Source organism: Paracoccus everestensis (assembly GCF_021491915.1).
Lineage (GTDB): Bacteria > Pseudomonadota > Alphaproteobacteria > Rhodobacterales > Rhodobacteraceae > Paracoccus > Paracoccus everestensis.
On the sequence record NZ_CP090836.1, the window covers coordinates 167,434 to 278,574 of the forward strand.

113 protein-coding genes, 1 pseudogene and 1 riboswitch (2 of these 115 cut by a window edge) are annotated in these 111,141 nt (G+C 65.2%); of the genes and pseudogenes, 51 read left to right on the top strand and 63 right to left on the bottom strand.

The window, feature by feature from the left end:
* On the bottom strand, nt 1-713 hold the 5' portion of the coding sequence (locus tag LZ585_RS00805) for an ActS/PrrB/RegB family redox-sensitive histidine kinase (protein ID WP_256445635.1). It extends 598 nt beyond the left edge of the window; only the first 713 of its 1,311 coding nucleotides appear in the window; its start codon is at nt 711-713; its stop codon lies off the left edge, out of view.
* A 93-nt stretch (nt 714-806) separates the two neighbouring features.
* Between LZ585_RS00805 and LZ585_RS00810 the strand changes: the two genes are divergently transcribed.
* The 3 genes from LZ585_RS00810 (at nt 807) to LZ585_RS00820 (ending at nt 2,453) form a co-directional block, all read left to right on the top strand.
* Nucleotides 807-1,436, top strand: a complete 630-nt coding sequence (locus LZ585_RS00810; protein ID WP_234854528.1) for an SCO family protein — start codon at nt 807-809, stop codon at nt 1,434-1,436.
* 68 nt (nt 1,437-1,504) lie between these two features.
* A complete protein-coding gene (locus tag LZ585_RS00815; RefSeq protein WP_234854529.1) occupies nt 1,505-2,065 on the top strand; it encodes an ActR/PrrA/RegA family redox response regulator transcription factor in 561 nt (186 codons plus the stop codon).
* Nucleotides 2,066-2,141: 76 nt separating this feature from the next.
* Nucleotides 2,142-2,453, top strand: coding sequence for an H-NS histone family protein (locus tag LZ585_RS00820; protein WP_234855869.1), 312 nt, complete (start codon nt 2,142-2,144; stop codon nt 2,451-2,453).
* A 42-nt stretch (nt 2,454-2,495) separates the two neighbouring features.
* On the opposite strand, the gene LZ585_RS00825 is transcribed toward LZ585_RS00820, so the two are convergent.
* Genes LZ585_RS00825 through LZ585_RS00835 form a run of 3 tightly spaced genes read right to left on the bottom strand, consistent with a single transcriptional unit; the run spans nt 2,496 to nt 4,218 of the window.
* Nucleotides 2,496-3,104, bottom strand: a complete 609-nt coding sequence (locus tag LZ585_RS00825; protein ID WP_234854531.1) for an HD domain-containing protein — start codon at nt 3,102-3,104, stop codon at nt 2,496-2,498.
* A gap of 6 nt (nt 3,105-3,110) precedes the next feature.
* Complete coding sequence (secB, locus tag LZ585_RS00830; RefSeq protein ID WP_234854532.1) at nt 3,111-3,626, bottom strand: protein-export chaperone SecB; 516 nt, start codon at nt 3,624-3,626, stop codon at nt 3,111-3,113.
* A 58-nt stretch (nt 3,627-3,684) separates the two neighbouring features.
* Nucleotides 3,685-4,218, bottom strand: coding sequence for an FxsA family protein (locus tag LZ585_RS00835; RefSeq protein ID WP_234854534.1), 534 nt, complete (start codon nt 4,216-4,218; stop codon nt 3,685-3,687).
* Between the two features lie 108 nt (nt 4,219-4,326).
* Between LZ585_RS00835 and LZ585_RS00840 the strand changes: the two genes are divergently transcribed.
* Both LZ585_RS00840 and LZ585_RS00845 read left to right on the top strand, forming a co-directional pair.
* Complete coding sequence (locus tag LZ585_RS00840) at nt 4,327-4,983, top strand: Tim44/TimA family putative adaptor protein (protein WP_234855870.1); 657 nt, start codon at nt 4,327-4,329, stop codon at nt 4,981-4,983.
* On the top strand, nt 4,983-5,564 hold the full coding sequence (locus LZ585_RS00845; protein ID WP_234854536.1) for a Smr/MutS family protein: 582 nt from the start codon (nt 4,983-4,985) through the stop codon (nt 5,562-5,564). Before LZ585_RS00840 ends, LZ585_RS00845 begins: the two co-directional genes overlap by 1 nt.
* Before the next feature lie 32 nt (nt 5,565-5,596).
* Here the strand turns inward: LZ585_RS00845 and LZ585_RS00850 are convergent, their stop codons facing one another.
* From LZ585_RS00850 to hslU, 3 genes are all read right to left on the bottom strand, one after another.
* Complete coding sequence (locus tag LZ585_RS00850) at nt 5,597-6,664, bottom strand: alpha/beta hydrolase (RefSeq protein WP_234854538.1); 1,068 nt, start codon at nt 6,662-6,664, stop codon at nt 5,597-5,599.
* A 75-nt stretch (nt 6,665-6,739) separates the two neighbouring features.
* Nucleotides 6,740-6,916 (bottom strand): PLD nuclease N-terminal domain-containing protein, encoded by a 177-nt coding sequence (locus tag LZ585_RS00855; RefSeq protein WP_234854539.1) that lies wholly within the window; start codon nt 6,914-6,916, stop codon nt 6,740-6,742.
* A 54-nt stretch (nt 6,917-6,970) separates the two neighbouring features.
* Nucleotides 6,971-8,278, bottom strand: coding sequence for an ATP-dependent protease ATPase subunit HslU (hslU, locus tag LZ585_RS00860; RefSeq protein WP_234854541.1), 1,308 nt, complete (start codon nt 8,276-8,278; stop codon nt 6,971-6,973).
* A gap of 114 nt (nt 8,279-8,392) precedes the next feature.
* Between hslU and LZ585_RS00865 the strand changes: the two genes are divergently transcribed.
* The gene (locus LZ585_RS00865; protein WP_234854543.1) at nt 8,393-8,980 is read left to right on the top strand and encodes a GNAT family N-acetyltransferase; all 588 of its coding nucleotides are present in this window, start codon (nt 8,393-8,395) and stop codon (nt 8,978-8,980) included.
* A gap of 16 nt (nt 8,981-8,996) precedes the next feature.
* The gene (locus LZ585_RS00870; RefSeq protein ID WP_234854545.1) at nt 8,997-9,488 is read left to right on the top strand and encodes a pyridoxamine 5'-phosphate oxidase family protein; all 492 of its coding nucleotides are present in this window, start codon (nt 8,997-8,999) and stop codon (nt 9,486-9,488) included.
* 52 nt (nt 9,489-9,540) lie between these two features.
* On the opposite strand, the gene hslV is transcribed toward LZ585_RS00870, so the two are convergent.
* From hslV to tsaE, 6 genes are all read right to left on the bottom strand, one after another.
* The gene (gene hslV / locus LZ585_RS00875; RefSeq protein ID WP_234854546.1) at nt 9,541-10,098 is read right to left on the bottom strand and encodes an ATP-dependent protease subunit HslV; all 558 of its coding nucleotides are present in this window, start codon (nt 10,096-10,098) and stop codon (nt 9,541-9,543) included.
* Nucleotides 10,099-10,173: 75 nt separating this feature from the next.
* The gene (trxA, locus tag LZ585_RS00880) at nt 10,174-10,494 is read right to left on the bottom strand and encodes a thioredoxin (protein ID WP_234854548.1); all 321 of its coding nucleotides are present in this window, start codon (nt 10,492-10,494) and stop codon (nt 10,174-10,176) included.
* Nucleotides 10,495-10,548: 54 nt separating this feature from the next.
* Nucleotides 10,549-13,920: a double-strand break repair helicase AddA gene (gene addA / locus LZ585_RS00885; protein WP_234854550.1), complete on the bottom strand. Its 3,372-nt coding sequence runs from the start codon at nt 13,918-13,920 to the stop codon at nt 10,549-10,551.
* Nucleotides 13,913-16,888, bottom strand: a complete 2,976-nt coding sequence (gene addB / locus LZ585_RS00890) for a double-strand break repair protein AddB (protein ID WP_234854552.1) — start codon at nt 16,886-16,888, stop codon at nt 13,913-13,915. Before addB ends, addA begins: the two co-directional genes overlap by 8 nt.
* On the bottom strand, nt 16,881-17,549 hold the full coding sequence (locus tag LZ585_RS00895; protein WP_234854554.1) for a nucleotidyltransferase family protein: 669 nt from the start codon (nt 17,547-17,549) through the stop codon (nt 16,881-16,883). The genes addB and LZ585_RS00895 overlap by 8 nt, the downstream gene beginning before the upstream one ends.
* The gene (gene tsaE, locus LZ585_RS00900) at nt 17,537-18,937 is read right to left on the bottom strand and encodes a tRNA (adenosine(37)-N6)-threonylcarbamoyltransferase complex ATPase subunit type 1 TsaE (protein ID WP_234854555.1); all 1,401 of its coding nucleotides are present in this window, start codon (nt 18,935-18,937) and stop codon (nt 17,537-17,539) included. The genes LZ585_RS00895 and tsaE overlap by 13 nt, the downstream gene beginning before the upstream one ends.
* 103 nt (nt 18,938-19,040) lie before the next feature.
* Here tsaE and LZ585_RS00905 point away from each other — a divergent pair, with 103 nt between their 5' ends.
* Nucleotides 19,041-19,643 carry a COG3650 family protein gene (locus tag LZ585_RS00905; protein WP_234854557.1) on the top strand — a complete coding sequence of 201 codons (603 nt, stop codon included), beginning with the start codon at nt 19,041-19,043 and terminating at the stop codon, nt 19,641-19,643.
* 29 nt (nt 19,644-19,672) lie between these two features.
* Here the strand turns inward: LZ585_RS00905 and dapB are convergent, their stop codons facing one another.
* Nucleotides 19,673-20,509: a 4-hydroxy-tetrahydrodipicolinate reductase gene (dapB, locus tag LZ585_RS00910; RefSeq protein WP_234854559.1), complete on the bottom strand. Its 837-nt coding sequence runs from the start codon at nt 20,507-20,509 to the stop codon at nt 19,673-19,675.
* Nucleotides 20,510-20,581: 72 nt separating this feature from the next.
* On the opposite strand from dapB, the gene rbfA reads away from it, so the two are divergent.
* From rbfA to truB, 3 genes are read left to right on the top strand one after another with little or no spacing between them, the layout of a single operon-like run.
* The gene (rbfA, locus tag LZ585_RS00915) at nt 20,582-21,001 is read left to right on the top strand and encodes a 30S ribosome-binding factor RbfA (protein WP_234854560.1); all 420 of its coding nucleotides are present in this window, start codon (nt 20,582-20,584) and stop codon (nt 20,999-21,001) included.
* Nucleotides 20,991-21,746, top strand: a complete 756-nt coding sequence (locus LZ585_RS00920) for a phosphodiester glycosidase family protein (RefSeq protein ID WP_390625085.1) — start codon at nt 20,991-20,993, stop codon at nt 21,744-21,746. The genes rbfA and LZ585_RS00920 overlap by 11 nt, the downstream gene beginning before the upstream one ends.
* A 52-nt stretch (nt 21,747-21,798) precedes the next feature.
* The gene (gene truB, locus LZ585_RS00925) at nt 21,799-22,692 is read left to right on the top strand and encodes a tRNA pseudouridine(55) synthase TruB (RefSeq protein ID WP_234854562.1); all 894 of its coding nucleotides are present in this window, start codon (nt 21,799-21,801) and stop codon (nt 22,690-22,692) included.
* On the opposite strand, the gene LZ585_RS00930 is transcribed toward truB, so the two are convergent.
* Genes LZ585_RS00930 through LZ585_RS00940 form a run of 3 tightly spaced genes read right to left on the bottom strand, consistent with a single transcriptional unit; the run spans nt 22,689 to nt 25,877 of the window.
* Entirely contained in the window at nt 22,689-23,381 is a 693-nt protein-coding gene (locus tag LZ585_RS00930; RefSeq protein ID WP_234854563.1) for a thiamine ABC transporter ATP-binding protein, read from the bottom strand. The two genes, truB and LZ585_RS00930, sit on opposite strands and share 4 nt — an antisense overlap.
* On the bottom strand, nt 23,374-24,921 hold the full coding sequence (locus LZ585_RS00935) for a thiamine/thiamine pyrophosphate ABC transporter permease ThiP (protein WP_234854565.1): 1,548 nt from the start codon (nt 24,919-24,921) through the stop codon (nt 23,374-23,376). Before LZ585_RS00935 ends, LZ585_RS00930 begins: the two co-directional genes overlap by 8 nt.
* Nucleotides 24,897-25,877, bottom strand: a complete 981-nt coding sequence (locus tag LZ585_RS00940; RefSeq protein WP_234854566.1) for a thiamine ABC transporter substrate-binding protein — start codon at nt 25,875-25,877, stop codon at nt 24,897-24,899. Before LZ585_RS00940 ends, LZ585_RS00935 begins: the two co-directional genes overlap by 25 nt.
* A 31-nt stretch (nt 25,878-25,908) precedes the next feature.
* Nucleotides 25,909-26,005: riboswitch (TPP riboswitch) on the bottom strand.
* 59 nt (nt 26,006-26,064) lie between these two features.
* Between LZ585_RS00940 and mutS the strand changes: the two genes are divergently transcribed.
* The 8 genes from mutS to phoB all read left to right on the top strand — a co-directional run bounded on the left by mutS (nt 26,065) and on the right by phoB (nt 35,850).
* Nucleotides 26,065-28,701: a DNA mismatch repair protein MutS gene (gene mutS, locus LZ585_RS00945; RefSeq protein ID WP_234854568.1), complete on the top strand. Its 2,637-nt coding sequence runs from the start codon at nt 26,065-26,067 to the stop codon at nt 28,699-28,701.
* Complete coding sequence (gene aroC / locus LZ585_RS00950; protein ID WP_234854570.1) at nt 28,698-29,813, top strand: chorismate synthase; 1,116 nt, start codon at nt 28,698-28,700, stop codon at nt 29,811-29,813. Before mutS ends, aroC begins: the two co-directional genes overlap by 4 nt.
* A gap of 125 nt (nt 29,814-29,938) precedes the next feature.
* Complete coding sequence (locus LZ585_RS00955) at nt 29,939-30,967, top strand: substrate-binding domain-containing protein (RefSeq protein WP_234854572.1); 1,029 nt, start codon at nt 29,939-29,941, stop codon at nt 30,965-30,967.
* A gap of 63 nt (nt 30,968-31,030) precedes the next feature.
* A complete protein-coding gene (gene pstC / locus LZ585_RS00960; protein ID WP_234854574.1) occupies nt 31,031-32,236 on the top strand; it encodes a phosphate ABC transporter permease subunit PstC in 1,206 nt (401 codons plus the stop codon).
* On the top strand, nt 32,233-33,591 hold the full coding sequence (gene pstA, locus LZ585_RS00965; RefSeq protein WP_234854576.1) for a phosphate ABC transporter permease PstA: 1,359 nt from the start codon (nt 32,233-32,235) through the stop codon (nt 33,589-33,591). Before pstC ends, pstA begins: the two co-directional genes overlap by 4 nt.
* A 19-nt stretch (nt 33,592-33,610) precedes the next feature.
* Nucleotides 33,611-34,411: a phosphate ABC transporter ATP-binding protein PstB gene (pstB, locus tag LZ585_RS00970; RefSeq protein ID WP_234854577.1), complete on the top strand. Its 801-nt coding sequence runs from the start codon at nt 33,611-33,613 to the stop codon at nt 34,409-34,411.
* A 21-nt stretch (nt 34,412-34,432) separates the two neighbouring features.
* Nucleotides 34,433-35,158, top strand: a complete 726-nt coding sequence (gene phoU, locus LZ585_RS00975; protein WP_234854578.1) for a phosphate signaling complex protein PhoU — start codon at nt 34,433-34,435, stop codon at nt 35,156-35,158.
* A gap of 2 nt (nt 35,159-35,160) precedes the next feature.
* Complete coding sequence (gene phoB / locus LZ585_RS00980) at nt 35,161-35,850, top strand: phosphate regulon transcriptional regulator PhoB (RefSeq protein ID WP_234854580.1); 690 nt, start codon at nt 35,161-35,163, stop codon at nt 35,848-35,850.
* A gap of 11 nt (nt 35,851-35,861) precedes the next feature.
* On the opposite strand, the gene LZ585_RS00985 is transcribed toward phoB, so the two are convergent.
* From LZ585_RS00985 to LZ585_RS01020, 8 genes are all read right to left on the bottom strand, one after another.
* Nucleotides 35,862-36,737 (bottom strand): ribokinase, encoded by an 876-nt coding sequence (locus LZ585_RS00985; RefSeq protein ID WP_234854581.1) that lies wholly within the window; start codon nt 36,735-36,737, stop codon nt 35,862-35,864.
* 115 nt (nt 36,738-36,852) lie between these two features.
* A complete protein-coding gene (locus LZ585_RS00990; protein WP_390625107.1) occupies nt 36,853-37,665 on the bottom strand; it encodes a cytochrome c1 in 813 nt (270 codons plus the stop codon).
* A gap of 598 nt (nt 37,666-38,263) precedes the next feature.
* Nucleotides 38,264-39,586, bottom strand: coding sequence for a cytochrome b (gene petB / locus LZ585_RS00995; protein ID WP_234854583.1), 1,323 nt, complete (start codon nt 39,584-39,586; stop codon nt 38,264-38,266).
* An 11-nt stretch (nt 39,587-39,597) separates the two neighbouring features.
* Nucleotides 39,598-40,161, bottom strand: coding sequence for a ubiquinol-cytochrome c reductase iron-sulfur subunit (gene petA / locus LZ585_RS01000; RefSeq protein ID WP_234854585.1), 564 nt, complete (start codon nt 40,159-40,161; stop codon nt 39,598-39,600).
* Between the two features lie 307 nt (nt 40,162-40,468).
* On the bottom strand, nt 40,469-41,236 hold the full coding sequence (gene radC, locus LZ585_RS01005; protein WP_234854586.1) for a RadC family protein: 768 nt from the start codon (nt 41,234-41,236) through the stop codon (nt 40,469-40,471).
* Nucleotides 41,237-41,282: 46 nt separating this feature from the next.
* Nucleotides 41,283-42,443, bottom strand: a complete 1,161-nt coding sequence (dnaJ, locus tag LZ585_RS01010; RefSeq protein ID WP_234854588.1) for a molecular chaperone DnaJ — start codon at nt 42,441-42,443, stop codon at nt 41,283-41,285.
* Nucleotides 42,444-42,524: 81 nt separating this feature from the next.
* A complete protein-coding gene (gene dnaK, locus LZ585_RS01015) occupies nt 42,525-44,441 on the bottom strand; it encodes a molecular chaperone DnaK (protein WP_234854590.1) in 1,917 nt (638 codons plus the stop codon).
* Nucleotides 44,442-44,605: 164 nt separating this feature from the next.
* The gene (locus LZ585_RS01020; RefSeq protein ID WP_234854591.1) at nt 44,606-45,490 is read right to left on the bottom strand and encodes an ABC transporter permease; all 885 of its coding nucleotides are present in this window, start codon (nt 45,488-45,490) and stop codon (nt 44,606-44,608) included.
* 67 nt (nt 45,491-45,557) lie between these two features.
* Between LZ585_RS01020 and cysQ the strand changes: the two genes are divergently transcribed.
* The 8 genes from cysQ to LZ585_RS01060 all read left to right on the top strand — a co-directional run bounded on the left by cysQ (nt 45,558) and on the right by LZ585_RS01060 (nt 54,312).
* The gene (gene cysQ / locus LZ585_RS01025; protein WP_234854593.1) at nt 45,558-46,355 is read left to right on the top strand and encodes a 3'(2'),5'-bisphosphate nucleotidase CysQ; all 798 of its coding nucleotides are present in this window, start codon (nt 45,558-45,560) and stop codon (nt 46,353-46,355) included.
* Nucleotides 46,355-47,155 carry a 3-deoxy-manno-octulosonate cytidylyltransferase gene (locus LZ585_RS01030; protein ID WP_234854595.1) on the top strand — a complete coding sequence of 267 codons (801 nt, stop codon included), beginning with the start codon at nt 46,355-46,357 and terminating at the stop codon, nt 47,153-47,155. The genes cysQ and LZ585_RS01030 overlap by 1 nt, the downstream gene beginning before the upstream one ends.
* Nucleotides 47,156-47,347: 192 nt before the next feature.
* Nucleotides 47,348-48,244, top strand: a complete 897-nt coding sequence (locus tag LZ585_RS01035; protein ID WP_234854597.1) for a UTP--glucose-1-phosphate uridylyltransferase — start codon at nt 47,348-47,350, stop codon at nt 48,242-48,244.
* 3 nt (nt 48,245-48,247) lie between these two features.
* Nucleotides 48,248-49,234, top strand: coding sequence for a UDP-glucose 4-epimerase GalE (galE, locus tag LZ585_RS01040; RefSeq protein ID WP_234854599.1), 987 nt, complete (start codon nt 48,248-48,250; stop codon nt 49,232-49,234).
* Nucleotides 49,231-50,280, top strand: coding sequence for a glycosyltransferase family 2 protein (locus LZ585_RS01045; protein ID WP_234854600.1), 1,050 nt, complete (start codon nt 49,231-49,233; stop codon nt 50,278-50,280). Before galE ends, LZ585_RS01045 begins: the two co-directional genes overlap by 4 nt.
* Nucleotides 50,281-50,372: 92 nt before the next feature.
* On the top strand, nt 50,373-51,401 hold the full coding sequence (locus tag LZ585_RS01050) for a glycosyltransferase family 2 protein (RefSeq protein ID WP_234854602.1): 1,029 nt from the start codon (nt 50,373-50,375) through the stop codon (nt 51,399-51,401).
* A complete protein-coding gene (locus LZ585_RS01055; RefSeq protein WP_234854604.1) occupies nt 51,398-53,092 on the top strand; it encodes a beta-1,6-N-acetylglucosaminyltransferase in 1,695 nt (564 codons plus the stop codon). The genes LZ585_RS01050 and LZ585_RS01055 overlap by 4 nt, the downstream gene beginning before the upstream one ends.
* On the top strand, nt 53,089-54,312 hold the full coding sequence (locus LZ585_RS01060) for a hypothetical protein (RefSeq protein ID WP_234854605.1): 1,224 nt from the start codon (nt 53,089-53,091) through the stop codon (nt 54,310-54,312). Before LZ585_RS01055 ends, LZ585_RS01060 begins: the two co-directional genes overlap by 4 nt.
* Here the strand turns inward: LZ585_RS01060 and LZ585_RS01065 are convergent.
* Nucleotides 54,302-55,361, bottom strand: a protein-coding gene (locus tag LZ585_RS01065; protein WP_234853043.1) for an IS630 family transposase whose coding sequence is annotated in 2 segments (ribosomal slippage) — nt 54,302-54,890 and nt 54,889-55,361 — 1,062 coding nt in all. Because the reading frame shifts where the segments join, the coding sequence is not laid out codon by codon here. The genes LZ585_RS01060 and LZ585_RS01065 overlap by 11 nt on opposite strands.
* Before the next feature lie 93 nt (nt 55,362-55,454).
* On the opposite strand from LZ585_RS01065, the gene LZ585_RS01070 reads away from it, so the two are divergent.
* Nucleotides 55,455-55,649, top strand: a complete 195-nt coding sequence (locus tag LZ585_RS01070) for a hypothetical protein (RefSeq protein ID WP_234854607.1) — start codon at nt 55,455-55,457, stop codon at nt 55,647-55,649.
* On the opposite strand, the gene LZ585_RS01075 is transcribed toward LZ585_RS01070, so the two are convergent.
* Entirely contained in the window at nt 55,646-57,034 is a 1,389-nt protein-coding gene (locus LZ585_RS01075) for a phosphohexomutase domain-containing protein (RefSeq protein WP_234854608.1), read from the bottom strand. The genes LZ585_RS01070 and LZ585_RS01075 overlap by 4 nt on opposite strands.
* 137 nt (nt 57,035-57,171) lie before the next feature.
* Between LZ585_RS01075 and LZ585_RS01080 the strand changes: the two genes are divergently transcribed.
* From LZ585_RS01080 to LZ585_RS01105, 6 genes are all read left to right on the top strand, one after another.
* Nucleotides 57,172-57,573 (top strand): ketosteroid isomerase-related protein, encoded by a 402-nt coding sequence (locus tag LZ585_RS01080; RefSeq protein WP_234854610.1) that lies wholly within the window; start codon nt 57,172-57,174, stop codon nt 57,571-57,573.
* Entirely contained in the window at nt 57,570-58,154 is a 585-nt protein-coding gene (locus tag LZ585_RS01085; RefSeq protein WP_234854611.1) for a GNAT family N-acetyltransferase, read from the top strand. The genes LZ585_RS01080 and LZ585_RS01085 overlap by 4 nt, the downstream gene beginning before the upstream one ends.
* Nucleotides 58,151-59,023, top strand: coding sequence for a carbon-nitrogen hydrolase family protein (locus tag LZ585_RS01090; protein ID WP_234854612.1), 873 nt, complete (start codon nt 58,151-58,153; stop codon nt 59,021-59,023). Before LZ585_RS01085 ends, LZ585_RS01090 begins: the two co-directional genes overlap by 4 nt.
* 64 nt (nt 59,024-59,087) lie before the next feature.
* Nucleotides 59,088-59,510, top strand: coding sequence for an alternative ribosome rescue aminoacyl-tRNA hydrolase ArfB (gene arfB / locus LZ585_RS01095; RefSeq protein ID WP_234854614.1), 423 nt, complete (start codon nt 59,088-59,090; stop codon nt 59,508-59,510).
* Nucleotides 59,507-59,959: an NUDIX hydrolase gene (locus tag LZ585_RS01100; RefSeq protein WP_234854615.1), complete on the top strand. Its 453-nt coding sequence runs from the start codon at nt 59,507-59,509 to the stop codon at nt 59,957-59,959. Before arfB ends, LZ585_RS01100 begins: the two co-directional genes overlap by 4 nt.
* Before the next feature lie 9 nt (nt 59,960-59,968).
* Nucleotides 59,969-61,411, top strand: coding sequence for an inorganic phosphate transporter (locus tag LZ585_RS01105; protein WP_234854616.1), 1,443 nt, complete (start codon nt 59,969-59,971; stop codon nt 61,409-61,411).
* A 3-nt stretch (nt 61,412-61,414) separates the two neighbouring features.
* Here LZ585_RS01105 and pncB read toward each other — a convergent pair whose 3' ends face one another.
* Together pncB and pncA are read right to left on the bottom strand one after the other, a co-directional pair.
* The gene (pncB, locus tag LZ585_RS01110) at nt 61,415-62,707 is read right to left on the bottom strand and encodes a nicotinate phosphoribosyltransferase (protein ID WP_234854618.1); all 1,293 of its coding nucleotides are present in this window, start codon (nt 62,705-62,707) and stop codon (nt 61,415-61,417) included.
* A 4-nt stretch (nt 62,708-62,711) separates the two neighbouring features.
* Nucleotides 62,712-63,308, bottom strand: coding sequence for a bifunctional nicotinamidase/pyrazinamidase (gene pncA / locus LZ585_RS01115; RefSeq protein WP_234854620.1), 597 nt, complete (start codon nt 63,306-63,308; stop codon nt 62,712-62,714).
* A 95-nt stretch (nt 63,309-63,403) separates the two neighbouring features.
* Between pncA and trhO the strand changes: the two genes are divergently transcribed.
* Together trhO and LZ585_RS01125 are read left to right on the top strand one after the other, a co-directional pair.
* A complete protein-coding gene (trhO, locus tag LZ585_RS01120) occupies nt 63,404-64,303 on the top strand; it encodes an oxygen-dependent tRNA uridine(34) hydroxylase TrhO (protein WP_234854621.1) in 900 nt (299 codons plus the stop codon).
* Nucleotides 64,304-64,386: 83 nt separating this feature from the next.
* A protein-coding gene (locus LZ585_RS01125; protein WP_139086627.1) for an IS630 family transposase occupies nt 64,387-65,344 on the top strand; the annotation gives its coding sequence in 2 pieces (ribosomal slippage) (nt 64,387-64,728 and nt 64,730-65,344; 957 coding nt in all).
* Nucleotides 65,345-65,482: 138 nt separating this feature from the next.
* On the opposite strand, the gene LZ585_RS01130 is transcribed toward LZ585_RS01125, so the two are convergent.
* The 5 genes from LZ585_RS01130 to LZ585_RS01150 form a co-directional block, all read right to left on the bottom strand.
* A complete protein-coding gene (locus tag LZ585_RS01130) occupies nt 65,483-67,762 on the bottom strand; it encodes an NADP-dependent malic enzyme (RefSeq protein ID WP_234854622.1) in 2,280 nt (759 codons plus the stop codon).
* A 105-nt stretch (nt 67,763-67,867) separates the two neighbouring features.
* Nucleotides 67,868-68,593, bottom strand: a complete 726-nt coding sequence (locus LZ585_RS01135) for a peptidase (protein WP_234854624.1) — start codon at nt 68,591-68,593, stop codon at nt 67,868-67,870.
* 164 nt (nt 68,594-68,757) lie between these two features.
* Nucleotides 68,758-69,600 carry a transglutaminase family protein gene (locus tag LZ585_RS01140; protein WP_234854626.1) on the bottom strand — a complete coding sequence of 281 codons (843 nt, stop codon included), beginning with the start codon at nt 69,598-69,600 and terminating at the stop codon, nt 68,758-68,760.
* Complete coding sequence (locus LZ585_RS01145; protein WP_234854628.1) at nt 69,600-70,556, bottom strand: alpha-E domain-containing protein; 957 nt, start codon at nt 70,554-70,556, stop codon at nt 69,600-69,602. The genes LZ585_RS01140 and LZ585_RS01145 overlap by 1 nt, the downstream gene beginning before the upstream one ends.
* 10 nt (nt 70,557-70,566) lie before the next feature.
* Nucleotides 70,567-71,976, bottom strand: coding sequence for a circularly permuted type 2 ATP-grasp protein (locus LZ585_RS01150; RefSeq protein WP_234854629.1), 1,410 nt, complete (start codon nt 71,974-71,976; stop codon nt 70,567-70,569).
* A gap of 275 nt (nt 71,977-72,251) precedes the next feature.
* Between LZ585_RS01150 and LZ585_RS01155 the strand changes: the two genes are divergently transcribed.
* Together LZ585_RS01155 and LZ585_RS01160 are read left to right on the top strand one after the other, a co-directional pair.
* On the top strand, nt 72,252-72,575 hold the full coding sequence (locus LZ585_RS01155; RefSeq protein WP_234854630.1) for an STAS domain-containing protein: 324 nt from the start codon (nt 72,252-72,254) through the stop codon (nt 72,573-72,575).
* A 30-nt stretch (nt 72,576-72,605) separates the two neighbouring features.
* Nucleotides 72,606-73,112 (top strand): ATP-binding protein, encoded by a 507-nt coding sequence (locus LZ585_RS01160; RefSeq protein WP_234854632.1) that lies wholly within the window; start codon nt 72,606-72,608, stop codon nt 73,110-73,112.
* A 41-nt stretch (nt 73,113-73,153) separates the two neighbouring features.
* On the opposite strand, the gene tnpA is transcribed toward LZ585_RS01160, so the two are convergent.
* Nucleotides 73,154-73,567, bottom strand: a complete 414-nt coding sequence (gene tnpA, locus LZ585_RS01165) for an IS200/IS605 family transposase (RefSeq protein ID WP_234854634.1) — start codon at nt 73,565-73,567, stop codon at nt 73,154-73,156.
* A 73-nt stretch (nt 73,568-73,640) separates the two neighbouring features.
* Between tnpA and LZ585_RS01170 the strand changes: the two genes are divergently transcribed.
* Entirely contained in the window at nt 73,641-75,059 is a 1,419-nt protein-coding gene (locus LZ585_RS01170; protein ID WP_234854636.1) for an RNA-guided endonuclease InsQ/TnpB family protein, read from the top strand.
* On the opposite strand, the gene hspQ is transcribed toward LZ585_RS01170, so the two are convergent.
* The 5 genes from hspQ to LZ585_RS01195 all read right to left on the bottom strand — a co-directional run bounded on the left by hspQ (nt 75,032) and on the right by LZ585_RS01195 (nt 79,575).
* On the bottom strand, nt 75,032-75,364 hold the full coding sequence (gene hspQ / locus LZ585_RS01175) for a heat shock protein HspQ (RefSeq protein WP_234854638.1): 333 nt from the start codon (nt 75,362-75,364) through the stop codon (nt 75,032-75,034). The genes LZ585_RS01170 and hspQ overlap by 28 nt on opposite strands.
* A 121-nt stretch (nt 75,365-75,485) precedes the next feature.
* Nucleotides 75,486-75,950, bottom strand: coding sequence for a CreA family protein (locus LZ585_RS01180; RefSeq protein WP_234854639.1), 465 nt, complete (start codon nt 75,948-75,950; stop codon nt 75,486-75,488).
* Nucleotides 75,941-76,678, bottom strand: a complete 738-nt coding sequence (locus tag LZ585_RS01185; RefSeq protein WP_234854641.1) for a metallophosphoesterase — start codon at nt 76,676-76,678, stop codon at nt 75,941-75,943. The genes LZ585_RS01180 and LZ585_RS01185 overlap by 10 nt, the downstream gene beginning before the upstream one ends.
* A 55-nt stretch (nt 76,679-76,733) precedes the next feature.
* Nucleotides 76,734-78,323, bottom strand: a complete 1,590-nt coding sequence (serA, locus tag LZ585_RS01190) for a phosphoglycerate dehydrogenase (protein WP_234854643.1) — start codon at nt 78,321-78,323, stop codon at nt 76,734-76,736.
* 103 nt (nt 78,324-78,426) lie between these two features.
* Nucleotides 78,427-79,575, bottom strand: coding sequence for a phosphoserine transaminase (locus tag LZ585_RS01195; protein WP_234854645.1), 1,149 nt, complete (start codon nt 79,573-79,575; stop codon nt 78,427-78,429).
* A gap of 107 nt (nt 79,576-79,682) precedes the next feature.
* Between LZ585_RS01195 and LZ585_RS14915 the strand changes: the two are divergent.
* Nucleotides 79,683-79,928: pseudogene (locus LZ585_RS14915) on the top strand (transposase); the annotation flags it as partial.
* Nucleotides 79,929-81,090: 1,162 nt separating this feature from the next.
* Here LZ585_RS14915 and LZ585_RS01205 read toward each other — a convergent pair.
* The 4 genes from LZ585_RS01205 to istA all read right to left on the bottom strand — a co-directional run bounded on the left by LZ585_RS01205 (nt 81,091) and on the right by istA (nt 86,064).
* Nucleotides 81,091-82,413, bottom strand: a complete 1,323-nt coding sequence (locus LZ585_RS01205; protein ID WP_234854646.1) for a hypothetical protein — start codon at nt 82,411-82,413, stop codon at nt 81,091-81,093.
* 790 nt (nt 82,414-83,203) lie between these two features.
* Nucleotides 83,204-83,662, bottom strand: a complete 459-nt coding sequence (locus LZ585_RS01210; protein WP_234854648.1) for a metallophosphoesterase family protein — start codon at nt 83,660-83,662, stop codon at nt 83,204-83,206.
* Nucleotides 83,663-83,747: 85 nt separating this feature from the next.
* Entirely contained in the window at nt 83,748-84,542 is a 795-nt protein-coding gene (gene istB, locus LZ585_RS01215; RefSeq protein ID WP_234854650.1) for an IS21-like element helper ATPase IstB, read from the bottom strand.
* On the bottom strand, nt 84,532-86,064 hold the full coding sequence (istA, locus tag LZ585_RS01220; protein WP_234853234.1) for an IS21 family transposase: 1,533 nt from the start codon (nt 86,062-86,064) through the stop codon (nt 84,532-84,534). Before istA ends, istB begins: the two co-directional genes overlap by 11 nt.
* Nucleotides 86,065-86,115: 51 nt before the next feature.
* Between istA and LZ585_RS01225 the strand changes: the two genes are divergently transcribed.
* Entirely contained in the window at nt 86,116-86,355 is a 240-nt protein-coding gene (locus LZ585_RS01225) for a DUF6429 family protein (RefSeq protein WP_234854652.1), read from the top strand.
* On the opposite strand, the gene tnpC is transcribed toward LZ585_RS01225, so the two are convergent.
* The 9 genes from tnpC to LZ585_RS01270 all read right to left on the bottom strand — a co-directional run bounded on the left by tnpC (nt 86,336) and on the right by LZ585_RS01270 (nt 93,758).
* Entirely contained in the window at nt 86,336-87,964 is a 1,629-nt protein-coding gene (gene tnpC, locus LZ585_RS01230; protein WP_234854653.1) for an IS66 family transposase, read from the bottom strand. The two genes, LZ585_RS01225 and tnpC, sit on opposite strands and share 20 nt — an antisense overlap.
* A 62-nt stretch (nt 87,965-88,026) precedes the next feature.
* The gene (gene tnpB / locus LZ585_RS01235) at nt 88,027-88,374 is read right to left on the bottom strand and encodes an IS66 family insertion sequence element accessory protein TnpB (protein WP_234854655.1); all 348 of its coding nucleotides are present in this window, start codon (nt 88,372-88,374) and stop codon (nt 88,027-88,029) included.
* Nucleotides 88,371-88,538, bottom strand: a complete 168-nt coding sequence (locus LZ585_RS01240) for a hypothetical protein (RefSeq protein WP_234854657.1) — start codon at nt 88,536-88,538, stop codon at nt 88,371-88,373. Before LZ585_RS01240 ends, tnpB begins: the two co-directional genes overlap by 4 nt.
* The gene (locus tag LZ585_RS01245) at nt 88,535-88,747 is read right to left on the bottom strand and encodes a transposase (protein WP_234854658.1); all 213 of its coding nucleotides are present in this window, start codon (nt 88,745-88,747) and stop codon (nt 88,535-88,537) included. Before LZ585_RS01245 ends, LZ585_RS01240 begins: the two co-directional genes overlap by 4 nt.
* 27 nt (nt 88,748-88,774) lie before the next feature.
* Nucleotides 88,775-89,834 (bottom strand): IS630 family transposase gene (locus tag LZ585_RS01250; RefSeq protein WP_234853224.1). Its coding sequence is split into 2 segments (ribosomal slippage): nt 88,775-89,363 and nt 89,362-89,834, totalling 1,062 coding nucleotides; the frame shifts between segments, so codons are not numbered across the junction.
* A gap of 892 nt (nt 89,835-90,726) precedes the next feature.
* Entirely contained in the window at nt 90,727-91,371 is a 645-nt protein-coding gene (locus LZ585_RS01255) for an IS110 family RNA-guided transposase (protein ID WP_256445659.1), read from the bottom strand.
* A complete protein-coding gene (locus LZ585_RS01260) occupies nt 91,372-91,767 on the bottom strand; it encodes an IS110 family transposase (RefSeq protein ID WP_234854661.1) in 396 nt (131 codons plus the stop codon).
* A gap of 197 nt (nt 91,768-91,964) precedes the next feature.
* On the bottom strand, nt 91,965-92,618 hold the full coding sequence (locus LZ585_RS01265) for a YggS family pyridoxal phosphate-dependent enzyme (protein WP_234854663.1): 654 nt from the start codon (nt 92,616-92,618) through the stop codon (nt 91,965-91,967).
* Between the two features lie 69 nt (nt 92,619-92,687).
* Nucleotides 92,688-93,758 carry a porin gene (locus tag LZ585_RS01270; protein ID WP_234854665.1) on the bottom strand — a complete coding sequence of 357 codons (1,071 nt, stop codon included), beginning with the start codon at nt 93,756-93,758 and terminating at the stop codon, nt 92,688-92,690.
* A gap of 255 nt (nt 93,759-94,013) precedes the next feature.
* Between LZ585_RS01270 and LZ585_RS01275 the strand changes: the two genes are divergently transcribed.
* The 7 genes from LZ585_RS01275 to LZ585_RS01300 all read left to right on the top strand — a co-directional run bounded on the left by LZ585_RS01275 (nt 94,014) and on the right by LZ585_RS01300 (nt 100,122).
* On the top strand, nt 94,014-94,487 hold the full coding sequence (locus LZ585_RS01275) for a DUF3576 domain-containing protein (RefSeq protein ID WP_234854666.1): 474 nt from the start codon (nt 94,014-94,016) through the stop codon (nt 94,485-94,487).
* Between the two features lie 79 nt (nt 94,488-94,566).
* Nucleotides 94,567-97,104 (top strand): leucine--tRNA ligase, encoded by a 2,538-nt coding sequence (gene leuS, locus LZ585_RS01280; RefSeq protein WP_234854668.1) that lies wholly within the window; start codon nt 94,567-94,569, stop codon nt 97,102-97,104.
* Complete coding sequence (gene lptE, locus LZ585_RS01285) at nt 97,091-97,579, top strand: LPS assembly lipoprotein LptE (protein WP_234854670.1); 489 nt, start codon at nt 97,091-97,093, stop codon at nt 97,577-97,579. Before leuS ends, lptE begins: the two co-directional genes overlap by 14 nt.
* Nucleotides 97,580-97,586: 7 nt before the next feature.
* Entirely contained in the window at nt 97,587-98,615 is a 1,029-nt protein-coding gene (gene holA, locus LZ585_RS01290; RefSeq protein ID WP_234854671.1) for a DNA polymerase III subunit delta, read from the top strand.
* Entirely contained in the window at nt 98,612-99,835 is a 1,224-nt protein-coding gene (locus tag LZ585_RS01295) for a BaiN/RdsA family NAD(P)/FAD-dependent oxidoreductase (protein ID WP_256445636.1), read from the top strand. Before holA ends, LZ585_RS01295 begins: the two co-directional genes overlap by 4 nt.
* A gap of 20 nt (nt 99,836-99,855) precedes the next feature.
* Nucleotides 99,856-99,978, top strand: coding sequence for a hypothetical protein (locus tag LZ585_RS14840; protein ID WP_256445637.1), 123 nt, complete (start codon nt 99,856-99,858; stop codon nt 99,976-99,978).
* Between the two features lie 3 nt (nt 99,979-99,981).
* Nucleotides 99,982-100,122 (top strand): hypothetical protein, encoded by a 141-nt coding sequence (locus LZ585_RS01300; protein ID WP_234855873.1) that lies wholly within the window; start codon nt 99,982-99,984, stop codon nt 100,120-100,122.
* A 6-nt stretch (nt 100,123-100,128) separates the two neighbouring features.
* Here LZ585_RS01300 and LZ585_RS01305 read toward each other — a convergent pair whose 3' ends face one another.
* The 4 genes from LZ585_RS01305 to LZ585_RS01320 all read right to left on the bottom strand — a co-directional run bounded on the left by LZ585_RS01305 (nt 100,129) and on the right by LZ585_RS01320 (nt 103,089).
* On the bottom strand, nt 100,129-100,542 hold the full coding sequence (locus LZ585_RS01305) for a PaaI family thioesterase (RefSeq protein ID WP_234854673.1): 414 nt from the start codon (nt 100,540-100,542) through the stop codon (nt 100,129-100,131).
* Between the two features lie 60 nt (nt 100,543-100,602).
* On the bottom strand, nt 100,603-101,187 hold the full coding sequence (locus tag LZ585_RS01310) for a transglycosylase SLT domain-containing protein (RefSeq protein ID WP_234854675.1): 585 nt from the start codon (nt 101,185-101,187) through the stop codon (nt 100,603-100,605).
* A 70-nt stretch (nt 101,188-101,257) separates the two neighbouring features.
* Nucleotides 101,258-102,733, bottom strand: coding sequence for a glycerol kinase GlpK (glpK, locus tag LZ585_RS01315; RefSeq protein WP_234854676.1), 1,476 nt, complete (start codon nt 102,731-102,733; stop codon nt 101,258-101,260).
* Nucleotides 102,730-103,089 (bottom strand): winged helix-turn-helix domain-containing protein, encoded by a 360-nt coding sequence (locus LZ585_RS01320; protein WP_234854677.1) that lies wholly within the window; start codon nt 103,087-103,089, stop codon nt 102,730-102,732. Before LZ585_RS01320 ends, glpK begins: the two co-directional genes overlap by 4 nt.
* Nucleotides 103,090-103,210: 121 nt before the next feature.
* Here LZ585_RS01320 and LZ585_RS01325 point away from each other — a divergent pair, with 121 nt between their 5' ends.
* Nucleotides 103,211-104,389, top strand: coding sequence for an acetyl-CoA C-acyltransferase family protein (locus LZ585_RS01325; protein ID WP_234854679.1), 1,179 nt, complete (start codon nt 103,211-103,213; stop codon nt 104,387-104,389).
* 3 nt (nt 104,390-104,392) lie between these two features.
* On the opposite strand, the gene LZ585_RS01330 is transcribed toward LZ585_RS01325, so the two are convergent.
* The 6 genes from LZ585_RS01330 to LZ585_RS01355 form a co-directional block, all read right to left on the bottom strand.
* Nucleotides 104,393-105,295 carry a DMT family transporter gene (locus tag LZ585_RS01330; protein WP_234854681.1) on the bottom strand — a complete coding sequence of 301 codons (903 nt, stop codon included), beginning with the start codon at nt 105,293-105,295 and terminating at the stop codon, nt 104,393-104,395.
* 311 nt (nt 105,296-105,606) lie between these two features.
* Nucleotides 105,607-106,209: a queuosine precursor transporter gene (locus LZ585_RS01335; protein WP_234854682.1), complete on the bottom strand. Its 603-nt coding sequence runs from the start codon at nt 106,207-106,209 to the stop codon at nt 105,607-105,609.
* An 89-nt stretch (nt 106,210-106,298) separates the two neighbouring features.
* Nucleotides 106,299-107,192: an esterase-like activity of phytase family protein gene (locus LZ585_RS01340; protein WP_234854684.1), complete on the bottom strand. Its 894-nt coding sequence runs from the start codon at nt 107,190-107,192 to the stop codon at nt 106,299-106,301.
* Nucleotides 107,165-108,028, bottom strand: coding sequence for a penicillin-insensitive murein endopeptidase (gene mepA, locus LZ585_RS01345; RefSeq protein ID WP_234854686.1), 864 nt, complete (start codon nt 108,026-108,028; stop codon nt 107,165-107,167). The genes LZ585_RS01340 and mepA overlap by 28 nt, the downstream gene beginning before the upstream one ends.
* Entirely contained in the window at nt 108,025-109,425 is a 1,401-nt protein-coding gene (locus tag LZ585_RS01350; RefSeq protein WP_390625108.1) for an MFS transporter, read from the bottom strand. Before LZ585_RS01350 ends, mepA begins: the two co-directional genes overlap by 4 nt.
* Nucleotides 109,426-109,440: 15 nt before the next feature.
* Complete coding sequence (locus tag LZ585_RS01355) at nt 109,441-110,001, bottom strand: acyl-CoA thioesterase (protein WP_234854689.1); 561 nt, start codon at nt 109,999-110,001, stop codon at nt 109,441-109,443.
* Nucleotides 110,002-110,141: 140 nt separating this feature from the next.
* Here LZ585_RS01355 and LZ585_RS01360 point away from each other — a divergent pair, with 140 nt between their 5' ends.
* Both LZ585_RS01360 and recQ read left to right on the top strand, forming a co-directional pair.
* Nucleotides 110,142-110,435, top strand: a complete 294-nt coding sequence (locus tag LZ585_RS01360) for a YggT family protein (RefSeq protein WP_234855709.1) — start codon at nt 110,142-110,144, stop codon at nt 110,433-110,435.
* Nucleotides 110,435-111,141 carry the 5' portion of a DNA helicase RecQ gene (gene recQ / locus LZ585_RS01365; RefSeq protein WP_234854690.1) on the top strand. The gene runs 1,324 nt beyond the window's last position, so the window shows 707 of its 2,031 coding nt (coding positions 1-707); the start codon lies at nt 110,435-110,437; its stop codon lies off the right edge, out of view. Before LZ585_RS01360 ends, recQ begins: the two co-directional genes overlap by 1 nt.

Genomic DNA, 111,141 nt, shown 5'->3' on the forward strand with positions numbered 1-111,141 from the left:
AGCTCGTCCGCAAGCTCGGCCGCGATCAGCTTGATGGTGGCCAGCGGCGTGCCCATTTCATGCGCGGCCGCCGCGACGACGCCGCCCAGGTGTTGCAGGCGCTGTTCGCGCGCCAAGGCCATCTGCGTCGCGAACAGGGCGTTCGAGGTCGCCTGCAATTCCGCCGTGACCCGGTGGGCGTATCCCGCAAAGAACACCACCCCGATCACCAGTGCCGCCCAGTGCCCCAACGCCAGGATCGGCGCCAGCACCAGTTCGCGCCCCGTGCTGTCCAGCAAGGGCAGCCCGAACAGGGACGCTAGTGAAATCAGGATCACCGTTGCCGTGCCCAGCATGACCGTCTGGCGCGAGTCCAGCGATGTCGCGGCCACCGTCACCGGCGCCAGGACCAGCAGGGCAAAGGGATTGGCCAGACCCCCGGTCAGCGCCATCAGCGCGGAAATCTGGATCACGTCGAATGTCAGATGCACCACCGCCAACCGGGCCGAGGTGCGGCGCGGCGGCGACAGCCCCTGCCACAGGTTCATGGCGATGGCGGCGGCAATCAGCGCCAGGACCGGCAGGATCGCGAAACCGATGCCCATCAGATACGCGACCACCACCGCCGCCATCTGCCCGGCAATGGCGAACCACCGCAGCAGGACAAGGGTCCGCATCCGGATCGGCTCGGCCTGGGAAACGGGACCGGAGGGAGGAAAGATCGGGTCGGGCATGGGAAACCGGGGTGCGACGATGCGGACCTTGATACGCGGGGCCGGATGGGCGATCAATGCGCCGCATTTGCGCGCGATGAATGGAGTTTGATCATGGCCGACCGCAAGATCCTGCTGATCGGAACCGTGGCAGCCCTGGCCTTGCTGGGAACGGGGGGCGCCTGGCTGGCCACGCGCCAGGCGGGTGACCAGTTCGCCGGATGCGGAGGCGGCGCGGTGGCGGGCGGCATGGACGCATTCGGCACCGACTTTACCCTGACCCGACAGGACGGGCAGCGCGTCACGGCCCAGCAGGTCTTCGCCAAGCCGTCGCTTTTGTATTTCGGCTATACCTTTTGCCCCGATGTCTGCCCGATGGACAGCGCCCGCAACGCCGAGGCCGCGACCTTGCTGGCCGAACAAGGCAAGGACGTGCAGACGGTCTTCGTCACCGTCGATCCCAAGCGCGATACGCCCGAAGTGGTCGCCGATTTCACCAGCCTGTTTTCCGACGACATGATCGGCCTGACCGGATCCGAGGAGGAAATCGCCGCCGTCAACAAGGGCTGGCGGAATTACTACAAGGCCAATGACGAGGAAGACCAGGACTATTACCTGGTCGATCACATGACCAACACCTATCTGGTCCTGCCCGGAAACAAGACCGTCGATTTCTTCAACCGCGACACCCCGCCCGAGATCATGGCGGAACGCGTCGGCTGCTTCGTGGATGCGCTTGGCTGAGAAGTGATTGCCCCCGCCCCCGGCTTGCGGCACTGTTGCCGTTTACGCAAACTGGGACGAGCCGCGTCATGGAAGACGAAACCACTGCCCGGATCAATCCAGGCCCCGATCCGTCGCTGCTTCTGGTGGATGACGACGAAATCTTCGTGACCCGGCTGGCCCGCGCGATGGAAAAGCGCGGCTTTGCCACGCGGACCGCCGTCAGCGTGGCCGATGCCCTGTCGATGATCCGCAGCCAGCCGCCCGCTTATGCGGTGATCGACCTGCGGCTGGAAGACGGCAACGGCCTGGACGTGGTCGAGGCGCTGCGGGATTTGCGGGAAGACGCGCGCATTATCGTGCTGACGGGATATGGCGCCATTGCCACCGCGGTGGCTGCCGTGAAAATGGGCGCGACCGATTATCTGGCAAAGCCTGCCGACGCAAATGACGTAACGTCTGCGTTACTGTCCAGTGGGGAATCCCTGCCCCCGCCACCCGATAATCCGATGTCCGCGGACCGGGTAAGATGGGAACATATTCAACGCGTTTACGAACAATGCGACCGCAATGTCAGCGAAACGGCCCGCCGGTTGCATATGCATCGCCGCACCCTTCAGCGTATTCTCGCCAAAAGAGGGCCGCGTTAAGACATTTGGCTATCTTGTAATTGAAACTGAATTGCATCAAATTGCGATTTAGTAATTCAATGTGGATGCAAACAAAATGAACTTAGATCTCGACACGATGACGCTTAAGGATCTGCGTGATCTTCGGGGAAAACTGGACCGCGCGATTAATTCTTATGAAGATCGGAAACGCCGCGAGGCATTGGCCGCCATCGAAGGAGCCGCGCGCGAGCATGGTTTCAATCTGGCCGAACTGACTGGCGCAAAGCCCCGCCGTTCCGGCACGGTTGCCCCGAAATACGCAAATCCCAACGATCCCACGATGACCTGGACCGGGCGGGGACGCAAACCCCGTTGGGTTCAGGAGAACCTGGAAGGCGGCAAGCAGTTGGACGATCTGCTGATCTGACAGTTGTTTTGAAAAAGGCCGCCCAGAATCGGGCGGCCTTTGTCAGGCCGGGCTGCCGGCTGTCTTCATCAGCACGCTGAAGCGGTCCAGGAAAGCCGCCCTTGCCTGGGCAGGGGGCCTTAATCGAATGTGCAATACGGACATAATCGCGTCACTTTGCAGCGGAAATAAACGCCGCGCCTCGGATTCGGTGAAACCGGCGATTTGAACGGCCTCCAACCGGGCAGAAATCCGGTCGGCTGCCTTTATTTTCTTCTTTATTGGTCCTGGTAAGACCGCAGGCAGGCCGAAGCGGCGATGGATGGCGGCGGCCAGCCGTTCGTCCATCCGGCCATATTCCGCACCAAGCGCGGCCTTGACCGGGGAAATCATGTCTCCGATTACATATTCGGGCGCATCGTGCAAAAGCGCGGCCAGCCGCCAGCAGGTTTCGATGTCTGGATTAAGCCGGGCCAGAATGTCTTCCACCAGCAGCGAATGTTCGGCGACCGAATAAGGCCAGTCGCCGATGGTCTGGCCGTTCCAGCGGGCCACGAAGGCCAGGCCATGCGCGATGTCGGTGATCTCGATGTCCAGGGGCGTCGGATCCAGCAGATCCAGACGCCGGCCCGACAGCATCCGCTGCCAGGCCCGGCGCGGTCGGGCGGCCATGGCCCGTCAGGACAGCCGCTGATCCGCAGGCGCGCCCGTTTGCTGGCTTTGCGCCCGGCGCGCCAGTTCCTGGCGATACAGCGCCACGAAATCGACCGGATCCATGTTGAAGGGCGGAAAGCCGCCGTCGCGCGTCACGTCCGAAATGATGCGCCGCACAAAGGGGAACAGCATCCGCGGACATTCGATCATCAGAAAGGGGTGCATCTGATCCTCGGGCACGCCCTCGATCAGGAAAACCCCGCCATAATCCAGTTCGGCCAGGAACAAGGTGGAGTTATCGCCCTTGTTGGTCGAGGTGATGCGAAATTTTGAAATCACCTCGTACTGGTTGTCGCCCGCGCGCTTGCGGGCATCCAGGCTGACCTGAACGGTGATCTCGGGCTGAACCTCGCCCTGGGGGGCGCCCTTGGTCGCCACCGCGTTTTCGAAGGACAGGTCGCGGATATATTGCGCCAGGATCTGCATTTTCACCTGGGGCGCTGCGGGCGCCGCGCCGTTGGGGGTGGTTTCGTCGGCCATGGGTTTTCCTTGAAGGATGGGATCCTGATCCGCGTTCTATCAGGCGCGGGCCACGGCCTCAATGCCGCGTCCAGCCGGAATTACCGGGCCGCGACGGGCCATCGCCCGACAGATCCTCGGGCAAATCCAGGGGCGGGCGCGGGTTGCGGGCGGGGGGCGTGTCCTCGACCACGTAATCCGCGTCGATCACCCCGTCGGCATAAGGCGGGCGATGTGTTTCGCGCCGGGCCATGTGAACGGTCCCGGCACGCACCCGCCGGGTGGCGCGACGCATGATCAGATCACGCACCGGCGGGATCAAAAGCAGCAGCGCAACGAAATCGGTGAAGAAACCCGGAACGATCAACAGCGCGCCTGCCAGGATCTGCATCATGCCATGGGCCAGGGGACGGGACGGATCGCGCATTTCGGCCAAGCTGCGCTGCGCCCGGATCCAGGCCTGGGTACCCTGGCTGCGGATCACCGCCACGCCCGCGACCGCCGCCAGCACCACCAGACCCAGCGTTGCCCAGACCCCGATCCAACCGCCCACCTGGATGAACAGCGCGATCTCGACGATCGGCAGCAACGCGAACAGCCACAACATCCTCATGCGGATTCCCCCTTCCAGGTCCGGGGACAACTGGACTTGCCCCGGTCCGGTCCCTACATAATGACCCAGATCGCAGATACCAGCCAAGATGGATATGAGGCCAATCGTATGAACAACCCGCTGTTGCAGTTGCTTGTCCTGGCCGGGATCGCGATTTTTCTTATCCTGAGGCTGCGCAATGTCCTGGGCACGCGCGGCGGATACGAGCCGCCCCAGGTCGATGCGCCCGACGCGCCCCGCCCGCGCTTCGACGTGATCGAGGGCACGCCCGACGAAGCCGACCACGACATTCTGGACCATGCCGAGGCAGGCAGCCAGACGGCCCGTGCCCTGGCGGCGATGAAGACGGCCGAGCCGTCCTTTGGCGTGATGGATTTCCTCAACGGCGCAAAATCGGCCTATGAGATGATCCTGATGGCCTTTGAACGCGGCGATCTGTCCGATGTCAGGATGTTTCTGGCCGAACCCGTGGCGCAGGCCTTCCAGTCGGTCATCGACGCCCGCGCCGCCAATGGCCACACGGTGACGGCGCAATATATCGGCACCCGCGAAACCGCCCTGACGGGGGCGGAATACGATCCGGCCACCGGCATGGCCGAGGTTTCTGTGCGCTTCGTGGGCGAACTGATCGCCGCGACGCGCGATGCAGCGGGCAATGTCGTCGAGGGCGATCCCAAGGCCGCGCGCAAGCAGCGCGACACCTGGACCTTTGCCCGCCGCATGGGCCAGGACGACCCGAACTGGCAATTGGTCGCGACCGGCTGATGGCCAGGCGCCGGGGCCTGACCCCCGAGGACCGCGAACTGTGGTCGCGCGTCGCCCGCAGCGCCGCGCCGATGCATCCCGAGCGTCCCAAGCCCATCGACCCCGAACTGCGCCCGGTCCCCAAGCCCGTCATGCTGCGCGCGCCCTTGCCGGATTTCACCATCGGCCAGATGGCTGCGGCGCGGCCTGCGCCTTTGCCGCATTCCCCCAGTCCCGCGCAGCGCCTGACCCAGCAACCGCTGCGCATGGACCACAAAACCCACCGCCGCATGGCGCAGGGCAAGCTGGCGCCCGAGGCGCGGCTGGATCTGCACGGAATGACGCTGGCTGCTGCCCATCCCCAGTTGATCGGCTTTATCCTGTCCAGCCATGCCCAGGGGCGGCGGCTGGTCCTGGTAATCACCGGCAAGGGCCGGGGCGATCACGGCCCGCTGCCCGCCCGTCCCGGCGCCCTGCGCCACCAGGTTCCGCACTGGTTGCATATGCAGCCCCTGGCCCCCGTCGTCCAGCAAGTCACGGCAGCCCATTACCGCCATGGGGGCGAGGGCGCCTATTACGTCTATCTGCGCCGCAGCCCCTAGGACGGGATTGCACCCCGCCATGTCCCCGAAGCCTAGAACGCCGGGGACAGCACAACCTGCACCGCCTGTTCGACCCGACTGACCGCCCCGCCGATCAGGCCGGGCGCCGCACCCCCCTGGTCGGGCAGGATCCGGTCCAGATCACGCATTCGCGTCAGGATCTGCTGCAGGGCCGGGGAATCAGCGACATTGAAATGGCCGTATCCCGTGTCGAACGCCCCGGTATCCACCACGATCACATCCAGATCCGCCACCGGGCGGGCATCGGGGATATTGCCCAGCCGCAGCGGCTCGTCTGACAGCAGCGCCGACAATTGCAGCGCCCGGTCGCGGGGCGAGGTCATGATGACAAAGGGCCGGGGCAGCGGCCCGATGGCGCGGACCTGCGACCGGAACAGCCGCAGATCCAGGTCGGGCGACATCAGGACCACGCCGTCGATCCGGTCGATCAGGTCGCGCCGCCCGGACAGGGCCATCTGGCGCAAGCCTTCCATCAGCAACTGCCCGCCCATGGAATGAGCCATCAGCACGATCTTGCCCCGGCCCTGTGTCCGCGCCAGCAGGTCGATGGTCTGCACCAAGCCGTCGCGGGAATACAGCGCCGCGTCGCGGTCACCCGCATAGGCATAGGGCTTCATCCGCGAGGGCCAGGAAAAATGCGCATGGACCCCCGGCAGTTGCAGGTCATGGGCCAGTTGGGCGGTGCGATAGACCCCTTCGGCGAAGCTGTAGTTATAGCCGTGGACGAACAGGATGATGTCGCGGTCGTCCGGCGCACGGCGGGCCAGATCCTGTTCGATGGCGCGGCGAAAGGCATCGGCATTCGCAAGACGGCCACCGCCGCTGACCAGGAACTGCCGGTCAGGATTCCCGTCCGGACGGGAATAGGCCAGGTTTCCCGCCGCACGGTCCACGGGAACCGACACGTCGATGCGCGAATACCATGGCTGCGGCAGATGATCGCCCGACAGGCTGCGTTGCGAGGCGATCCAGACGGTTTCGACGATGCCCGGCTGGTATCCATCGGGCGCCAGCATCAACGCGCCGCGCGGGGCGCAGCCGGACAGGATCAGGACAAGACAAAGAAAGATATGCCGCAAGCGTCACCTTTACGGAAACGGTTGCGGCAACCTGCCCCAGAAATCCGGGCCGGACCAGATCCAATGGAGGATGGATCAGCCGTAATTGGCCTTGGGTCCGGCGAAATACCAGATGATCAGTCCGACCACCGGCAGGATCGCGATCAGGGCGATCCACAGGATCTTGGTGCCCATGCTGGTATTCGTGTTGATGACAGAGGCAATGGCCCAGACATCCAGCACGAAGATGATGATCCCGAAAACGTAACCCATGATCAGTCCCCTGTGTTCTGCATCGCCAACCCGCAGCCGCGCGGGTCGGTTCCGTTACAGCACATAGCGCGACAAATCCGTGGACCGCGCCAGATCGCCCAAGTGGCGCTCGACATAGGCGGCATCCACCTCGACCGTCTCGCCGCCCTTGTCGGGGGCGCTGAAGGACAGTTCCTCGAACACCCGTTCGATCACGGTGTAAAGCCTGCGGGCGCCGATGTTTTCCACCGCCGCGTTCACCTCGGCCGCGATGCGGGCAAGGGCCGCGATGCCGTCGTCGGCAAAGCCCACGGTCACGCCCTCGGTCGCCATCAGGGCGGTGTATTGGCGGGTCAGGGCGTTGTCGGTTTCGGTCAGGATGCGGATGAAGTCGTCTTCCGTCAAAGCCCGCAGCTCGACCCGAATCGGCAGGCGGCCCTGCAGTTCCGGCAACAGGTCGCTGGGCTTGGCCACGTGAAAGGCGCCCGAGGCGATGAACAGGATATGGTCGGTTTTCACTGGTCCGTATTTGGTGGAAACCGTCGTGCCCTCGATCAAGGGCAGCAGGTCGCGCTGCACGCCCTCGCGGCTGACATCGCCGCCGCGCGCGTCCGACCGGGTGCAGACCTTGTCGATCTCGTCGATGAAGACGATGCCGTTCTGCTGCACGGCGTCCAAGGCGGCGGCCTTGACGGCGTCGTCTTCCAACAGCTTGTCGGCTTCCTCGGCGATCAGCAGGTCATAGCTTTCGGATACGGTCATCTTGCGCCGCACCCGCCGCCCGCCAAAGGCCTTCATCAGCCCTGACAAATCCATCATGCCGCCTAGGGGCTGCCCCGGCTGGCCCGGAATTTCCATCGCACCCAGAGGATTCGAGGTATCCTGGACCTCAAGCTCGATCACGGTGTCGTCCAGTTCACCGCGTTTCAGCTTGTCGCGGAACATCTGGCGGGTGCCGTCGCGGGCGTCCTTGCCGGCAAGCGCCTCGATCACGCGATCCTCGGCCGACTTGTGGGCGCGGGCCTTGACCGCCTCGCGCATCCGCTCGCGCGTGTCGATCATTGCGGCGTCGGTCAGGTCGCGGATGATCTGTTCCACGTCGCGGCCGACATAGCCCACCTCGGTGAACTTGGTTGCCTCGACCTTGATGAAGGGGGCGTTGGCCAGTTTCGCCAAACGGCGGCTGATCTCGGTCTTGCCGACGCCGGTCGGGCCGATCATCAGGATGTTCTTGGGATATACCTCGTCGCGCAGGTCGTCGCCCAGTTGCTTGCGGCGCCAGCGGTTGCGCAGCGCCACCGCAACGGCGCGCTTGGCGTCCTTCTGTCCGATGATGAAGCGGTCCAGTTCGGAAACGATCTCGCGCGGGGTCAGGTCGGTCATGGGTCAGCCTTCTTGGTTTGATGGGCAGATATAGGCTTGGACCCGCAATTTGAAGGGATGTCGCCGACAGACTGTGCTTGATCGGCGGGTCCGCCCGTCGGCATGATGGCGGTCATGACCCCGACGACCCCGCCAGCCTTGTCCTTCAGCCCCATCACAGCCACGGATCTTCCCCTGATCGCGCGCTGGATGGACCAGCCGCATTGGCGGGAATGGTGGAGCGACGAGGTCGAAACCGAGCTTGGCTATATCCGCGACATGATCGAAGGGCGCGACAGCACGCGGGCCTTTCTGTTCTGCCTGGACGGCCAGCCCGCCGGTTACATCCAGGTCTGGCGGATCGCCGATGCGCGGGTCGAGCCCTGGTTGACCGAAGCTCCCTGGCTGATGGCCCTGCCCGACGATTCGGTGGGCGTCGACTTGTCCATCGGCCCGCCGGACCTGCTGTCGCAGGGGATCGGATCCCGAGCTTTGGCCGAATTCGTCGCCATGCTGCGGGCGGAAGGGCATGACAACATCGTCATCGACCCCGACATCTCGAACCAGCGGGCGATTCGAGCCTATCAGAAGGCCGGGTTTCGCAAGATTGCGGGCCTGGCAGGGCGGACAGGTGACGTTCTTCTGATGCGCCATGACGGACCCGGCGACGCAGCGCCCGGTGCGGAACAATCGGGCAGGCCCCACGTTGGCCCGGACATCTGATACCGGAGGATCCGAGATGCCCACGCCCGAAGACCTGAAAGCCCGCCTTTGGAAAGCCCTGCGCTCTGACATGACCGTGATGCTGGGCCTTGTGGGCGGCGAACACGGCCATGCCCGGCCCATGACCTCGCAGATCGAGGAAGGGGATCACGGGCCGCTGTGGTTCTTTACCTCCAAGGACAATGCCCTGGTGGAAAAGCTGGCGGGCGGGTCGCAGGACAGCGCGGCGCAGTTCGTGTCCAAGGGGCACGATCTGTGGGCCTCGATCGAAGGCACGCTGACCGAAAACACCGACCCGGCGGTCGTGGACCGGTTGTGGAACGCCCATGTCGCGGCCTGGTATGAACATGGCAAGGACGACCCCAAGCTGGCCTTGCTGCGATTCGATCCGCAAAAGGCCGAAATCTGGCTTGATGCATCCAGCATCGTGGCCGGCGCCATGGTGGCCCTTGGCATCAGCGATCCCAAGGAAAGCTATAAGGACAACGTGGCCACCGTCCGGCTGTAACCCTTTTCCGCTGTCGCAACACCGGACCGGGCCTTGGCCCGGTGTTGCGCGTTCAGGCGCCGATAACCTCGACCGTCAGGTTGCCGTTGGTGTAGACGCAGATATCCGCCGCGATGGCCATGGCCCTGCGGGCCACGGTCTCGGCGTCGCCTTCGCCTTCCAGCAGCCCCCGCGCAGCGGCCAGGGCGAAGTTGCCGCCCGATCCGATCGCCGCCACGTCATGTTCGGGTTCCAGAACGTCGCCCGCCCCGGTCACGACATACAGTTCCCGCCCGTCGGTGACGATCAGCATGGCTTCCAGGTTGCGCAGGTACTTGTCCATGCGCCAGTCCTTTGCCAGATCGACGCAGGCGCGCTGCAACTGTCCGGGGGCGGCTTCCAGTTTCTTTTCCAGCCGTTCCAGCAGGGTAAAGGCATCCGCAGTCGATCCGGCAAAGCCCACCACCACGTCGCGCCCGCCCGGCGTCAGGCGCCGCACCTTGCGGGCCGTGCCCTTCATCACCGTCTGGCCGACGCTGACCTGGCCGTCGCCCGCAACCACCACGCGGCCGCCGCGCCGGACCGCCAGGATCGTGGTGCCGTGCCAGCCGGGAAATCTGTCATCCGCCATAAGGGGTCTCCGTCGTTCTCAATGAAAAAGGGCGGCCGCCCGCTGGCCGCCGCCCCATGTGGCCCCGGGGGCCGGTCAGATGGATTCGTCGATCCAGGTCTTCAAGGCGGCCTTGGGCGCGGCGCCCATGCGGTTCGACACGACCTCGCCGCCCTTGAACAGGAACAAGGCCGGGATGCCGCGAACGCCAAGGGCCGCAGCCTGTTCGGGATTTTCGTCCACGTTGACCTTCACGATCTTCACGCGGCCCGCGTATTCGTTGGACAGTTCTTCCAGGGCCGGGCCGATCTGCTTGCAGGGGCCGCACCATTCCGCCCAGAAGTCCACCACGACCGGGGTGTCGGATTGGCGGACTTCGCTGTCGAACTGGGTGTCGTTGACGTGCACGGTGGCCATGCTTTCGCTCCTTGATGGGGATGCCGGCGGGATGCGGCAAAGCTGATCTTACAGCTATGAAGCCATGGCCCGCCGGTCAAGGGCAGCCATGGCGCGGTCCAGAACCGGATCGGGAATGGGCATCAGGCTGCGCGCGGCCGTCCACAGGATCGCGATCTGGACGGGCCGGGCGGGCCAGATCATCCGCAGCGCGGCGCGATAGGCGGCCATCTGGCGCAGGATCCCCTCGGGCGTATCCTCGGGGCGGCCCGGAACGACGATGTTGGACTTGTAGTCCACGGCCAGGATCCGGTCGTCCGTGACGATCAGCCGGTCGATGGCGCCATGGACCATGCCAAGCCCTGGCAAAGGAGCGGTCAGCGCCACCTCGGCCAGGACCTGGGCCTTGGGATCGGGCGTCATGACCTGGGCCAGGTCGGGCGCGGTGATGACCGCCGCCGCCTCGGCCAGAAGCTCGGCCAGTTCGGCAGCATCGGGCAGGCCCCCCTCGGCCCCCGCGAGCAGGGCGCGCGCGGCGCGCGGCCAGTCGAGGGGGGGCAGGTGAGGCAACCGTTCCAGCAGCAGGTGCAGCCTTGTGCCGCGCAGCATGGCGGCGGTGGGATCGCGGTCGTCGCCCTGGACGCCGATCACCTTGGCGCCCCCCAGGCCGGTCGCTGCAATGGCCTGGATGCGCGGCGGCGGCGGGGGGGCGGGCCGGTCCGACCAGGCAGGGCGCCGGACCATGGGCGCGGCCTTGCGTTCCAGGCTTACGGCCAAGTCGGGCCATTCGCCAAAGGACAGGCGCTGCGCGGTGCCGATGCCCTCGATCTCGATGCTGGTCTGGGGAAGGGCGCTGCGCGCGGCGCCCATGGCGATCATCGAATGCCATGAGTCCAGCAGCTCGCCCGTGGGACCGGCCGCCGCCACGATCAGCCAGCTTTCCGCCCGCGTCATCGCGACATACAAAAGCCGACGCCGTTCCTGTTCCTGGCGCAATTCGTGATCGGCCACTGCCTCGGCCACCGGGTCGGGGCGGTCGGCGGCAATGCCGCGCCAGGCGGGCAGGTCGTCCAGGCGGATCAGCGGCTGGCCGCGACCGGGCCTGCGCTTGCGGGTTTCGGGCAGGATCACCACCGGGCTTTCCAGCCCCTTGGATCCGTGGACCGTCATCACCCGGATCAGGCCGCCCCCGCCGCCCGGCAACTGGCGCTTCACCTGCACGTCGTCGCGGCCCAGCCAGACCAGAAAGCCCGTCAGCGACGGCGTCTCTACCGTGTCATAGGCCAAGGCCTGCGACAGAAGTTCGTCGATGCCGTCCTCGGCCTCTGGTCCCAGGCGGGCCAGCAGCGCCGCGCGGCCCCCGTGGCGCACCAGCAGGCGCGAGATCAGTTCATAGGGACGCAACTGGTCCGTCCGGCCCATCAGGTCGCTCAGGACCTCGTAGGCCCGGCGGTGGGGCGAGGCGCGCAGCCGTTCCCACAGGTAATGCCGTCCCCGGCCCGCAGCCAGGCGGTAAAGGTCGTCCTCGGTCAGGCCGAACAGCGGGGACCGCAGGATCGCGGCCAGGCACAGGTCGTCCTCGGGGGTGGACACCACCGACAGCGTCGCGGTGATGTCGCGCACGGCCAGTTCGGCCGCAAGTTTCAGCCGGTCGGCGCCCGCCACGGGCAGGCCTGCGGCCTTCAGTTCGCGGATCAGGTCGTCGAACAGCCCGGCCCGCCGCTGGACAAGGATCTGGATGTCGCCCGGCCCGATCGCGCGCACCTGGCCGGTCTTGGCGTCGGTGATGGGCGTGCCGATGATGGCCTTGACCTCTCGCGCCACGGCGCGGGCCAGTTGCGTGTCGGCGGCGTTTTCGGCCGGCGCATCGACCGGCGTGGTCCAGTCGCCGCGTTCGGGCTTTTCAGGTTCCGGCAGGGCCGGCCAGATGTCCACGCGGCCGGGCAGTCCGTCGCGAAAGGCGATGTGGCGGGGCGGGTCGCCCAGGCCTTCGGCCGCGTCGCCCTGAAAGACGGTATCGACCAGCGACAGGATCGCGGGCGAGGACCGGAACGAATGGGACAGGCCGCGCTGCTGCATGGGCTGGGCGACCGCCTCGAAATCCTGGCGGAAGCGGTCGCGGACCGATTCAAAGACCGCGATGTCGGCGCCCTGGAAGGAATAGATCGACTGTTTCGGATCGCCCACCACGAACAGCGTCCGGGGCCGGTCATGCGCGCCTTCCCCGCTCGTGAATTCATCCGTCAGCCGCCGGATCACCCGCCATTGCTCGGGGCTGGTGTCCTGGGCTTCATCGACCAGGATATGGTCGATGCCCCCGTCCAGGCGCCACAAGACCCATTGCGCCATGCTGGATTCCTCCAGCAACTCGGCGGTGCGGCGGATCAGGTCGTCGAAATCCAGCCAGCCCTGGGCGGATTTCTCGACCGCCACCTGTCGGGTGAAATGATGGGCAAAGCGGTGCAGGGCCAAGGTCTTTTGCGCCAGATGCAGGCCCAGGGCCAGGCACCGGGCATCGGCCACGCGCTGCATCAAGCCGTCCAGGGCGGCCATGTATTGCGCGCAGGCGCCCTGGCGCAGCGCCTTGGTGGGGATGTCGCCGATCTTGGGACCGAAGGGAACGCGCGCCGTGGCGCCAAACAGCAGGCATTTGCACAAAAGATGCAGTTCGGCGTGGCCGGGATTGCGCCAGTTGCCCTTGGACAGGTATTCGGCCAGCTTGCCGTCCTTGGCCCCGCTGCCGCTGAGGATCGGGATCAGGGCGTCGAACAGATCGCCTTCGTTGCCGTCAAAGACACGCGCCAGAAGCGCGGCTTCGTCCATGTCGGGGGGCAGCCCCATCGACCGCCAGATCGGCGCGGGATCGGGATCGCGGGTGAAATCCGATTCCGACAGCCCCCCCAGAAAGGCGTCCAGGTCGTCGCCCGACACAAGCGCCGCCAGGTCGCGGATCGCGGGATCGTTCCCGGCTGCCATCTGGTCGAGGATCTGGGCGCGCAGGACACGGGCCGACCGGTCGTCCAGTTCCCGGAACCCCATCGGGACGCCTGCCTCCAGCGGAAAGCGCCGCAGCAGGGCCGCGCAGAAGCTGTGGATGGTCTGGACCTTCAGCCCGCCCGGCGTCTCGATGGCGCGCGCAAACAGGCGCCGCGCCTCGGCCAAGTCGGGATCCCCGCCTTCGCCCAGTTCCGCCAGTTCGCGCCGCAGGTCGGCTTCGGGCAGCATCGCCCATTGGCCCAGGCGGCGCAAAAGGCGGTTCTGCATCTCGGTCGCGGCGGCCTTGGTATAGGTCAGGCACAGGATGCGTTCGGGCGCGGTCCCGGCCAGCAGCAGGCGGGCCACCCGGTCGGTCAGCACGCGGGTCTTGCCCGACCCGGCATTGGCCGTCAGCCAGGTGGAGCGCAGGGGATCGGCAGCGGCGATCTGGTTGAGGCTGGCTTCATCCATGCCCGTTTCCCTTTTCCAATCCGACCTTTTCCAATCCGACCTTCTCCACGTGCGGCGCGTCGGCCAGCGACCATTCGCCGAACCGCGCCAGGTGATCGTAGTCGCCCGCATAGCTGGTCTGTTCGGGCGCCCGCATGGAGGCAAATCCCGTGTCCCCCGCAAGATAGGAGGCGACGAGCCGCAGAAAGCCGTTCCAGTTCTCGTCCTCGAGTTCGGGGGAATAGTCGCGGACCTGCGTTTCCCCCTCTCCTCCCAGCTGGATATAGCGGATGCCCGCGACATCGACCGGGCCAAGCGCGTCGAAGCCGCCGCGTCGGGCCATCGCGGCTTCCAGGATCAACTGCTTGTCAAAGGCCGCGATCTGCTTGTCGGTGGGCGGCGTGCCGGACTTGTAGTCATAGATCATCACGCATCCGTCATGCAGAAGGTCGATCCGGTCAGGCTTGGCGGACAGGGTGAAATCCAGTCCCGGCAGGGTCACCTTGCCGCGCTTTTCGACGATCACCGGGCGACCCTCGGCCAGGCGGGCAAGTTCGTCTGCCACGATCCGGTCGGCGATCCGTTCCATTCGCGCGGCCCAGAAGGCGCGGGCGGCGGGCCAGGGCACGTCGCGGGCCAGGATTTCCGCCGTCAAGGCCAGGAACCGGGCCTTCAGCGCCGCATGGGGCATATCGGGTTCGGGCCGGGTGCCAAGCCACGCCTCGACAATGGAATGCAGCGTCTGGCCGCGCAGGGCGGCATCGGGTTCGGGCCGCAGCGCGGGCAGCGGGCGCAAGCCCAGCACGCGCTTGGCGTAAACCGCATAAGGATCGCGGATCAGCAGCGACACATCTGTGACCGGCAATTCGCGGAACGGGGGGCCGGGCGGGACCGGCGCGGGACGGGGGCTGGGTGGCACCGTTCTTGCCGGATGAGAGACCGCCATGGCAAGGGCCAGCCAGGCATGGCCCCGCGCCCGCATCGCCGCAAGCGCGGCGGGACCGCTGCGTTCGGGCAGGCCACCCATCAGGTTGGTCAGCCGGTTCAGCCAGCGGGATGGGATCGTTTCCGCCTCGGCATCGCGTCGCGCGCGGGTCAGGATCACCTGCTCCACGCCCATCACCTGCTGGAAATCATGCGCGGCCAGCCCGATCTGGCGTTCCGGCAACGGCAGCCCGGCCGCCAGGCGCATCTGCCGCGACAGCCAGGGATCGGGCTTCAACTGCTGGGGCCAGCCGCCTTCGTTCAGGCCCGACAGGATCACGATGCCCTGGCCCACGATCCGCGCCTCGCGCGGGCCGCGGATATGCAGGTAATGGGCATCGCCTTCCACCCGGACGGATTGCTGGCCCAGTTCGTCCAGAAGCAGGGCGCAGAAATCCTGCGGGCCCAGATCCGGCCCATGGCCCGCGTGTTCGGCCAGGTGATCCATCGTCGCGCGCAGAAGCGAGCCTACATGGTCCCCCCACAGCTTGGACGCCGCGGCATTGCCGCCCGGACCCGCGGCAATCCCCTCGGCCAGGGCGATCAGGTCGCGCAGACGGTCGGGCAGGGGGCGGGGCAGGCGGTCCCGGACCAGCGGCGTGATCAGGTCCAGCCCGTCGGCCAGCCATTCCGCCCAGGTCTTGCGCAGCGCGTCCCCCCTTGAACCCCAGGTCCGCAGGCATTCGCCGTCCGGAAAGGCCGGGCCGTTGCGGCGCAGTTCCAGTTCCAGGTCGCGCGCCAGAAGCCGCGCCTCGTTCGCGCCGACCAGGGGCGATCCGGTCAGGGCCAGGGGATGCTTCAGCAGCACCAACAGGCGGTCGATGCTCAGCGCCTCGCCGAACAGGGCGGCGATATGGCGCATGAACAACCCGTGTCCGGTCAGCGACAAGGGCTGGCCCGCGCTTTCGTCGGGGCACAGGCGCCAGCGGTCAAGCGCGGCGTTCACCCGCCGGATCAGGTTGCCGTCCGCCGCGATCAGCGTGGCGGGGGCGTGGCGTTCGGCGCAATCGCGCAGGATCAGGGCAATGACCTCGGCTTCCTGGCCGGGCTGCTCGGTCTCGATCAGGGTCAGGCCTTCGGTCGGCGCCATCAGGTCGGGCAGGCGCGGGCCTTCGGCGATCCACTGGTCGGTGACGGGCGCGGGCCGCAGCGCCAGCGACACCAGCCGGTTGCGCCCCGGCACCGGGGGGGGCGTGTGGGTCCAGCGGGCGGGGCGTCCCAGGGCGTGGATCAGGGGGGCGAAGCGGGCCTGGGGATGATCTTCGGCCTTGTGGTCCAGGCTGTCCCAGACCGATTGGGGCTGGTCGAAGTCAAAGCCCGGCAGCACAACCGCGCCTTCGGGCAGCCGTGCCACGGCCTCCATGAACAGCCGCGTCGCGCCATGCGATCCGGTCGATCCCACGACGATCACCGGGCCGTCGGGCAGGTTCCGGCCCTTTGACCAGTCGTCGCACAGGATTTCGGCCGCCAGCCGTTGCCGTGCGCCCCGGTCCATCGGCGGGCCGTCCAGGTGAAAGCGCGCCGCAATGCGCAGGAAGACCAGGGCGTTCTGCCAATGCCGGGCATGATCGCCGGTGTCGATGCCTTCAAGCGCGTCCGGCCCCAGCCCTTCGGTCTGCATTTCCTGCATCAGGTCCGACAGCGACCGGGCAAGCGCCGCGATGGAATGGCCCGATGCCAGGTCGGGCCGCGTCGCCAGCAGCCCCGCCACCAACCGGGCCAGTTGCAGCCGCCGTGCCAGAGGGGCGGATTCGACCTGGCCCAGCATCGCGGGGCTTTCCAGGTTCGTGACCGGCAAAAGCCGCGGCAGCAGCAGCGGCCCGCGCAGGTCGAAGCCGCATTTCAGTTCCGCCAGCGTGCGCGCGGCATTGGCATAGATGGTGACGCGGGCCATCGCCTCGGGCGGCTGGCCGGCCATGCGGTCCAGGAATCCGGCCACGAATTCATGGGCGAAGTCGATGCCCGGCGGCAGGGCGTAAAGGCCGCGAAAGCAGGGTTCAGCCATGCAGCACCTGTTCTGCCAGGGGGATCGCCTGGGGATAGCCCACGTCGCACCAGCCGCCCCGATGAACGATGCCATGGGCGCGCCCGTCCGCGATCAGCAGATCCCACAGGCGGTTCAGGGAAAACACCCGGTCCGGGATACCGGCCAGCCGGTCCGGGCGGATGATCTGCGCGCCTCCATAGACGAAATCGCCTTGCCGCGCGATGCGGCCTTGCGCATCCATTGCGAAATCCCCGGTCCCCTGCCGTGCGGCAGCCCGGTCCAGCGGGATCAGCATCAAAAGCGCGTCCATGTCGTCGCGCCAGGCGGCGTCCAACGCGGCCAGCGGGTTCGGCCCGGTCCAGACCACGTCGGGGTTCAGCGTCATCACCGGCCCCTGGCCCAGCAGGGGAAGGGCCTGGCGCAGGCCGCCGCCGGTGTCCAGGATCGCGCCTGCCTCATCGCTGATGGCCACGTCTTGGCCTGCCAGATGCGCGGCGATCTGGTCGCCCAGGTAATGGGTATTCACGACCACCGGCCCCACCCCGGCATCCCGGCCCAGATCAAGCGCGCGGTCCAGCAGCGTTCGGCCGCCCACGTGAATCAGGGGTTTCGGCAGTCTGTCGGTCAGCGGGCGCATCCGCGTGCCCAGCCCCGCGGCAAAGATCATCAGCGGGCGCATCGGGCACGGATCCTTTCGATGACGGCGGCGTCGGGGGCCGGCAGGGCAGCGACAGCATCGGCCAAGGGCGCAAGCGCCGGATGGGCCAGGTTGCGTTGCACATAGCCCCAGACGCGCGGCATGAAATCCAGGTATCGCGCCTTGCCGTCGCGAAGGCACAGCCGCGTGAAGATGCCCAGGATCCGCAGGTTCCGCTGTGCGCCCAGCAAGGCATAAGCCGCGCGGAAGCGGTCTGCGTCCAGCCCGGAGGCCGCCAGATAACGCGTGACGCAGGCGGTCTCGATGGCCGGGTCCACGTCGCGGCGCGCGTCCTGCAGGGCGGATACCAGGTCATAGGCCGGATGGCAGGCCACCGCGTCCTGATAATCGATCAGGCCCAAAGGTGCCTCGCCCCGCCAGATCAGGTTTTCGGCATGAAAGTCGCGCAAGGACAGCACGGGCGGCACGTCCGTGGCCAGATCGGCATGAAGCCGGGCGATCACGGGCGCGATCTCCTGCCCCCCCGCCGCGCCCGCCGCCTGCGGATACCAGTCGGCGAACAGTCCCACCTGATCGGCCAGGGTCGGACCGTCCAAGGGGGCCACGAAATCCGGGACCGGGCAGCGGTGCAGCTCGGCCAGGAAATCCGTGATCCGGTCATAGACCCCCGGCGCCATGCCCGGGTCGCGTTCCAGCACGCGGGCCACCAGATCGTCGCCCAGATCCTGCACCAGCAGAAGCCCCGCGTCTTGATCCTGCGCCAGGATTTCGGGCGCCCCGAAACCATGCCCGCGCAACCATTCCGTCATCCTTGCGAAAGGCGCGCAAGCCCCCGTAGGATCGTCCATCAGCACCGCGCTGCCCCCTGCGCCCGTCAGCCGGAAATACCGCCGGGCCGAGGCATCGCCCGCCAGCGGCAGCACCCGCGCACCCCCCCATCCCGCGCCTGCCGCAAAGGCGGCGCGTGCCGCGATCCGGGCGGCGTCAGGGGCGATCAAGGTGATTTCCCGCACGTCAGGATCGGCATGGGCAGCGATCGCCACCGTGATCGCACCGTCGGGCAGGCGGTCCAGCCGGTCGGGCCATTCGATCAGGCAGATGGCGTCCGCCAGCGCCTCGTCCAGGCCCAGTTCGGCCAGTTCCGACGGATCGGACAGGCGATACAGGTCGGCGTGCCAGATCTCGGTGCCCATGGGGTCGTCATAGGTCTGGACCAGGGTGAATGTCGGGCTGGGCACGTCCTCGGCCGCATCGCCCTGGCGGGCGCGGATGAAGGCCCGGGCGAAATGGGTCTTGCCTGCCCCCACCGGCCCGTCCAGCAGGATCGTCTGGCCGGGCCGCAGCGTGGCGGCCAGCATCCGCGCCAGGGCGGCGGTCAGGGTTTCATCTGCGGGCAGGCGCGTGGTCATGGGATGTTTCTAGCGGCTTCGTCCTGCGGGGGGAACCATCCGTGAACGGATCGCGTGCCTTGTGGCACCAAAGCCGCTAGACTGGCCGGCAAAGGAGGCCTCCATGTTCCGCACCGCTTTCATCCTGACCCTGGCCCTTGCCGGGCCTGCCGCCGCCACGCAGGAATATATCCTGCCCACGCTGTTCGACGTGGCGGGGGTGGCATCCGACGACGTCCTGAATATCCGGGCCGAGCCGACCGCCACGTCCGCGATCATCGGCACCCTGGCCCCCGACGCCCAGCGGATCGAGGTGGTCGAGGAACGCCGGGGCTGGGCGCGCATCAACACGGCCGACGGGACGGGCTGGGTTTCGGCGCGATACCTGTCCTATCGCGTCGATGTCTGGGAGCCGGGCGAACTGCCGCCCGCTTTCCGCTGCCTGGGAACCGAGCCGTTCTGGGACGCCAAGGTGGAAGGCGGCGATCTGGTCCTGCGCAGTCCTGATGATCAGGGGGGCGACCGCCGTCCCGTGCAGGGGGTGCTGGACACCGGCGTCTTCCGCGATCCGGCGCGGGTGGTCGTGGCGCAGGACATGACGCTGTTCTCGCATCCGCAGATCTGTTCGGACGGGATGTCCGACCGGCTGTTCGGGTTGGCGGCAACGCTGGTGCTGCATGGCGACCAGCCAAGGCTGCTGTCGGGGTGCTGCACGATCCAGCCCTAGTGCCGGGGTTCGCGCCGCCACCCTGCCGGTCAGTTCAACCCCAGCACGTCCTGCATGTCGTATTCGCCCGGCCCCTTGTCCTGGCCCCAGATCGCCGCGCGGATGGCGCCGCGCGCGAAGATCGCCCGGTCGGTCGCCAGGTGGCGCAGCACGATCCGTTCGCCCTCGCCTGCGAAGACCACGTCATGTTCGCCCACCACATCGCCGCCGCGAATGGCGGCAAAGCCGATGGAACCCGGCACCCGCGCCCCGGTGATCCCCTCGCGCGCCGGGGTGCGCAGTTCGGCAAGCGTCGCCCCGCGCCCCTCGGCGGCGGCCTCGCCCAGCATCAGGGCGGTGCCCGACGGCGCATCGACCTTCATGCGGTGATGGGCCTCGACCACCTCGATGTCCCAATCCTCGCCCAGGACGGCGGCGACCTTGCGGGTCAGGCCGGTCAGCAGGTTCACCCCCAGGCTCATGTTGCCCGCACGGATGATCGGCGCGTGGCGGGCGGCGGCCTTGAGGCAGTCCAGATGCGATTGTTCAAGGCCCGTGGTGCCGATGACATGGACCGCACGCGCCTGCGCGGTCAGTTCGGCGAATGCCACGGTCGCGGCGGGTGCGGTAAAGTCGATCACCGCTTGGGCCTGCGCGATCACCGCGACCGCATCGTCGCTGACCGTCACGCCGAGCGGTGCCGCTCCCATCGCCTCGCCCACGTCGCGCCCGATCCAGGGATGGCCGGGCCGTTCCAGGGCGCCGGCCAGCCGCACATGGGGGTTTTCCCCCAGCAGCCGGATCAGCATCTGCCCCATCCGACCCGATGCGCCGGTGACGATGATCCCCGGCAGGGCGGGCGCGTCCGTGTTCTGCAAGTCGCTCATGAGGGCCTCCGGCTGTCTTTCCCGCGTCATATCCCGTTGCGGCGCGGCCCGCGACCCCCTACATCGGGACGCATGGCACAGAACCGTTATTCCCATGGCTCCGGCCCCTCGCAGCGCCAGCTTCGCGTGGGCGAGCTGATCCGCCGCACCTTGTCCGACGTGCTGGCGCGCGCCGACGTGCATGACCCGGACCTCAACCGCCATTCGATCACCGTGGGCGAGGTTCGGATGTCCACCGACCTGAAGGTCGCGACCGCCTTTGTCCTGCCCTTGGGCGGGCAGGGGGCCGAGGACGCCCTGGCCGCACTGCGTCGCAATACGTCCGAATTGCGGCATCTGGTCGCCAAGGCGATGACGCTGAAATACGCGCCCCAACTGAAGTTCCACCTGGACGAGACCTTTGACCGGATGGACGACACCCGCCGCCTGTTCGCCGACGAACGCGTCCGCCGCGACGTGGAAGCCGTGGACAAGGATGACGATGAGGATTGACCTGCGCCCCCTGGGCGTGGCGTTCGGGATGCTGCTTGCCTGGGCGATCCCGGCGGCGGCGGATGGCTGCGGGCGCATGACCCATGACGGCCAGGGCTATGTCGTCTGCGAGGTGTCGGCCGACCGGGAACCTGCGCTGCGGCTGTGGCAGGACGATGCCAGCGGCCAGCCGCTGCGCAACTTCGCCAATGTCCGCGCGACCCTGGGCCAGGGCGAAAGCCTGGCCTTCGCGATGAACGCGGGAATGTATCACGCCGATTATCGCCCCGTGGGCCTGTTGGTCATCGACGGGGTGGAACTGCAACCCATCGTCACGGGCGCCAGCCGCGACAATTTCGGGATGCTGCCCAATGGCGTCTTCTGTACTGGCGGCGCGCGTCCCTTCCAGGTGATCGAAAGCCGCGCCTTTGCCGATGCGCGCCCCGACTGCCGCCTTGCCACGCAATCCGGGCCGATGCTGGTCATCGACGGCGACCTGCATCCGCGCTTTCTGGTCGATTCGGACAGCCGCCATGTCAGGAACGGCGTCGGCGTCTCGCCCGATGGCCAGACGGCATGGTTTGCGATTTCCAACCGGGCGGTGACCTTCCACGAATTCGGGCGGCTGTTCCGCGACGGGCTGGGCGTGCGCGACGCGCTGTATTTCGACGGATCCATCAGCCGGCTTTACGCACCGGGGGTCAGCCGGGCGGATTTCGGGCGTTCGCTGGGACCGATCATCGGGCTGGTGGACAGCGCCGGTTGACCTTGCGCCAGTGGCTGGCTATGCCGCCGCCTTCCGTTTGCAAGGGGATCCCATGGCACGCAAGAAGGGCCGCGACATCAATGGCTGGCTGATCGTGGACAAGCCCGCGGGCGTCGGCTCGACGGCGGTGGTGGCCAAGGTCCGCTGGGCGCTGGATGCGAAAAAGGCAGGCCATGCCGGCACGCTGGACCCTGACGCGACCGGCGTGCTGGCCGTGGCCCTTGGCGAGGCGACCAAGACCGTCGCGGCCGTGACGGACGCGCTGAAATGCTATGACTTCACGGTCAACTGGGGGGTCGAGACCGCGACCGACGATGCCTCGGGCGAGGTTGTCCGCAGGTCCGATTCCCGCCCCGACCGCGCCTCGATCGAGGCCGCGCTGCCCGCCTTTACCGGCAATATCATGCAGGTTCCCCCGGCCTTTTCCGCCGTCAAGGTCGATGGCGAGCGCGCCTATGACTTGGCGCGCGAGGGCGAGGATCTGGATCTGGCCGCGCGTCCCCTGTGGGTTCAAAGCCTGACCTTGCTGGATTGCGATACCGACACCGCGCGGCTGGAGATGATCTGCGGCAAGGGCGGTTATGTGCGATCCATCGCGCGCGACCTGGGCCGGGCGCTGGGCTGCCTGGGCCATGTGGCGCATCTGCGCCGCACCTGGTCGGGGCCGTTCGAGGCCAGCGAGGGCGTTGCCTTCGACAAGATCGACCGAAGCGCGCAGGACTGGCTGGACAGCCAGCTTCTGCCTCTGGAAATTGCGCTGGGCGACCTGCCCATGCTGCGCGCCACGCCCGAAGGGGCGGTCCGCATCCGCAACGGCAATCCGGGCCAGGTGACAGGATCGGCGGAATGGGGCGATCTGGTCTGGGTCGCGGATGCCAAGGGGCCGGTCTGCATTGGGCGATATCAAGGCGGGCTGGTGCAGCCCGAACGGGTCTTCAACCTTTAGCCCAGATAGGCGCGCAGCCCCGGCGGCGGGTTGTCCAGCAGCAGCCCGGTTGGCACCGGTGGATGAGCCATGCCGCCATCGACCAGGATCGTCTGCGGCGCGAAGCTGCGGGCATCGCCGGGATCATGCGTGACCATCAGGACCGTAGCCTCGGTTTCATCGGCGATCCGCGCCAGCAGGGCCAGCATTTCCCCCTTCAATGCCGGTCCAAGCGCCGCGAAGGGTTCGTCCAGCAGCAGCACGGGACGCGCGCGCAGCAGCACGCGGGCCAGGGCCACGCGCCCTTGCTGGCCGCCCGACAGGTTGGCGGGGCGGCGCGTCTCCATCCCCTCCAACCCGACCTCGGCCAGCACCTGCGCCACGCGGGCACGCTGCGGATCGGACAGGCGCAGATCCGGGCGCAGGCCAAGGCCCACGTTCTGCGCGACCGTGAGATGCGGGAACAGGTTCTGGTCCTGGAACAGCGTCGATACCGGGCGCCGACCGGGCGAAAGGGTGGTGATGTCCTGCCCCGCCACGCGGATCCTTCCCCGGTCCGGGGCCAGGAATCCCCCCACCAGCGACAGCAGCGTGGATTTGCCCGACCCGGACGGACCGATCACCGCGATCCGCGCGCCCTTGGGGATCGACAGATCGGCTGACAGGGTGAAGCTGCCGCGTGAAACATGGATGCCGTCGAATTCAAGCAAGGTGACCCCCACGGTCGAAGATCCAGAATAGGCCAAAACTGATCGCCATCAGCAGCACCGCGCAGGCCGAGGCGTCCGCCATGCGATAGGAGTTCATCAACTGATACATCTGCAAGGGCAGCGTCGGCCGGTCGCCCGCGAACAATGTGATCACACCCAGATCCCCCATGGCCAGTGCCGCCGCCAGACCCCCCGTAAAGCCCAGCGACCGGGCCAGGCGCGGCAGGGTCAGGTAACGCAGCCGCGCAAGCCCTCCCATCTCCAGCGAATCGGCCAGCCGCCCGTAATCCCTCTGCAAAGTCCGCGCGGCGGGGATCAGCGCCCGCAACCCGAAGGGCAGGGCCATGATCGCGTTGACCCCTACGGTCAGCGGCAAGGCCAGCGATTGGGGATCAACCCATGGGCGCAGCAGGATGAACAGCCCCGTTCCCAGCACCAGGGGCGAGGCGATCAGCGGCAGCATCCCCGCCGTTTCCACCCACTGCATCCGCCCGCGCGCCAGCGACAAGGCCAGCACCAGCGTCAGGATCAAGGCCAAGGTGGCCGAAATCAGCGCCATGACCATGGATCGCAGCGCAGCCTCCCAAACCTCGGGCGGCAGGGCGGGGATCTGCGGCAAACCGCGCGCCGTCACCGCGCCCATGGGCCAGATCAGGAATCCTGCTGCGACGGTGATCACAAGGGCGTCGCTGATCCGGCGCCAGCCGCCGGGCGCTGCGGGCATATGCGCGGCATCAAGCCCCGCCCCGAAGGCTGCGGGAATCGCAATCCACCATGCCAGCATCATCGCGCAGACGCAGATGCCGATCTGGACCAGCCCTAGGCTTGCCGCCCGGCCCAGGTCGAAGTCGAAGCGGAAGGCCTGATAGATCGCCAGCTCCACCGTGGTCGCGCGCGGCCCGCCGCCCAGGGCCAGCGCCACGGTGAAGCTGGTCAGGCAGACCAGGAACACCGCCAGCCAGACCCCCGGCAGCACCGCCCGCAGCATCGGCCGTTCCAGATGCCGCGCCACGTCGCGGGGGCCGAAGCCCAGGGATGCGGCCAGCCGGAAGCGTTCGGCGGGGATTGCCTGCCAGCCTTGCAGGATCAGCCGCACGGACAAGGGCAGGTTGAAGAACACGTGCGCCAGGATCACGCCCTGCCAGCCATAGATGCTGACCTCGGGCAATCCGGCAAGCCGCAAGGCATCGTTGATCGCGCCGTTACGGCCAAAGACCGCGATCAGCCCCATGATCGCCACGATCACCGGCAGGATGAAGGGCGCGCCCAACAGCGTGACCAGGGCCGACCGTCCGGGAAAGCGCCGCCGGGCCAGGGCGCGGGCCACGGGAATTGCCAGCGCAGACGACAGGGTGGCGGACAAGGCCGCCTGCCACAGCGTGAACCAGACCGCGCGCCAGTCCCAGGGGCCAAGCCCGGACAGCCCCTGCGCCTGCCACATGACTGCGGCAAGCGTTCCCCCGATCAGCAGGGCCAGTCCGGTTGCGGCGACCGCCCCCCCGGCCTCGGCCCGCGTCAGCCGGAAAATGCCCGCAGCCATTCGTCAAGCGCAGGCTGACGCAGTGCCTCGGCCTCGTCCTCGGAATAGAACAGGGTCTTTTCGGGGCGCGGCAGGTCGCGCATGACCTGCGGCCAGTCATCCTGGGGCAGCTTGGCGGGCAGCGACCAGTTGGCCAGCGGAATGATCGTCTGGAACTCGGGCGTCAGGATCCAGTCCATGAAGGCTTGCGCCAGTTCCGGCTGGTCGGTGGTGCGAAGCTGGGCCGCGACCTCGGTCATGAAGTAGTGGCCTTCGGGGAAGATGGCGGCCCTCTTGGTCGTGTCGTCCTCCTCGGCGATGTGATAGGCGGGCGAGGTGGTATAGGACAGGACCATGTCGGCCTCGCCCTCGGTGAACATCCCATAGGATTCCGACCAGCCCTTGGTCACGGTCAGCACCTTGGGCGCCAGCTTGGCCCAGGCGTCCGGCGCCTGGTCGCCATAAACCGATTTCACCCACAAAAGCAGCGCCAGCCCTGACACGGACGACCGCGGATCCTGGATCACAATCTTCATGTCGTCGGGCGCCTCCAGCAATTCGGCGAAACTGGCGGGCGGGTTCTGCAACCGGGTTTCGTCATAGACAAAGGCCGTCTCGCCCCAGTTGTAGGGCAGGAAGATGTCGTCGGTCCATTCGATGGGCAGCGACAGATCGCCCGTGTCCTGCCCATGCGGCGCGAAAAGGCCGGATGCACGGGCGCGGGCGGTCACGTCGGTGTTCAGGCCGAAGACGATGTCGGCCTCAGTCCGCTCGCCCTCCATCAGCACGCGGGACAACTCGTCCCCGGTGACGAAGCGCAGGTCGCAGTTGCAGAAGGCCTCGAACCCTTCCTCGATCTTCGGGCCGGGGCCCCATTCGCTGGTGATGGATTCGCCCGCATAGACGGTCAGGACGGGCTTGTCCTGCGCAATGGCCGGGGTCGCCGCCAGCAGAACAAGCATCAGGGGCAGTTTCATCGCTGTCTCCTTTCCAAAAGGGTTCCGAAAGAAAGGACAGCGTCACCTTCCCTCCGCCGGTGTTAGCCGGATCAGGTTCAACGGGTCCGCTTGCGCGTCTCAGCCACATGGCCCCCCGAGGTAGGCCTGAATGTAGGGATTTCGCGCGCCCGCGCAAGCGGCTAGAACAGCGGCCATGACGAAGGACATGACCGATCAGCCCACCCCGATGATGGCGCAGTACCTGGCGATCCGGGACGCCAATCCCGGCGCGCTGCTGTTCTATCGCATGGGCGATTTCTACGAGATGTTCTTCGACGACGCGGTGGCCGCCGCAAGCGCCCTGGATATCGCGCTGACGAGACGCGGCACCCATGCGGGGGAACCCATCCCGATGTGCGGCGTGCCGGTCCATGCGGCCGAGGGCTATCTGCTGACGCTGATCCGCAAGGGCTTTCGCGTGGCGATTGCCGAGCAGATGGAGGATCCGGCCGAGGCCAGGAAGCGGGGGTCGAAATCGGTCGTGGCCCGCGACGTGGTGCGGCTGGTGACGCCCGGCACCCTGACCGAGGAATCGCTGCTGGAGGCGCGGCGGCACAACTATCTGGCCGCCTTCGCCCAGGTGCGGGATGATTGCGCGCTGGCCTGGGTGGATATCTCCACCGGCGCCTTCCAAGTGATGGACTGCCCGCTGCCGCGCCTGGCGCCCGAACTCGCGCGTCTGGCGCCGCGCGAATTGCTGGCCTGCGACGGATCGGGCCTGGACGATCTGGCGGCTGATGCCGGTGCGGCGCTGACCGACCTGCACGCGTCCGCCTTTGACAGTGCGGCGGGGCAGCGGCGGTTGTGTGCGCTGTATGGAGTAGAGACGCTGGACGGGTTCGGGTCGTTCACCCGCGCCGAACTGGCGGCCATGGGGGCCATCGTCGATTACCTGGACCTGACGCAGAAGGGAAAGCTGCCCCTGCTGCGCCCGCCGGTGCGCGAACGGGTCGGCGGGGCGATGCAAATCGACGCGGCGACCCGGCGCAACCTGGAACTGACGCAGGCGCTGTCTGGCGGGCGCGAGGGATCGCTGCTGTCGGCCATAGACCGGACGGTGACGGCTGCGGGCGCGCGGCTGCTGGAACGGCGCATCGGCGCGCCATCGCGCGATCTGGCGCTGATCCATGCGCGGCATGACGCGGTGGCGATGCTGGTCGATGATCCCCGCCTGACCGGCGATCTGCGAACGGCGCTGGCCCGCGTGCCTGACATGGACCGGGCGCTGTCGCGGCTGGCGCTGGACCGGGGCGGGCCGCGCGATCTGGGGGCGATCCGGGCGGGCTTGGCGCAGGGCGCGGCCATCGCGGCGCGGCTGCCCGCCGATGCGGCGCCGGTGCTGGCGGATGCCGCGCGCGACCTGACCGGGCACGACGACCTGATCGGTCTGCTGGACGATGCGCTTGTGGCCGAACCCCCGCTGCTGGCGCGCGACGGCGGTTTCGTGGCAAGCGGTTACGATGACGACCTGGATCAGACCCGCCGGTTGCGCGACGAGGGGCGGGGCGTGATCGCCGGGATGCAGGCCGATTATGCGGCGCTGGCCGGGGTGCAGAGCCTCAAGATCAAGCACAACAACGTCCTGGGCTATTTCATCGAGACGACGACGACCCATGCCGAACGCATGATGGCTCCGCCCCTGAACGCGACCTTCATCCATCGCCAGACCACCGCCAACCAGATCCGCTTCACCACCGTCGATCTGTCGGAACTGGAAACGCGGATCCTCAACGCCCGCGACCGCGCGTTGGAGATCGAGCGCGGCATCTTCGACCGGTTGCGCGCGGCGGTGCTGGACCGCGCGGCCCCCATCGGCCAGGCGGCCCGCGCTTTGGCCGAGATCGACCTGGCCGCCGCCTTTGCCGACATCGCCACGGGCGAAGGCTGGACGCGGCCCCTAGTCGATGACAGCCGCGCCTTTGTCATCGAAGGAGGGCGCCACCCGGTCGTGGAACGCGCCTTGAAGCGCAAGGCGGAAAGCTTTGTCGCCAATGACTGCGCGCTGACCGAAGGCGACACCCCCGCGATCTGGCTGCTGACCGGGCCGAACATGGCGGGCAAGTCCACCTTTCTGCGCCAGAACGCGCTGATCTCCGTGCTGGCCCAGGCTGGTGCCTTCGTGCCCGCCCGCCGCGCCCATATCGGCTTGGTCAGCCAGCTTTTCAGCCGCGTGGGCGCCGCCGACGACCTGGCGCGGGGACGCTCCACCTTCATGGTCGAAATGGTCGAAACCGCCGCGATCCTGAACCAGGCCGATGACCGGGCGCTGGTGATTCTGGACGAGATCGGGCGCGGTACCGCGACCTGGGACGGGCTGTCCATCGCCTGGGCGGTGATGGAGCATCTGCACGAAACGAACCGCTGCCGCGCGCTCTTCGCCACCCATTACCACGAGATGACGGCGCTTTCCGCCAAGCTGGACGGCGTGGAAAACGCCACCGTCGCGGTGCGCGAATGGGAAGGCGAGGTGATCTTCCTGCATGAGGTTCGCAAGGGCGCCGCCGACCGCAGCTATGGCGTGCAGGTGGCGCGGCTGGCGGGGCTGCCCGCATCCGTGGTCGAACGCGCCCGCGCCGTGCTGGACGCGCTGGAGTCGGGTGAACGCGAGGGCGCGGCCCGCCCCGCCGCCCTGATCGACGACCTGCCCCTGTTCCGCGCCGTGCCGCCCGCGCCTGTTGCGCCAAGGGCCAAGGAAAGCCCGCTTGAGGCGCGGATGAAGGACATCCATCCCGACGCCCTGTCCCCGCGCGAGGCGCTGGACCTGATCTATGAACTGAAGGCCCTGAGCAAGGAAACCGCATGAGCTTCAACACCTTTGGCCGCGTGTTCCGGTTCACCACCTGGGGCGAAAGCCACGGCCCCGCCCTTGGCGCCACCGTCGATGGCGTCCCGCCGGGCGTGGCCCTGGACGAGGCATATATCCAGCAATTCCTGGACCGCCGCCGTCCCGGCACCTCCAAGCACACCACGCAGCGGCGCGAAGCCGACCAGGTCCGCATCCTGTCGGGCGTCTTCGAGGGCCGCACCACCGGCACGCCGATCCAGCTGATGATCGAGAACACCGACCAGCGGTCCAAGGACTACGGAGAGATCGCGCAGGCCTTCCGCCCCGGCCATGCCGACATCACCTATCACCTGAAATACGGCCATCGCGACTATCGCGGGGGGGGCCGGTCAAGCGCCCGCGAAACGGCGGCAAGGGTCGCGGCGGGGGGCGTCGCGCAGGCGGTGCTGCGCGAGTTGCTGCCCGATCTGCGGATCACCGGATACATGGTGCAGATGGGAACGCTGCATCTGGACCGCGCGAAATTCGACGCCAATGCCATTGCCGAGAACCCGTTCTTCCTGCCGGACGCGACGGCCGTGGACCAGTGGTCCGACTATCTGGACGCCATCCGCAAGGACCAGAACAGCGTCGGCGCCGCCATCGAGGTTCTGGTCGAGGGCTGCCCGCCCGGCCTTGGCGCGCCGGTCTATGCGAAGCTGGACACCGACCTTGCCGCCGCGATGATGTCGATCAATGCCGTCAAGGGCGTCGAGATCGGCGAGGGGATGGGTGCCGCAGCCCTGACCGGCACCGACAATGCCGACGAGATCCGCATGGGCAATGACGGGCCGATCTATCTGTCGAACCACGCGGGCGGCATTCTGGGCGGTATCAGCACCGGCCAGCCGATCGTGCTGCGCTTTTCGGTCAAGCCGACCAGTTCGATCACCACGCCGCGCCGCACCATCGACCGCCACGGCAAGGAAATCGACCTGATCACCAAAGGCCGCCACGATCCCTGCGTGGGGATTCGCGCGGTTCCCGTGGCCGAGGCGATGGCGGCCTGCGTGATCCTGGACCACCTGCTGATGGACAGGGCGCAGACAGGCGGCCAGCGAGGCCGGATCGGCGAATTGCCGCAAAACTGACGCGAAACTTTCAAAGATCCGGCGTCTGTCATAAAAGGGTCATGCTTCTTTCGCACAAGCGTCACCACGGGCGCTTAGGTCACGCACAGGCCCAGCCTTGGGCGTGAAGAAAACAGGAGAGATCCATGTCCACCGTGAAATTCACCGTCTCGGCCCTTGCCGTGATCGCCGCCTCGGCCACAACTGCGGCCGCCCGCGACCAGATCCAGATCTCGGGGTCGTCCACCGTGCTCCCCTATTCCACCATCGTGGCCGAAGTCTTCGGCGAGAACATGGACTTTCCCGTTCCGGTCGTCGAATCCGGGGGCACCGGCAGCGGGCTGCAGAAATTCTGCGAGGGCGTGGGCGCCAACACCATCGACATCGCCAATGCCAGCCGCCCCATTCGTGACGCCGAACGCGAAACCTGCACCGCCAATGGCGTGACCGACATCATGGAAGTCCGCATCGGCTATGACGGGATCGTCTTCGCCAATTCCGCCAATGGCCCGGATTTCGCCTATACTCCTGCCGACTGGTTCAACGCCCTGTCCGCCAAGGTGGTCCGTGACGGCCAGGTCGTGGACAATACGGCCGCCAACTGGAACGAGGTGAACCCGGATCTGCCCGCGCAGGAAATCCTGGCCTTCGTCCCCGGCACCAAGCACGGCACCCGCGAGGTCTTCGAGGAAAAGGTGATCCTGGCCGGCTGCGAGGAATCGGGCGCCATGGAGGCCTTTGTCGCATCCGGCATGGACGAGGACGCGGCCGAGGAAGCCTGCACCACGCTGCGCACCGATGGCCGCGCGGTCGATATCGACGGCGATTACACGGAAACGCTGGCGCGCATCGAATCCTCGCCCAACGGCATCGGCGTCTTCGGCCTGTCCTTTTATGAAAACAACACCGACAAGCTGAAGGTCGGCACCATCAGTGGTGTCACCCCGTCCACCGAGACCATTGCCTCGGGCGAATATCCGGTGTCGCGCCCGCTGTTCTTCTATGCGAAGGCCGCGCATATAGGCGAAATTCAGGGCCTCAAGGAATTCCTGGAATTCTTCGTGTCCGATGAGATCGCCGGTCCCGACGGCCCGCTGGCCGAATACGGGCTGGTGTCGGATCCCAAACTGGCAGCGACCCAGCAAGCCGTCGCCAATGGGACGGTGATGCAATAAGGCCAGGCGGGCGGCCCGGAAAAACCGCGCCGCCCGCCGCTTTCTGGTAAAGGATTGCCCCGAATGCCGCTGTCATGGGCGTTGTTTGCAAGTTTCCTGCTGGCCGCCGCCGGTTACATCGTCGGCCGCAGCCGCGCCTTTGCGACTGCGGGACCGGATGTGCGCAAGCTGCACAGCCGCCCCATCTATCACGGCACCAGCGTCGCGCTGGCCGCGTTGCTGCCCGCCCTGGCGGTGCTGGGCCTTGCGTCCGTCCTGCGCCTGACGGGTGTGGTGACGCCCGAATCCGGACTGGTTGCGGGGGCCATCGCTCTGATCGCCGCCGTGCTGGGACTGGGCGTGGGCGTGATGCGGATCGGCCAGGAATACCAGGCCCGCAACGTGGTCGAGCGGATGGTCCTGGGCCTTCTGATGCTGTGTTCGCTGATCGCCATCGTGACCACCGCCGGGATCGTGCTGTCCCTGGTCTTCGAGACCGGGCATTTCTTCCAGCTTTACGACTGGAAGGCCTTTTTCTTCGGCACTGAATGGACGCCGCGCTTCCAGGGCAATTCCCGTCTGGGGATCGTGCCGTTGCTGTGGGGCACGATGTATGTGTCGGCCATCGCGCTTCTGGTGGCGGTCCCCATCGGGCTGTTTGCCGCCGTCTATATGTCGGAATACGCGTCGCGCCGGGTGCGCGGCTTCGTGAAACCGGCCATCGAGGTTCTGGCCGGGATTCCCACCATCGTCTATGGCCTGTTCGCGCTGATCACCGTCGGCCCCCTGCTGCGCGATTACTTTGCGCAGCCGCTGGGCTTGGGCAATTCCGGCACCTCGGTCCTGACGGCCGGGCTGGTGATGGGGATCATGCTGATCCCCTTTGTCAGCTCGCTGTCCGACGACATCATCAACGCCGTGCCGCAATCCCTGCGCGACGGGGCGCTTGGGCTGGGATCGACGCCTTCGGAAACCGTGCGCCAGGTGGTGCTGCCCGCGGCCCTTCCGGGCATCGTGGGCGCGGTCCTGCTGGCCGCCAGCCGCGCCATCGGCGAGACGATGATCGTGGTCCTGGGCGCGGGCGCCGCAGCCCAGATGAGCCTGAACCCGCTGGAGGCGATGACCACCATCACCGTCAAGATCGTCAGCCAACTGACCGGCGACAGCGACTTCAATTCGCCGGAAACGCTGGTGGCCTTCGCCCTGGGGCTGACGCTGTTCGTCATCACCCTGGCCCTGAACGTCGTCGCGCTGATCATCGTGCGCAAATACCGCGAGCAATACGAATGACCGATATGCCGCTGTCCCAGCCCGTCGCCGTGCCCGACCGCAAGTCTGCCTCGTTGCTGCAACAGGATGCGCGCACCAAGGCCCGCAATGCCGCCGAGAAGCGCTTTCGCCTGTATGGCGTCGCTGCCATCGCGATTTCCATGATCGCGCTTGTGGTGCTGCTGGCCACGATCCTGACCGGCGGCGCGGGCGCGTTCCGCCAAACCTATCTGAACATCCCCGTGACGCTTGACGCCGCCGTCCTGGACCCCAAGGGCAACCGCGATCCGGCGGAAATGGCCAAGGTTCTGACGCTGTCCTATGGCAAGGTTCTGGACGCCGCGGTCGAGGCCACGGTCGCGCGCCACGGCATCCAGATCGAGGGACTGTCTGACAAGGACATCGACGGCCTGATTTCCAAGGAAGCCTCGGCCCAGGTGCGCAACCGCGTTCTGGCCGAACCCGACCTGATCGGCCAGACCGTCGAATTCGACGTGCTGACGGGGGGCCGCATCGACGGTTTCTTCAAGGGCCGCGTGACCATGGAAAGCGCGGCACGCGACAGCAACACCTCGCCCCAGCAGTTGCAACTGGCGCAGGAACTGGCCGACCGGGGCGAGATCGTGACCCGCTTCAACTGGAACTTCCTGAGGCTTGCCGACGCATCCGACCAACGCCCCGAGGCGGCTGGCGTAGGCGCGGCAATCGTGGGGTCGTTCTACATGATGCTGGTGGTGCTGGTCCTGGCCGTGCCCATCGGCATAGCGGCCAGCATCTATCTGGAAGAATTCGCCCCCAAGAACCGCATCACCGACATCATCGAGGTCAATATCTCGAACCTGGCGGCGGTCCCGTCGATCGTCTTCGGGATCCTGGGGCTGGCGGCCTTCATCAACTTTGCGGGCCTGCCGCAATCGGCGCCCATCGTGGGCGGGCTGGTGCTGACGCTGATGACGTTGCCGCGCATCATCATCCCGACGCGCGCCGCGCTGAAGGCTGTGCCGCCCTCGATCCGCGATGCGGCACTGGGGGTGGGTGCGTCCAAGATGCAGTCGGTGTTCCACCATGTCCTGCCCCTGGCCACGCCCGGCATCCTGACCGGTATGATCCTGGGCTTGGCCCAGGCCCTGGGGGAAACCGCGCCGCTGCTGCTGATCGGCATGGTGGCATTCATCCGCGACATCCCCGGCGGTCTTCCCCAGGGGTTGTTCGACCCGGCATCCGCGCTGCCGGTGCAGGTCTATAACTGGACGCAGCGGTCGGACCCGGCCTTCATCGAACGGGCATCCGGGGCGATCATCGTGCTGCTGGTCTTTTTGCTGTGCATGAACGTGCTGGCCATCTGGTTGCGCCGCAAGTTCGAACGCCGTTGGTAAACGGCCCCGAGGAGCCAATATGTACGATACGAGCCACCGCTTGGAGAATGCCGTGACCCCCAAGGACATCAAGATCCAGGCCCGCCAGGTGCAGGTCTTTTATGGCGACAAGCAGGCGCTGAAGGATGTCGATGTGGACATCCTGGACAAGACCGTGACCGCCTTCATCGGCCCGTCAGGCTGCGGCAAGTCCACCTTCCTGCGCTGCATCAACCGCATGAACGACACCATCCCCATCGCCCGGGTCGAGGGCGAGATCCTGCTGGACGGCGAGGATGTGTATGACCGCCGCGTCGATCCGGTGCAGTTGCGCGCCAAGGTCGGCATGGTCTTCCAGAAGCCGAACCCCTTCCCCAAGTCGATCTATGACAACGTGGCCTATGGTCCCCGCATCCACGGGCTTGCCCGCAACCGGGCGGAACTGGACGATGTCGTGGAAAAGGCCCTGCGCGGCGCCGCCTTGTGGAACGAGGTCAAGGACCGCCTGTCCGAACCCGGCACCGGCCTATCGGGCGGCCAGCAGCAGCGGCTGTGCATCGCCCGGGCGGTCGCCACATCGCCCGAGGTTCTGCTGATGGACGAACCCTGCAGCGCGCTGGATCCCATCGCCACCGCCCAGGTCGAGGAACTGATCGAGGAATTGCGCACCCGATTCTCGGTCGTGATCGTGACCCATTCCATGCAGCAGGCCGCGCGCGTCAGCCAGAAGACGGCCTTTTTCCACCTGGGCAACCTGGTCGAATATGGCGACACCGACGACATCTTCACCAAGCCGCAGGACAGCCGGACCGAGGCCTATATCTCGGGCCGGATCGGCTGAGGCAACAGAAGGGCAGGACACATGAACCGCGAAAAGCATATCTCGTCGGCCTTCGACCGCGACCTGGAAACGATCCAGGCCCTTGCCGTCAAGATGGGCGGCATGGTCGAGGCCGCCATCAGCGACGCCGCCACGGCGCTGGAAACCAGCGACGTGGAACTGGCCGAACAGGTCCGCCGCCGCGACAAGGCCATCGACGCCCTGGAGGTGCAGTTGAACGAGGATGCCGCCCGGCTGATCGCCCTGCGCGCGCCCACGGCCACCGACCTGCGCATGGTTCTGGCGGTGATGAAGATCGCCCATTCGCTGGAACGGGTGGGCGATTACGCCAAGAACATGGCCAAGCGCACCCATGTCCTGTCGCAGATGCCGCCCATCGACGGAGCGGGCCTAGCCCTGCGCCGGATGAGCACCGCGGTGGGCAGGATGGTCCAGGACGCGCTTGACAGCTATATCCGCCGCGACGCGGGCCTGGCCGAGGACGTGCGCCAGCGCGACCTGGAAGTGGACCAGATGTACAACGCGCTGTTCCGCGAGTTCCTGACCCACATGATGGAAGACCCGCGCAACATCACCGCCTGCATGCACCTGCATTTCATCGCCAAGAACGTCGAACGCATGGGCGATCTGGCGACCGCCATCGCCGAACAGGTGATCTATCTGGTCACGGGCGAGTTGCCTGACGACAGCCGTCCCAAGGACAACAGCGTGCCGGGCATGGTTTCGGACCAGCCGGCAGGGGGCTGATCATGACGCGGCAAGCCCCCTGCGTTCTGGTGGTCGAGGACGAAGGCGCGCAGCGCGAAGTCCTGCAATACAACCTGGAGGCCGAGGGTTTCGCGGTCGTGGTCGCCGACAACGGCGAGGACGCGCTGCTGCTGGTCCAGGAAGAACAGCCCGACCTGATGGTGCTGGACTGGATGCTGCCCAAGGTGTCGGGGATCGAGGTCTGCCGCCAGGTCAAGGCCGATCCCGCGACGCGCGGCATCCCGATCATCATGCTGTCCGCGCGCAGCGAGGAGACCGACCGGGTGCGCGGCCTGGAAACAGGGGCCGACGATTATGTCGTGAAGCCCTATTCCGTGGTGGAACTGATGGCCCGGCTGCGCACGCAACTGCGGCGCACGCGGCCCGCCAGCATGGGCGAGCGGCTGTCGTTCGCCGACATCATCCTGGACGCCGCAGAACACCGCGTTTTCCGGGCGGGCCAGGCCCTGCATCTGGGACCGACCGAATTTCGGCTGCTGTCCGCCTTGATGGAAAGGCCGGGACGGGTCTGGACGCGCGAACAGTTGCTGGACCGGGTCTGGGGGCGCGACATCTATGTCGATACGCGCACCATCGACGTTCATGTTGGCCGCTTGCGCAAGGCACTGATGCAGAACGGCGGCGCCGATCCGATCCGCACGGTGCGCGGGACGGGGTATTCGCTGGGCTAAGCGTTCTTGTCCTAGGACGGGTTGGCGATAAAGCCGATCACTTCCTCGATCCCCGGAATGGCGTCGCCCGCGCCCGGCCGCGTCACCTTCAGCGCCGCTGCGCCTGCGGCCAGGCGCAGGGCTGCGGGAACCGGATCACCACGGTCCAGGGCCGCCGCGAAATAACCTGCGAACGTGTCGCCCGCCCCCGTCGTATCGACCGGTTTGACGGGAAACGCGGCCTGGCGGTGAACGGTCCCCGTGGTCAGGTCGCGGTATTCCGCGCCATCGCCCCCTCGGGTGATCAGCAGACCCTGGACCGGCAGATCGCCCGGCATTGCCGCAAACAACTCATCGGCCTCGCCCGCGTTCATCGCCAGGATGGTCGTAAAGGGCAGCATGGCGCGCACCGCCCCGATGTCGAAGGGCGCGGCGGAATAGATCACCCGGGCGCCCGCCTTCCGTGCGATCCGCGCGGCCTCTACCTGGCAGGCCGTCTCGTTCTGGATCAGCAGGGTATCCTGGGGCTTGAGGGCCGCCAGGGACTTTTCCAGCATGGGCCGGGTGATCGCCCGGTTTGCGCCCGGATGGATGACGATGGCGTTTTCCGCCTGGCTGTCCAGCAGGATGATCGCATGGCCTGTCGCCTGCCCCGGCAGGCGCCCGATATCGGCGGTGCAGACCCCGGCGTTCTTCAACCGGTCCACTACCCAGTCATCGCCCGTGCCCATGGCCCCGATGTGATGGGTGATCGCACCCGCGCGGGCGGCGGCAATGGACTGGTTCGCACCCTTGCCCCCCAGGCCCTGGACATAGCTGCGGGCGGCCAGCGTCTCGCCCGGGCGGGGCAGGTGATCCAGCCGATAAACATGGTCGATATTGATCGACCCCAGGTTCCAGATCGCCATGTGTTCCCTTCCGATATTCGATGCGGCCATGGTGGCGGGGGGCCGTGTGGCTTGTCCAGTAACGAAAGACGCGCCCCGAGAAGGGGCGCGCCAGGGTGTTTCATCGGCGATCGGATCAGCGATGCAGCTTCTTACCCTTGTGCGGCGCCCAGAGCCGCTTGTTGGTCAGATACAGAAGCGAGGTCAGCACGATCAGCAGTAACACCGCCACCAGGCCCACCTGCTTGCGGTCGGTCAGCTTGGGCTCGGCGGTCCACATCATGAAGGCCGCCACGTCGCGGGCCATCTGGTCGGCCGTGGCGGGGGTGCCGTCCTCATAGGTGACCAGATCGTCGGACAGCGGCGGCGGCATACCGATCAGGCCGCCTGCGAAGGCGGTGTTTTCATACAGCACGCTGCCCGCCTGCTCGACTTCCTCGCCCGTATAGCCGGTCAGCAGGGCATGGATGTATTCCGGCCCGCCGATACCGTTGACCAACTGGTTGATCCCGGTGCCGTAAGGGCCATGGAAGGCCGCGCGCGCCTTGGCCATCAGCGACAGATCCGGTCCCATGCCTTCGCCCGTGACCGTGGGGAAGTGGTCGGTCGGCAGGCGCGGACGCTCTTCTCCGGTTTCGGGATCCAGGACTGCCGTCAGGTTTGCCGCATAGGCGCGGACCTGATCATCGGGCAGGCCGGGGCCGCCGTCGTCATGCAGCGTGCGGATCGGCACGAACTTCATGCCGTGGCAGGCCGAACATACCTCGGTATAGACCTGCAGTCCGCGTTGCAGCTGGAACTGGTCGTATTTGCCGAACGGACCTTCGAAGCTGAAGGCGATGTCTTCGATATGGGCCGCGCCGTGGCTGGCCGCGGCGTGTTCCTCGCCTTCGGCTTCCGCGTGACCGCCTTCTGCCGCGCTGGCATTGTCTTCGCCCGCGCCCTCGATGTCGTCATGGCCTTCCTCGGCCACCACGGTGCCGGTGGTTTCGGCAGGGGCGGCGGCTTCGTCCCCTTCGGTCACCTGGACGGCGTCCCCGGCTTCCTGGCCCGCGCCTTGCTCGGCTTCGGCAGGTTCTGCAGCCGCGGGTTCCTCTGCCGCCGGTTCCGCGGCAGCGTCCGCCGGAGCGGCGTCGGCTTCGGCAGCCGGGGCTTCCTCGGCCGGGGCTTCAGCGGGGGTTTCCCCCTCGGTTGCCGTCACCGATGGCACTTCCGGCGCCTCCATCGGGGTCTGCTCGGCCCCGGCGGGGGTCGAGGTCGGCTCGGACGACTGGGTGGGCGCGGTCGCGGATTCGCCGGCGGGGGTTTCCCCCGATCCGGCTTCGACCGGGTCGGCAGGCGCCTGGGCCGGGGTTGCCTGGCCCGCATCCGTTTGATCGGCGGGGGCCGGGGCGGCGGCGGGTTCGGACGACTGCTGCGTTCCGGCCGGTTGCTGGGCCGGGGCGGGCGTGGCGGCGTCCTGCGCAAGGGCAGGGCCGCCGACACAGACCGCCAGGGCCAGAGCGGCCGTGAGCGTCTTGTTTCTCAGGGTCATTGTCCGGCTCTCCTTACTCGGCCATGCGCGTGGGGGAATTGTGATGCGCAAGGTAGTCTTCCTCGATGGTCGCAGGCATGGGCTCGGGCTTCTCGATCACGCCCAGCAGCGGCAGGATGATCAGGAAATAGGCGAACCAATAGGCCGAGGCGATCAGCGAGATTGACGCATAGGGTTCTTCGGCAGGCATCGCGCCGCACCACATCAGCAGCATGAAGTCGAAGGCCAGCAGCCAGAACCACCACTTGAACTGCGGGCGATAGCGGCCCGAGCGGACGCGGCTGGTGTCCAGCCAGGGCACAAGCGCCATGACCAGGATCGCGCCGAACATCGCCAGAACGCCGAAGAACTTGGCGTCGATGATGCCGAAGGACAGGAACTGGACGATCTGCACGACCCAGACATCCGCCGTGAAGGCGCGCAGGATGGCGTAGAAGGGCAGGAAGTACCATTCCGGCACGATATGGGCGGGCGTCACCAGCGGGTTCGCCTCGATATAGTTGTCGGGGTGGCCCAGATAGTTTGGCATGAAGCCGACGACCGCGAAGAACACGACCAGCACCACGCCAAGCGCGAACAGATCCTTCATCACGAAATAGGGCCAGAAGGGCAGGGTGTCCTTTTGGGCGTCTTCCTTGCTGGTCCGGCGCACCTCGACCCCGGTGGGGTTGTTGTTGCCGGTGGTGTGGAAGGCCCAGACGTGGACGACGGCCAGGCCCAGGATCACGAAGGGCAGCAGGTAGTGCAGCGAGAAGAAGCGGTTCAGCGTGGCATTGTCCACGGCCGGTCCGCCCAGCAGCCATTGCTGGATCGCGCCGCCGACGCCCGGGATCGCGCCGAACAGGCCGGTGATCACCGTGGCGCCCCAGAAGGACATCTGGCCCCAGGGCAGCACATAGCCCATGAACGCGGTCGCCATCATCGCCAGATAGATCAGCATGCCGATGATCCAGGTGACCTCGCGCGGCGCCTTGTAGCTGCCGTAGTAGAGGTTGCGGAAGATGTGCAGATAGACCGCCACGAAGAACAGCGATGCGCCGTTCGCGTGCAGATAGCGCAGCATATAGCCGCCGTTCACGTTGCGCATGATGTGTTCGACCGATGCGAAGGCCATGTCGACATGCGGCGTATAGTGCATCACCAGGACGATGCCGGTGACGATCTGAAGAACCAGGCAGAACATCAGGACAATGCCCCAGATCCACATCCAGTTCAGGTTCTTGGGCGTGGGAATCATGATCGTGTCATAGATCACCCCCGCGATTGGCAGGCGGCGGTGAAGCCATTTTTCGAAGCCCGTCTTAGGCTCGTAATGGTCGTGCGGAATTCCGGCCATGCGAAGCCTCCTCAGCCCAACTGGATGATTGTGTCGCTGATGAACTCAGCGACGGGAATGTGCAGGTTCTGCGGTGCGGGGCCGCGGCGGATGCGTCCGGCGGTGTCGTAATGCGAACCGTGGCAGGGGCAGAACCAGCCGCCGAAATCGCCCGCGCCGTCGCCGATGGGGACGCAGCCCAGGTGGGTGCAGACGCCGATCTGGACCAGCCATTCGCCGGCCTCGTCCAGGGTGCGGTTCTGGTCGGTGGCGGGTTCGGTCCCGCTCAGATTGGCGTTCTGCGCGGTGGGGTCGATCAGTTCCCCCAGATCGACCGCGCGGCCGGCCTCGATCTCCTCGGGGGTGCGGCGGCGGATGAACACGGGCTTGCCCAGCCATTTGACAGTCAGCTGGGTGCCTTCCGCGATCCCGCTGACATCGACCTGGATCGAGGCAAGCGCCTGCACGTCGGCCGAGGGGTTCATCTGGTTCACAAGCGTCCAGGCGGCGGCACCGGCGGCCACCGTGCCTGCGCCCGCCGTGGCATAATAGAGGAAATCCCTCCGGGTGCCTACGTGGTCATCTGCGTGGGACACGGGTCATTCTCCAATTCGGGCCGAAGGACCGGCCGATACGACAATCCGGGCCGCGTATCGTCGCAGCCTTCGCGCGGCGGTTCTAGCCTTCAATTATCTGTCAGTCCAGCCGGTAAGCCCGCCTGACCGGGGCCATGGACCAGCCTATGTTGGAAAATTGTCGCGGGCATTTCGTCGCAGGGAGACAGTCACGGGGCTTTCCGCCCTCATGGCCGCTGTTGCGGCCCATCGTTGCCGGAAAAGGTCCGCCAGGCATCTTTGCCGGGGGCGCCAATGGCCCAAGGCTATTTGACGTGAACGAAGACGGTTACAAAAGACCCTGGCTGCGAAAGGAAAGCTCTCGCGACTTGCCGATGATCAGGTGGTCGTGGATGGTGATTCCCATGCTGTCGGCGGCCTGGGCGATGCGGGCAGTCATGGTGATGTCGGCATCCGAAGGCGTGGGATCGCCCGAAGGATGGTTATGGACCAGGATCAGCGCCGAGGCGTTCAGTTCAAGCGCGCGGCGGATGATTTCGCGCGGATAGACCGGGACATGGTCGACGGTTCCCCGTGCCTGTTCCTCGTCCGCGATCAGGACGTTCTTGCGGTCGAGGTAAAGGACGCGAAACTGTTCGATCTCGCGATGCGCCATGGCGGTGTGGCAGTAATCCAGAAGCGCGTCCCAGCCTGACAGAATGGGGCGGTGCATGACACGGGCCCGCGCCATGCGCTGTGCCGCAGCCTCGACGATCCTGAGTTCGGTGATCACGGCGGGGCCGACGCCATCCATCTGTTCCAGGCGCGTGGCGGGCGCGGTCAATACCCGGTTGAAATCGCCAAAGGCTTCGATCAGGCGGCGGGCCAAGGGCTTTACGTCCTGGCGCGGGATGGCGCGGAACAGGACCAGTTCAAGAAGTTCGTAGTCAGGCATCGCCGCCGCGCCGCCCGCCATGAAGCGTTCGCGCAATCGGGCACGGTGGTCTGCCAGATAGGACGGCGCCTTGCCCCCGGGCAGCGGGATCGGCGCGGCCTCGTCGGTGGCGGGCTGGAACAAGGGCAGGGGCATTTCGCCAAAGGTACGATTCGGGTCCATGGCGACAGCATGGACCCGTGCCGGTGAATAAATGGTTAACGCACCATCAGCGCGTCATGCCGTCCCAGAAACTCTTGACCTTGTTGAAGAAGCTGTCCGATTGAGGGCTGTTGTCAGCCTTCTGTTCCTCGAATTCGCGCAGCAACTCGCGCTGGCGCGGGGTCAGGTTGACGGGGGTTTCGACCGTCAGTTCGATCAGCATATCGCCCGGTTCGCCCGCAGCGCCGGGACCGTGGCGCAGGGGTGGCATCCCCTTGGCGCGAAGGCGCATCTGGCGACCAGACTGGCTGCCCGCCGGAACCTTGACCCGAGCACGGCCACCGTCGATGGTCGGCACCTCGACCTCGCCTCCCAGGGCGGCGGTGGCCATGCTGACCGGAACTTGGCAGGCCAGGATCTTGCCGTCGCGCAGGAAGATCGCGTGTTCCTGAACCTCGATGAAGATATACAGATCTCCGGCAGGGCCGCCGCGCAGCCCGGCCTCGCCTTCCCCGGCCAAGCGGATGCGGGTGCCGGTTTCGACGCCTGCGGGAATATTGACCGACAAGGTGCGTTCGCGTTCGGTCCGGCCCGCGCCGTGGCAGGCCTTGCACGGATTCTTGACAATCTGGCCCTGGCCGCCGCAGGTGGGGCAGGTGCGTTCAACCGTGAAAAAGCCCTGTTGCGCCCGAACCTTGCCCATGCCCGCGCAGGTGGGGCAGGTGGCGGGCTGGGTCGCGCCCTCGGCCCCGGTGCCCTCGCATTCCTCGCAGGCGATGGATCCGGGAACGGTGATGGATTTCTTGAGGCCCGTATAGGCCTCTTCCAGGCTGACGCGCAGGTTGTAGCGCAGATCCTGGCCGCGTTGCGCGCGGGACCGGCCACCGCCGCCGCCGCCACGACGCCCCATCATGTCGCCGAACAGATCTTCGAACACGTCGGCAAAGGCGGTGCCGAAATCGCCCGGATGGGCGCCGCGCCCGTTGAAACCGCCACCGCCGCCTTCAAAGGCCGCGTGACCGAATCGATCATAGGCCGCCTTCTTCTGGTCGTCCTTGAGGCAGTCATACGCCTCGTTGGCTTCCTTGAAATGCGATTCGGCCTGTGGATTGTCTTGATTGCGGTCTGGATGCAGTTCCTTCGCCTTCTGGCGATAGGCCTTCTTGATTTCCTCGGCCGATGCCCCGCGCGTCACGCCCAGAACCTCGTAATAGCAACGCTTGGCCATTTTTTGTCCTGTCTGGTTCCCCAACGAAATGGCCGGCCCGCGTTTCTCGCACGGACCGGCCCCGAAAGGGTGCGGCCCGGATCAGCCGCGCTTCTTGTCTTCGCCGAGGTCTTCGAAATCGGCATCCACGATGTCTTCATCGACGTTGCGCGGCTGATCGCCATCCTCGTCGCCGCCGTCAGCCGTGGCTTGGGACGACTTGTAGATGGCCTCGCCCAGCTTCATCGATGCATCCATCACGTTCTGGATGCCGCCGCGGATCTTGCCCGCGTCGTCGGATTTCAGCGATTCCTCCAAGGCGCCCATCGCCAATTCGATCGCCTCGACGGTCGAGCTGTCCACCTTGTCCCCATGCTCTTCCAGCGACTTCTTGGTGGAATGCATCAGGCTTTCGGCCTGGTTGCGAGCCTCGACCAGTTCGCGGCGGGACTTGTCGGCGTCGGCATTGGCCTCGGCATCCTTGACCATCCGGTCGATATCCTCGTCGGTCAAACCGCCCGAGGCCTGGATGGTGATGTTCTGGGTCTTGCCGGTGCCCTTGTCCTTGGCGCTGACGGACACGATGCCGTTGGCGTCGATGTCGAAGGTCACTTCGATCTGAGGCAACCCACGCGGCGCGGGCGGGATGTCTTCCAGGTTGAACTGACCCAGCAGCTTGTTGTCCGCCGCCATTTCGCGTTCGCCCTGGAACACCCGGATCGTCACGGCGTTCTGGTTGTCTTCCGCGGTCGAGAAGATCTGCGACTTCTTGGTCGGGATCGTGGTGTTGCGGTCGATCAGGCGGGTAAAGACGCCGCCCAGGGTTTCGATGCCCAGCGACAAGGGCGTCACGTCCAGCAGGACCACGTCCTTGACGTCGCCTTGCAGCACGCCGGCCTGGATGGCCGCGCCAAGCGCCACGACCTCGTCGGGGTTCACGCCCTTGTGGGGTTCCTTGCCGAAGAACTCGGTCACGGCCTCGATCACCTTGGGCATCCGGGTCATGCCGCCGACCAGGACGATCTCGTCGATGTCGGATTTCGACACGCCCGCGTCCTTGATGGCATCGGCCACCGGCTTCATGGTGCGCTTGATCAGGTCGCCCACCAGGCTTTCAAGTTTCGCACGGGTCAGCTTGATGACCAGGTGCAGCGGCGTGCCGCTGTTCTTGTCCATCGAGATGAACGGCTGGTTAATCTCGGTCTGCGACGAGGAGGACAGTTCGATCTTGGCCTTTTCGGCGGCTTCCTTCAGGCGCTGAAGGGCCATCTTGTCCTTGGTCAGGTCGACGCCGTGTTCCTTTTTGAACTCGTCGGCCAGATAGTTGACGATGCGCATGTCGAAGTCCTCGCCGCCGAGGAACGTATCCCCGTTGGTCGATTTCACTTCGAACAGCCCGTCGTCGATTTCCAGGATGGTGATGTCGAAGGTGCCGCCGCCAAGGTCATAGACGGCGATGGTCTTGCTGTCCTTCTTGTCCAGGCCGTAGGCCAGGGCGGCCGCGGTCGGCTCGTTGATGATGCGCAGGACTTCCAGGCCCGCGATCTTGCCCGCGTCCTTGGTCGCCTGACGCTGCGCGTCGTTGAAATAGGCGGGAACCGTGATGACCGCCTGCGTGACGGTTTCCCCTAGATAGGATTCGGCGGTTTCCTTCATCTTCTGAAGGATCATCGCGCTGACCTGGGCAGGGGAATACTTCTCATCCCGCACCTTGACCCAGGCGTCGCCGTTGCCGCCGTCCACAATGTCGTAGGGAACCAGCTTGCGGTCCTTTTCGACGGCCTCGTCGCCGACGCGGCGGCCGATCAGGCGTTTCACGGCGAACACGGTATTGGTAGGGTTCGTGACGGCCTGGCGCTTGGCAGGCTGGCCGACCAGGCGCTCGCCTTCCGTGAAGCCCACGATCGAGGGCGTGGTGCGGGCGCCTTCGCTGTTCTCGATGACCTTGGGCTGGCTGCCGTCCATGATCGCGACGCAGCTGTTCGTGGTGCCGAGGTCGATGCCGATGACTTTTGACATGCTTGTTTCCTTCTTGCGGCGATTGTCTGGACTTCAGGTCCGTTATGGCCCCCGAGGCCCGATCCCAAATACGTTTTCAGCTCCGGCGGGCCGGACGCTTCGGGGGTGTATATAGGGATGGTTTCAAGCCCCGCAAGCGCCGGATGCGGGCAATTTGCGCCTGCTCAATCAGCCGCGCTCCAGCTGAGGGATTCGTATTTGCGGGTGGTAAAGTTGATCAGCAAGCCGATCATCATCGCGGCCAGCGAAAACCAAAGCGCATAAAGCGGATCCGATTTCAGGGGCGTATAGTTGATGAAGATGTATCCGCGCTGCTGGTCGATGATGTGGAACAGGGGGTTCCAGATGAACCAGGGCAGCAGGGCGTTGGGCACCACATTGCCCACGAACATCTTGCCCGACGCGAACATGTTGATGCGCTGATAGGCCGTGGTGAACAGCTTGGACGCACGGGGCGACCAGGGCCGGATGCCCAGAAACACCAGGCCGATGCAGCCCCCTGAAAACCAGGCCAGCAGATACATCCCCAGGCTGCCGGGCCAGAAGTCGAAACGGATGGGGGTCATCAGCACGTGATACAGCCACAGGATCGCGATGCAGCTGATGGTCTGGCGATACAGCACCGCAAGGGCCGCCGAGGCGATCAGGATCGCGGGGTTCAGGGGTTCGTGCTTGACCAGTCCGCCCGTCACCGAATGGCTGCCCGCCACTGCGCCCGATGCCTGGACATGGACCATGAACATGAAGATGCCCGACATCAGGTACAGCATGAAATCGCCGCGAATGGGCGAATTGCGCACCCCCATGACCAGATAGATCAGCAGAAACGCCATCATGAAGATCGCCGACTGCAGAATCGTCAGCAACAGCCCGACGACCGCGTTGCGATGGTCGTTGCGCAGGTTATAGACGGTCTGGTGATAGATCAGGCCCAGGGTCGTGCCCGCCGCCCCGATGATCGTGCTGTTCTTTCGCTGGTTGAACAAAGCCTGTGCCGCCCCTGCTGCCCGGTCCCACGGGCGCTTGCCCAAGCCGTCGGCCCCGATCATAAGGGGATCCGGTGCCCGTCACAATCGGCGGGACCGCGACAGGCGGGCCGTCCGGGAGGGAAACTAGATGGAATTTGAACGACTGATCGCCCAGATGCGGCACCTGGCGTTGCAGGCCGGAACGCGGATCATGGAGATCTATGATGCCGATGACTTCGACGTGCGGGCCAAATCCGACGATTCGCCCGTCACCGCCGCCGACGAGGCAGCCGATGCGCTGATCTCGGCCGGGCTGCGCGAGGCTTTCCCGGACATTCCCCTGATCACCGAGGAACAGGCCGCCAGCCATGCGCAGACGGCCCGGACCTTCCTGATCGTCGATCCCCTGGACGGGACCAAGGAATTCGTCCAGCGGCGCGGCGACTTCACCGTCAACATCGCCTATGTCGAAAACGGCGTGCCCCTGCGCGGCGTGGTCTATGCCCCCGCCAAGGGACGGCTGTTCTATACCACCGCCGACGGACGCTCGGTCGAGGAACAGGGGCCGTTCGGCGACGCTCTCGGCCAGACCGTTCCCATCGGTGTCAATCCGGTTCCCGACAATCGGGGGTTGATGGTGGTCGCGTCAAAATCACACCGGGATGCCGCGACCGACGATTACATCGCGCAATATGCGGCGCGCGACATGACCAGCGCCGGATCGTCGCTGAAGTTCTGCCTTGTCGCGACCGGAGAGGCGGATCTGTATCCCCGCTTGGGCCGGACCATGGAATGGGACACGGCGGCGGGCGACGCCGTCCTGCGCGGCGCAGGGGGCGAGGTCGTGCGCTTTGACGACCACACGCCCCTGACCTATGGCAAGCCGGGGTTCGAGAACCCGTTCTTCATCGCCTTCGCGCCGGGCGTGCTGCTGGTCCGGGCCTGATGTCGGTCCTGATCGTCATTCCCGCCCGCCACGCCTCGACCCGCTATCCGGGCAAGCCGCTGGTGGAACTGCGCGGCGCCTCGGGCCAGGCGCGCAGCCTGATCCGGCGCAGCTGGGATGCGGCCATGGCCGTGTCCGGCGTAGACCGGGTGGTGGTCGCCACCGACGACACCCGCATCCGGGACCACGCCGCGGGCTTCGGAGCCGAGGTTGTGATGACCGGCACCGCCTGCCGCAACGGCACAGAACGCTGCGCCGAAGCCCTGTCCAATCTGGGAATCGCGCCCGAGATCGTGGTCAACCTGCAAGGCGACGCCCCCCTGACGCCCCCCTGGTTCGTCGAGGATCTGGTCGCGGGCCTGCGTGCCGATGCGGGCGCCGCTGTGGCGACCCCGGTCCTGCGCTGCACCGGCCGGATGCGCGCCGACCTGATCGCCGATCGCCATGCCGGCCGCGTGGGCGGGACGACGGCGGTCTTTGGCCATGACCGCCAGGCGCTGTATTTCTCCAAGGAAGTGATTCCCTTCGCGGCGGGCGATTTCGGCGACGCCGAACCCAGCCCGGTTTTCCACCACGTCGGCGTTTACGCCTATCGGCCCGATGCCCTGGCGGAATATGCGTCCTGGGACGAAGGCCCCCTGGAGCGGCTGGAAGGACTGGAACAGTTGCGCTTTCTTGAACGCGGCCGCCGAATCCTGTGCGTCGAGGTCGAATCGCGCGGCCGCCAGTTCTGGGAACTGAACAATCCCGAGGACGTTTCTCGTCTGGAAGCCATGATGCAGGCCATGGATCTGGACTGACCGGGTGCCGGCGGCGGAACAATTTAATCAAAGACGCAGAAAATCCTGGGTTGTTTTCTGCAATTGCATTGGCACCATTCCGCCGTCCCGGATATTATCCTGCTTGATGACGCAGCCTTTGCGGCTGATGAGCGTTGTGATGCGTTCGGCCGACCGGCCGCCGCAAATGATCGAACAAGGGTGTCACAGCACATGACTCGTAAGGTAACCAAGGCCATCTTTCCCGTCGCTGGTCTGGGCACGCGCTTTCTTCCGGCGACCAAAAGCATCCCCAAGGAGATCATGACCCTCGTCGATCGCCCGCTGATCCAGTATGCGATCGACGAAGCGCGGGCTGCCGGCATTACCGAATTCATCTTTGTCACTTCGCGCGGCAAGGGTGCGTTGGAAGATTACTTCGACCACGCCCATGAACTGGAAAGCAGCCTGAAGAAATCCGGCAAGACCGACTTGCTGGAATCCCTGCGCTGCACGAACATGGAATCGGGGGCCATCGCCTATATCCGGCAGCACAAGGCGCTTGGCCTGGGCCATGCGGTCTGGTGCGCGCGCCGCCTCCTGGCAGATGACGAACCCTTCGCGGTGGTGCTGACCGACGACGTGATCATGGGCGACCCGCCCTGCCTGCAGCAGATGATCGAGGCTTATGGCGAAACCGGCGGCAGCATGGTCGCCACGATGGAGGTCGCGCCCGAAAAGGCCCAGGCCTATGGCGTGCTGGACGTGGCTGAGGACATGGGCGCCATCGTCAAGGTGCGCGGCATGGTGGAAAAGCCCCCCATGGGCACCGCCCCGTCGAACCTGGCGGTGATCGGGCGCTATATCCTGGCGCCGACTGTCATGCAGAACCTGAACAAGCTGAAGGCCGGATCGGGCGGGGAAATCCAGTTGACCGATGCCATCGCCGACGACATCGCGGCGGGGCGCGATGTGTTCGGCCTGCGCTTCCGGGGTCAGCGTTTCGACTGCGGATCCAAGGCAGGCTTCCTGCAGGCCACTGTGGCATTCGGCTTGGAACGCGACGAACTGAAGGAAGAATTCGCCGAATATTTGCATGACATCATGTCGATGCGTCGGGCGGCCGAATAATCCATGGCGCCCAATGTTCTGGTGACGGGGGGTGCGGGCTATATCGGCTCGCACGCCTGCAAGGCCCTGGCTGCGGCGGGGTATACTCCTGTCACGCTGGACAATCTGTCGACCGGCTGGCGCGATGCGGTCCAGTTCGGACCCTTCGTGCAGGCCGATCTGCTTGACCGCACAGCCTTGGATGCGGCCTTTGCCGAATACCGGCCCATCGCCGTGCTGCACTTCGCCGCCCTGAGCCAAGTGGGCGAGGCGATGGCGGAGCCGGGCAAATACTGGCGCAACAATGTCAGTGGATCGCTGAACCTGATCGAGGCCGCCATTGACGCGGGCTGCCTGGATTTCGTCTTCAGCTCCACCTGCGCCACCTATGGCGACCGCGACGGAGAGGTTCTGGACGAGGACACCCCCCAGGCTCCGCTGAACGCCTATGGGGCGTCCAAGCGCGCGATCGAGGATATGCTGGCCGATTTCGGTGCATCCCATGGGCTGCGCTCGGTGATCTTCCGCTATTTCAACGTGGCGGGCGCCGATCCTGACGGCGAGGTCGGCGAACATCACCGTCCGGAAACGCATCTGATCCCGCTGATCCTGGATGCGGTGGATGGCAAGCGTGCGGCCCTGACCGTGCATGGGACCGATTACCCCACCCCGGACGGCACCTGCATCCGCGACTATGTCCATGTGATGGATTTGGTCGATGCCCATGTGAAAGGCCTGGAATGGCTGCGCGCTGGACGCGGCAGCCGGGTGTTCTGCTTGGGCACCGGATCGGGCTTTTCCGTGCGAGAGGTCGTGGACGCCACCCGCCATGTCACCAACCGCCCTGTGCCCATGGTCGATGGCCCGCGCAGGGGCGGGGACGCGGTCAAGCTGGTCTGCGGCAGCACTCGCGCCAAGGCGGAATTGGGCTGGCATCCCGGCCGGTCCACCATGCAGCAGATGATCGCCGATGCCTGGCGGTGGCACCAGAACGGCACCTATCAGGCGTGACCGGCGACCGTGCCCCGGCGTACCGGCGGGCCTGGTCGGCCTGGCGCCAACGCTGGAAACGCCGGGAACTGCTGTGGCGCTGCCTGCGGGCGGGCCAGGATCTGGCCCCGCTGGCCGACCGCACGGCGGCGATCCGGCCCGACAGCATCCTTTGCTTCGCAACCCTGCGAAACGAGATGCTGCGCCTGCCGGAATTCCTGGATCATTATCGCCGGCTGGGTGTCGGAAGCTTCCTGATCGTCGATAACGCCAGCACCGACGGGACCGGGGATTTCCTGCGTGGCCAGCCCGATGTCTCGTTGTGGCAGGCGCCGGGCAGCTACCGAAGCGCGCGTTTCGGGATGGACTGGCTGGGCGCGCTGCTGTTTCGCCATGGGCACGGCCATTGGTGCGTCACGGTCGATGCCGACGAACTGCTGATCTATCCCGAATGGGACCGCCATCCGTTGCGGCGCCTGACCGCCCATCTGGACGCCGCCGGTTGCCCGGGCATGGGGGCGATGATGCTGGATCTGTATCCGCGCGGTCCGCTGGGCCAGGCCGATGCCGGACCGGGGGCGCCCTTGACCGAACGCCTGCCCTGGTTCGATGCCTCCCCTTATCGGTGCCGGATGGTGCCGCCCAAACGCAACCGGATCCTGCATGGGGGCGTCCGCGAACGGGTCTTCTTTCCGGGCGATCCCGACCGTGGCCCGACGCTGAACAAGCTGCCCCTGCTGCGGTGGAACCGGCGATACGTTTACGTCAATTCCACCCATTCGGCTTTGCCCCCCCGGCTGAACGACCATTACGACGGTCCCGGCGACCCCCGCCCGTCAGGGGTGCTGCTGCACGGCAAGTTCCTGCCCGACAGCACCGCCCGCGCGTCCGAGGAACTGGTCCGAGGTCAGCATTTCATCGACCCCCAGGGCTATCGCGCTTATCACGGTGCAATCGCCCAGGCGCCGGTCCTGTGGCACGAAGGATCGGTCCGATACCGGGATTGGCGGCAGCTGGTCGATCTGGGGCTGATGGGCGGGGGCGACTGGTTGTCATCCAAAGGTTGACTGCAGATTAACCATCTTGCCAAATGCGTGCATTCAACGCATTCGGGCATCATGACAATCAGGCGAAACGGTTTGGATCGGAGGGCGCGGCAATGCGGGGCATAGGCGCGCATCCGATCGCCGCCCGCTTGCGCCGGAGGGTTGAACGCCAGCGCCTGATCCTGCGCGGGATCCGGCGTCGCGGTTCCCTGCGCTCCTTGGCTGATCGCACCAGGCAGATTGGGCAGGGTGATATCCTGTGCCTTGTGACTTTGCGCGACGAACGCTCGCGGCTGCCGTGGTTCCTGGATTATTACCGGGCCATGGGGGTGCGCCACTTCCTGATGGTGGACAACAACAGCGGGGACGGCAGCGGCGATTACCTGCGCGGCCAGCCGGACGTGTCCTTGTGGTGGACGGACGCCAGCTACAAGGGCGCGCGCTTTGGCATGGACTGGATGAACTGGCTGCTGCTGCGCCACGGCCGGGGGCATTGGTGCCTGACAGTCGATCCCGATGAATTCCTGGTTTATCCGCATATGGGCCATCGTCCCCTGGCGGCGCTGACCAGCTGGCTGGACGCGACCGGACGGCGGTCCTTTCCGGCGATGCTGCTGGATATGTATCCCGAAGGCCCCATCGAGGATGCGATCTGCGCCGAGGGCGAGAACCCCTTCGACATCGCCTGCTGGTTCGACCCGGCCAATTACTCGATCCAGAAGAACCCCCATTTCGGCAATCTGTGGATCCAGGGCGGGCCGCGCACGCGAGCGTTCTTCACCCACGATCCGCTGTCCGGGCCTGCCCTGAACAAGATCCCCCTGGTGAAATGGGACGCGCGATACGCCTATGTCAGTTCGACCCATATGCTGCTGCCGCGCGGGTTGAACCTGGTCTACGACGAAGACGGCGGCGAACAGATTTCAGGCTGCCTGCTGCACGCCAAGTTCCTGTCGTCCTTTGCCGCCAAATCGGCCGAGGAACTGGACCGCAGGCAGCATTACGGGGGCAGCGGGGAATACCGCGCCTATCACGCGGGGCTGCACCGGGGCGTGCAACTGTGGTGCAGCGAATCGCGCCGGTACCGCGATTGGCAGCAGTTGGAGGATCTGGGCCTGATTTCCCGGGGGAACTGGGCATGAAGGCGCCCGCGACCGTGCGGCTGGGCGTGGTGTTGCTGTGCCATGGCGATCTGGGCATGGCGGCGCGGCTGGCACGGATCTGGACGGATGGTGGGGCGCGGGTGGCAATCCATGTCGATGCCAAGGTGTCGGGCGCGCGGGCGGCCGGACTGCGCCAGGCATTGAAGGATTGCGACAGGGTCATCTTCAGCAAGCGCCATCGGTGTTCCTGGGGCCGCTTCAGCCTTGTGCGCGCCACCCAGGATGCGGCGGCGGAACTGCTGGCCCGCTTTCCCGACACGACCCATGTCTATCTTGCCTCAGGTGCCTGCCTGCCGCTGCGGCCGGTTGGCGAACTGGCCGCCTATCTGGCCGCCGATCCTGACCGCGACCATATCGAGAGCGTCAGCAGCCATGACGTGGGCTGGACCGTCGGCGGGCTGAACGAGGAACGATTCACCCTGTTCTTTCCCTTTGACTGGAAGCGGCACCGCTGGCTGTTCGACCGCTTCGTGACCTGGCAACGCAGGCGCGGCATTCGCCGACGGATGCCCGCCGGGCTGATCCCGCATCTGGGGTCGCAATGGTGGTGCCTGACGGCGCGCACCCTGCGCGCCATTCTGGACGATCCGCAACGGCCCGCCTTTGACCGATTTTTCCGGTTCACCTGGATTCCCGACGAAAGCTATTTCCAGACTTTGGTGCGGCGCCATTCCACCAAGCTGGAAAGCTGGTCATTGACCATGGCCAAGTTCGATCACACCGGACGGCCTTATTCGCTTTATGACGACCATATCGACATGCTGGTCGAATCACGCTGTTTCGTGGCACGCAAGGTCTGGCCGGGGGCATCGAGGCTGTTGTCGCATTTCCCGCTGCCCGACCAGGGCCAGCCCCAGGTCGATCCACCCCAGCCCGCGCGGATTTCGCGCATTATCAACCAGACGGTGCATCGCCGCGTGCTTGGCCGGCCGGGCCTGTATATGCAAAGCCGCTTTCCCCGCAAGGACGCCGAGAACGGCAAGACCTCGGCCCCTTATGCGGTGATCCAAGGCCTGTCGGACATCTTTCCGGGGTTCGAGGATTGGCTGCGCGGGCATCTGTCCTGCCAGGTCCACGGCCATCTGCTGGGACCGGAAGGGGTGGAATTCGCAGAGCGTGCCCGCATCGGTCCGGGTGCGATCTCGGCGGACCCGCTAATCCGCGACCGCGATCCGCAGGGGTTCCTGACATCCCTGATCCGCATCACCGACCGGATGCAGGCGTTCCAGTTCAGCCCGCGCGACAATCAGGCGCTGAACTGGTTCATCGCCACCGATCCCAATGCCCATATGCTGGTCGTGTCCGGCGCATGGAAGCTGCCCCTGCTGCATTCGGGGATGCCCTTCGACGACGTGCGCCGGGTCTTTGCCCAGCTGCAGCGGACCGAGCTTGAGCAGCTGGAGGTGCTGAATTCCGTCTGGGTCCGCGCGCGCCTGCATCATCACGACCTGGGCGAATTCTTGTTGAACCCCCGGCCGATCCTTCAGGATTTCCTGTTGCAGATCGACCCGCATTCCGCGCCCGTGACCATGCTGCCCGCGATGCGCGACCTGACGGGGCTGGACGGGATGCTGCGGCGGCTGCGCAACTCCGGCCTGCGCCCGCGCCTGACGGGCGAGGATCTGCCCCCCATCGAACTGCTGACCACTGAAAGGGCGGCTGCCGAATGACCCAGGGGTTCCGCAGCTTTGTCATCTTTGCCGGGATGCGCACCGGGTCCAACCTGCTGGAGGCGACCCTGAACGCCGTCAAGCGCGTCACCTGCTTTGGCGAGGCGTTCAATCCCTATATGATGGGCTGGCCCGGCAAGGACGAGATGCTGGGGATCACCCGCGCCGCGCGCGAGGCGGATCCCCTGTCCCTGCTGGCGAAGCTGACCGACAAGCCGGGGCATCTGCCGGGGTTCCGCTATTTCCACGACCACGATCCCCGCGTGCTGGAACCCACCATCCAGGACCGGGGCTGCGCCAAGATCATCCTGACGCGCAATCCGCTGGACAGCTATGTCTCGACGCGGCTGGCCTGGGAAACGAACCAATGGAAGCTGAACGAGTCGGAAACGCCGATTCCGGCCCGCATCACTTATGACGGCGACGAATTCCGCCGGACCCTGTCCGAGGCCGAGGAGTTTCGCCGCCATGTCGTCAGCCGCTTGCAGGCGACGGGACAGACGGCGTTCCATCTGGGTTTCGACGATCTGCGCGACGGCGATGTGATCACGGGTCTGCTGCACTGGCTGGGCCGCACCGATCTGGCGCGCGTGGAACCGGCCCGCGACCAGGTGCCCCAAAACCCGCAGGAACTGGCGCAGAAGGTCGCCAATTTCGACGCGATGCAGGCCGATCTGCGCGACATGGATCCGTTCCTGCTGCACCGCCTGCCCGTGTTCGAACCACGGCGCGGGCCTGCCGTGCCCAGTTTCCTGGGGGCGGGCGCGGGACGGGGCCTGCTGTTCATGCCGGTCAAGGGCGGGCCGGAACAGGCGATCCGGGATTGGCTGGACAGGCTGGGCCCGGTCGCGGACGGCTTTACCCAATCGACCCTGCGCCAATGGAAACGCGCCCGTTCCGGCCATCGCAGCTTTACGGTCCTGCGCCACCCCCTTTTGCGGGCATGGGAGGCCTTTGACCACCTCCTGGCTCGGGGCAATCCCGAACAGCGCGAGGTGCTGCGCCGTCTCCACCGCGTGGCCCTGCCGCCAGACGATGCGCTTGCCGCCCTGACGGGCGACGCGCGCATCGCCGTATTCGCCGATTTCCTTGGATTCCTGCGGCGAAACCTGAATGGCCAGACATCGCTGCCCACCCATCCGACATGGGCCAGCCAGACCGAGGTTCTGTCGGGATTTGCCCGTTTTGCCACCCCTGATACCAACGGCATTATCCACTGACCTGCGCCCAATCGCGTGAGGTGATTGAAGCGACGCGTTCCGGCATTGCGAGGAGGGTGTTCCAGGCATCGCAGCAGACGTCGACAATGGCGTCGTAGCTGTCGAAGACCCGGTTCGCGAGGGTGTTCTGACGGAGGAACTGCCAGAGGTTCTCGACCGGGTTCAGTTCCGGACTGTAAGGTGGCAGTGGCAGCAGGCTGATGTTGGGCGGGATGATGAGGTCTGTGGAGCTGTGCCAGCCGGCGCCATCGAGAACAAGGAGCGCGTGTGCACCGGGCGATACCTGCCCGCTGATTTCGGCCAGGTGGGCGTTCATCGCCTCCGTGTTCGCGTAGGGCATGACGAGCGCCGCACCGATCCTGCGGGCCGGGCAGACCGCCCCGAAGATGTAGGCCCAGGCGTAGCGGCAGTCTTTTGGCGCCCGCGGGCGTGTGCCCTTTCTCGCCCACACGCGTGTCAATGTTCCCTGCTGGCCCACCCTGGCCTCATCTTGGAACCAAATCTCCAAGGGCTTTCCTTGCGCTTCGTTAGGCAAGGCTGCGCGCGCCAGTTCGGCAAAGTTTTTTATATACCGCTTGCGCTTCGCCATCGGCCTGCGGATGGCGCGGCCGGACTGAGAGACGCGCAAAGCCGAGCCGGTGAAGGATCGCGCTCATGGTCCTCTCCGCCACGCGAATGCCAAACCGCTGGTCAACCACGTTGCAGAGGTCAATCCGACGCCAACGCACGACCTTATCCGTCGACGGGTCAGGCCCCGTTTCGACGATCACGGCAAGTTCGCGCATCTGCTCGGCGCTGAGCCGCGCTGGCCGCCCGGAAAGCGGCCGATCGCCAAGGCCGGCCAGCCCTTCGGCATTGTAACGATGAACCCAGTCACGCAGCGTCTGCCGATCCATACCGCAGCTTTGTGCCGCTTCCGTCCGGCTTCGCCCGTCAAGCACATGCGCCAGCGCAAGCATCCGGCGCGACGCTCGCGCGTCCTTCACTTGAGCCGCCTCCCGCCGCAGATCCGATGCTGAAAGGTCCGTGCGTGTGATGCCCACTGCCATCCTGATCCTCCTCCGCCTTGCAAGGGAGTGAATCAGAGGTCGGCCGCAAAGCAAACCATCTTCAGAGTCGATGGTTCATGCCGCTGGTATGACATGGTGGTCAGGGAAGACCGCCTGACCGAGGATCTGGACCATTTGTCCCGCATGGCAGGCATTGCCGATGCAAAGCTGGAAACGGTTGCGCCTGCCCCCGTGCCGGACGCGCTGCGCGACAAGGCCCTGATTGACGCCGCGCAGGCTGCATACCTGCGCGACTATGTCACTTTCGGCTTTGACCCGATGCCCTAGCCCTTCAGCAGCGCGGCCAGTTCCGCCTGCTTTTCGCGCACCAGATCCGCATCGCCATCGGATTCCAGGTTCAGCCGCACCACCGGCTCGGTGTTGGACTTGCGCAGGTTGAAGCGCCAGTTTCCGAAATCCAGAGACACGCCGTCCAGGTCGTCGCGGCTGTCGGCGTGGGGTTCGTAGTTCTCGATCAGCCGGGCAATCGCCGCGTCGGGGTCGTCGATGTGATAGTTCGTCTCACCGGATGACGGGTAAAGTCGCATCCGCTCCTCCAGCAGTTCGGCCAGCGTCTTGCCCTTGCGCGACAGCAGCTCGATCATCAGCAGCCAGGGGATCATGCCGCTGTCGCAGTAATAGAAGTCGCGGAAATAATGATGCGCCGACATCTCTCCGCCATAGATCGCGCCCACGTCGCGCATCTTGCGCTTGATGAAGGCGTGGCCGGTCTTGCTGACGACCGCCTGCCCGCCCGCTTCCTCGATCATGGCGCGGGTGTTCATGATGACGCGGGGGTCGTGGACGATCTTTTCGCCGGGTGATTTTTCCAGGAAGGCCGCGCCCAGCAGGCCGACGATATATTCGCCGGGAATGAAGCGGCCGTTTTCGTCGAAAAAGAAGCAGCGGTCGAAATCGCCGTCCCAGGCCACGCCCAGATCGGCCTTTTCCGCCTTCATCCGCTCGACCGTGGGGGGTTGGTTCTCGTCCAGAAGCGGATTGGGGATTCCATTCGGAAAGCTGGAATCGACTTCATGGTGCATCCGCACGAAGGTCAGCGGTGCGCCGCGCCGTTCCAGTTCATCGGCAATGGCGTCAAAGGTCGGCCCGGCAGTGCCGTTCCCGGCGTTGACCAGGATCTTCATCGGCTTCAAGGCCTGCACATCCACGAAGTCCGCCATGGCCTTGGCATAATCCGCCCGGGCATGGCTGAAATCGGTGACGCTGCCCTTGGTTGCGGGGGCAAAGCTGCCGGATGTCGCCAATTCGATGATCGGCGGCAGTTCGGTCGCCGGATCCAGCGGCGCGGAGCCCCGGCCCACGATCTTCATGCCGTTGTAGTTGATCGGGTTGTGGGACGCCGTGACCTCGATCCCGCCATCGGTGTCGTGGAAGCCAGTGTGGAAATAGACCTCCTCGGTCCCGGCCAGGCCCAGGTCCAGCACGTCTGCCCCGCCGTCGGTCAAACCATCAATCAGCGCCGCCGCCAGTTCGGGCGAGGTGGCGCGGCTGTCGCGGCCCACCACGACGCGTTTCGCCTGGCGGACCTGCGCAAAGGCGCGCCCGATGCGGTAGGCCACGTCGGCGTCCAGGTTCTTGCCCAATTCCCCCCGCACGTCGTAGGCTTTGAAACAGGTGATCTCTCGGGGTCCGAGGTTGCTGCGGTCGGTCATGGGCGCGGATCCTTTATGCGCGAGGTTGGTTCAATCGCTAACAGCTTGGCCCGGATTTTCAAGGCAATGGTCCTTTCGGATCAAGTGACGCCGGGCACCGGCCGCGATAATGGATGGCAAACGCACGGAAGGGCAAAATGGACACAAAATCTTTGATCGCCGCCTATTACGATGCCTTCAACGCGGGCCGCACCGACGATATGCTAGCCCTGCTGCATGACGAGATCGAGCATCATGTGAACGAAGGCGGCATCCGCCGGGGCAAGGCGCTGTTTGCCGATTTCAACGCGCATATGACCGAAAGCTACAAGGAAACCCTGACCGACATGGTGATCTTCGCCAACGAGGCAGGCGACCGGGCGGCGGCGGAATTCGTGGTCAACGGCACCTATCTGAAGACTGACGAGGGTTTGCCGGAAGCCAAGGGCCAGACCTATCGCCTGCCTGCGGGCACCTTCTTCACCATTCGCGACGGCAAGATCGCGCGGGTGACGACCTATTACAACCTGTCCGACTGGATGCGGCAGGTCGGCCAATGACCGTCACGACGCGCGTCCTGACAGGCGAGGCGTTGGCCGCCGCGCTGGAGGATGTCGCGCGTCTGCGCATCCGGGTGTTCCGGGATTTCCCCTATCTTTACGACGGGGACGCCGATTACGAACGCGATTACCTGCGCGCTTATCAGTCGCCGGGCGCGGTGGTCGCGGTGGCGATGGACGGCGAAAAGGTCGTGGGGGCGGCAACCGGTGCGCCTATGGCCGATCATGCCGCCGATTTCGGGGCGGCCTTTGCGGACCGGCCCGAGCCGATGAGCCAGATCTTCTATTGTGCCGAATCGGTGCTGCTGCGCGACTATCGCGGCCTGGGCATAGGGCACGCCTTTTTCGACGCGCGCGAGGCCCATGCCCGCAAGCTTGGCCTGGCCTTCAGCGCCTTTTGCAGCGTGATCCGCCCTGCCGATCATCCGGCCCGGCCTGGCAATTACCGGCCGCTGGACGATTTCTGGCGCAAGCGGGGATATGAACCGCTGCCCGGCGTTACGGCGCGTTTTTCCTGGAAGGATCTGCGCGAGGCGACTGATACCGAAAAAACCCTGCAATTCTGGATGCGCCGCCTGTGAAGATCGCCGCCGCCGCTTATCCCATAGACTGGTTCGACAGCTTCGCGGATTACGAGGCCAAGCTGACCGCCTGGGTCGCTGATGCTGCAGGCGCGGACCTGCTGGTGTTCCCCGAATACGGCGCGATGGAGCTTGCCTCCTTGGGCGGGCGCACGGTGGCCGGCGATCTGGAGGCTTCCCTGCACGAGGTCGCCTGGCATTGGCCACAGGTCCAGGCACTGCATCAGCGGCTGGCGGCGGCCCATGGCTGCCATATCCTGGGCGCGTCAGGTCCGGTGTTCGAGGGTTCGCGCCCGGTCAATCGCGCGGTGCTGTATGGTCCCGAGGGCATCATCGGCCATCAGGACAAGCAGATCATGACCCGATTCGAGCGCGAGGAATGGCACGTGACCGGCGCTTCCGGCCTGCGGGTGTTCGACACGACCCTGGGGCAGATCGGCATCCTGATCTGCTATGACAGCGAATTTCCCCTGTTGGGCCGGGTGCTGGCGCAAGCGGGCGTGGAACTGCTGCTGGTGCCAAGCTGCACGGATACGGTGGCGGGTTTTTCCCGCGTGCGCATCGGCGCCATGGCCCGTGCCCTGGAAAGCCAATGCGTCGTGGTCCAGGCACCCACGGTCGGGGCCTGCGACTGGATGCCCGCCCTGGACGAGAACCGGGGACGCGCGGCGATCTATGGCCCGCCCGATGGCTTCTGGCCGGAAACCGGGATCATCGCGGAAGGCCCGATGGACCAGCCAGGCTGGGTTTTCGCCCAGGTCGATCTGGCCCGGGTCGGGGACAGCCGCCGCAATGGCGCGGTCCTGCCCTTTGCCCATTGGCCCGAAAGCGAGGGCACAAGGCTGACGGACACGGAAACCATTTCTTAACCATTCGCGTTTTATTGGTCATTGGCGCTGTTCATGGCGTCTTTCCGTGCCATATTCCACGGCCATGCTGCATATCACGAACACCATCACCATCGAGGAGTGGGAACTGACCGAACAGTTCACCAGATCCCAGGGACCGGGCGGGCAGAACGTCAACAAGGTCGAAACCGCAGTCGAACTGCGGTTCGAGGCCGCGCGCTCCCCGAACCTGCCCGATGCCGTGAAGCGCCGCCTGGAACGGCTGGCGGGGCGGCGATGGACGCGCGACGGCGCGGTGGTGATCCTGTCCCAGGAAACCCGCAGCCAGGCCCGAAACCGCGACATTGCCCGCGAAAGGCTGGCCGAGCTGATCGGCCGCGCCGCCGAACCCGTCAAGCGCCGGGTCGCCACCAAGCCCACCTGGGGCAGCCAGTTGCGGCGTCTCAAGGCCAAGTCCACGAGGGGAGAGGTCAAGGCCCTGCGCAACCGGATCGAGGACGGCGAATGACCGCGCTGCGCCATTCGCTGGGAATGCTGTTCGGGCGCCGTCCCCCCGCGATGCAGGTTGGCGCCGTCTGCCGCTGCGTCAGGACGGGCGAGGTGGTCCTGGTCACAAGCCGGGGCACGGGCCGCTGGGTGATCCCCAAAGGCTGGCCGATGGAGGGCAAGACCCTGCCCGCCGCTGCCGCCACCGAGGCGTGGGAGGAAGCGGGCATTGAAGGGCGGATGCACGACACCGAACTGGGCCGCTATCGTTACAACAAGGAACAGGACCGGGGCTATTCCGTCCCGGTCGAGGTGCGCGTCTTTCTGATGGATGCCGACAGCCTGCGCGCCGATTTTCCCGAGGCGAAACAACGCAAGCGCCGCTGGTTCAGCCCCCAAGACGCAGCGCGGCACGTCGCCGAACCGGGCCTGCGGGAAATCCTGCTTGCATTGCCGCCCCTGCGCGGCTGACATCGGGGCATGACGACGCCGCCCGACCGCCAATTTGATGTTCTGGACAAGGATTTGCGGCGCATCACCGTCGCGGAATCGGCTCAGTTCCACGCCGTCCGTCCGGTCTTGCGATTGGGCGCCGGCATCCTGCTGGGCGTGGCGCTGATCTTTCTGGCCCTGGGCGTCACCGGGCAACAGCCCGGCCTGATCGCCATCGGCGCAGGGGCCATCGTGGCGGGCTGGCTGGGCTTGTCGATCGGGGCAAACGACATCGCCAACTCGCTTGGTCCCGCCGTGGGCGCGGGGGCGATTGCCATCGGTCCGGGGTTGATCCTGGTGGGCCTGGCGGAAATCGCCGGGGCAACGCTGGCCGGTCATGCGGTCACGCACCGGTTGGCCGACGGGATCGTCCAGATCGCCGTTCTGGAAAGCGGCGCGCGAGGGCAGGTGATGATGCTGGCCGCCCTGATAGGCGCGGCGGCCTGGATCACCATCGCCACGGGGGCCAGCCTGCCGGTCTCGACCTCTCATTCCATCGTCGGGGCGATTGCCGGGGCGGGACTGGCGGCGGCAGGGGTCTCGGCCATGTCCTGGGGCGGCATCCTGGCCATCGCGCTTGCCTGGGTGGTGACCCCCTTTGCGGCGGCGCTACTTGCGGGGGCCTTGCTGGCCCTGCTGCGCATCCGGGTGGCCGAGGCGCCGGATCGCGGCCGGGCTGCAAAGGCCTGGTTGCCCCCCCTGGTCGGCACGATGGTCGGCCTGTTCGTGGCCTATGTCGCGACCCTGCTGCCGGTCTTGCCCCTTCGCCTGCCCGTGGCGCTGCTGCCGGGCGCAATCGCGGGCCTTGCAGTGGCCCTTGTGATGCGCCGCCGCCTGGATCAGGCAATAGCGAAGGGAGAAGGCAAGCCCGGCATGAAGCGCATCCTGCGCCAGCCCCTGTTGTTCGCCGCCGTGATGATGGGTTTCGCCCACGGCGCGGGCGATGCGGGCAATGTCGCGGGTCCGCTGCTGGTGATCCTCACGCCTGCGCAGGCGGGGGCCTTGCAGGTGCCGCTGTCCATGCTGGCACTGGCCGGGGGGATCATCGCGCTTGGGGCGTTTCTGTTCGGCCGCCGCCTTGTCGGCATGGTCAGCGAGGGGATCACCCGCCTGAATGCGGTCCGGGCCTTTTGCATCACGCTGGCCACCGCGATGATCGTGCTGGCCGCGTCGGCGCGCGGGCTGCCGGTGTCATCGACCCATGTGGCCGTAGGCGGGGTCTTTGGCGTGGGCTTTGTGCGGGAAATGCTGGACCGGCGCGGCAACGCCACGCGCACCGCCCCCCTGCCGGCCGAGGAACGCCGCCGCCGAATGCTGATCCGCCGCAGCCATGTCGCCACGATCACCCTGGCCTGGGTGGTCACGGTGCCGATCACGGCGACTTTGGGCGGGTTGTGCTGCCTGGCAATGTTGTGGGTATCGGGGGTCTGACGATCAGACCACGACATCCATCCGGGCCTGCTGGCCCACGTCGAAGACGCGGCGGTAACGCGCGATCTCGTCTGCGGGGCCGGTCGCCTTGGCGGGATTGTCCGACAGCTTGACGGTCGGGCGTCCATCGGCGGACACCGCCTTGCAGACCAGACTGAAGGGCGCCAGCCCGTCGCCCGCCACAAGGCCACGGAAATCGTTGGTCAGCAGCGTGCCCCAGCCGAAGCTGACCTTGACCCGGCCATGGAACTGATGGTGCAGTTCCACGATCTTCTGGACGTCCAGCCCGTCCGAGAAGATCACCAGCTTCTGGCGCGGATCCTCGCCCCGCTCGCGCCACCAGCGGATCGCGGTTTCCGCCCCCGTCGCCGGGTCGCCGCTGTCGATGCGGATGCCGGTCCAGCCCGCCAGCCAGTCCGGGGCGCCCGCCAGGAAGCCTTCGGTCCCATAGGTATCGGGCAGGATCAGCCGCAGGTTACCGTCGTGTTCCTCGTGCCAGTCGGCCAGCACCTCGTAGGGCGCGCGGCGCAATTCCTCGTCCGTGTCGGCCAAGGCAGCATAGACCATCGGCAGTTCATGGGCATTAGTGCCAATGGCCTCGATGTCGCGGCGCATGGCGATCAGGCAGTTCGAGGTGCCGGTGAAGCGTTCGCCCAAGCCCTCGATCATGGCCTGGACCGCCCAGTCCTGCCACAGGAAGCTGTGGCGTCTGCGCGTGCCGAAATCGGCGATCAGCAGGTCGGGCAGGGTGCGCAACACCTCGATCTTTTCCCACAGGCGGGTCATGGCGCGGGCGTAAAGCACCTGCAATTCGAACCGGCCCAGGGTTTCCAGGACGGCGCGGGACCGCAATTCCATCAGGATGGCCAGAGCGGGGATTTCCCACAGCATCACCTCGGGCCAGCGGCCTTCGAAGGTCAATTCATACTGGCCGTCGCGCTTTTCCAGGTGATAGGGGGGCAGGCGCAGGTTTTCCAGGAACTCCATGAAGTCAGGGCGGAACATCTGGCGCTTGCCGTAAAAGGTGTTGCCGCGCAGCCAGGTGCCTTCGCCCCGGGTCAGCGACAGGCCGCGGACGTGATCCAGTTGTTCGCGCAACTCGCCTTCGTCGATCAGGTCGGCCAGGCGGATGTCGGTCGAACGGTTGATCAGGCGGAACCGGACCACCGTGTCGGGGCGGTTGCGAAAGATCGACTGGCACATCAGCAGCTTGTAGAAATCCGTGTCGATCAGCGACCGCACGATGGGGTCGATCTTCCATTTGTGGTTATAGACGCGGGTGGCGATATCGGCCATCGGCTTACTCCAGGGTGACGCCTGCGGCACGCATATCGGTGCGGGCGCGGTCAAGGCTGCCGTTCAGGTCGATGGCCCGGGTGGCGGATTCGATCACGGTGGCCGCAAAGCCCCCCCTGGCCGCGTCCATCGCGCTCCAGGCGACGCAGAAGTCATGGGCAAGGCCCACAAAGGTCAGGTCCAGCAGACCCCTGTCGCGCAGGTACCCGGCAAGCCCCGTGGGCGTCTGATGGTCGTTTTCGAAAAACGCGGAATAGCTGTCGATCTGCGGGCGAAATCCCTTGCGGATCACCAGATCGACGCGCGACAGATCCAGGTCCGGGTGGAAATCCGCGCCCTTTGTGCCGATCACGCAATGGGCAGGCCACAGCACCTGGGGTCCATAGGGCATCTGCGCCACGCTGAACGGTTCCGCCCCCGGATGGTTGGCGGCGAAGCTGGCATGGTTCGCCGGATGCCAGTCCTGCGTCAGGACAACCGCGTCATGATCGGCCATGAGCGCGTTGATGGGATCGACGATTCCGTCCCCACCCGCGACGGCCAAGGCGCCGCCGGGGCAGAAATCGGCCTGCATGTCGATGACGATCAGCGCGCGCGGCATTGCCTTCCCCTTTCCAAGGATGACCATGCCTAGAAACTGCCGGGCACAGGGTCAATGGCTTGCAGAACCGGGCGTTGCTGGCTAAGGCCGCCGATATGCTGACCGTTGCCGCCCTTTATCACTTTACACGCTTTCCCGATCCCGCCGCACTCAAGGGGCCGCTGGCCTCGGTCGCCTGCGCGAACGGCGTGCGCGGCACGCTGCTGCTGGCGGCCGAAGGGATCAACGGCACCATCGCCGGGACGCGGGGCGGCATCGACGCGGTGCTGGCCCATATCCGTGCCCTGCCCGGATGCGGGGCGCTTTCGTGGAAGGAAAGCACGGCGGAGGCGATGCCCTTTGGCAAGATGAAGGTGCGGTTGAAACGCGAGATCGTGTCGATGGGCCAGCCCGACGTCGATCCCCGTGCCGCGGTGGGCCATTATGTCGAGCCTGCTGCCTGGAACGCCCTGATCAGCGCGCCCGATGTGGCCGTGATCGACACCCGCAACGATTACGAGGTTGCCATCGGCACCTTTGCGGGGGCCGTGGATCCAGGCACGCGCAGCTTTCGCGACTTTCCCGCCTGGTGGCAGGCCAATGCGGACCGCTTTGCAGGCAAGCGCGTGGCGATGTTCTGCACCGGCGGCATCCGCTGCGAGAAGTCGACGAACTATTTGCTGTCGCAGGGCGTCACCGACGTGTTCCACCTGAAGGGGGGAATCCTGAAATATCTGGAAGACGTGCCCGAAGGCGACAGCCTGTGGCAGGGCGATTGCTTTGTTTTTGATCAACGGGTCAGCCTGATCCATGGCCTGCAACAAGGCCGCCATGTCCTTTGCCACGCCTGCCGCCGGCCACTTGCCCCCGAGGATCGGGCGCGGCCCGAATACGAGGACGGCGTCTGCTGCCACCGCTGCGTGGATGAATATGACGACGCCGACCGGGAACGGTTCCGGGAACGGCAGCGTCAGTTCCGTCTGGCCGAGGATCGGAAAACCTTGGATCCCGCTTAGAGCGTATTGCGGCTTTCCCGATTCAGGATACCCCTGTGGCTTGATCTGTGATTCCCTGCCTGCATGACAGGTGGAGGGATGATATGGGCAGACCGCATCCTATGGCGCTCCGAGAGCGCGTTGTGGCGTTTGTGGAGGAAGGGAACTCGCACCGTTCAGCCGCTGCGCGGTTCCGGGTTTCGGTGAAGTTCGTCAACGACATGGTGATCCTGAAGCGCGAGACGGGCGGGTTAGCTCCGCGTGCCCAAGGCCATGGTGGTGGTCATGGCAAATTGGTTGGTGTGGGGGACTGGATCACCGCGCGCATGAAGGCGAAGCCCGATCTGACGCTGAACGACCTGGTCGGCGAACTTGCGGATCATCACGGCATCGCCATTCACCGTGTCTCGGTTTGGCGGTTTTTGCGCGGTCTCGGGCTGACACACAAAAAAAGACCTGCAAGCCCTCGAGCAGAAGCGGCCTGAGATCCGGCAGGCACGCCATATCTGGATCACACGACGCCAACCGTTCATGCGCAGCGCGTTGACGCGCCTTGGTTTCATCGACGAGACGTCGCTGAAGACGAACATGGCCAAGACCACCGGATGGTCTCCAAAAGGCGCGCGCCTTGTCGACCATGCGCCCTTCGGCCACTGGAACACCCAGACCTTCATCGCCGCCCTGCGCCATGACCGGCTGGATGCGCCCTGGGTGATCGACGGTGCCATGAACCGCGAACTGTTCGAGCTCTATGTCGAAACCCAACTGGCCCCGACACTGCGACCCGGCGATGTGATCATTCTGGATAACCTGTCATCGCACAAGAGTCCCAAGGCAGCGGCGACTATGAGCGCCGTTGGCGCGTGGTTCTTGTTCTTGCCTCCCTACAGTCCGGATCTGAACCCGATCGAGATGGCCTTCGCAAAGCTCAAGGCCCTGATCCGGAGAGCCGCCGCGCGAACCTACGAGGCTCTCTGGCACGCCGTCGGGCAGGTCTGCGATCTTTTCACCGATGAGGAATGCTACAATTTCTTCAAAGCCGCCGGATATGAAACCGATTAGACGCAACGCGCTCTAGCGGGGGTTTTGCACCCCCGCACCCCCGCAGGATATTTCCCCCAGGCAAAGAGCCGCTGTTTCCCCGGCCTGTGGCCTGTGTGTCACAGGAAAACCGCTGCAGGTGACCTGGGCAGCGCCCCCTTATCGCCCCGTCCCCAGGCCCCCCGCTGAAATCGCGGCCATGTTGAGGATGTCGTTCACCGTCGAGGTGGTCGAGCAAAGCTGGATCGATTGCGGCACGCCGGTCAGGATCGGGCCGATCACGGTGGCCCCGGCCATTTCCTGCATCAGCTTCACGCTGATCGATGCAGAGTGGCGGGCGGGCACGACCAGGACGTTGGCAGGCCCAGTCAACCGGCTGAAGGGATACCGCGCCATGGAGTCCGCGTTCAGCGCCACGTCCACGGTCATTTCCCCTTCGTATTCGAAATCGACGCCGCGGCGGTCCAGAACCTTGGGCGCCTTGGCCATCTTGATGGCGCGTTCGCTGACGGGATAGCCGAAGTTGGAAAACGACAGGAATGCCACGCGGGGCTCCAGCCCCAGGCCGCGCGCGACGGCGGCCCCGCGCGTGGCGATGTCGGCCAGATCCTCGGCCTCGGGCCATTCATGGACCAGGGTATCGCCGATCAGCACGATCCGGCCCTTGTGCAGCACGGCGGTGATGCCGACTGCCCCGTCCTGCGGGCGCAGGTCGAAGACCGTGCCCAGTTGCGCCAGCACCGGCGCGTTCTTGCGGGTAGCACCCGTGACAAGCCCGTCGCCATGCCCATGCGCCAGCATCAGCGCGGCAAAGACGTGGCGGTCGCGGTTGGCCAGCTTGTGCGCGTCTTCCCGGTCCACGCCCTTGCGTTGCAGGCGGGCATAAAGGAATTCGTGATAGGCATCGAGGTGGCGGGAGTTCGCCGCATTGACCACGGACAGCTCTCGCACCGCATCAGCGAGGCCCACGGCTTCCAGCTTTTCCCTTACATCGGCCTCGCGGCCCACGACCAGGGCCTGGCCCATGCCGCCGCGCTGCCAGGCGACGGCGGCGCGCAACACGCGCGGATCGTCTCCCTCGGCAAAGATCATGCGGGCCTGGCTTTGACGGGCGCGGGCATGGATGCCTTGCAGGATCGCCGCCGTCGGATCCATGCGGTTCTTCAGCGACTGGACATAGCCGTCCATGTCGATGATCGGGCGCCGTGCGACGCCCGTGTCCATGCCTGCCCTGGCAACCGCGGGCGGGATCACATGGATCAGGCGCGGATCGAAGGGCGTCGGGATGATGTAATCGCGCCCGAATTGCAGCTTGCGGCCATAGGCCACGGCGACTTCGTCCGGGACATCCTCGCGTGCGAGCTTCGCCAAGGCCTCGGCGCAGGCGATCTTCATCTCATCGTTGATGGCGCGGGCGTGGATGTCCAGGGCGCCCCGGAACAGATAGGGAAAGCCCAGGACGTTGTTCACCTGGTTCGGGTAATCGCTGCGGCCCGTGGCGACGATGGCGTCAGGGCGGACGGCATGGGCATCCTCGGGCGTGATCTCGGGGTCGGGGTTGGCCATGGCGAAGATGACCGGGTTGTCAGCCATCGAGGCCACCATGTCCTGCGTCACCGCGCCCTTGGCGCTGACGCCCAGGAAAACGTCGGCGCCACGCATCGCCTCCTCCAGCGTGCGGGCATCGGTCACGACCGCATGGGCCGATTTCCACTGGTTCATCCCCTCGGTCCGGCCCTGGTAGATGACGCCCTTGGTGTCGGCCATGATGCAGTTGTCATGCCGCGCGCCCATGGATTTCAGCAGTTCCAGGCAGGCGATGCCCGCCGCGCCCGCACCGTTGAGGACGATCCTCACGTCCTCGATCCTCTTGCCCGACAATTCCAGCGCGTTCAGCAGGCCCGCCGCGCAGATCACCGCCGTGCCGTGCTGGTCGTCGTGAAAGACCGGGATGTCCATCATCTCTTTCAGGCGCTGCTCGATGATGAAGCATTCGGGCGCCTTGATGTCTTCCAGGTTGATGCCCCCAAAGGTCGGACCCATCAGCTTGACGGCATTGATGAACTCGTCTGCGTCCTCGGTGTCCAGTTCGATGTCGATGGCGTTCACGTCGGCGAAGCGCTTGAACAGCACCGCCTTGCCTTCCATCACGGGCTTGGAGGCAAGCGCGCCCAAGTTCCCCATCCCCAGGATGGCGGTGCCGTTGGAAATCACCGCGACCATGTTGCCCTTGGTGGTATAGTCATAGGCGGTTTCAGGCCGGTCGGCGATGGCTTGGACGGGCACCGCGACGCCCGGCGAATAGGCCAGCGACAGGTCGCGCTGCGTGGCCATGGGAGTGGAGGCGACGATGTCGAATTTTCCCGGACGCGGCTCAAGGTGATAGGCCAGAGCCTCCTCGGGGGTGATGCGGGCGCTGCGGGGGGACTTGTCGGTCATCGGGATCCTCCGGGGGGATGGTGGTCCCGTTTAACGTTACGTCACCGCTGGCTCAACAGGCTTTGCAGGCAAATCTGTGTCGCGGGAACCGTGAAAATGCCCGGATCAGACCGAAATATTGACAAAGCTGTCGCGCAGCGCGGCGGACCAGGCCGCGCTCATTCTTGCGAAATCGGCGTCACCTTCCAGAATGCGGCGGCGATGCGTGACGGCGCAGGCGTCCCGTCCGATGATCGCCAGATCCAGGGGCATTCCGACCGAAAGGTTGGACCGCAGCGTCGAATCCATCGACAGCAGCACGGCTTTCTGCGCATCGGCCAGATTGGTTGCGGGCGTCACCACGCGGTCGAGGATGGGCTTGCCGTATTTGTGTTCGCCGATCTGCAGAAAGGGCGTGTCCTCGGTCGCCTCGATGAAATTTCCCTCGGGATAGATAAGGAACAGGCGCATATCGCCGCCGCACCGCTGGCCCGCGACGATCATGCTGGCGGACGCCTGCTGGCGCAGGTCGCGGTGTTGCTCGGCGATTTCCCGACGTGTGCGCGACAGCGTGTCGCCGATGATCGTGGCGACCTGCAACATCGTCTGCGCCTTCATGATCGAGGTGGTCTCGTCTGCCATCTCGTCATGGATGGCCTCGTTCAGGCGCGCCAGGGTGGTCTGCGTCACCGACAGGGATCCGGCGGTCATCACCACGATGCTGCGTTCGCCCGGCTGTTCGAAAAAGAACATCTTCCGATAACAGGCGATATTGTCCAAGCCTGCATTGGTGCGCGTGTCCGACAACAGCACAAGTCCGGCATTCAGCTTCAAGCCGACGCAATAGGTCATGTCTGCGTCTTTCCCGTCATGATCGCGCTGCAATCTAGTCGTCGCGGGGACAGGTCGCAATCCGTCCTTTCCGTTCTCCTTGGCTTAAATATCCGCAGGGCTTCGGAACGCCCGGAAAGGTCCAGTGCACCTTTTTCAGCAGAGAAGGGACCGGCCGGCCTTTTTCAACTTTGCGTCTGGCTTTGACTTTGGGTCTGGAAGCGTTCCACTTCCTCGACATTGACCGCGACATCCATCGTCTCGATGCCCTGGCCCGCGGCGATCCCGCGGATGGGGGCCGCGTCGGACGCATCCAGCCCTGACCCCAGGCGGACATAGCGTTCGTCGGGACAGCACTGGTTTGCCGGATCAAAGCCGATCCAGCCCAGGCCGGGAACATGGATCTCGGCCCAGGCATGGGCGGCCTCGTGCGCCTCGCCCTCGGTCGTGCTGTGCAGATAGCCCGACACATAGCGCGCGGACAGGTCACGCAGGCGCGCGACTGCGACCAAGGCATGGGCATGGTCCTGGCAGACGCCTTTGCCCTGTTCCAAGGCTTCGGCCGCGGTGGTGTGGAACTCCGTCTGGCCGGGGACATAGGCGATGGCGCCCGATACCGCCCCCGACAGCTTATGTGCAAGGTCCAGCGAATCCGATGGGTCGGTGACTGCCGCCGCCAGTTCGCGCAGCCCTGCCTCGGGCTGTGTCGTGGGCGTGTCGCGCAGATATGCAAGCGGGTGGATCAGTTCGCGATGCCCGCGCAGCACGCCGGCGGTGTCGCGTGTCTCGACCCGGCCCGTCACGGTGACGGTGACTTCCCCGGTTGGCCCGCGCACGGTCCATCCTTCGATCCAGTCGCCGGCCCCATCGCGGAAACCGGGGCCGCGGATGCCGCCCTCTACCTCGATCGCCCAGTCATGCGTCCGCTGGCCTTCGGAAACCGAGGGGGTCAGCCGCAAGCTTTGCACCAGGTTCCTGACCGGCCGGTCATAGCGGTAAACCGTCCGATGAAAGATGCGCAGCTTCATCACGATCCCCCCAAAAGATAATCCTCGTGCACCAGGGACGAGATCGTGCCGATCTCGGTGATGAACCAGGTCAGGAATTCATGCAGCCCTTCGTCGAAGATCATGTCGATGTCATGGGCCTGCAGGCGGGACAGCACCTCTCGTGCCTTGTCACGCGCATTGGTCGGCACCGTTTCGCCATATCGCTTGGCAAGCCCTTCCAGGTTCCAGACCGCCTCGTAAAGCGAGGTGATCAGCGACCGGGGGCTTTCGCCGTTCAGGATCAGGAAATCCGCGACCCGCCCCGCCGTGATGTCGCCCCCATAGGCCCAGTGATAGGACCGGTGCGCCGACAGCGCCCGCAGGATCACCTGCCATTGATAGGTGTCCAGACCCGATCCGACGAATTCGATCCGGGGCAGCAGCACATAATACTTTACATCCAGCAGCCGGGCGGTTGCATCTGCCCGTTCCAGGCCATAGCCGAGATTCATGAAATGCCAGCCGTCGTTGCGCAATTGCGTGGCATTGATCGCGCCCCGCACGGTCGAGGTATAGCTGGTCGTCACATCCGTCAAAGAGGCCATGTCCAGCTTGTCGCGGGGCGTCTTCTCGATCTTGCGCAGATCCTGATAGGCCATGTTCAGCGCGTCCCAGACCTGGCTGGTCAGCGCGGTCCGCACGATCCGCCCCGCTTCGCGCGCCTTTTCGGTGCAGGACATCACCGATGACGGGTTTTCCCGGTCGAAGAAGATGAATTCCTCGATGTTTTCCTGGCTGATCTCGCCATATTTGCGGGCGAACAGGTTGGCCGAACCCGATGCCTGCAACAGCGAGTTCCATTCGTTCTGATACCCCGAGGCGGTGTTCGGCAGCAGCGTGATGCGCTGGCCCACATCCAGCAGGCGGGCGGCGGTGTCGGCGCGTTCCAGGTGCCGGCCCATCCAGAACAGGTTCGCGGCGGTGCGGCTGAGCATATGCGTCCCCTTATTCCGACAAGACCCAGGTGTCCTTGACGCCCCCGCCCTGCGACGAGTTGACGACAAGGCTTCCCTCGCGCAGCGCCACGCGCGTCAGGCCGCCCGGCACCAGCTCGATCCGGTCGCCGCACAGGCAATAGGGGCGCAGGTCCACGTGGCGCGGGGCCAGCCCTTCGGCGACAAAGGTGGGGCAGGTGGACAAGGCCAAGGTCGGCTGGGCGATATAGTTGCCAGGATCGGCCTTTATCTTGGCACGGAAAGTCTCGATCTCCTCCTTGGTGGACCGGGGACCGACCAGCATTCCGTAACCGCCCGATCCATGGACCTCTTTCACGACAAGGTCGGGCAGGTGTTCCATGACGTATTTGTAGTCGTCGTCCTTCCACAGGGTCCAGGTCTGGACGTTCTGCAACAACGGCTCCTCTCCTAGATAGAAGCGGACCATTTCCGGCACAAAGGTATAGATCGCCTTGTCGTCGGCCACGCCCGCGCCCGGTGCCGAACAGATCGACACCCCGCCCGAGCGATAGACATCCATCAGCCCCGGAATGCCCAGCATCGAATCGGGGCGGAAGCACAGCGGATCCAGGAAGGGATCGTCGATCCGGCGATAGATCACATCGACGCGCCTTGGCCCCTGCGTGGTGCGCATATAGACGAATTCGCCGTCCACGAACAAATCCGCGCCTTCGACCAGTTCGACGCCCATCAGGTTGGCCAGGAAGCTGTGTTCGTAATAGGCGCTGTTGAAATGGCCTGGCGTCAGGACCACGCAGGTCGGACGGTCGTGGCATTTAGCGGGCGCCACCGATTCCAGCGTGCGGCGCAACAGGTCGGGATACTGGTCCACGGGTTCGATCCGGTTGCCGCGGAACAGGCCAGGGAACATCCGCATCATGATCTCGCGGTTTTCCAGCATATAGCTGACACCGGACGGGGTGCGGCAGTTGTCCTCGAGGACATAGAACTCGTCCTTGGCGGTGCGCACCAGGTCGATGCCGATGACATGGGAATAAACGCCGCGCGGGGGCACCACGCCCACCACGGCCTTTTCATAGGCGTCGTTCTGGTAAACCAGCCGGGCGGGAATGCGGCCCGCGCGCACGATCTCGGCCCGGCCATAGACATCGCGCAGAAATGCGTTCAGCGCCCGCGCGCGCTGCTTGATGCCGCGTTCAAGGCGGCGCCATTCGGCCTGTTCGAAAACGCGCGGCATCATGTCAAAGGGGATCAGCCGGTCGGGGTCGCCCCCCTCGCCATAGACGGCGAAGGTGATGCCGATGCGGCGGAACAGGGCCTCGGCCTCGGCCTGCTTCATCTGCCGGAAATCCGCCGGCATTGTTTCGACCCATTGGCTCAGCCGCGCATAGGGTTCGCGAACCTGCGATCCCTCGAACATCTCGTTGTAATAGGTCATGTCTTCACCCGCTGACACCGGACCCTTCGCGGGTCTTCTTCCCCCGATGATCGGAGACGGCCTTGCCCAAGTCCACACAGGAATGGTGGTTCCTGCATGAAAGTTCCGCAAGACAGTGTCGTCGGCGGGGAAAGCTTTGCCGGAATGTCAGGCGTTTGCCAAAGATTCGGGCGCTGCAGGTGCGGTGGGGAATCCGATCCTCCGGCCTGGGCGTCGCTTACCGGATGGTAACCTTTCGGAGGTAAGGCTGATCCCTGGAAGCGCAGGGGAACAAGATGCAGCTGATCGTCACCGAAACCGAAACCCAACTGACCGTCACCGTGGACGAAACACGCATCGACGCCGCCATCGCCACAAGGTTCAAGGACCGGCTGCGAGAGATCGTGTTGCGGGGCCGCAAGCCCGTCCGCCTGGATATGCGCCGTGTCGATTTCATGGACAGTTCCGGCCTTGGCGCCATGATCGCGGTCCGCAAGGCCTTGCCGGAATCGTTGCCGCTGGTGCTGGAAGGACTGACGCCCAACGTGGAACGCGTGTTCCGCCTGACCCGGATGGACAGCGTGTTCGACATCAGGCCCGCCGCCGCCCCGCAGGAATAGTGACAACGATCCCAGACAGGAGTTTGTGTAATGAGTTCCACCGAACGGCAGAATGCCGGTCACACCCTGCGCCCCCTAACCCGGACGCAGCCGATGTTCCATCGCGTGCTGCAGGCCGAACCCCATGACGTGCGCCGGACGCTGAAGGATCTGCGCACGCGCTTTGCGTCACAGGTCAGCGCCGATGCCATGGGCCGGCTGGAACTGGTCCTGGCCGAGGTGATGAACAACGTCGTCGAACACGCCGACCTTGCCCCACAGCCCCTGCCGGGGTCGATGTCGCGCTCGATGCATCTGTGCGTGGTGATGCACGACAATGGCCTGTCCTGCGCAATCACAGATAACGGCGGCCACCTGCCGGCCGACTGCCTGCTTCCCCGCAGCCTTCCCGCCCTTGATCCGCTGGACCTGCCGGAAGGCGGCTTTGGCTGGTGCCTGATCCAGGGGCTGACGCAATCGCTGTGTTATTACCGCGAAGGCCAGCGGAATTGCTTGGCCTTCATGGTGCCTTATACCTCGCGGGTGGAAAATCCCTGAGCTTCAGCTGGGAGATGTGTGGCTGCGCGGCGACTTCAGGGCTACAAGCCTTGGCAATGTTCAATATAGTGCCTGACCGTCTGTGCGGACATGTCTCCGGTTGTTCCGACATAGTAGCTCTGCGCCCACAGGGCGCGCTCGCCGCAGGTGCTTGCGATGTCCGGATGCTGCTTGCGCACGGCGCGACTGCTCGCTCCCTTCAGGACCCGCACCGCATCGGCGGGCGAGACAGAAGGTTTGGCTGACACGAAGGCGTGGACATGATCCATATCCGTCTCGAGTGCGAGCAGTGCCATATCCGCAGTCTCGCAGGCCGAGGCGATGGCCGCCTTAACGGTTGCCTCGACTTCGGGCGTGAGGATCCTGCGCCGATACTTCGGGATCCAGACGAAGTGGTATCCGATCCGATACCGCGCCCAGCGGGTAGCTGCATCAGGAACGGTGCCTTGGATCATATCTGCCTAAAGTTACTTGATAATTTCTATCTTCGCACTTGCATCATGAACCGTCAGGTGGGAAAATGCAAGCATGAGCCAGTCGGTCTGCATCATCCCCCTCCGTTTGCAAGACCCGCGTTATGCGGCGCTGCGCCAGAGGTTGTTCGATGGGCAGCGCGAGGCGGCAAGGCTCTGGAACGATTGCGTGGCCTGGCATTACGAGCAGCGTGCGGCTGGCGGGCGCTGGCCCGGCAAGGCCGAGATTCATGCCTTCAGCAAGGGGCGTTATGCGCTCCACTCCCAGGTCGTGCAGCGAACGGCATATCGGCTTTTGGCCAATATCGACGCGACAATGGAGCGGCGCCGCAGGGAGCCGTCAGCGCGCCGGTGGCTGAAGCTGCCCTGGCGCGAGAAGCTCTTTCAGCCGCTGTCCTGGCCGGCCCAGGCCGTCCGATATGATGCCGAGGCGCAGCGGATGATCCTGCCGATGGGGCGGGGACGTCCGTCGATTGTGCTGAACGGGCTTAGGCTTGATCCTGGCCATGTCGGCGCGGTGTCAATCGTCTGGGGCCATCCCGGCTACGAGCTGCATGTTTCGGCGCCCGACGAGCGAGCGCCTGAGGCGCCATGGAATGGCCGGGCGGCGATCGACCTCGGCATCATCCATCATTCGACCATTGCCGATGACGCGGGACATGCGCTCGTGGTCAGCGGTCGCGGCATCCGGGCGATCAAGCGGCACCGCGGCAAGAAGCTGCGGCAGCTGGCGCGGCGGCAGTCGCGATGCGAAAAGCACTCGCGGCGCTGGAAGAAGATCCAGGCCCGCAAGGACAAGCTGCGGGCCCGCGTGAAGCGGCAGGACCGCGATCTGCGTCACAAGGCCACGCGGTTGATCATCGACTGGTGCATCCGTCGCGGCATCGGTGAGATCTATATCGGCAATCCCTGCGGGATTCAGGGAGGAAGCGGGCGCAAGCAGAACCGCAGGACCTCCCAGTGGGAGATGGGGGCGGATATCCGCTACCTGTCCGAGAAAGCGAAGAAGGCCGGCATTCGGAGCTCCGATGGGGACGAGCGTGGAGCGTCTTCCCATTGTCCCGAATGCCGGCGCCGTCGCAAGGTAAGGGGGCGTGATTGGCGCTGCCCTGATTGCGGCTTCACAGGCCACAGGGATGTGGTCGGAGCGGTCAACATGCACCGCTTGGCCTTCGGCACCAAAGTCACCTTTCCGCGTCGTTCCGATGTGACGTATCTGCGCCCGGGTTCGCTGCGCAAGCCGCGGCCCGCAAGCAGTATTCGCCTAGACACGGGCCTTTCCGGCGAGGTCTTCCTGATCCGGTCTGAAGCTTTCTCCAAACCTTCCCTATCGGCACCGCCAGGTCGAAAGACCTCGCGGGAGCGTAAGCTCCATGCCGCGTCAGCGGTTAGGCACTGGAAAAGAAACCCACCCAGTTCACTGGGCGGGGAGTGTCATCACCAATCTCAGTTCAGCGGACCCATCAGCGGATAACGCCCGTCCTCGAAGTCACCGAACATCTCCTCGACCTCGGGGTGATCCAGCGGCTCTCCCGAATGATCGGGCACCAGGTTCTGTTCCGAGACATAGGCGACATAATAGGTCGCCTCGGTTTCGGCATACAGGTGATAGAAGGGCTGATCCTTGGCTGGACGCACGTCCTCGGGGATCGAATCATACCATTCCTGGGTATTGGCGAATTCAGGATCGACATCGAAGATCACCCCGCGAAAAGGCCTGTTGCGGTGGCGAACCACCTGGCCCAGGCCGTATTTGGCGATGCGATGCTGTCCGTACATAGATCTTCCATAAGGCTTCAGGGCCGGTCTGACTGGCGTTTTAATCCGATACGCCGATTCTGTCCATCGGATCGCCAGCATTTGCACGATTTCCTGGGGCAAGCGCGCCACAGGACCAAGCCTACCGGGCGGGATTGCCCGTCATGTCCCCGGCCAGCAGCGGCACGGTGGACATCGACATCTTGGCCGAGCCTTCGTTCAACTCGCTCGCATGGGCCAGATAGACCAGCACCCGGTTTTCCGCATCATAGATGCGCTTGACCCGCAAGGACTTGAACAACAACGACCGCCCTTCGCTGAACACGTCCTCGGGCCTGCCCGGGCGCAGGGCGCTGACATCGACCGGACCGGTGCGGGCGCATTGGATGGCGCTGTTCGAGGGATCCTCGAACCAGTTGCCCTGGCTGAGGCGGTCCAGGACCGAACGCTCGAAATAGGCCAGGTGGCAGGTCACGCCGCCCACATCGGGATCGGCGATCGCCTCGATCACGATGTCGTTCCCAACCCAGTCGACGCCGACCTGAGCGATTTCCCTGGCCTGGGCCAGAGCCGGCATCATCAGCAGGGCGGCGGCGATCATTCGCATGGCAGATCCTTTGGTTCCAGGGGGATGCGGCCCGCATCGGTCAGCAGATGCACCGCGTCCTTTTCGATCACCACCGCGCAAAGCGGCCGGCCGTAAGCCGCGCCGCCATCCACGTTCAGGCGGTTGCCGTAATGGGTGGCGGTCTGGATCGCGGTATGGCCATGAACCACCAGCGGCCCGTGGTCCTGCGGGCTGTTCAGGAAACCCTGCCGGATCCAGACCAGATCCTCCTCGGCCTGGTCTTGCAGGTCGACTCCGGGCCGGATGCCCGCATGGACGACCAAGGCCAATGGATGCAGAAAATACAGCGGCAGCGACGCCAGATAGGCGATATGACCCGCAGGCACCGCACGCCTGGCCTGGTCCAGCATCCGGTCCGGGGACACCGCTGTGTCCACTCCATAGGATTGCAGCGTTTCCGGCGCCCCCAGACCTGAATGCAGGGTCCAGTGCAGCCTGGAACTCAGCCCCGGATCGACCCAATCGGGCTGCAGCAGATATTGCGGCAGAAAGCGGTCGTGGTTGCCGCGCGTGACAATCCAGGGACGTCCCCGGTCCCGGCCCGTCATCAGGTAGTCAACGACACCGCGCGAATCCGGTCCCCGGTCGATCAGGTCGCCCACATGGGCGATCAGCGCATCGGACCCGCCATCGCGGAAGATGCGGTCATGCGCGGCCTTGAGCTGGTCCAGATGCCCATGGACATCGCCAATGACGTAAAGCCGCATCACCGCCCCGCTGCAAGAAAGCCGCGCCCCTGACTAAGGGGACGCGGCGGGATCGTCAAACCTCGAACTGCAGGCGGCGGGCTTGCAGGAACTTGCCGGTGTTCTGCAAACCGGCCAGGGCCTCGTCGCTGATGGGTTCGTCCAGATACAGGATCGCGATGGCGTCATTGCCCTCGGCCGACCGGCCCAGGGTAAAGTTCGCGATGTTCACGCCCAGATCGCCCAAGGTCATGCCAAGCGCGCCGATCACGCCCGGCACGTCCTTGTTGCGGGTATAAAGCATATGCCGCCCGACCTCGGCATCGATGGTAATGCCGCGGATCTGGATAAAGCGCGGCTTGCCATCGCTGAAGACCGTGCCCCCGATGGACCTTTCGCGCGTGTCGGTGACGACCGTCAGCTTGATATAGCCTTCGAAGACGCCCGCCTTGTCCTGGGTGGTGGTGGCCACCTGCACGCCGCGTTCCTTGGCCATCACCGGGGCCGAGACCATGTTCACGTCCGGGTTCGTGGCCTTCATCACGCCCGCGATGACCGAGGCGTTCAGCGCGTTCAGGTTCATCGTGGACGCAACGCCGTCATACAGCACGTTGATCGCCTTGATCGGCTCGTCCGTCATCTGGCCCACAAAGGCGCCCAGATGGCCCGCCAGCTTGATCCACGGCCCCATCACCGCAGCTTCCTCGGCCGTGACCGAGGGCATGTTCAGCGCGTTCTGCACCGCGCCGGTCAGCAGGTAATCCGACATCTGTTCGGCCACTTGCAGAGCCACGTTTTCCTGCGCTTCGGTGGTGGAGGCGCCCAGATGCGGGGTGACGACCACGTTGGGCAGGTTGAACAGCGGGCTTTCGGTTGCCGGTTCCACAGCAAACACATCGAAGGCGGCCCCTGCGACGCGACCGTCCTTCAGCGCCTCGGCCAAGGCTTCCTCATCGACCAGGCCGCCACGGGCGCAGTTGATGACGCGGACGCCGGGCTTCAGCTTTGCAATGGCCTCGCGCGACAGGATGTTCTTCGTCTTTTCGGTCAGCGGCACATGGAAGGTGATGAAATCCGCACGGCCCAGCAGATCGTCCAGTTCGACCTTGGTCACGCCGATCTCCTTGGCGCGCTCGGGCGACAGGAAGGGGTCATAGGCCAGCACCTTCATGTGCAGCCCCAGGGCGCGATCAATGACGATCGACCCGATATTGCCCGCGCCGATCACGCCCAGGGTCTTGTTGAACAGCTCGACCCCCATGAAGCGGTTCTTTTCCCACTTCCCGGCATGGGTGCTGGCCGATGCCTCGGGCAACTGCCGGGCCACGGCGAACATCATGGCAATGGCGTGTTCTGCGGTGGTCACGCTGTTGCCGAAAGGCGTGTTCATCACGATCACGCCCTTTTTCGACGCGGCCGGAATGTCCACATTGTCGACCCCGATCCCGGCCCGGCCGATCACCTTGAGGTTGGGCGCAGTTTGCAACAGCTTTTCGGTGACCTTTGTCGCGGACCGGATCGCCAGCCCGTCATATTGCCCGATCACTTCGGCCAGCTTTTCCTTGTCCTTGCCCAGGTCGGGCAGGTAATCGACCTCGACGCCGCGGTCACGAAAGATCTGAACGGCGGATTCCGACAGCTTGTCGGACACAAGAACCTTCGGCATGTCATTTATCCTTGCAGGGGCGCCCGGGCAAAGCCGCGCCGACGCCATGTTTCTTCTTCAGAAAAATATCCCGGGGGTCCGGGGGCAGCGCCCCCGGCTCAGCCTAGGCTTGCGCAGCCAACTCGGCGCGATAAGCCCATTCGATCCAAGGCATCAGTGCCGCGACATCGGATGCCTCGACCGTCGATCCGCACCAGATCCGCAAGCCCGCCGGTGCGTCGCGATAGGCGCCCGCATCCAGGGCGACGCCTTCCTTTTCCAGCCGCTTGGCCACGGCCTTTGCGAAAGCCGCGCCGTCCCTGATGGACGGATCGGTAAAGCGCAGGCAGACGCTGGTGTTGGACGCCGTTGCCGGATCGGCGGCCAGATCGGCGATCCAGTCCTTGTCCGCGATAAAGTCGCGCACGGCGGCAGCATTGGCATCGGCCCGGGCGATCAGTGCCTTAACGCCGCCCAGCGACTGCGCCCATTTCAGCGCGACCAGGTAATCCTCGACCGCCAGCATGGACGGCGTGTTGATCGTCTCGCCCTTGAAGATGCCCTCGATCAGCTTGCCGCCCTTGGTCAGGCGGAAGATCTTGGGCAGCGGCCAGGCAGGGGTGTAAGTTTCCAGCCGTTCCACCGCGCGGGGCGACAGGATCAGCATCCCATGCGCGCCCTCGCCGCCCAAAACCTTCTGCCAGCTGAAGGTCACGACATCCAGCTTGTCGAAGGGCAGGTCCATGGCGAAGGCGGCGCTTGTCGCGTCGCAGATGGTCAGGCCGGCGCGGTCCGCCGGGATCGCATCGCCATTCGGGACGCGCACGCCGCTGGTGGTGCCGTTCCAGGTGAAGATGACATCCTTGTCGAAATCGACCTGCGCGAAGTCAACGATCCTGCCATAATCGGCCTTGCGGACCGTCGCATCCAGCTTCAGCTGCTTGACAGCATCGGTGACCCAGCCTTCGCCAAAGCTTTCCCAGGCCAGCATCTCGACGGGGCGGGCGCCCAGCAGGGACCACATCGCCATCTCGACCGCGCCGGTGTCGGAGCCGGGGACGATGCCGATGCGGTAATCGGCGGGAACGCCCAAGACCTCGCGCGTGAGGTCAATCGCCTCGGCCAACTTCGCCTTGCCAACGGCGGCACGATGCGAGCGGCCCAGGGGCGCGTCCAACAGAAGGTCCAAATTGTAATGAGGAATCTTGGCGCAAGGGCCAGAAGAAAAGCGCGGGTTTGCCGGGCGCGCCACCGGGGTCGTCAGATCTTTCATGACTAGCCTTCCAGCTAAAAGCCCTTCGTTGGGGAAGGGTGTCCCGCCGCCGGGAATACTTCCCCCCTGAAAATACTGCAATAGAAAAAGACGCTTCGCGCTCGACCGTGCAGGTTCTGACGTCAAGATGCAGAACGATACCAAAACCGTGGAGGATGATTCGCACAGGCTGTTCTTCGGGCGTTCCCGCCGAAAATTATGGCCTCAGTGCGCTGACGGGGCGACCTGGCCGCCTTCGCGTGTTCTCCGATGCAGAAATCCAGTTCTGCTTGATGGTAAAGGTGCTCTTTGGTCTACCTCTTCTGCAAATCACGGGCATGGTGTCCGGCATCCTAGAGATGGCAGGACTCGAGTAGCGAGAACCAAAATTTTTTACGCTGAACGCGCTCGGTAAACCGTCGAGCGGTTCACACTACGTAAGCATATACAATTATGGTTTTTCTTGTAGATTTTCTGGAGCTGGGAACAGGAACACGCAAACATAATCTACTGTTTCCGCGGCGCTGAGGAAGATCGAGCATCCTTCCTCCTTAATGTGGTCATTGACGGTGGATCTGTCTTGGTGGGCGTCTGCCTGCGGATCACCTATCGCTGCCGACATTGGAGGCGTATGTAGTCGATTTCCTGCGCATGGCGAACGAATAAGAGAGGCGGCTGATCTGCGATACCCATGGACGTGCTCTGGGGCGCATGGCACGGACCTGGTCGCCGCCGGAGGGCCTGAGCTTTCTGCGGGGAGGTTTGTGCCGTGGTGCGGTGGCGCAAGGCGGACAATAAGGAGGAGTTCCGCGCTCACCTGCGCAGGGATGTCTGGAAAATGGTGCTGCCGGAGCTCGTGTATGGCCAGCCGCCGCAAGTGAAGCAATAACGTCGTAATTGAGGTTGTCCCTGTCACCGGGAATGATGTGCTCAAGAACGTGCACCGTTCGGGCGCTTGTCGATGATGAGGATCTCGGTTCCAAATATAAGAACCGGCAGTCGCTCCTAGGAAACGTCATTTCCAGGAAAAGTCATCGAACTGTTGGACCGTTGGACCGTCTGGATGACCATTCGAGGCACCGCTGCAAATCTGCCATGGTTTGCCTGGAGAGGTGGGCCCCGTGCCGAGCGGATTGGTGACATGCTGGAATATCGAACCGCCATGCCGCCACCATTTCCAGGAAGGTTGGTGTATTCAGGGGTTGATCTGCCTCCAGGCAGGCAATCACCAACGGAAACGTCGCGGCTCAGATCGGGAACTCGTCCAGCGACTTTCCCGCCTCCAAGACCTCGGCAATCTAGCCCTGCTTTCGTCCCCAACCTGTCCGGGTCAAGGTGGATGTTCCAGATGGCGGTATTCAGGCCTCGGCCTGAGCCCGTCTCGCCGGCTGAGCCGCAATCATTCTCGCCACGGAAGAAAACCCACGGCCTTGGCCATCTCTGAGGCTTTGGCGATCGCCTTTTTCATTCGACGGCTTTCGACTCCGGCAATAGTGGCTGCAGATTTCCCATGGCTGTGCTTCAGTTATTCCAGCGTCATTTCGGTGTCATTGGTGTCCAGGATCGGCTCATCAGGCTCTTGAGCGTCGAGACAGCAACGATCGTCTTTTTGGAAGCCGTCTTGGCCGACCCGGATGATTGCGTAGGGAGGGACGGCGAAGGGAAATCGCGCCAAAAGCTTGACTGGAGCTCCGGCGGTTTACCCAATGGATCAATCCGCACCTCGCGTGCCCTGGCAGCGTCCGGCACCTGCTCCAGGATCAACTCCCCGCTGTGTGGCATCCTGCCCACCACGGGATAAAGGCTGTCGACGTTCCGTTGCCTGGCTGTCCAGACCGACGTGGACACCGGAGCCATGAATGGTGTTTTGGCACCCTCGTCGACCTCGCTGGGCTGACCCGTGCGGGTGATGCCGCGCATGGCCTGCGTCCCTTCCGCAGCGACGAGGCGCGGAGCTTCTGGCCAGTTGGTAGGCTCGTTCGTCAAAGCCTGGTGCCGGACCCGTTCCGCGGCGGCATAGAGTGTCACAAGCTCGCGGCGGGCGAGTGAGGGCTGGACAGCCCGTGCCGCCGCGGCTGCCAGGGGCAGCGTGTCCAGCCGTTCCCTCAGTTCCTCGGCGCTGCAGCCCTTGGCGCGGATGAAGTAGTTCGGGCTTGCCGAATAGCCCTTGGGCGTCACTTCGGCAGCGAGGACGGCCGCTTCAGGGCAGGACAGGATCACGCCAGCCCGGCTACCCACCCGGCGGATAACCAGATCGGCCTCAGCAAGGTCGGTCACGAACTCGAAGTCGGGATGGGCGTCGGGCGTGCGGGTGATGACGCGTGCCTCAGGCCGCCGCTCCCAGATCTGGAAGACGCAGTTGACCCGGTGCAGCCCTTCTGCGGTGTGGAAGGGTTCGTTTGGGAGATCGACCTGGCAGCGCAGATGAAACCGCGGGTCGATGCCGCGCTGCATGGAGGCCTTGGCGAAGGAGGCTGGCAGGATAAAGGCGATGACATCGGCAAAGGCCGCTGCGTGCTGGATGAAGCGCTTGGCCAGATGGCCGCCGCGCCCGAAAGGCGGATTGCCCAGCACGATGATGCGGCCGTCATGCTGTGGCGCGGCCAGGGCGAGGAAATCCTGCTCCTCGATGCCAGGCGCATCGGGGGCGATATCAAGGGCGATCAGCCGATCCGGGGGCAGAAGGCGCGAGAACGCTCCGGCGCCGGCGGCAGGCTCGATGAAGAGATCGTCCCCCCGAAACCGGCACTCGCGCCACACCGTGCCGACGCAGGCCCGGGCGGTGGCCTCCAGCGTGTAGAACTTGTCCAAGGCCGGCTGGCGAGAAGCCTTGCTGTCCATCATGTTAAAATCGCCCATCACCATCCTGCTATCTTGCGATTGCGCGGTCTTCGCGCTGTTGAAGAGGAAGGTAGCTCACGGTGGTAAAAACCGTTACACGCGCAACTTCGGGTCGAGCGCCAAACCTGTGGATAACGGGGCAGGGAAATGCGGTGCAGCAACGATCCCTTGCCTCGGCCGACCACGGCACAGGACGGTTATGGTGAGGGCAGATCTGCTGATCTTACGCGACCGCACCTGTTACGCTGTTACACCCCAATTACGCCTGTGTAACAGCTAAGCCGCTGATATATAACGACGTTACAGTATTACGCCAAAAAAAACGGCCCGAGTGTCTTCCTGTGCGGGCGTGCGTGCGTGGGCGCGTGGGTGCGCGCACGTATTAGTATATATATCTTCCAGAACATGTAACAATGAAACACTTGCCTTATTCTTCAATGAAATCAATATCTTGACCTGTTACAGTTTCTGTTACACCCTGTAACAGATGTAACACATTGATTTCAAAAGAAATCACTGTTACAGCGGCCCAGGAAATCGCGTTCTGGAGCAGTTGGGCAGGCTTTTTCGCCTTTTCGGAGTGTTATCTAGAAGATTTTTTGGCTTCCTGCGACCGTCCAGCTCTTCTCGAAGGCTGCCGGATGGGGCAGGCCGGCAGCCCAAGCTTGCCCCGGTGCGGTCAGGAGCCCTTGCCCCTGGAATGTCCTCGGCCTCAGGGGTCAGGTGGTCTCCCATCGGCGCCCTGGCTGAGACGAAAGGGACGGCCGCAGCTTACGGCATCTTCGTCATGGTCGCCGCGGGCATGATGTTACGGTCCTGTCCGGATCGCGCCGTCACTAATAAGTCCGCGCAGGAGGCGCTCGGCTTCCTGGCCCGGTTCGACGTCGTCCGGATAGCCAAGTGAGACATTGATCACCGGCACACCGTGGATGGTAGCATCCAGAAGCCGGTGAGTGTGCCCAAACAACCAGGCGTCGGGCCGATGCTGCTCGATCCAGCCGTCCAGATCGGACGCAAAAGCCGGCGAAAGACTGTTGATCGTCCCTGCCACCGACGCACTCGGGGGATGGTGCGTAACGATGATGCGCTGTCCCGCCCAGGGCTCGGCCATGGACCGGGTGAGCCAATCCAGGTGATCCTGGTGAACGGCCAGGGTGTCTTCGGGGCGGATCGGACCCTGGGCAAGATCGGCACTTTTGCGGATGCGGATGTAGTCGGGCATGACCATCCGGGCGCGGCGCATGGCCTCGTGCGTGTCGCCGGTCAACTGGAAGTCCGTCTGTTAATTTCCACGCAGAACTGAGCCGGCATTTCCATCGAGAAGTGAGCCACCCCTGACTATGGATTTCCGGTCATGCAGTGGTCAAGGCATGTGTGGTCTCCTTTTTTTTCGCGGCAACTGCGGCTGAACTGGCCTTGAAGCGGAAGCTGTCGTTTCCGGTTTCCAGGATGTGGCAACGATGGGTGAGACGGTCGAGCAATGCAGTGGTCATCTTGGCATCGCCAAAGACCGTGGCCCATTCGCTGAAGCTGAGGTTGGTGGTGATGATGACGCTGGTGCGCTCATAGAGCTTACTGAGCAGATGGAAGAGCAGCGCCCCGCCCGAGGCGCTGAACGGCAGGTATCCCAACTCATCGAGGATCACGAGATCGAGGCGGGTCAGGGTTTCGGCAAGCTGTCCGGCCTTTCCCTTGGCCTTCTCCTGTTCAAGGGTATTGACCAGTTCGATGGTGGAGAAGAAGCGGACCTTGCGGCGGTGATGCTCAATGGCCTGGACGCCGAGGGCGGTTGCGGCGTGAGTCTTCCCTGTGCCAGGACCGCCGATCAGAACTACGTTCTGGGCCCCGTCCATGAACTCGCAGCGGTGCAGCTGGCGCACTGTGGCTTCGTTGATCTCGCTGGCGGCGAAGTCGAAGCCTGAGAGATCCTTGTAGGCTGGGAAGCGCGCCGCCTTCATGTGATAGGCGATGGATCGGACCTCACGCTCGGCTATCTCGGCCTTCAGCAGTTGGGACAGGATTGGCACAGCCGCTTCAAAGGCCGGTGCCCCTTGCTCGATCAGGTCCGTCACGGCCTGCGCCATGCCATGCATCTTGAGGCTGCGGAGCATGATGACGATGGCACCGCTGGCGGGATCATGACGCATGATGGCCCCCTGCAACGGGGGTGCGCAGGCCGTCATAGCGCTCGACATTGGCCTTGGGTTCGCGATGGAGAACCAGAGCCTGCGGGGTATCGAGGGGCGGCCCGCCGATGACCTTGCCGTCGACCAGCCGGTGCAACAGGTTCAGCACATGGGTCTTGGTTGCCACGCCCTCGGCCAGGGCCAGTTCCACGGCGGCGAGGACGGCCTGCTCGTCGTGCTGAAGAACCAGGGCAAGGATATCGACCATCTCGCGATCACCACCAGGCTTGCGCAGCATCTGGTCCTGCAGTTGCCGGAAGGCAGGCGGCAGTTCCGCGAATGGTGCTCCGTTCCTGAGAGCCCCGGGCTTGCGCTGGAGAACAGCCAGGTAATGCCGCCAATCGTAGATCGTCCGTGGCGGCACCTGGTGGTTGCGCTGGAACACGCGGCCATGCTCGCACAGGAGGTTGCCCTCGGCCGCCACGACCAGTCGATCCGGGTAAATCCGTAGACTGACAGGCCGGTTCGCAAAGGACGCGGGAACGCTGTAGCGATTGCGCTCGAAGCTGATCAGGCAGGTGGGCGAGACGCGCTTGCTCAACTCGATAAAGCCGTCAAAAGCCGGCGGCAACGGCATCAGCGCGGCCCGCTCCTCAGCCCAGACATCGGCGATCGTGCCGGGCAGCGTGCCATGCGGGGTCTCATGCCACAGCTCCAGGCAACGCTGCTCCAGCCAGGCGTTCATCGTGGCAAGGTCGGGAAAGCCCGGCATCCCCTGCAGGACCTGATGGCGGGAGTCCTGAACGTTCTTCTCGACCTGACCCTTCTCCCATCCTGCCGCCGGATTGCAGAACTCCGGCTCGAAGACATAGTGGTTGGCCATCGCGAGGAAGCGGATGTTGACCTGCCGCTCCTTGCCGCGACCGACACGGTCCACCGCTGTCTTCATGTTATCGTAGATGCCCCGTTCGGGCACGCCACCAAAGACACGGAAGCCATGCCAGTGGGCATCGAAGAGCATCTCGTGGGTCTGCAGTGGGTAGGCGCGCAACAGGAAGGCCCGGCTGTGGGACAGCTTGATATGCGCCATCTGAAGCTTGGTGCGCTCGTCACCCAGAAGCCCGTAGTCTTCGCTCCAGTCGAACTGGAAGGCCTCTCCCGGTCGGAAAGACAGCGGAACGAAGGTGCCGCGTCCTGTGGTCTGCTGTTCCCGCTGGCGATCTGTCCGCCAGTCCCGCGCAAAGGCCGCAACCCGGTTGTAGGAGCCGGTGAAGCCGAGCGTGACGAGATCGGCATGCATCTGCTTCAGCGTCCGCCGCTGCTTGCGCGACTTGCCGGCTTCCGTCTTCAACCAGCCAGCCAGCTTCTCGGAAAAAGGGTCAAGCTTGCTCGGCCGATCCGGCGTGGCAAACTTCGGCTCAATCGTGCCCTCCGCCAGATGCTTGGCAATCGTGTTGCGCGACAGTCCGGTGCGCCGCGCAATCTCGCGTATCGACAGCTTCTGCCGCACATGCATCCGTCGAATGATGTTCAAAAGTCCCATGTGGATCACTCCCGTTGCCCCCGCTGCTCACCGCTCTGGGGGAAGGTTCACATGGCTCAATTCTCAGTGGAAATTACCCGCCTATCCGGCTCAGTTCTGGGTGGAAATCAACAGCTGCATGACGAGCGGCGCGCGTGGAAAGGCTTTGACTGGGACGTCCTGGAGCGGTTGCATGCCAGGGGCCTGATCGCCGATCCGGTCAACAAGGCAAAGTCGGTTGTCCTGACCGATGAGGGCCTGCGGCAGTCCGAAGAACTCTTCCGGGCGCTGTTTACGCGGCCTCGGTCTTGACTGTGCCCATTGGCGTCCAGTTCCAGGGCAGCAATTCGCCGAGACGGGTGTTCATGTGATCGTGGATGCGGTCCAGGACATCGGCAAGATAGGCCTGCGGATCGAGCCCGTTCATCTTTGCCGTTTCAATAACGGTCAGGGCGCGAGCAAGCGTTTCGCCGCCCGCGTCCGAGCCCGCGAATAGCCAGTTCCGTCTGCCGACACCAATTGGCCTCAGGGCACGCTCGGCCGCATTGTTGTCGATGGCCACGCGCCCGTCCTCGAGGAACAGCGTGAGGGCAGACCAGCGGCTCAGCCCATAGCGGAAGGCCTTGGCCAGATCGCTTTTTCCGGGGATGCGCGTCAGCTGCTTTTCGGCCCAGTCCCGGAAGGCGTCGACCTTCGGCCTGGTATCCTTCTGTCGCAGGGCCAGCCGCAACTCGGCGGGCTTGCCGCTGGTGGCGCGCTCGATGTCGTAGAACTTGCCGATCCGGTCGAGTGCCTCACACGCGATTTCGGATTTTGTCGCAGCCCAGACATCATGGAAGTCACGGCGCAGATGTGCCCAGCAGGCGGCCTCGCGGAACTGGCTCTTGCCCTCCAGATCGGTGGCATAAAGCTTGGCATAGCCCTTGTAGCCATCGGCTTGAAGAATGCCGCCGGCCTGGCCCAGATGGCCGAGGACATGGTTTTCCTTCCAGTCCGGGGCGAACTGATAGACCGCGCCGGGCGGGGCCTTGCCTGCCCAAGGGCGCTGATCGCGAACATAAGCCCAGATCCGGCCCTTCCTGACGCCCTTGCCGAGCCCTTTGTCGCTCTTGCTGCGATCAAGCACGCGGATGGGCGTGTCATCGGCATGGAGCAGATCGCTGGCCATGATCTCGGCCTCGATCTTTTCGATCAGCGGCGCCAGAGCTTTCATCGCCCCGCCGCACCAGTCCACAAGCGTCGTATCGGAGATATCGGCGCCCATCCGGGCAAAGATCTCGTTCTGCCTGTAGAGCGGCACATGATCGTCGAACTTCGAGACCAGGACATAGGCGAGCAGGTTCGGTCCCGCCATGCTCCGCGGGATCGGCCGGCTGGGTGCCGGGGCCTGGACGATCTTCTCACAGCGTCGGCAGGACTTCTTGATGCGCGCGATCTCGATAACCTTCAACTGCGCGGCGATCATGTCGATCAATTCGCTGACATCCTCACCGATCACCCGCAGATCGCCGCCGCAATCGGGGCAATTCTTGCCAGGGTCATATTCGCGACGTTCGCGCGGCGTGTCCTTCGAGACTTTCGGGCGGCGGCGGTTGGTTTCCTGAGGTTCAGCCGGCTCCGGAGCCTGTGCTTCCGTGTCGGGCCCCTTCTCGGCAGCGGGCGACGGGTCATTCGCCTCGGCCAGGGCCAGCTGCAGGTCTTCCAGCGCCAGCTCCAGTTGCTCGATCTCGCGTTCGATCTTTTCCGAACTGGCTCCGAACTTCTGCTTCTGCAATTTGGCAATCCGAACGCGCAGCGCCTGAACCAGCAGATCATGCGCGCGCAAGCTGGCCGACATCTTCTGATTTTCTGCCTGCAACGCAGCAATGATCGCCTTCAAGGCGGCAGGATCATTGGGCAGTGGCGTGGTCGTTCCGGACATGGCGATGGATACCATATCCTCCTGTCGAACGCTACAAAAAGACGCAATTACAAAAGGATAAATCAGCCGACCCGGGCCGGTGGCGCCCCCCAATCCGGCCGCCTCCAGTCAATTCCCTCCCACAACATGGCCAGCTGCGCCGATGTCAGACGCGCAGTCCCGTCCTTGCCGCTTGGCCAGGGAAAGCGCCCGCGTTCCAGCACCTTGTAGTAAAGGCAGAAGCCTTGGCCGTCCCAATACAAGAGCTTCAATCTGTCGCCACGCCGACCGCGGAACGCAAACACCGCCCCGCCTGCCGGCTTCTGGCGCAACTGATCCTGTGCCAGGGCCGCCAAACCCTCGATGCCCTTGCGCATGTCGGTCACCCCGCAGGCCAGATAAACCCGGACACCGGTGCCGGGCCCGATCATGCCGCCTCCACCACCCGGATCAACCGCGTCAGCGCAGCCGTATCCAGCATCGGGTCGAAGCGCAGGCTACGGCCATTGGCCAGCTGAAGCTCGATCAGGGCGGAGCGCTGCGGCGCCGGATCTCCAGCCGATGGATGCGCCGCCAATTCGGCGGGCGCGCTCAATTCCACCGGCAAGAACAGGGCCTCCGGGAAAGCAGCCCCTTCTTCTTCAGCTCATGCCGCCAGGCATAGAGCTGCTGTCGGGTCACCTCGTGGCGCTGCGCCACTTGCGTCACCGTCGTGCCCTCCACCCCGACTGACAGCACGATCCCGAGCTTCTCCTCGTCGCTCCAGCGACGACGCCGTTCCAGACCCAGAATGTCACCACGCATCAAAAGCCCCGCATAATACCAACGGCATTATCCACTGACCTGCGCCCAATCGCGTGAGGTGATTGAAGCGACGCGTTCCGGCATTGCGAGGAGGGTGTTCCAGGCATCGCAGCAGACGTCGACAATGGCGTCGTAGCTGTCGAAGACCCGGTTCGCGAGGGTGTTCTGACGGAGGAACTGCCAGAGGTTCTCGACCGGGTTCAGTTCCGGACTGTAAGGTGGCAGTGGCAGCAGGCTGATGTTGGGCGGGATGATGAGGTCTGTGGAGCTGTGCCAGCCGGCGCCATCGAGAACAAGGAGCGCGTGTGCACCGGGCGATACCTGCCCGCTGATTTCGGCCAGGTGGGCGTTCATCGCCTCCGTGTTCGCGTAGGGCATGACGAGCGCCGCACCGATCCTGCGGGCCGGGCAGACCGCCCCGAAGATGTAGGCCCAGGCGTAGCGGCAGTCTTTTGGCGCCCGCGGGCGTGTGCCCTTTCTCGCCCACACGCGTGTCAATGTTCCCTGCTGGCCCACCCTGGCCTCATCTTGGAACCAAATCTCCAAGGGCTTTCCTTGCGCTTCGTTAGGCAAGGCTGCGCGCGCCAGTTCGGCAAAGTTTTTTATATACCGCTTGCGCTTCGCCATCGGCCTGCGGATGGCGCGGCCGGACTGAGAGACGCGCAAAGCCGAGCCGGTGAAGGATCGCGCTCATGGTCCTCTCCGCCACGCGAATGCCAAACCGCTGGTCAACCACGTTGCAGAGGTCAATCCGACGCCAACGCACGACCTTATCCGTCGACGGGTCAGGCCCCGTTTCGACGATCACGGCAAGTTCGCGCATCTGCTCGGCGCTGAGCCGCGCTGGCCGCCCGGAAAGCGGCCGATCGACAAGGCCGGCCAGCCCTTCGGCATTGTAACGATGAACCCAGTCACGCAGCGTCTGCCGATCCATACCGCAGCTTTGTGCCGCTTCCGTCCGGCTTCGCCCGTCAAGCACATGCGCCAGCGCAAGCATCCGGCGCGACGCTCGCGCGTCCTTCACTTGAGCCGCCTCCCGCCGCAGATCCGATGCTGAAAGGTCCGTGCGTGTGATGCCCACTGCCATCCTGATCCTCCTCCGCCTTGCAAGGGAGTGAATCAGAGGTCGGCCGCAAAGCAAACCATCTTCAGAGTCGATGGTTCATGCCGCTGGTATAAGACACGTCGTTAACGACGTCGCTATGCACGTGTCTTAGCCGATCACCCCCACGCTCAGGCAGGCGGTGGAAATCGGGTGGTTACGTTCTCCCAGGGCACCAATTCTATAAGCCGCTTTCGGTTGAGAAGCCCGCCTGCCGTCGATCCATGTAAGTTACGCGAAGTGTCTGGACTTGATCCGCGATGCGGCCAGATGATTGGAGTGCTTAAAACCGCCTCTCGGCTGGCATTACGCAAGGTTTGGCTGCCGACGCACCCGAGCCTGCTTCGTCTGGTTCTTTTGGTTCAGTGGGCAGGGTGAAGGGATAAAAGTGGCATACGCCCCCGGCATAGAGAGCGCCTATTCCGCCGTGATAGAGCATTTTCCGCACCGCGAACTTGCCATCCGCCGATTGCTGCAGAACGACGAAGTGTTCCATGAAATGTGCGAGGAACTGTCCGATGCAAAGGCTGCACTTGCCAAGCTCAGCCAATCCCACGAGGCGGCGCTCGAAGCGAGACGTGCCGAGTGGCACGATCTTGTCGGGCGGCTAGTCGCCGAACTGATGACGGTTCTCTACATGGGGCTGCTGCGTCAAGTCTGTTTTTCGGCCTTGTGCGCGACGATAGCGGTCTGCGGGTCCTGGTTCTCTTCGGCGTCAGCACGCGGGCCGCGCCACTATCCCGGTCTTTCCACATTCCGAACCTTCTGGGCGGCGCACTGTATCAAACGCAGCTTGTGCTGCAACCAACGGTCCCGCGCTCATCCCTCGGGTTCGACCTCTGCCGCACTCGGCTTGGCCGAAAGTTGTTTCCCGACCTCAGGCCGGGCGAAGCGATCCTCCCTTTTCCGCGTCGAAGTGGCTTTCGTCTTTCCACAGGCGCAGCAACAGACAAGCGAGCTTGCGTGCTACCGCCACGCGGGCTTTCTTCGCGCCGACGCGCCGCATCAAGCCGAGCCCCCAGCTTTTGAGCGGACTGGTTCCGCTCCAGCTCGTCAGCAGGCAGTTGGCGGCTTCGTAAAGATAGTGCCGCGCTACCCCATCGCCTTGCCGGCTGATCGTGCCGGACACATCCTTTTCTCCGGATTGGTACCGCTTTGGCGTCAGCCCGAGATATCCTCCCACATCACGTGTGCGTCGGAACCGCCCGGGATCCTCGATCGCCGCCACAAAGGCCAGCGCCGTAACCGGGCCCACCCCTGGGACCGACATCAGCCGCCGGCATGTCTCGGAGCGCTGCGTGAGAGCTCGCACTTGGCGATCCAAGGCGGCAATCTGCATCTCGATGGCCGCCAGCGCCTCTAACAACGCGTTGACGCATGCATAAAGCAGATCATCCTGGCAGACCGCTGATCGTGCCGCCTCGTCGAACCGTTTTGTGCCCTGCCGTGAGGCCAGCCTGATCCTGAAGGGACGCAAGAGGCCCCGGATCTGACCAAAAAATGTTCGCTTGTTCCGAACCAGCTAATCGCGCGCTGACAACAGCGCCTTGATCCGATGGCTGTCCTCCGACTTGACGAAAACTTCCGTGTACCAGCTCGTGCGGAGCATCTCTGCCAAGGCCCGCGCATCCGCAACATCAGTCTTCATCACACGTGCCTTCAAGGCATCTGCCGCACGACGGGCATCCATCACCACCACCGGCAAACCAAGGGCTTTCAGGCCTCGGGCCAGCCAAGGCGTCGTCGAGCCTGTCTCCAGACCAACTCGCTCCAGAGAACCGCGCCAACGGTCCAGGGCCTCACCAATCATTCCGGGATGTGTGTCCGAACTTCCCCGCCAGACAACCCGTCCATCGGCGTCAAGAACGCAGATTGCCGTGCGTTTGAGGCTCACATCCAGTCCAACATAATACCCCATCGCTGCTCTCCTTTCAGGGTTAACCGCCTCAAGCATCGAAGCTCAGCGGCGGAGCAGCAACCGATCATGTATGGGATGTATCAGGTCTTGAACGTCGAGTTCCTGCGCCAGCGCGAACAAGACCCTTTCGCCCTTGAGTCGCCGGATGGCTCGCCGCCAGAGGGTTCGTAGGAGCACTGCGTTTCGCAGCCCGAAGTTCAGGCGTAGCTCCGGGTCCCGAAGATTGCTGAGCCGACGCGCACATGGGTCGCGCCCTCGGCGATGGCCGTCTCGAAGTCCGCGCTCATGCCCATGGAGAGGTTGGGTAGACCATGGTCCGCCGCCAAGGCGCCCAGCAGGCGGAAATGAGGCAGGGGATCCGCCCCCTCGGGCGGGATGCACATCAAGCCCTGGGGCGACAGACCCAAGTCGCGGCAAGAGGCCAGGAAGACCGGCAATTCGTCGGCCAGGATCCCGGCCTTTTGCGGCTCATCCCCGGTATTGACCTGGATGAACAGTTGCGGGCTGCGGCCTTGCTGCTCGATCTGGGGGGCAAGCTTGCGGGCCAGGCTCATGCGGTCCAACGTGTGGATGGCGTCGAACAGTTCGACTGCGGCCTTGGCCTTGTTGGATTGCAGGGGGCCGATCATGTGCAGATCAACATTGGGGTAACGGGCGCGCCAGTCGGGCCACTTTCCCAGTGCCTCTTGCACGTAGTTTTCGCCAAAGACGCGCTGCCCTGCCTCCAGCACTGCGATCACATGGTCTTGCGGCTGCACCTTGCTGACCGCGATCAGCGTGACGCTGCCCGGCGCGCGTCCGGCCCGTTCTTCGGCCGCAGCAATGCGGCGCTTGATGTCATCCAGTCCCATGATGCAACAAGACAAAAAGAAAAGAGCGGGCGCAAGGCCCGCTCTCAAGTTTGACGGCTGATCCGGGGATCAGAAGTCGAAGCGCACGCCCATGTCGGCGGTCACGCGCTCTTGGTAGTCGCGCTGCAGCGAGGCGCCCAGACGAGCACCGCCCAGGTCGTAGTTGACGCCGATACCGAACGAATTGTCGGTTTCCTTCTGCGTCCAGTCGCCGCTGTTGTTGGCGATATAGGCTTCGATGTTGGTCAGACCATCGGCCAGCGTGTAGTCACCATAAAGGGTGATGGTGTTGCCGAAGTCGTCAATAACGTTCGGATTGGTTGGATCACCGCTGACTGCACCGGTGATGCTGCCTGCGTCGCCATTGTCGATCCAGTTCAAGCCAATGCGGGCGTTTTCCATGACGGCATAACGAGCACCGACGAAATAAACATCGTGATCATCGACGCCAGCGCCGTTCAGAGACGCACCGGCTTCCAACTCCAGACGCTCATTCCAAGCATACTGAACCAGGATGCTGAACTCTTCTTTGGCGTTGAATTCTTCATCTTCATCGGTATCCGGATCATCGGCAATGAAGTCTTCGTTCAGGCCGGTCTGGTCGGGGTCGATGTACGAGGCGCGAATGGTGAAATCGTCCAGCGAGTATTTTGCTGCGATACCCAAGCGGTCATCATCGCTGTAAGGCGAGGTTTCATAAGCGAAGAAAGCACCCAAGGCGTTGCCGCCGACCGAGCGGTCGAAAGCGCCGAGTTCGGAGCCATAGATTAGCCCAGAGGAGTCAAGGGCGGTATCGACGTTTCCGACCTCGACAGTCAGGCCGCTGCTGGTCACGTATAGCTTGCCAGCATTAAGAACGCCGTTGTCACCACGACTGCTATTGCCTTGGTCCCACTGAATGCGGAAGCGGGCACCGAAGTCCACGCCCTGGTCGGTCGAGGTTGCGGCGTCGATGTTCATCCGCAGGCGTGAGATGACCTGGGTTTCGTTGCCCTCGCCAAGCACGGGGTCAAAGCTGTTCAGAACGCCGTCTTCGTAGTATTGCACGCCGGTCCGGCCATAACCCGAGATGGTCACGTCGGCAGCAGCGACACCGGCCGTCAGGACCAGTGCGGTGGAGGCGATAAGAGCCTTTTTCATGTCAAGTTCCCTCTTGTCTCTCTGATGCCCAAACCGGCATTACCGCCTTGGGTATGCTGCTTGTTTCCCCTGTCCTTCCCCGTGATGCAACGGAATCGCGCGCCTGTCCTGGCCACGGCGGTTTCTGTGATGCACAAGGGCCACACCTTTGCGTGACCAACGGAACCTGCGCATTCTGGCCTGCGGGCCAAGGCGCTTGTGGGGCGGGGGTGATCCGGGCTAAAGCTGGCCCTGACGCGAAAAACGAGGGACCGCATGAAAACCGCACACGCCGCGCGCTTGGTGATCGCAGGGCTTCTTTGCGGGGGATTAGCTGCATGTGGGGGTGGCGGACCAAATGCCGGACCGCAAGAGAGCGCCGACATGCGCCCCGAGGTGCGGCGCACGACGATCTGGGATGTCTTTGAAGGATCCGAGAACCCGAACACCACCGTCGGCGTGAACAAGTACCTGTGGAACGCCAGCCTCGAAGTGCTGAACTTCCTGCCCGTGCAGACGGTCGATCCCTTTACCGGCGTGATCCAGACCGGATATGGCACGCCCCCCGGCGGCGGGCGGTCCTATCGCGCGACGATCAAGATCGCCGATCCGGCACTGGACGCGCGCAGCCTTAAGCTGTCGTTGCAAGGCCCCGGCAGCGCGGCAATCGAGCCGGGCACCGTGCGCGCCGTGGAAGACGCGATCCTGACCCGCGCGCGGCAGTTGCGCATCCAGGACGGGCGGCTGTAGAGGCCGGGCAGCGCCCACTGGACCCGCCAAGTCGCGCCGTATAAACCCGGCGCGACGAATGACGCCAAAGGTCCGCACCATGCCTTATGATCCCTCCAGCAGCGAATCCCGGTGGCAGCAGGCCTGGGCCGACGCCGGCAGCTTCACCGCGACCCGCGACGAGCGGCCGAAATACTATGTGCTGGAAATGTTCCCCTATCCGTCGGGGCGCATCCACATGGGCCATGTGCGCAACTACACGATGGGCGACGTGGTGGCACGCTTCAAGCGTGCGCAGGGGTTCAGCGTGCTGCACCCGATGGGCTGGGACGCCTTCGGGATGCCTGCGGAAAACGCCGCGATGGAACAGGGCGGCCATCCGCGCGACTGGACCTATGCCAACATCGCCACGATGAAGAAGCAGTTGAAGCCGTTGGGCCTGTCGATCGACTGGTCCCGCGAATTCGCCACCTGCGACGACGATTACGTCCACCAGCAACAGGCGATGTTCCTGGATATGCTGGAGGCCGGATTGATCACCCGCAAGTCGGCCCAGGTGAACTGGGATCCGGTGGACATGACGGTGCTGGCCAACGAGCAGGTGATCGACGGCAAGGGCTGGCGGTCGGGCGCCCCGGTTGAGCGGCGCGAGCTGACGCAGTGGTTCTTCCGCATCTCGGAGTATTCCGAGGAGTTGCTGGCGGCCCTGGACGGGCTGACCGGCTGGCCGGAAAAGGTGCGGCTGATGCAGTCGAACTGGATCGGCAAGTCGCGCGGGCTGCAGTTCCGGTTCGAAACGGTGGACGCCCCCGAGGAATTCGCCGCGATCGAGGTTTATACCACCCGCCCCGACACGCTGATGGGCGCCAGCTTCGTGGCGCTGTCGCCCGATCATCCGCTGGTCAAGGATCTGGCCGCCGCCGATCCCAAGGTCGCGGCCTTTGTCGAGGAATGCCGCCGCATCGGCACGACCGAGGAAGCCATCGAAACCGCGCCCAAGCTGGGCTTCGACACCGGCCTGACTGTCAAACATCCGCTGGACGAAGGCTGGCACCTGCCGATCTGGATCGGAAATTTTGTGCTGATGGATTACGGCACCGGCGCGATCTTCGGATCGCCCGCCCATGACGAGCGCGACCACGAATTCGCCACGAAATACGGGCTGCCGATCCGCGCGACCTTCGGCGAACGCGGCATGACGCTGGACCAGGCCGACGCGATGGTCGCCAAGGCGCCCTATGTGCCGCTGAAATCCGAAACCGTCACCTATGTGCGCGGCTTCAGCGGCGCGGCCGACCAGACCGGAGAGGCCGCAGTGGACGCGGCCATCGCCCATGCCGAGGCCAATGGCTATGGCGAGGGGGTGACCAAGTTCCGCCTGCGGGACTGGGGCATTTCCCGCCAGCGATACTGGGGCTGCCCGATCCCTGTCCTGCATTGCGACCGCTGCGGCACGGTGCCCGAGGCCAAGGAGAACCTGCCCGTCCTGCTGCCCCAGGATGTCACCTTCGATGTGCCCGGCAACCCGCTGGACCGCCACCCGAGCTGGCGCAAGGCCACCTGCCCGAAATGCGGGGGCGCGGCGCGGCGCGAGACGGACACGATGGACACCTTCGTCGACTCGTCCTGGTATTACGCGCGCTTCACCAGCCCCCATGCGTCGACGCCCACCGACCGGGCCGACGCCGATTACTGGATGAACGTGGACCAGTATATCGGCGGGATCGAACACGCGATCCTGCACCTGCTGTATTCGCGCTTCTTCGCCCGCGCGATGGTCAAGACCGGGCATCTGCCGGAAAGCGCGAAGGAGCCTTTCGATGCGCTGTTCACGCAAGGGATGGTGACGCACGAGATCTACAAGACGAGTGACGAGCGCGGCCGTCCGGTCTATCACCTGCCCGAGGACGTGACGGACGGCAAGCTGGCCGACGGCACCGAGGTCGAGATCATCCCCTCCGCCAAGATGTCGAAGTCCAAGAAGAACGTCGTCGATCCGGTCAACATCGTGCAAAGCTTCGGCGCCGATACCGCCCGCTGGTTCATGCTGTCCGACAGCCCGCCCGAACGCGACGTGGAATGGACCGCCGCCGGGGCCGAGGCTGCCAACAAGTTCCTGGGCCGTGTCTGGCGTCTGGCCGACGAGGCGGGCGACGGCGGGGACGATCCCGACCTGACCCGCGCCGCGCATCGGGCGATCAACGACGTGACCAAGGCCATCGAGGGCTTTGCCTTCAACAAGGCGGTCGCCAAGATCTATGAACTGGCCAATGCCGTCGGCAAGTCGAAGGCCGGCGGCGAGGCCCGCCACGCCACCTTGCGGATCATGGCGCAGCTGATGGGGCCGATGGTGCCGCACCTGGCCGAAGATGTCTGGGCGATGGCGGGCGGGCAGGGTCTGCTGGTCGATGCGCCCTGGCCCAAGGCGGATCCGGCCATGCTGGAGGACGATACGGTCACCCTGCCGATCCAGATCAACGGCAAGCGTCGGGCCGAGATCAGCGTCGCCAAGGACATGCCCAAGGACCAGATCGAGGCGCTGGTGCTGGCCGACGAAACCGTGCGCAAGTTCCTGGAAGGCGCGGCGCCGAAAAAGCTGATCGTCGTGCCGGGGCGGATCGTCAATGTGGTCGCCTGACCTGAACCGCCGCGCAGCCCTGCTGGGGCTGCTGGCGGTGTCTGCCTGCGGGCTGACGCCGGTCTATGGCCCGAACGGGGCAGGCCAGCGGCTGTTCGGCAAGGTCCGCCCGCGTGACCCCGAGACCTATCAGGATTTCGCCTTCAACCGCCGCTTGGGCGAGCGGCTGGGCGGCGAGGGGACGGATTACGACCTGGATTACCGCATCACTGTGGGCGTGGTCCCGCAGGCGATCACCACGGACGAGGTCACGAACCGCTATTCGTTGAACGGGACGGCGGATTTCGTGCTGACCGACCGCGCCGGGCGGGTCATGGCGCAGGGACGGGTCAGCAACTTCACCTCTTATTCCACCACCGGCACCACCATCGCCACGCTGTCCGCCGAGGGCGACGCCCGGTCCCGGCTGGCCGAGATGCTGGCCGATCAGGTTGTCACGCGTTTGCTGGCGGCATCCGCGCAACTGCCGGAATGACGAGCGAATGATCCTGAAGGGCGCTGAAATCGCGCGCTATCTGGCGCGGCCCGATCCGTCGCGCCCGGCACTGCTGATCTATGGTCAGGACGCGATGCGCGTGGCGATGAAGCGGGCCGAGGCGGTCAAGGCCCTGGTGGGCGAAAAGGCAGACGAGGAGATGCGCCTGACCCGCCTGCCCGGCGCAAGCCTGCGCAAGGATCCCGCGCAACTGCTGGACGCGGTCAAGGAGGTGGGCTTTTTCCCCGGACCGCGCGTGGTACTCGTCGAGGATACGCCGGATGCCGCCGCCAATGCGGTGCGCGCAGCCCTGCTGGACTGGAATCCGGGCGACGCGGCGATGGTGGTGACGGCGGGGGCCTTGGGCAAGTCGTCCGCCCTACGAAAGCTGTTCGAACCGCACCCGACCGCCGTGACCGCGCCCATCTATGACGACCCGCCGGGCGAGGACGAGGTCGCGCGGTGGATGGCGGATGCCGGGTTGCGCCAGGTGCCGCCCGCCGCAATGAAGGAGATGATGGTGCTGGCCCGCGCATTGGATCCGGGTGACCTGCGCCAGACGATCGAGAAGATCGGGCTTTACAAGCACGGCGACCCCGTCCCCCTTGCGGTCGAGGAAATCGCCCTCATGGCCCCTGCCACCATCGAGGCGGATCTGGACGAGTTGATCCACATCGTCGCCGAACGCCGTGAAGCCGAGTTCGGGGCGATGATGCGCCGGATCGAGGGGCAGGGCATCAATCCGGTGACGCTGTGCATTGCCGCCTTGCGCCATTTTCGCGTCCTGCACGGGGCCGCCGCCGATCCCGCCGGGCCGGGCGTGGCCTTGTCGCGGGCGCGCCCGCCGGTCTTTGGCCCGCGCCGCGACCGGATGGCCCGGCAAGCGCAGGCTTGGGGCATGGGGCCGCTGGAGGAAGCAGTGCAGTCGCTGCTGGATTGCGACCTGACGTTGCGCAGTTCGACCCGCGCGCCGCAGATGGCCCTGGTCGAACGCGCGCTGATCCGGCTGACGATGACACCCCGGGGACGGCGGTGACGGAAACCGTCGATGCGCTGGTCATCGGCGCAGGACCGGCCGGGCTGATGGCGGCAGAAGCCCTGATGGCGCCAGGCCGCACCGTGGTGGTGGCCGAAGCGATGCCCACGCCCGCGCGCAAGTTCCTGATGGCAGGAAAATCCGGGCTGAACCTGACAAAGGACGAGCCGTTCGAGGCGTTTGCGCAAAGGTTCAGGGTCGGCACCGGGGCGCTGCCCCGGACCCCGAGATATTTGCATGAAGAAGAAAGCCGGTTCGGCCCTGCCGAGGTGATGGCCTGGGCGCGGGGGTTGGGGATAGAGCTGTTCACCGGGTCAACGGGCCGGGTGTTTCCGGTGGGGATGAAGGCCTCGCCGCTGCTTCGGGCCTGGCTTTCACGGCTGCGCGGGGGCGGGGTCGATCTGCGGACCCGCTGGCGGTGGATCGGCGAGGGCTTCCGGTTCCAGACACCGGACGGGCTGCGGGTTATCCAGCCGCGCGTGGCCGTACTGGCGCTTGGGGGGGCGAGTTGGCCCCGGCTGGGATCGGACGGGGCTTGGGTGCCGTGGTTGCGGGCGGCAGGGGTGGGCGTGGCGCCGTTCCGGCCTGCGAACATGGGGTTTCGCGTGGCCTGGTCCCCGCCCATGGCACGGCATTCCGGGGCGGCGGTCAAGGGCACCGCAGTGACAGCGGGCGATCTGGTCAGCCGGGGCGAATGGATCGTCGGCAGACAGGGGATCGAGGGCGGCGGGATCTATGAGGTCTCGGCCGCGCTGCGGGAGGGTGCGTCGGGTCATGTGGATTTGGCGCCGGACCTGGATCATGGGACGCTGGCGGCGCGATTCTTCCGGCCCAAGGGAAAGCTGTCACTGGGCAACTGGCTGCGCCGGGTGCTGGACGATCCGGTCAAGGTCGCGCTGCTGCTGGAATGGGGCAAGCCCTTGCCTGCGGATCCCGCGGGATGGGCGGTGCGGACCAAGGCCTTGCCCATGCGTCACGAAGGGCCGATGGGGATCGAGACCGCGATTTCCTCTGCGGGGGGCGTCATGTGGGATTCGCTGGACCCCGGTCAGGAACTGCGCGCCCTGCCCAATGTCTTTGTCGCGGGCGAGATGCTAGACTGGGAAGCGCCGACCGGCGGCTATCTTCTGACCGCCTGCCTGGGCAGCGGGTTGCACGCGGGACGGGCAGCCGCGTCGCGGCTTGCGACCGGAACAGCCCCTGATCCTGTCCGCGCTTGATGGGACAGGAAGCATGACCCATGCTGGACCCATGGGAGGAAACCACCGATCCAAGGAAAGGGTTTCCGATGGCCTATACGATCACCCATTTCGCACCCGAAACGCGCAGCCGCATCGACGCCTTCTTCAACCGTTTCGGCTAAGGCGTGAACGCCTATCTGGAAGCGTGGGCGCGGTCCGCGCAGATCGAGGCGCTTGAGGCGAAATCCGATGGTGAACTGGCCCGGATCGGCCTGACCCGCGACCGGATCCTGGCCCATGTGTTCCGCGACACCTACTGGCTCTGACCGGCGCTAGTCCTTCCAGTCGATGACCACCTGCGTCTGGGTGACGATGGCGGCGGTCTTGCCGTCGCCCCGGGTGATGGTGGTCTGCCAGATCTGGGTAGTCCGCCCGATATGCAGGGGCAGGCTGACGGCACGGGCCGTATCGCCCAGCCGGATCGGGCGCAGGAAGTTGGTCTTGCTTTCCAGCGTGGTCGTGGTCTTGCCCTCGGGCAGGTTCAGGAAGGTGCCGGTGCCGCCTGCATTGTCGGCTAGGCCCATGATCGCACCGCCATGCAGCACGCCGTTGCGGTTGGCCAGCGCCTGCGTCACCGGCATCTCGAATTCGACCCGCTCGGGCGTGGCACTGACCAGCCGCGCGCCGATGTGAATGGCGAATTCCGGCTGGTCGTCGGCATCGCGCCTGGTGTGGTCGTCGTTCATGGAGGTTCCCTTCCGCTGCCCGGCCATATCAACCGGACAGGCGGCCAAGGGCAAGCGCGCTCAGGCCTTTCGGCAGGACAACAGTTGCGCGCGATACATCTGCGCCCGCTGCCCGACCTGGGCTGCCACCCGCACCAGCCAGGGCTTGCCCAGATAGGACTGGCGCGCAAATCCCGACCGGCCCTCGTGATAGGCCAGGTATTGCCCCGTCGCGTCCCATTTCGAAATACCGAGGCGGCGGGTGGAGTTGTGCATGTACCAGCCCATGAAATCGGTGGCATGGCGGATGTTGTCGCGCTTGGCGCGGCGATTGCCGGTTTCCTTCTGGTATTCCTCCCATGTCCCGTCCAGGGCTTGGGAATAGCCGAAGGCACTGGACTGGCGGCCGATGGGAATCACCCCGAGCGCGTATTGATGCGGGGTCCGGGCGTCGCCGATGAACTTCGATTCCTGGTGGATCGCCGCCATCTGCACATGGATGGGAATGCCCCATTTGCGTTCAGTGGCCTTCATCGCCCGGTAATAGGCGGGCCGTTCGGCCACGATGGCGCAGGCGTTGTCCAACTGGCGCGGCGCCGAGTAATTGTTGCCGCCGCCGCATGACGCGACCAGCCCGACAATCGCGAGTTTCAGAAGCCTGTTCATCCTGCCCTCTTGTCGTTTTGGGGCGATCTTACGGAAAATCACGACGGGGTGAAATCACAAAGCCGGAAGATCAGACCGACAGCACGGCCTGCACCGCCCTTTGCCAAGCGGAGTATCGCCGATCCCGGTCCTTGTCCGTCATCTGCGGCTCGAAGCGGCGGTCAAGCTGCCATGCCTTTGCGTATTCGTCGGGCGAGGGGCACAGGTCCGCACGATATCCCGCCAGCCAGGCGGCACCTTGGGCCGTGGTTTCGGTATTCGCGGGCCGGTCCACCGGCGCCCCCAGGATGTCGGCCAGGAACTGCATGGCCGGTTCGCTGGCGGTCATGCCGCCATCGACGCGCAGCACCGCATCCCCCGCCTGGGGCCAGTCGGCCTGCATCGCCTGCAACAGGTCCCGGGTCTGAAAACCGACGCTCTCCAGAGCTGCGCGGGCAAATTCGGCAGGGCCGGTGTTGCGGGTCAGGCCAAAGACCGCGCCCCGCGCATTGGGTGCCCAATGCGGAGCGCCAAGTCCGGTAAAGGCCGGGACCATGATGATTGCCTGGCTGTTGTCGGCCGTTTCGGACAGCGGCTGCGTTTCCTTGGCCTCGCGGATCAGTTTCAGCCCGTCGCGCAGCCATTGCACCACCGCCCCCGCGATGAAGATCGACCCTTCCAGGGCAAAGGTGGTCCTGCCGTCCAGGCGATAGGCGATGGTGGTCAGCAACCGGTTCTGCGACCGGACCGCCTGGTCGCCGGTGTTCAAAAGCGCAAAACAGCCGGTGCCATAGGTTGCCTTCATCATCCCCGGCTGAAAGCAGGCCTGTCCGACGGTCGCGGCCTGCTGGTCGCCCGCGACCCCGGCGATGGGGATTTCGCGGCCGAACAGGTCGGGGCGCGTGGTGCCGAAGTCATCGGCGCTGTCCTTGACCTCGGGCAGCAGTTCGGGGGGGATGCCGAACAGGCGGCACATCTCGTCGGACCAGCAGCCCTTGCGGATGTCGTACAGCAGGGTGCGGCTGGCATTGGTGGCATCGGTGACATGGGATCGCCCGCCGGTCAGCTTCCAGATCAGGAAGCTGTCGATGGTGCCGAAGGCCAGCTCGCCCGCCGTGGCGCGGTCGCGGGCACCGTCCACATGATCCAGAAGCCAGGCGATCTTGGTCGCGCTGAAATAGGGATCCAGCAACAAGCCGGTGGTGTCCGTGACCTGATCCTCGGCCCCGTCGTTGCGCAGCCGGTCGCAGATGTCGGCGGTGCGGCGGTCCTGCCAGACGATGGCGCGATGGATGGGCTGGCCGGTCTGGCGGTCCCAGATCACCACGGTTTCGCGCTGGTTGGTGATGCCGATGGCGTCGATCCGGGCGGCGCCTGCCTTTTCGATGGCGGCGCGGGCGGTTCCGGCGCTGCTGGTCCAGATGTCGTTCGGGTCGTGTTCGACCCAGCCCGAATGGGGAAAATGCTGCGGAAACTCGTGCTGGGCCGTGGCCTGCACCTGCAAGTCGTCGTTGAAGACGACCGCGCGCGACGACGTCGTTCCCTGATCCATTGCCAGAATCGTCATGTATCGTCCCCTTTCATCAGCGCGCCGATGGCAGCCAGATCGGCCGCCCCCTTGTCGGTCAGCAATCGTTCCAGTGATTCGTAATGGCGCAGCACCGCCTGGCCAGTCGCCGTGATCCTGGCCCCGCCGCCGCCCGTGCCGCCCCGGCTGCTGTCCACCAGCGGCAGGGCAAAGGCCCCATTCATCTCCTCGACCAGGGACCAGGCGCGCTTATAGCTCATCCCCATCTGCCGCCCGGCGGCCGAGATGGAGCCGTGCTGCCCGATCAGATGCAAAAGCTGCGCCTTGCCCGGTCCCAGCACCAGCGGCACATCATATTCCAGCCGCAGCTTGATCCGGGGGCCGTCCCTATCCATCGCGATTCGGTTCCTGCGTTTCGAACAGGTTAGCCGCGGTCCCCCTGCGACGCCACGGCGGGCTTGGCGTACGGGACAAGCCCGGCCTATGCTGGCGATGCAACCAAGGGAAGGGTTCATCATGTCCACGGAAATCGTCATCCTGTCCGGTGCGCGCACCGCCATCGGCACCTTCGGCGGCAGCCTTGCCGCCATTCCGCCCATCGACCTGGCGGCAACCGTGACCCGCGCGGCGATGGAACGGGCGGGGGTGTCCCCCGACCAGATCAGGCAGGTGGTGTTCGGCCATGTGATCAACACCGAACCGCGCGATATGTATCTGAGCCGCGTGGCGATGCTGAATGCGGGCATTCCCGACACCACGCCTGCCATGAACGTGAACCGGCTTTGCGGTTCGGGCGCGCAGGCCATCGTGTCGGCCGCGCAGGCGCTGATGCTGGGAGATGCGGATTTCGCCGTCGCGGGCGGTGCCGAAAGCATGAGCCGCGCACCCTATGCCGTCAGTTCCGCGCGCTTTGGCGCCAAGATGGGCGACCAGAAGATGATGGATATGATGACCGGCGCACTGACCTGCCCGATGGGCACCGGCCACATGGGGGTGACGGCCGAAAACGTGGCCGCCGAACACGAGATCAGCCGCCAGGCGCAGGACGAGTTCGCGATGGAATCGCAGCGTCGGGCGGCTGCGGCCATCGCGGCGGGGCATTTCAAGGACCAGATCGTTCCGGTCGAGGTCAAAGGCCGCAAGGGGCCGACGATCTTTGACACCGACGAGCATCCCAAGGAAAGCACCCTGGACAAGCTGGCGGCGCTGAAGACGGTGTTCCAGAAGGACGGCACCGTCACGGCGGGCAATGCCAGCGGCATCAACGACGGCGCGGCGGCCCTGGTGCTGGCGCGGGCGGATGCCGCGCAGGCGGCGGGCTTGACACCGCGCGCGCGGATTTTGGGCTATGCGGTGGCGGGCGTGCGGCCCGAGGTGATGGGCATCGGGCCGATCCCGGCCGTGCAGATGCTGTTGGAAAAGACCGGCCTGTCCGTCGGCGATTTCGACGTGATCGAATCGAACGAGGCCTTTGCGGCCCAGGCCCTGGCGGTGAACAAGGGGCTGGGGCTGGACCCGGCCCGGGTGAATCCGAACGGCGGGGCCATTGCACTGGGCCATCCGGTCGGTGCCACGGGGGCGATCATCACCGTCAAGGCGCTGTATGAACTGGAGCGTACGGGCGGCAAGCGCGGGCTGATCACCATGTGCATCGGCGGCGGGCAGGGCATCGCGCTTGCCATCGAACTGATGTGAGCCTCAGGCGACCTGCGCCCGCGCAGGTTGCCGCGACAGGCGCAGCGCCGCGATCCCCGCCAGGATGATCACGACGCTGCCGATGATCGTCCAGCGGTCGGGCGTTTCGCCAAAGATGGCGACGCCCGCGACCATCGCGAAGATCAGGCGGGTATAGCGGAAGGGCGTCACCGCGCCGACCTCGCCTGTGCGCATCGCCACCGTCAGGAAGGTATAGGCGCAGACCCCGGCCGCCGCTGCCGCCAGAAGGCCCGCCCAGGTCGCGCCGTCCGGCGCAGCCATCGGGCCGCCAAAGGGCAGGACGATCAGCCCGGCCACGATCAGCATGGAAAAGCCCACGACGCCCAACTGCCGGAAGGACAGCGAAACCGGGGCCGCGCGGGTCGCAAGATCGCGCCCGGCAAACCCCAGCATCGCCATGATCGCCAGCAGCGACAATGCCCCGAAGCCTTCGGTCCCCGGCCGCAGGATCAGCAGGACGCCCCCGAAACCCAGGGCCACCGCCAGCCAGCGGCGCGGGCCGATGCTTTCGCCAAACAGCACGGCGGCGCCCACCATCACCACCAGCGGCGTCGCCTGCAGGATCGCGGATGCCGTGGACAAGGGCGTCAGCGCAATGGCCAGCATATAGAACAGCCGGCCAGTCACCTCGGACAGGGACCGCAGGATCATGGGGCGGCCCAGCATGGCGCGGGTCAGCGGCGCCTCTCCTGCCATCAGGGCAAGGGCCGCGAAAGTCATGGTGCCCAGGACGCCAAAGGTGATCAGCACCTGGCCTGGCGGCAGGCTGACCGCCGCGATCTTGAGCAGCGAATCCTCGACCGCGAAGCCTGCCATGGACAGCACCATGAAGACGGCGCCCCGCCTGTTGAAGGCGGCGCCATGGCGTGCGTGGGGATGAGACATGGCAAGCCCTTGGATGTGACGCGAACGGGGCCAGCAGTCCCCTATTTGGGCGTCCAAGGCAAGGCGAACGGCCAAAAGGAACGGGCCGCCCTAGATCAAGGCGGCCCGCGAGATCCACGGAGATGGTCCGGTTAGGGATGGGTAAGCATCCGGTCCCAACCAGGGTTTACGACCCTCGGGGCTGCCCTTAGGTCACGGCCCCCCTGACTGTTCCGACACCTCTCTCCAATATCACTCTCGACACTGGACCACCTCCTTTCAATGTGTTGCCGTTATAAGGGAAAGGGTGCCACAGATCGGGAGGGTGTCAATCAGATTGTTCGTTCGGTCCGCAACAAATTGCGGACAATAAGACGGAAAGGCACAAGAGCAAGTATGGCCAGACTCATCTTGACCATCCAGTCGGCAGTTGCCAACGAAACCCACAGCGCGGTGATCGGTCCTTGACCAAGCAGCGGAACGGCCTCGTTGGCCCAGCCGGTATTGGCGTCATGGGACAGGGCGGCGCTGAAGGCGACGGTGAAGAAGATGGCCGTGTCCAGCACCGACCCGACCGAGGACGACATCAGCGGCGCCACCCACCAGCGGCGATTCCGCAACGCGTTGAAGACCACGATATCGACCAGTTGGGCGATCAGGAAGGCCGCGCCGGACCCCACGGCGATTCGGATAGTGGTCTTGTCCAGGCCTGCGGCGACGACCGAACAGGCGACCCCCACGACAAACCCTGCCAGAACGACGCGCCGCGCGGCATGGGGACCGTAAACGCGGTTCATCACCTCGGTCACGAGAAAGGCGAAGGGATAGGTGAAGGCGCCCCAGGTCAGCCAGGAACCGACGGTGAACTGCACAAGGATGTTCGAGGCCACGACGATGATGGCCATGGCAAGGATGCCGGGCAGATAGCGGGTCATTGATGGTTTCCGTTTTACAAGGTCGCGGAACAACTCGGCCCCGCACCTTGCGGGACAGCGCGCGCTTTAGGCGGCAGGCCGGGGCCTTGTCAATCGCGCAGCCGGTATTCCACCAACTCGGTGCGCTGCACGAACAGGAAATTGTCGTCCGAGATCATGGTCAGCCGGATGCCCTGTCCGTCGTGCCAGACCGCCAGCCCTTCTAAGTTGTCGTATTGCAGGGCGCGCGTGGTCAGCAGGATTTCCTCGTTCACCGGGCCGTCGTCGGTCAGTTGCATCCGACGCACGCGCGACGCGAACCCCAGGATCCCCTGGAAATCGCGTTCCAGAAGATAGAACCAGCCGTCCGGGCCGAAATCGGCGCCGACGGCCAGCCAGCGGGGATCGCGCCTGATCTCTCCGGTCTGGCCCCACTGGTTGTCGCGAAAGGTGACGATCGGGAAGGGCTGGTCCTCGGACTCCGATCGCTCGGGCACGGCATGAACAGTGCCATCGCGGATCGCGATGGCCTCAAGCCCGGAATTGAGGTTCATCCAGGGCTGCTTCGGAGGCAGGCGCCGGGAAAGCGGCGCGGCGTCGGGGTTTTCGTAAAGCGAGATGCGGTTCAGCCCTTCGAAGCTGATCCAGATGCGGCCGTCTTCGCCGATGGCCAATCCTTCGCTGTCGCCGTGATAGCCGGGCTTCAGCGGACGGCCCTTCCTATCCTTCAGATGCGCGCGTCCGGCGATGTTCATGCCACGGATCATGCCCTGGTTGTCGCGTTCGATGCTGCCCCAGTAAAGATGCGCCCGGTCGGTCAGGGCATGAAAGCTGCTGCCGTCGGCATTCAGCTCGATCCCGGAAAAGCCGCCGAAGCTGTCATCGCTGTCGTGCCAGACAAAGGTGCCGACATATTCCAGCGATGCGGCCGGCGCAGGGACGCCGGCCGCGATCAGCAGCAGCGATAGCAACCCCCCTAGGGCGCGCCGGCGACGGTTCGGCATTCGCGGGGCATTTCGCTCAGCCGGAAGGTCCGGGGATGGCGATAGTTCGGGTCGGGGGGCGTGGGCTTGACGCGGCTGGGGTCGATGCGGTTCTTGATCCATTCTGCGGCCTCGGCGCAGCCGTCGCCTGCGGGCGGCGGATCCTGGCGGTCGCAGATCGACCCGCGCGGGCAGGACAGGCGGACGTGGAAGTGATAGTTGTGATCGTTGATGGGGCGCACCTTGCGCAGCCAACTGCGGTCGCCGCGCTCCATCTGGCACATGGCCACCTTGGCGACGGGATCGACCAGGATGCGTTCCACGCGTGGGTCGCGCGCAGCGGCGCGCATGATGGCCATGTGCCCGCCGTTCCACGCATTCGTCAGGCCCACGCCCCGCCGGTCGGTGATCGAGACCGAGGACAGGCTTTCGCGCTGCTGGGGCGACAGGTTCAGCGAGGACGGCGGCAGCATCCAGATATCGGCGTCCAGGCCCAGCTGGTGGCTGGCGTGGCCCGAGGTCATCGGCCCGCCGCGCGGCTGGCTCATGTCGCCGATATAGAGGCCGCGCCAGCCCGCCTGTTGTGCGGCTTGCGACAAGCCCATCAGGAAATTCACCAGATCGGGATGGCCCCAGTTGCGGTTCCTGGACAGGCGCATCGCCTGCCAGCTTGGCCCGCTTTCGGGCAGCTGGACAAAGCCCTGACCGCAGCCCTTGGAATAAAAGCCGATGGATACGGCGGGACCTTGGCTTGCTGTTGGGAAGCCGCCGAAAACATCCTTGGCCAGGGGGTCGGCGGATGCGGGCATCGCCAGTCCAGCCAGAATGGCTGCGGCGGCCAGGAACTTGCGGATCACTGCTCGACCTCTCCTTCGGGTTTGACCCAGACTAGCAGAACCAGCGACAGGATAAACAGCCCGATCAGGGGGGAAATGCCCAGCCGCTGGTTCCCGCTGATGTCGGTGACAAGGGCGATCAGCAGGGGGGCCAGAAAGGCGGTGGCCTTGCCGGACAGGGCGTAGAGGCCGAATCCTTCGGTCGCGCGGGCTTCGGTGGTGTGGCGGACCATCAAGGTGCGGCTGGCGGCCTGCAGCGCGCCGCCCGCCCCGCCGATCAGCGCGCCGCACAGGAAGAACACCAGATCCGGTACGAAGAATCGCCCGAAAACCGGATTGGTCGGCACGGACAGACCGAACAGGGTCTGGCGGTCCATGCCGACCACCACGACGCAGACGGCGGTCAGGACCAGGATCGTCGCGATGATCACGGGCTTTGGTCCCCAGGCCCGGTCGGCGCGACCGCCCGCCCAGCTGACGATGGCCGCGGAAATGGCGCTGACCACGCCAAAGACGCCTGCCAGGAACACCGGCCAGCCCAGCACCGTCCCCGCATAAACGCCGCCGAATCCGTAAAGCGCATTCAGCGCGTCGCGTGACAGCATGGACGACGCCAGCCAGGCGGCCAGGCTGCGGCGGTGGCGCAGGCTGCGGATCAGCGCCCACAGATCGCCCAAAGCCGCGCGGATGCGGATGGGCTGACTTGGCCCGCGCGGCTCGCGCACCCACAAAAAAAAGGGGATCATGAAAAGGGCATACCAGATCGCCACCAAGGGGCCGACAAAGCGGGTGCCCTCGCGGGCCGCCGGATCCAGCCCGAACAGCGGATCCAGCCCGATCAGGGTCTTGCCATCGGGCGTTTCCTGAAACAGCGCCAGCATCACCGCCAGAGAGACGACCCCGCCCAGATATCCAAAGGCATAGCCTGAACCGGACAGGCGGCCGATTTCATCCCGTGGCGCCAGGCCCGGCAGCAGGGCGTTGGTAAAGATCGTCGCGAACTCGACCCCGATCAGGCCGATGCCGAACAACGCCACCGCCTGCACCAATGCGGGCTGCTGGGGCATCAGGAACCACAGCCCGGCGGACCCGACCACATAAAGGACCGAGAAGAACCAGATCCACGGCATCCGCCGCCCCGAGGTGTCGGCAATGGCACCCAGGATCGGCGCGCAAAGGGCGATGATGATGCCGGTGATTGACAGACCATATCCCCACAAGGCCTGGGCCTGCGCGCCCGCCAGCCTCAGGTCGCCACTGACGTGCAGGAAATGGCGCTGCGCGACCTCGGCGAAATAGACCGAGAAGATGAAGGTCAGCAGAAGCGTATGAAAAGGCTGGCTTGCCCAGTCGAAGAACCACCAGCCCCAGATCCGTTTGCGGTCCATCCGCCCCCCAAGCGCGCCGTTCGCGGCCATAAGGCCCATGGGGCGTCAGGCTGGCAAGTGGGCTTTTGCGTCAGGGGCAAGCTGGGGCGGCCAGGGGCGCAGCGCGTCTGCCTGCGACCAGGCGGCGATCCAGTCCGGCAGGGGCGGGCTGTCCGGCGCGGCGCCCAGGGCTGCCATCACCTGCGCCGGGGGAACGATCCCGCCTGCCGATGTGATGGCCGACCGGATCAGCACCTGGTTGCAGCACTCGGTTCCCTTCCACATCGACTGGTCCATGTAGATGAAGCGGTGATCCCAGCCCACGACGCGAGAGATCATGGTGAAGCGTTCAAAGGCCCGGATGCGGCGGCGATAGCGGACCGAACTGCCCGCGATGGTGATGCCCCATTTGCGGTCTCGCAGGATCGGGATCAGCCCGCTGCGCTGCGCCATGGGGATGCGGCCCAGGTCGAACAGGGTCAGGGTGCGCCCGTTGTTCAGTTCGATCCACGGATCAAGATCCCAGGGCCAGCAGACATGGGTCGAGACATGCGTCCCCGTTACCGCCAGCCGCGGGGCATTGCGGAACTTGATCATCTCCTTGGCGAAGCGGAACAGGGGATACATCGCGGATCCTTCGGGTTGCCTGGACTTGTGGCGTGGCCCCGACCCACGCGATCGTCAACGGGGGACGCTGCGGCAACTTGCTTGCGAAGCCCTGCCCGCATCCCCATAACAAGCCCGAACGCGAAGAACCGAGAGGCATGATGGGAACGCTTTACGAGGCCTTGCAACTGATCCTGCAAGTGGTGTGGTTCGTGATGATCGTCCATATCATCATGTCCTGGCTGATCAATTTCCAGGTCCTGAACCTGCGCCAGCCGCTTGTCGCGCAGCTGTGGGACGGACTGAACCGTCTGCTGGAACCCCTCTATCGTCCGATCCGCAATGTCTTGCCAAACACCGGCGGGCTGGATCTGGCGCCCCTGGTCCTGTTCATCATCATCATCATCCTGCAACGCGCCCTGGCAAACAACGCGGGCTTTTTCTACGGGATGTGATGCCAACCGACCTGCTGCGAGAGGTCTGGGGCTTCGACGGTTTCCGCCCCGGTCAGCAAGAGATCGTCGAGGCGGTGGCCGCAGGCCGCAACGTGCTGGCGATCATGCCCACGGGCGGCGGCAAGTCATTGTGCTTTCAACTTCCTGCGCTGATGCGCGACGGGGTGACGGTTGTCATCTCGCCCCTGATCGCCCTGATGCGCGACCAGGTCCGCGCGCTGCGCGAGGCGGGCGTGGCGGCGGGCGCCCTGACCAGCGGCAACACCGATGAGGAAACGGACGCCGTTTTTCAGGCCTTGTCGCGGGGTGAACTGAAGCTCCTCTATATGGCACCGGAACGCCTTGCCTCGGGCGGGACGCTGACCTTGCTGCGGCGCGCGGGTGTCACAGCGATCGCGGTCGATGAGGCGCATTGCGTCAGCCAATGGGGCCACGACTTCCGCCCCGATTATCTGCGTATTGGCGACCTGAAGCGCGCCCTCGATGTGCCGCTGGCGGCCTTTACCGCGACCGCGGACGTGGAAACGCGGGCCGAGATCGTCACGCGCCTGTTCGAGGGCAAGGAACCCGTCACCTTCCTGCGCGGCTTCGACCGCCCGAACTTGCGCCTGGCCTTCCAGCCCAAGGACAGTCCGCGCAAGCAGGTGATGGCCTTTGTCGCCGCGCGGCGCGGCCAGTCGGGCATCATCTATTGCGCCAGCCGTGC

Bases quoted from the DNA above. Each gene is read 5' to 3' on its own strand.
- LZ585_RS01030 (WP_234854595.1), top strand. From the start codon at position 46,355: ATGTCGGTCCTGATCGTCATTCCCGCCCGCCACGCCTCGACCCGCTAT.
- LZ585_RS01330 (WP_234854681.1), bottom strand. From the start codon at position 105,295: ATGTCTCATCCCCACGCACGCCATGGCGCCGCCTTCAACAGGCGGGGC.
- LZ585_RS01070 (WP_234854607.1), top strand. From the start codon at position 55,455: ATGGTGGTCAGGGAAGACCGCCTGACCGAGGATCTGGACCATTTGTCC.
- phoB (WP_234854580.1), top strand. From the start codon at position 35,161: ATGACGCGGCAAGCCCCCTGCGTTCTGGTGGTCGAGGACGAAGGCGCG.
- LZ585_RS01350 (WP_390625108.1), bottom strand. From the start codon at position 109,425: ATGGCCGCGAACGGCGCGCTTGGGGGGCGGATGGACCGCAAACGGATC.
- LZ585_RS01205 (WP_234854646.1), bottom strand. From the start codon at position 82,413: ATGGGCGATTTTAACATGATGGACAGCAAGGCTTCTCGCCAGCCGGCC.
- aroC (WP_234854570.1), top strand. From the start codon at position 28,698: ATGAGCTTCAACACCTTTGGCCGCGTGTTCCGGTTCACCACCTGGGGC.
- LZ585_RS01050 (WP_234854602.1), top strand. From the start codon at position 50,373: ATGCGGGGCATAGGCGCGCATCCGATCGCCGCCCGCTTGCGCCGGAGG.
- cysQ (WP_234854593.1), top strand. From the start codon at position 45,558: ATGGAATTTGAACGACTGATCGCCCAGATGCGGCACCTGGCGTTGCAG.
- LZ585_RS14840 (WP_256445637.1), top strand. From the start codon at position 99,856: ATGCTGGACCCATGGGAGGAAACCACCGATCCAAGGAAAGGGTTTCCG.
- LZ585_RS01275 (WP_234854666.1), top strand. From the start codon at position 94,014: ATGAAAACCGCACACGCCGCGCGCTTGGTGATCGCAGGGCTTCTTTGC.
- addA (WP_234854550.1), bottom strand. From the start codon at position 13,920: ATGGATGAAGCCAGCCTCAACCAGATCGCCGCTGCCGATCCCCTGCGC.
- LZ585_RS01245 (WP_234854658.1), bottom strand. From the start codon at position 88,747: ATGCGTGGTGACATTCTGGGTCTGGAACGGCGTCGTCGCTGGAGCGAC.
- LZ585_RS00935 (WP_234854565.1), bottom strand. From the start codon at position 24,921: ATGGCTGCGGGCATTTTCCGGCTGACGCGGGCCGAGGCCGGGGGGGCG.
- LZ585_RS00855 (WP_234854539.1), bottom strand. From the start codon at position 6,916: ATGGGTTACGTTTTCGGGATCATCATCTTCGTGCTGGATGTCTGGGCC.
- LZ585_RS01140 (WP_234854626.1), bottom strand. From the start codon at position 69,600: ATGAAGCTGCGCATCTTTCATCGGACGGTTTACCGCTATGACCGGCCG.
- LZ585_RS01035 (WP_234854597.1), top strand. From the start codon at position 47,348: ATGACTCGTAAGGTAACCAAGGCCATCTTTCCCGTCGCTGGTCTGGGC.
- LZ585_RS01135 (WP_234854624.1), bottom strand. From the start codon at position 68,593: ATGACCTATTGCGTCGGCTTGAAGCTGAATGCCGGACTTGTGCTGTTG.
- LZ585_RS00920 (WP_390625085.1), top strand. From the start codon at position 20,991: ATGAGGATTGACCTGCGCCCCCTGGGCGTGGCGTTCGGGATGCTGCTT.
- LZ585_RS01170 (WP_234854636.1), top strand. From the start codon at position 73,641: ATGAGCCAGTCGGTCTGCATCATCCCCCTCCGTTTGCAAGACCCGCGT.
- tnpC (WP_234854653.1), bottom strand. From the start codon at position 87,964: ATGTCCGGAACGACCACGCCACTGCCCAATGATCCTGCCGCCTTGAAG.
- LZ585_RS00810 (WP_234854528.1), top strand. From the start codon at position 807: ATGGCCGACCGCAAGATCCTGCTGATCGGAACCGTGGCAGCCCTGGCC.
- LZ585_RS01100 (WP_234854615.1), top strand. From the start codon at position 59,507: ATGACCGCGCTGCGCCATTCGCTGGGAATGCTGTTCGGGCGCCGTCCC.
- LZ585_RS00835 (WP_234854534.1), bottom strand. From the start codon at position 4,218: ATGAGGATGTTGTGGCTGTTCGCGTTGCTGCCGATCGTCGAGATCGCG.
- LZ585_RS01265 (WP_234854663.1), bottom strand. From the start codon at position 92,618: ATGGGACTGGATGACATCAAGCGCCGCATTGCTGCGGCCGAAGAACGG.
- truB (WP_234854562.1), top strand. From the start codon at position 21,799: ATGGCACGCAAGAAGGGCCGCGACATCAATGGCTGGCTGATCGTGGAC.
- LZ585_RS01055 (WP_234854604.1), top strand. From the start codon at position 51,398: ATGAAGGCGCCCGCGACCGTGCGGCTGGGCGTGGTGTTGCTGTGCCAT.
- LZ585_RS01360 (WP_234855709.1), top strand. From the start codon at position 110,142: ATGGGAACGCTTTACGAGGCCTTGCAACTGATCCTGCAAGTGGTGTGG.
- serA (WP_234854643.1), bottom strand. From the start codon at position 78,323: ATGCCGAAGGTTCTTGTGTCCGACAAGCTGTCGGAATCCGCCGTTCAG.
- istB (WP_234854650.1), bottom strand. From the start codon at position 84,542: ATGCGTCATGATCCCGCCAGCGGTGCCATCGTCATCATGCTCCGCAGC.
- tsaE (WP_234854555.1), bottom strand. From the start codon at position 18,937: ATGACCACGCGCCTGCCCGCAGATGAAACCCTGACCGCCGCCCTGGCG.
- leuS (WP_234854668.1), top strand. From the start codon at position 94,567: ATGCCTTATGATCCCTCCAGCAGCGAATCCCGGTGGCAGCAGGCCTGG.
- lptE (WP_234854670.1), top strand. From the start codon at position 97,091: ATGTGGTCGCCTGACCTGAACCGCCGCGCAGCCCTGCTGGGGCTGCTG.
- LZ585_RS01160 (WP_234854632.1), top strand. From the start codon at position 72,606: ATGAGTTCCACCGAACGGCAGAATGCCGGTCACACCCTGCGCCCCCTA.
- addB (WP_234854552.1), bottom strand. From the start codon at position 16,888: ATGGCTGAACCCTGCTTTCGCGGCCTTTACGCCCTGCCGCCGGGCATC.
- LZ585_RS01075 (WP_234854608.1), bottom strand. From the start codon at position 57,034: ATGACCGACCGCAGCAACCTCGGACCCCGAGAGATCACCTGTTTCAAA.
- trxA (WP_234854548.1), bottom strand. From the start codon at position 10,494: ATGGCCACCGTGCACGTCAACGACACCCAGTTCGACAGCGAAGTCCGC.
- LZ585_RS01325 (WP_234854679.1), top strand. From the start codon at position 103,211: ATGTCCACGGAAATCGTCATCCTGTCCGGTGCGCGCACCGCCATCGGC.
- LZ585_RS01145 (WP_234854628.1), bottom strand. From the start codon at position 70,556: ATGCTCAGCCGCACCGCCGCGAACCTGTTCTGGATGGGCCGGCACCTG.
- LZ585_RS01105 (WP_234854616.1), top strand. From the start codon at position 59,969: ATGACGACGCCGCCCGACCGCCAATTTGATGTTCTGGACAAGGATTTG.
- LZ585_RS00955 (WP_234854572.1), top strand. From the start codon at position 29,939: ATGTCCACCGTGAAATTCACCGTCTCGGCCCTTGCCGTGATCGCCGCC.
- LZ585_RS01270 (WP_234854665.1), bottom strand. From the start codon at position 93,758: ATGAAAAAGGCTCTTATCGCCTCCACCGCACTGGTCCTGACGGCCGGT.
- petB (WP_234854583.1), bottom strand. From the start codon at position 39,586: ATGGCCGGAATTCCGCACGACCATTACGAGCCTAAGACGGGCTTCGAA.
- holA (WP_234854671.1), top strand. From the start codon at position 97,587: ATGATCCTGAAGGGCGCTGAAATCGCGCGCTATCTGGCGCGGCCCGAT.
- LZ585_RS01260 (WP_234854661.1), bottom strand. From the start codon at position 91,767: ATGGGGTATTATGTTGGACTGGATGTGAGCCTCAAACGCACGGCAATC.
- LZ585_RS00840 (WP_234855870.1), top strand. From the start codon at position 4,327: ATGAACAACCCGCTGTTGCAGTTGCTTGTCCTGGCCGGGATCGCGATT.
- LZ585_RS01060 (WP_234854605.1), top strand. From the start codon at position 53,089: ATGACCCAGGGGTTCCGCAGCTTTGTCATCTTTGCCGGGATGCGCACC.
- pstB (WP_234854577.1), top strand. From the start codon at position 33,611: ATGTACGATACGAGCCACCGCTTGGAGAATGCCGTGACCCCCAAGGAC.
- LZ585_RS01195 (WP_234854645.1), bottom strand. From the start codon at position 79,575: ATGAAAGATCTGACGACCCCGGTGGCGCGCCCGGCAAACCCGCGCTTT.
- pncB (WP_234854618.1), bottom strand. From the start codon at position 62,707: ATGGCCGATATCGCCACCCGCGTCTATAACCACAAATGGAAGATCGAC.
- LZ585_RS00820 (WP_234855869.1), top strand. From the start codon at position 2,142: ATGAACTTAGATCTCGACACGATGACGCTTAAGGATCTGCGTGATCTT.
- glpK (WP_234854676.1), bottom strand. From the start codon at position 102,733: ATGACGATTCTGGCAATGGATCAGGGAACGACGTCGTCGCGCGCGGTC.
- LZ585_RS00865 (WP_234854543.1), top strand. From the start codon at position 8,393: ATGACCCCGACGACCCCGCCAGCCTTGTCCTTCAGCCCCATCACAGCC.
- LZ585_RS00905 (WP_234854557.1), top strand. From the start codon at position 19,041: ATGTTCCGCACCGCTTTCATCCTGACCCTGGCCCTTGCCGGGCCTGCC.
- radC (WP_234854586.1), bottom strand. From the start codon at position 41,236: ATGGACCCGAATCGTACCTTTGGCGAAATGCCCCTGCCCTTGTTCCAG.
- tnpA (WP_234854634.1), bottom strand. From the start codon at position 73,567: ATGATCCAAGGCACCGTTCCTGATGCAGCTACCCGCTGGGCGCGGTAT.
- LZ585_RS01320 (WP_234854677.1), bottom strand. From the start codon at position 103,089: ATGGATAGGGACGGCCCCCGGATCAAGCTGCGGCTGGAATATGATGTG.
- LZ585_RS01085 (WP_234854611.1), top strand. From the start codon at position 57,570: ATGACCGTCACGACGCGCGTCCTGACAGGCGAGGCGTTGGCCGCCGCG.
- mutS (WP_234854568.1), top strand. From the start codon at position 26,065: ATGACCGATCAGCCCACCCCGATGATGGCGCAGTACCTGGCGATCCGG.
- LZ585_RS01310 (WP_234854675.1), bottom strand. From the start codon at position 101,187: ATGAACAGGCTTCTGAAACTCGCGATTGTCGGGCTGGTCGCGTCATGC.
- tnpB (WP_234854655.1), bottom strand. From the start codon at position 88,374: ATGATCGGGCCCGGCACCGGTGTCCGGGTTTATCTGGCCTGCGGGGTG.
- LZ585_RS00870 (WP_234854545.1), top strand. From the start codon at position 8,997: ATGCCCACGCCCGAAGACCTGAAAGCCCGCCTTTGGAAAGCCCTGCGC.
- istA (WP_234853234.1), bottom strand. From the start codon at position 86,064: ATGGGACTTTTGAACATCATTCGACGGATGCATGTGCGGCAGAAGCTG.
- LZ585_RS00815 (WP_234854529.1), top strand. From the start codon at position 1,505: ATGGAAGACGAAACCACTGCCCGGATCAATCCAGGCCCCGATCCGTCG.
- LZ585_RS01335 (WP_234854682.1), bottom strand. From the start codon at position 106,209: ATGACCCGCTATCTGCCCGGCATCCTTGCCATGGCCATCATCGTCGTG.
- LZ585_RS00895 (WP_234854554.1), bottom strand. From the start codon at position 17,549: ATGCGCCCGCTGATGATCTTTGCCGCGGGGCTGGGCACGCGGATGCGC.
- hspQ (WP_234854638.1), bottom strand. From the start codon at position 75,364: ATGTACGGACAGCATCGCATCGCCAAATACGGCCTGGGCCAGGTGGTT.
- galE (WP_234854599.1), top strand. From the start codon at position 48,248: ATGGCGCCCAATGTTCTGGTGACGGGGGGTGCGGGCTATATCGGCTCG.
- LZ585_RS01355 (WP_234854689.1), bottom strand. From the start codon at position 110,001: ATGTATCCCCTGTTCCGCTTCGCCAAGGAGATGATCAAGTTCCGCAAT.
- LZ585_RS00985 (WP_234854581.1), bottom strand. From the start codon at position 36,737: ATGGCGATCTGGAACCTGGGGTCGATCAATATCGACCATGTTTATCGG.
- LZ585_RS01305 (WP_234854673.1), bottom strand. From the start codon at position 100,542: ATGAACGACGACCACACCAGGCGCGATGCCGACGACCAGCCGGAATTC.
- pncA (WP_234854620.1), bottom strand. From the start codon at position 63,308: ATGCCGCGCGCGCTGATCGTCATCGACATGCAGGCCGATTTCTGCCCC.
- rbfA (WP_234854560.1), top strand. From the start codon at position 20,582: ATGGCACAGAACCGTTATTCCCATGGCTCCGGCCCCTCGCAGCGCCAG.
- LZ585_RS00845 (WP_234854536.1), top strand. From the start codon at position 4,983: ATGGCCAGGCGCCGGGGCCTGACCCCCGAGGACCGCGAACTGTGGTCG.
- phoU (WP_234854578.1), top strand. From the start codon at position 34,433: ATGAACCGCGAAAAGCATATCTCGTCGGCCTTCGACCGCGACCTGGAA.
- LZ585_RS01185 (WP_234854641.1), bottom strand. From the start codon at position 76,678: ATGCGGCTTTACGTCATTGGCGATGTCCATGGGCATCTGGACCAGCTC.
- hslV (WP_234854546.1), bottom strand. From the start codon at position 10,098: ATGGCGGATGACAGATTTCCCGGCTGGCACGGCACCACGATCCTGGCG.
- pstA (WP_234854576.1), top strand. From the start codon at position 32,233: ATGACCGATATGCCGCTGTCCCAGCCCGTCGCCGTGCCCGACCGCAAG.
- LZ585_RS01225 (WP_234854652.1), top strand. From the start codon at position 86,116: ATGGCTCAATTCTCAGTGGAAATTACCCGCCTATCCGGCTCAGTTCTG.
- LZ585_RS01180 (WP_234854639.1), bottom strand. From the start codon at position 75,950: ATGCGAATGATCGCCGCCGCCCTGCTGATGATGCCGGCTCTGGCCCAG.
- LZ585_RS00825 (WP_234854531.1), bottom strand. From the start codon at position 3,104: ATGGCCGCCCGACCGCGCCGGGCCTGGCAGCGGATGCTGTCGGGCCGG.
- LZ585_RS01080 (WP_234854610.1), top strand. From the start codon at position 57,172: ATGGACACAAAATCTTTGATCGCCGCCTATTACGATGCCTTCAACGCG.
- LZ585_RS01020 (WP_234854591.1), bottom strand. From the start codon at position 45,490: ATGATCGGGGCCGACGGCTTGGGCAAGCGCCCGTGGGACCGGGCAGCA.
- LZ585_RS00940 (WP_234854566.1), bottom strand. From the start codon at position 25,877: ATGAAACTGCCCCTGATGCTTGTTCTGCTGGCGGCGACCCCGGCCATT.
- dapB (WP_234854559.1), bottom strand. From the start codon at position 20,509: ATGAGCGACTTGCAGAACACGGACGCGCCCGCCCTGCCGGGGATCATC.
- trhO (WP_234854621.1), top strand. From the start codon at position 63,404: ATGCTGACCGTTGCCGCCCTTTATCACTTTACACGCTTTCCCGATCCC.
- pstC (WP_234854574.1), top strand. From the start codon at position 31,031: ATGCCGCTGTCATGGGCGTTGTTTGCAAGTTTCCTGCTGGCCGCCGCC.
- LZ585_RS01130 (WP_234854622.1), bottom strand. From the start codon at position 67,762: ATGACCGACAAGTCCCCCCGCAGCGCCCGCATCACCCCCGAGGAGGCT.
- arfB (WP_234854614.1), top strand. From the start codon at position 59,088: ATGCTGCATATCACGAACACCATCACCATCGAGGAGTGGGAACTGACC.
- LZ585_RS01155 (WP_234854630.1), top strand. From the start codon at position 72,252: ATGCAGCTGATCGTCACCGAAACCGAAACCCAACTGACCGTCACCGTG.
- LZ585_RS01150 (WP_234854629.1), bottom strand. From the start codon at position 71,976: ATGACCTATTACAACGAGATGTTCGAGGGATCGCAGGTTCGCGAACCC.
- secB (WP_234854532.1), bottom strand. From the start codon at position 3,626: ATGGCCGACGAAACCACCCCCAACGGCGCGGCGCCCGCAGCGCCCCAG.
- LZ585_RS01340 (WP_234854684.1), bottom strand. From the start codon at position 107,192: ATGCCGAACCGTCGCCGGCGCGCCCTAGGGGGGTTGCTATCGCTGCTG.
- hslU (WP_234854541.1), bottom strand. From the start codon at position 8,278: ATGACCGACCTGACCCCGCGCGAGATCGTTTCCGAACTGGACCGCTTC.
- dnaJ (WP_234854588.1), bottom strand. From the start codon at position 42,443: ATGGCCAAGCGTTGCTATTACGAGGTTCTGGGCGTGACGCGCGGGGCA.
- dnaK (WP_234854590.1), bottom strand. From the start codon at position 44,441: ATGTCAAAAGTCATCGGCATCGACCTCGGCACCACGAACAGCTGCGTC.